84 protein-coding genes are annotated in these 105,121 nt (G+C 64.9%); 55 read left to right on the top strand and 29 right to left on the bottom strand.

What is annotated here, in order from left to right; genetic code table 11:
• Positions 1-123: transposase (locus KBA48_RS05635; protein ID WP_292904067.1), on the bottom strand; the 123-nt coding region annotated here is incomplete at its 3' end.
• A gap of 270 nt (positions 124-393) precedes the next feature.
• Positions 394-1,200 (bottom strand): SDR family oxidoreductase, encoded by an 807-nt coding sequence (locus KBA48_RS05630; protein ID WP_292904063.1) that lies wholly within the window; start codon positions 1,198-1,200, stop codon positions 394-396.
• Positions 1,201-1,311: 111 nt separating this feature from the next.
• On the opposite strand from KBA48_RS05630, the gene KBA48_RS05625 reads away from it, so the two are divergent.
• From KBA48_RS05625 to KBA48_RS05590, 8 genes are all read left to right on the top strand, one after another.
• On the top strand, positions 1,312-1,686 hold the full coding sequence (locus tag KBA48_RS05625; RefSeq protein WP_292904061.1) for a helix-turn-helix domain-containing protein: 375 nt from the start codon (positions 1,312-1,314) through the stop codon (positions 1,684-1,686).
• Positions 1,687-1,875: 189 nt separating this feature from the next.
• On the top strand, positions 1,876-3,672 hold the full coding sequence (locus KBA48_RS05620) for an acyl-CoA dehydrogenase (RefSeq protein ID WP_292904059.1): 1,797 nt from the start codon (positions 1,876-1,878) through the stop codon (positions 3,670-3,672).
• A complete protein-coding gene (locus tag KBA48_RS05615) occupies positions 3,672-4,496 on the top strand; it encodes an enoyl-CoA hydratase-related protein (protein ID WP_292904057.1) in 825 nt (274 codons plus the stop codon). Before KBA48_RS05620 ends, KBA48_RS05615 begins: the two co-directional genes overlap by 1 nt.
• A gap of 280 nt (positions 4,497-4,776) precedes the next feature.
• Complete coding sequence (locus KBA48_RS05610; protein ID WP_292904055.1) at positions 4,777-7,275, top strand: AMP-binding protein; 2,499 nt, start codon at positions 4,777-4,779, stop codon at positions 7,273-7,275.
• A gap of 145 nt (positions 7,276-7,420) precedes the next feature.
• Positions 7,421-8,470: an alpha/beta hydrolase gene (locus KBA48_RS05605; protein ID WP_292904053.1), complete on the top strand. Its 1,050-nt coding sequence runs from the start codon at positions 7,421-7,423 to the stop codon at positions 8,468-8,470.
• Between the two features lie 25 nt (positions 8,471-8,495).
• Positions 8,496-9,290, top strand: coding sequence for a class II aldolase/adducin family protein (locus KBA48_RS05600; RefSeq protein ID WP_292904051.1), 795 nt, complete (start codon positions 8,496-8,498; stop codon positions 9,288-9,290).
• Positions 9,291-9,329: 39 nt separating this feature from the next.
• The gene (locus KBA48_RS05595; RefSeq protein WP_292904049.1) at positions 9,330-9,941 is read left to right on the top strand and encodes an HD domain-containing protein; all 612 of its coding nucleotides are present in this window, start codon (positions 9,330-9,332) and stop codon (positions 9,939-9,941) included.
• Positions 9,942-9,946: 5 nt separating this feature from the next.
• Entirely contained in the window at positions 9,947-10,786 is an 840-nt protein-coding gene (locus KBA48_RS05590) for an alpha/beta fold hydrolase (RefSeq protein ID WP_292904047.1), read from the top strand.
• 81 nt (positions 10,787-10,867) lie between these two features.
• Here the strand turns inward: KBA48_RS05590 and KBA48_RS05585 are convergent, their stop codons facing one another.
• Positions 10,868-12,022, bottom strand: coding sequence for a helix-turn-helix domain-containing protein (locus KBA48_RS05585; protein WP_292904045.1), 1,155 nt, complete (start codon positions 12,020-12,022; stop codon positions 10,868-10,870).
• 122 nt (positions 12,023-12,144) lie between these two features.
• Between KBA48_RS05585 and KBA48_RS05580 the strand changes: the two genes are divergently transcribed.
• The 13 genes from KBA48_RS05580 (at position 12,145) to KBA48_RS05520 (ending at position 29,618) form a co-directional block, all read left to right on the top strand.
• A complete protein-coding gene (locus tag KBA48_RS05580; RefSeq protein ID WP_292904043.1) occupies positions 12,145-13,413 on the top strand; it encodes a TetR/AcrR family transcriptional regulator in 1,269 nt (422 codons plus the stop codon).
• Positions 13,414-13,964: 551 nt separating this feature from the next.
• Positions 13,965-16,220 carry a TonB-dependent receptor gene (locus KBA48_RS05575; RefSeq protein WP_292904041.1) on the top strand — a complete coding sequence of 752 codons (2,256 nt, stop codon included), beginning with the start codon at positions 13,965-13,967 and terminating at the stop codon, positions 16,218-16,220.
• 30 nt (positions 16,221-16,250) lie between these two features.
• Positions 16,251-17,963: a class I adenylate-forming enzyme family protein gene (locus KBA48_RS05570; protein WP_292904039.1), complete on the top strand. Its 1,713-nt coding sequence runs from the start codon at positions 16,251-16,253 to the stop codon at positions 17,961-17,963.
• Between the two features lie 38 nt (positions 17,964-18,001).
• On the top strand, positions 18,002-19,258 hold the full coding sequence (locus KBA48_RS05565) for an acyl-CoA dehydrogenase family protein (RefSeq protein WP_292904037.1): 1,257 nt from the start codon (positions 18,002-18,004) through the stop codon (positions 19,256-19,258).
• Positions 19,255-20,277 carry a phosphotransferase family protein gene (locus KBA48_RS05560; RefSeq protein ID WP_292904035.1) on the top strand — a complete coding sequence of 341 codons (1,023 nt, stop codon included), beginning with the start codon at positions 19,255-19,257 and terminating at the stop codon, positions 20,275-20,277. The genes KBA48_RS05565 and KBA48_RS05560 overlap by 4 nt, the downstream gene beginning before the upstream one ends.
• An 18-nt stretch (positions 20,278-20,295) precedes the next feature.
• Positions 20,296-21,075, top strand: a complete 780-nt coding sequence (locus KBA48_RS05555; protein ID WP_292904033.1) for an SDR family NAD(P)-dependent oxidoreductase — start codon at positions 20,296-20,298, stop codon at positions 21,073-21,075.
• The gene (locus KBA48_RS05550) at positions 21,072-23,126 is read left to right on the top strand and encodes a 3-hydroxyacyl-CoA dehydrogenase NAD-binding domain-containing protein (protein ID WP_292904031.1); all 2,055 of its coding nucleotides are present in this window, start codon (positions 21,072-21,074) and stop codon (positions 23,124-23,126) included. The genes KBA48_RS05555 and KBA48_RS05550 overlap by 4 nt, the downstream gene beginning before the upstream one ends.
• Positions 23,123-23,575 carry a MaoC family dehydratase gene (locus KBA48_RS05545; RefSeq protein WP_292904029.1) on the top strand — a complete coding sequence of 151 codons (453 nt, stop codon included), beginning with the start codon at positions 23,123-23,125 and terminating at the stop codon, positions 23,573-23,575. Before KBA48_RS05550 ends, KBA48_RS05545 begins: the two co-directional genes overlap by 4 nt.
• Positions 23,576-23,602: 27 nt before the next feature.
• Positions 23,603-24,775 carry an acetyl-CoA C-acyltransferase gene (locus tag KBA48_RS05540; RefSeq protein ID WP_292904027.1) on the top strand — a complete coding sequence of 391 codons (1,173 nt, stop codon included), beginning with the start codon at positions 23,603-23,605 and terminating at the stop codon, positions 24,773-24,775.
• Positions 24,775-25,776 (top strand): NADPH:quinone oxidoreductase family protein, encoded by a 1,002-nt coding sequence (locus tag KBA48_RS05535; protein ID WP_292904025.1) that lies wholly within the window; start codon positions 24,775-24,777, stop codon positions 25,774-25,776. The genes KBA48_RS05540 and KBA48_RS05535 overlap by 1 nt, the downstream gene beginning before the upstream one ends.
• Before the next feature lie 45 nt (positions 25,777-25,821).
• A complete protein-coding gene (locus KBA48_RS05530) occupies positions 25,822-26,829 on the top strand; it encodes an NADP-dependent oxidoreductase (RefSeq protein ID WP_292904023.1) in 1,008 nt (335 codons plus the stop codon).
• A 52-nt stretch (positions 26,830-26,881) separates the two neighbouring features.
• Positions 26,882-27,760: an SDR family NAD(P)-dependent oxidoreductase gene (locus tag KBA48_RS05525; RefSeq protein ID WP_292904021.1), complete on the top strand. Its 879-nt coding sequence runs from the start codon at positions 26,882-26,884 to the stop codon at positions 27,758-27,760.
• Between the two features lie 73 nt (positions 27,761-27,833).
• The gene (locus KBA48_RS05520) at positions 27,834-29,618 is read left to right on the top strand and encodes a CocE/NonD family hydrolase (RefSeq protein WP_292904019.1); all 1,785 of its coding nucleotides are present in this window, start codon (positions 27,834-27,836) and stop codon (positions 29,616-29,618) included.
• A gap of 112 nt (positions 29,619-29,730) precedes the next feature.
• Here the strand turns inward: KBA48_RS05520 and KBA48_RS05515 are convergent, their stop codons facing one another.
• Positions 29,731-30,051 (bottom strand): 2Fe-2S iron-sulfur cluster-binding protein, encoded by a 321-nt coding sequence (locus KBA48_RS05515; protein WP_292904017.1) that lies wholly within the window; start codon positions 30,049-30,051, stop codon positions 29,731-29,733.
• Positions 30,052-30,315: 264 nt separating this feature from the next.
• Between KBA48_RS05515 and KBA48_RS05510 the strand changes: the two genes are divergently transcribed.
• From KBA48_RS05510 to KBA48_RS05500, 3 genes are read left to right on the top strand one after another with little or no spacing between them, the layout of a single operon-like run.
• Positions 30,316-32,526, top strand: a complete 2,211-nt coding sequence (locus KBA48_RS05510) for a TonB-dependent receptor (protein ID WP_292904015.1) — start codon at positions 30,316-30,318, stop codon at positions 32,524-32,526.
• 15 nt (positions 32,527-32,541) lie between these two features.
• Positions 32,542-33,774: a cytochrome P450 gene (locus tag KBA48_RS05505; RefSeq protein WP_292904013.1), complete on the top strand. Its 1,233-nt coding sequence runs from the start codon at positions 32,542-32,544 to the stop codon at positions 33,772-33,774.
• Positions 33,775-33,794: 20 nt separating this feature from the next.
• Positions 33,795-34,691 (top strand): AraC family transcriptional regulator, encoded by an 897-nt coding sequence (locus tag KBA48_RS05500; RefSeq protein WP_292904011.1) that lies wholly within the window; start codon positions 33,795-33,797, stop codon positions 34,689-34,691.
• A 73-nt stretch (positions 34,692-34,764) separates the two neighbouring features.
• On the opposite strand, the gene KBA48_RS05495 is transcribed toward KBA48_RS05500, so the two are convergent.
• The 11 genes from KBA48_RS05495 to KBA48_RS05445 all read right to left on the bottom strand — a co-directional run bounded on the left by KBA48_RS05495 (position 34,765) and on the right by KBA48_RS05445 (position 45,415).
• On the bottom strand, positions 34,765-35,544 hold the full coding sequence (locus KBA48_RS05495; RefSeq protein ID WP_292904009.1) for an enoyl-CoA hydratase-related protein: 780 nt from the start codon (positions 35,542-35,544) through the stop codon (positions 34,765-34,767).
• Between the two features lie 11 nt (positions 35,545-35,555).
• On the bottom strand, positions 35,556-36,533 hold the full coding sequence (locus KBA48_RS05490) for a nitronate monooxygenase family protein (RefSeq protein ID WP_292904007.1): 978 nt from the start codon (positions 36,531-36,533) through the stop codon (positions 35,556-35,558).
• Positions 36,533-37,693, bottom strand: coding sequence for an acetyl-CoA C-acetyltransferase (locus KBA48_RS05485; RefSeq protein ID WP_292904005.1), 1,161 nt, complete (start codon positions 37,691-37,693; stop codon positions 36,533-36,535). Before KBA48_RS05485 ends, KBA48_RS05490 begins: the two co-directional genes overlap by 1 nt.
• A 1-nt stretch (position 37,694) precedes the next feature.
• Positions 37,695-38,483 (bottom strand): enoyl-CoA hydratase-related protein, encoded by a 789-nt coding sequence (locus tag KBA48_RS05480; protein WP_292904003.1) that lies wholly within the window; start codon positions 38,481-38,483, stop codon positions 37,695-37,697.
• Complete coding sequence (locus KBA48_RS05475; protein WP_292904001.1) at positions 38,480-39,547, bottom strand: phosphotransferase; 1,068 nt, start codon at positions 39,545-39,547, stop codon at positions 38,480-38,482. Before KBA48_RS05475 ends, KBA48_RS05480 begins: the two co-directional genes overlap by 4 nt.
• On the bottom strand, positions 39,544-40,719 hold the full coding sequence (locus KBA48_RS05470) for an acyl-CoA dehydrogenase family protein (RefSeq protein WP_292903999.1): 1,176 nt from the start codon (positions 40,717-40,719) through the stop codon (positions 39,544-39,546). Before KBA48_RS05470 ends, KBA48_RS05475 begins: the two co-directional genes overlap by 4 nt.
• Positions 40,716-41,486, bottom strand: a complete 771-nt coding sequence (locus KBA48_RS05465; RefSeq protein WP_367273811.1) for an SDR family NAD(P)-dependent oxidoreductase — start codon at positions 41,484-41,486, stop codon at positions 40,716-40,718. The genes KBA48_RS05470 and KBA48_RS05465 overlap by 4 nt, the downstream gene beginning before the upstream one ends.
• 114 nt (positions 41,487-41,600) lie before the next feature.
• Entirely contained in the window at positions 41,601-42,707 is a 1,107-nt protein-coding gene (locus KBA48_RS05460) for an NAD(P)-dependent alcohol dehydrogenase (RefSeq protein ID WP_292903995.1), read from the bottom strand.
• A 10-nt stretch (positions 42,708-42,717) separates the two neighbouring features.
• Entirely contained in the window at positions 42,718-43,518 is an 801-nt protein-coding gene (locus tag KBA48_RS05455) for an SDR family oxidoreductase (RefSeq protein WP_292903993.1), read from the bottom strand.
• Positions 43,518-43,952 carry a GFA family protein gene (locus tag KBA48_RS05450; RefSeq protein ID WP_292903991.1) on the bottom strand — a complete coding sequence of 145 codons (435 nt, stop codon included), beginning with the start codon at positions 43,950-43,952 and terminating at the stop codon, positions 43,518-43,520. The genes KBA48_RS05455 and KBA48_RS05450 overlap by 1 nt, the downstream gene beginning before the upstream one ends.
• Positions 43,949-45,415 carry an aldehyde dehydrogenase gene (locus KBA48_RS05445; RefSeq protein WP_292903989.1) on the bottom strand — a complete coding sequence of 489 codons (1,467 nt, stop codon included), beginning with the start codon at positions 45,413-45,415 and terminating at the stop codon, positions 43,949-43,951. Before KBA48_RS05445 ends, KBA48_RS05450 begins: the two co-directional genes overlap by 4 nt.
• Before the next feature lie 216 nt (positions 45,416-45,631).
• Here KBA48_RS05445 and KBA48_RS05440 point away from each other — a divergent pair, with 216 nt between their 5' ends.
• Entirely contained in the window at positions 45,632-47,197 is a 1,566-nt protein-coding gene (locus KBA48_RS05440; protein ID WP_292903988.1) for an acyl-CoA synthetase, read from the top strand.
• A gap of 85 nt (positions 47,198-47,282) precedes the next feature.
• Here the strand turns inward: KBA48_RS05440 and KBA48_RS05435 are convergent, their stop codons facing one another.
• Positions 47,283-48,239, bottom strand: a complete 957-nt coding sequence (locus tag KBA48_RS05435; protein ID WP_292903987.1) for an alpha/beta hydrolase — start codon at positions 48,237-48,239, stop codon at positions 47,283-47,285.
• Positions 48,240-48,474: 235 nt separating this feature from the next.
• On the opposite strand from KBA48_RS05435, the gene KBA48_RS05430 reads away from it, so the two are divergent.
• The 7 genes from KBA48_RS05430 to KBA48_RS05400 are packed head-to-tail and all read left to right on the top strand — an operon-like array spanning position 48,475 to position 61,370.
• Positions 48,475-51,108, top strand: coding sequence for a TonB-dependent receptor (locus KBA48_RS05430; RefSeq protein ID WP_292903986.1), 2,634 nt, complete (start codon positions 48,475-48,477; stop codon positions 51,106-51,108).
• Between the two features lie 11 nt (positions 51,109-51,119).
• Positions 51,120-54,386 carry a family 78 glycoside hydrolase catalytic domain gene (locus KBA48_RS05425; RefSeq protein ID WP_292903985.1) on the top strand — a complete coding sequence of 1,089 codons (3,267 nt, stop codon included), beginning with the start codon at positions 51,120-51,122 and terminating at the stop codon, positions 54,384-54,386.
• Positions 54,383-55,882 (top strand): carboxylesterase family protein, encoded by a 1,500-nt coding sequence (locus tag KBA48_RS05420; protein WP_292903984.1) that lies wholly within the window; start codon positions 54,383-54,385, stop codon positions 55,880-55,882. The genes KBA48_RS05425 and KBA48_RS05420 overlap by 4 nt, the downstream gene beginning before the upstream one ends.
• Positions 55,879-56,769, top strand: a complete 891-nt coding sequence (locus KBA48_RS05415) for an alpha/beta hydrolase (protein ID WP_292903983.1) — start codon at positions 55,879-55,881, stop codon at positions 56,767-56,769. Before KBA48_RS05420 ends, KBA48_RS05415 begins: the two co-directional genes overlap by 4 nt.
• 41 nt (positions 56,770-56,810) lie before the next feature.
• Positions 56,811-58,457, top strand: a complete 1,647-nt coding sequence (locus KBA48_RS05410) for a tannase/feruloyl esterase family alpha/beta hydrolase (protein WP_292903982.1) — start codon at positions 56,811-56,813, stop codon at positions 58,455-58,457.
• 49 nt (positions 58,458-58,506) lie between these two features.
• Entirely contained in the window at positions 58,507-58,818 is a 312-nt protein-coding gene (locus tag KBA48_RS05405) for a hypothetical protein (protein ID WP_292903981.1), read from the top strand.
• Complete coding sequence (locus tag KBA48_RS05400; protein ID WP_292903980.1) at positions 58,815-61,370, top strand: glycoside hydrolase family 3 protein; 2,556 nt, start codon at positions 58,815-58,817, stop codon at positions 61,368-61,370. The genes KBA48_RS05405 and KBA48_RS05400 overlap by 4 nt, the downstream gene beginning before the upstream one ends.
• Positions 61,371-61,571: 201 nt before the next feature.
• Here KBA48_RS05400 and KBA48_RS05395 read toward each other — a convergent pair whose 3' ends face one another.
• A complete protein-coding gene (locus KBA48_RS05395) occupies positions 61,572-62,177 on the bottom strand; it encodes a TetR/AcrR family transcriptional regulator (RefSeq protein ID WP_292903979.1) in 606 nt (201 codons plus the stop codon).
• 122 nt (positions 62,178-62,299) lie between these two features.
• Here KBA48_RS05395 and KBA48_RS05390 point away from each other — a divergent pair, with 122 nt between their 5' ends.
• The 3 genes from KBA48_RS05390 to KBA48_RS05380 all read left to right on the top strand — a co-directional run bounded on the left by KBA48_RS05390 (position 62,300) and on the right by KBA48_RS05380 (position 65,359).
• Positions 62,300-63,808, top strand: coding sequence for an NAD(P)/FAD-dependent oxidoreductase (locus tag KBA48_RS05390; RefSeq protein ID WP_292903978.1), 1,509 nt, complete (start codon positions 62,300-62,302; stop codon positions 63,806-63,808).
• The gene (locus KBA48_RS05385) at positions 63,805-64,617 is read left to right on the top strand and encodes an SDR family oxidoreductase (protein ID WP_292903977.1); all 813 of its coding nucleotides are present in this window, start codon (positions 63,805-63,807) and stop codon (positions 64,615-64,617) included. Before KBA48_RS05390 ends, KBA48_RS05385 begins: the two co-directional genes overlap by 4 nt.
• 202 nt (positions 64,618-64,819) lie before the next feature.
• Positions 64,820-65,359: an HAD family hydrolase gene (locus KBA48_RS05380; RefSeq protein WP_292903976.1), complete on the top strand. Its 540-nt coding sequence runs from the start codon at positions 64,820-64,822 to the stop codon at positions 65,357-65,359.
• 10 nt (positions 65,360-65,369) lie between these two features.
• Here KBA48_RS05380 and KBA48_RS05375 read toward each other — a convergent pair whose 3' ends face one another.
• From KBA48_RS05375 to KBA48_RS05360, 4 genes are read right to left on the bottom strand one after another with little or no spacing between them, the layout of a single operon-like run.
• Complete coding sequence (locus KBA48_RS05375; RefSeq protein ID WP_292903975.1) at positions 65,370-66,536, bottom strand: glycosyltransferase family 2 protein; 1,167 nt, start codon at positions 66,534-66,536, stop codon at positions 65,370-65,372.
• On the bottom strand, positions 66,533-68,758 hold the full coding sequence (locus tag KBA48_RS05370) for a glycosyltransferase (RefSeq protein WP_292903974.1): 2,226 nt from the start codon (positions 68,756-68,758) through the stop codon (positions 66,533-66,535). The genes KBA48_RS05375 and KBA48_RS05370 overlap by 4 nt, the downstream gene beginning before the upstream one ends.
• Before the next feature lie 55 nt (positions 68,759-68,813).
• Complete coding sequence (locus KBA48_RS05365) at positions 68,814-69,530, bottom strand: ABC transporter ATP-binding protein (RefSeq protein ID WP_292903973.1); 717 nt, start codon at positions 69,528-69,530, stop codon at positions 68,814-68,816.
• Between the two features lie 39 nt (positions 69,531-69,569).
• Positions 69,570-70,430, bottom strand: coding sequence for an ABC transporter permease (locus KBA48_RS05360; RefSeq protein WP_292903972.1), 861 nt, complete (start codon positions 70,428-70,430; stop codon positions 69,570-69,572).
• A gap of 209 nt (positions 70,431-70,639) precedes the next feature.
• Here KBA48_RS05360 and KBA48_RS05355 point away from each other — a divergent pair, with 209 nt between their 5' ends.
• The 3 genes from KBA48_RS05355 (at position 70,640) to KBA48_RS05345 (ending at position 75,467) form a co-directional block, all read left to right on the top strand.
• Positions 70,640-72,895 carry a peptidase domain-containing ABC transporter gene (locus tag KBA48_RS05355; RefSeq protein ID WP_292903971.1) on the top strand — a complete coding sequence of 752 codons (2,256 nt, stop codon included), beginning with the start codon at positions 70,640-70,642 and terminating at the stop codon, positions 72,893-72,895.
• Positions 72,864-74,228 (top strand): HlyD family type I secretion periplasmic adaptor subunit, encoded by a 1,365-nt coding sequence (locus tag KBA48_RS05350; protein ID WP_292903970.1) that lies wholly within the window; start codon positions 72,864-72,866, stop codon positions 74,226-74,228. Before KBA48_RS05355 ends, KBA48_RS05350 begins: the two co-directional genes overlap by 32 nt.
• A gap of 336 nt (positions 74,229-74,564) precedes the next feature.
• Complete coding sequence (locus KBA48_RS05345) at positions 74,565-75,467, top strand: rhamnan synthesis F family protein (protein WP_292903969.1); 903 nt, start codon at positions 74,565-74,567, stop codon at positions 75,465-75,467.
• Between the two features lie 46 nt (positions 75,468-75,513).
• On the opposite strand, the gene KBA48_RS05340 is transcribed toward KBA48_RS05345, so the two are convergent.
• The 4 genes from KBA48_RS05340 to KBA48_RS05325 form a co-directional block, all read right to left on the bottom strand.
• The gene (locus KBA48_RS05340) at positions 75,514-76,590 is read right to left on the bottom strand and encodes a tartrate dehydrogenase (RefSeq protein ID WP_292903968.1); all 1,077 of its coding nucleotides are present in this window, start codon (positions 76,588-76,590) and stop codon (positions 75,514-75,516) included.
• A gap of 154 nt (positions 76,591-76,744) precedes the next feature.
• Positions 76,745-77,974: a glycerate kinase gene (locus KBA48_RS05335; protein WP_292904065.1), complete on the bottom strand. Its 1,230-nt coding sequence runs from the start codon at positions 77,972-77,974 to the stop codon at positions 76,745-76,747.
• A 47-nt stretch (positions 77,975-78,021) separates the two neighbouring features.
• The gene (locus KBA48_RS05330; protein ID WP_292903967.1) at positions 78,022-79,386 is read right to left on the bottom strand and encodes an MmgE/PrpD family protein; all 1,365 of its coding nucleotides are present in this window, start codon (positions 79,384-79,386) and stop codon (positions 78,022-78,024) included.
• A gap of 68 nt (positions 79,387-79,454) precedes the next feature.
• Positions 79,455-81,605: a TonB-dependent receptor gene (locus tag KBA48_RS05325; RefSeq protein ID WP_292903966.1), complete on the bottom strand. Its 2,151-nt coding sequence runs from the start codon at positions 81,603-81,605 to the stop codon at positions 79,455-79,457.
• Positions 81,606-81,854: 249 nt separating this feature from the next.
• On the opposite strand from KBA48_RS05325, the gene KBA48_RS05320 reads away from it, so the two are divergent.
• The 7 genes from KBA48_RS05320 to KBA48_RS05290 all read left to right on the top strand — a co-directional run bounded on the left by KBA48_RS05320 (position 81,855) and on the right by KBA48_RS05290 (position 88,476).
• A complete protein-coding gene (locus tag KBA48_RS05320; protein ID WP_292903965.1) occupies positions 81,855-83,204 on the top strand; it encodes a CitMHS family transporter in 1,350 nt (449 codons plus the stop codon).
• 3 nt (positions 83,205-83,207) lie between these two features.
• Positions 83,208-84,245: an AbrB family transcriptional regulator gene (locus KBA48_RS05315; protein WP_292903964.1), complete on the top strand. Its 1,038-nt coding sequence runs from the start codon at positions 83,208-83,210 to the stop codon at positions 84,243-84,245.
• Between the two features lie 35 nt (positions 84,246-84,280).
• Entirely contained in the window at positions 84,281-85,048 is a 768-nt protein-coding gene (locus tag KBA48_RS05310) for a class II aldolase/adducin family protein (RefSeq protein ID WP_292903963.1), read from the top strand.
• Positions 85,042-85,728: a Crp/Fnr family transcriptional regulator gene (locus KBA48_RS05305; RefSeq protein ID WP_292903962.1), complete on the top strand. Its 687-nt coding sequence runs from the start codon at positions 85,042-85,044 to the stop codon at positions 85,726-85,728. Before KBA48_RS05310 ends, KBA48_RS05305 begins: the two co-directional genes overlap by 7 nt.
• A gap of 104 nt (positions 85,729-85,832) precedes the next feature.
• Positions 85,833-87,218 carry an acyclic terpene utilization AtuA family protein gene (locus tag KBA48_RS05300; protein ID WP_292903961.1) on the top strand — a complete coding sequence of 462 codons (1,386 nt, stop codon included), beginning with the start codon at positions 85,833-85,835 and terminating at the stop codon, positions 87,216-87,218.
• Entirely contained in the window at positions 87,215-87,526 is a 312-nt protein-coding gene (locus KBA48_RS05295; protein ID WP_292903960.1) for a DUF4387 domain-containing protein, read from the top strand. Before KBA48_RS05300 ends, KBA48_RS05295 begins: the two co-directional genes overlap by 4 nt.
• Positions 87,527-87,678: 152 nt before the next feature.
• Complete coding sequence (locus tag KBA48_RS05290) at positions 87,679-88,476, top strand: MipA/OmpV family protein (RefSeq protein ID WP_292903959.1); 798 nt, start codon at positions 87,679-87,681, stop codon at positions 88,474-88,476.
• A 12-nt stretch (positions 88,477-88,488) separates the two neighbouring features.
• Here the strand turns inward: KBA48_RS05290 and KBA48_RS05285 are convergent, their stop codons facing one another.
• The 4 genes from KBA48_RS05285 to KBA48_RS05270 all read right to left on the bottom strand — a co-directional run bounded on the left by KBA48_RS05285 (position 88,489) and on the right by KBA48_RS05270 (position 92,463).
• Positions 88,489-89,268: a GntR family transcriptional regulator gene (locus KBA48_RS05285; protein ID WP_292903958.1), complete on the bottom strand. Its 780-nt coding sequence runs from the start codon at positions 89,266-89,268 to the stop codon at positions 88,489-88,491.
• 110 nt (positions 89,269-89,378) lie between these two features.
• Positions 89,379-90,380, bottom strand: a complete 1,002-nt coding sequence (locus KBA48_RS05280; RefSeq protein ID WP_292903957.1) for a phosphoglycerate dehydrogenase — start codon at positions 90,378-90,380, stop codon at positions 89,379-89,381.
• Positions 90,381-90,597: 217 nt separating this feature from the next.
• On the bottom strand, positions 90,598-91,419 hold the full coding sequence (locus KBA48_RS05275; RefSeq protein WP_292903956.1) for a DUF2189 domain-containing protein: 822 nt from the start codon (positions 91,417-91,419) through the stop codon (positions 90,598-90,600).
• Positions 91,420-91,560: 141 nt separating this feature from the next.
• Complete coding sequence (locus KBA48_RS05270) at positions 91,561-92,463, bottom strand: LysR substrate-binding domain-containing protein (protein WP_292903955.1); 903 nt, start codon at positions 92,461-92,463, stop codon at positions 91,561-91,563.
• 103 nt (positions 92,464-92,566) lie between these two features.
• On the opposite strand from KBA48_RS05270, the gene KBA48_RS05265 reads away from it, so the two are divergent.
• The 10 genes from KBA48_RS05265 (at position 92,567) to KBA48_RS05220 (ending at position 104,336) form a co-directional block, all read left to right on the top strand.
• Positions 92,567-93,223, top strand: coding sequence for a type 1 glutamine amidotransferase domain-containing protein (locus KBA48_RS05265; protein WP_292903954.1), 657 nt, complete (start codon positions 92,567-92,569; stop codon positions 93,221-93,223).
• A gap of 38 nt (positions 93,224-93,261) precedes the next feature.
• Positions 93,262-94,269 carry an aldo/keto reductase gene (locus tag KBA48_RS05260; RefSeq protein ID WP_292903953.1) on the top strand — a complete coding sequence of 336 codons (1,008 nt, stop codon included), beginning with the start codon at positions 93,262-93,264 and terminating at the stop codon, positions 94,267-94,269.
• A gap of 139 nt (positions 94,270-94,408) precedes the next feature.
• Entirely contained in the window at positions 94,409-96,247 is a 1,839-nt protein-coding gene (locus KBA48_RS05255; RefSeq protein WP_292903952.1) for a DUF885 family protein, read from the top strand.
• A 281-nt stretch (positions 96,248-96,528) separates the two neighbouring features.
• Positions 96,529-96,858, top strand: coding sequence for a hypothetical protein (locus tag KBA48_RS05250; RefSeq protein ID WP_292903951.1), 330 nt, complete (start codon positions 96,529-96,531; stop codon positions 96,856-96,858).
• Positions 96,859-96,926: 68 nt separating this feature from the next.
• Positions 96,927-98,195: a TolC family protein gene (locus tag KBA48_RS05245; protein WP_292903950.1), complete on the top strand. Its 1,269-nt coding sequence runs from the start codon at positions 96,927-96,929 to the stop codon at positions 98,193-98,195.
• Positions 98,192-99,409, top strand: a complete 1,218-nt coding sequence (locus tag KBA48_RS05240) for an efflux RND transporter periplasmic adaptor subunit (RefSeq protein ID WP_292903949.1) — start codon at positions 98,192-98,194, stop codon at positions 99,407-99,409. Before KBA48_RS05245 ends, KBA48_RS05240 begins: the two co-directional genes overlap by 4 nt.
• 12 nt (positions 99,410-99,421) lie before the next feature.
• On the top strand, positions 99,422-102,631 hold the full coding sequence (locus tag KBA48_RS05235) for an efflux RND transporter permease subunit (RefSeq protein WP_367273810.1): 3,210 nt from the start codon (positions 99,422-99,424) through the stop codon (positions 102,629-102,631).
• Positions 102,628-102,834: a hypothetical protein gene (locus tag KBA48_RS05230; protein WP_292903947.1), complete on the top strand. Its 207-nt coding sequence runs from the start codon at positions 102,628-102,630 to the stop codon at positions 102,832-102,834. The genes KBA48_RS05235 and KBA48_RS05230 overlap by 4 nt, the downstream gene beginning before the upstream one ends.
• An 18-nt stretch (positions 102,835-102,852) precedes the next feature.
• Positions 102,853-103,263 carry a hypothetical protein gene (locus KBA48_RS05225; RefSeq protein WP_292903946.1) on the top strand — a complete coding sequence of 137 codons (411 nt, stop codon included), beginning with the start codon at positions 102,853-102,855 and terminating at the stop codon, positions 103,261-103,263.
• 221 nt (positions 103,264-103,484) lie between these two features.
• Entirely contained in the window at positions 103,485-104,336 is an 852-nt protein-coding gene (locus tag KBA48_RS05220; RefSeq protein WP_292903945.1) for a methyltransferase, read from the top strand.
• Positions 104,337-105,121: the final 785 nt, after the last annotated feature.

Below are 105,121 nucleotides of genomic sequence, written 5' to 3'. Positions count from 1 at the left end.
GATCATCGTCTGGTGAACACCGTGCTTCGACACAAGCTGCGCCATCGTCAACTCGCCCCGGATCGCCTCAAGTGCCACCTTCGCCTTGAAATCCGCTGAATATCGCTTCCTCTGTCCCGCCATGTCGCTCGTCCTTCAATAAGGCCGAACCAAGCTTAGCAAACTGTCCGCTCACGGGGGACCAGCTCTGTCGCCGCCGTACCACCGGCCATGAATGATGACCGGTGATAATGCCACCCTGCCACAGAAATGACTCTCAGTATGAGAGTGGGAGTTCGCGGATGGAAGCCGCCCTGATTCTCTGATGCCGCAATTTTCAGAGTTGGGGGGTGATGTCGGCGGCCGTTAAGTTTAACCGATTGATACCACTCACTTTAGCGACAGGCCTTATTCTCAGATACTATATCTGCTGGCGGCCTTCTGGTTGAACATCATTTGCAGAACGTGACTCGCCACAGATTGGTAATTCTGTAACAACGCCTCATCCTCAAGCGATGGTGCTGTGACAAGTTCGTGCTGATCCAAGCCAGCCAGAGCTGCGTCCACGCAATCTTCTGTAGACATGACGATACTCGGCGGCAACGGTTCAAGATCAGCGCCCCCCGCCACATCCCAGCCTTCCGAAACAACGGCCCCAGGCAGCACTAATTGCACACGCACGCCTGTTCCCTCTGCTTCGGATTGCAGGGCCTGCGTGAACAGATAGACATAGGCTTTTGTGGCGCCGTAAACCGGTATCCCCGGATAAGGGGAGAAGCCTGCGCCCGAGCCCACATTGACGAGCGTGCCCGAACCTTTGTTCTTGAAACGAACCAATGCCGCCTTTGACAGGGCCGTGAGGGCCGTTACGTTCACGGCGATCATGTTTTTCAAGACATCGTCCGGCGTTTCGGTAAGCGGCTTCAGCAAGGAGAAGCCTGCGTTGTTTATCAACAACGAAACTGTGGTATCGGATGTGAGGCGATCGACCACGGCGGATACGCCTTCTGGTTGAGATAAATCAGCAACAAGAACGTCGGCACGGATATGAAAGCGATTTTGCAGGTCGTTCGCGATTGTCGTCAATCGATCTGCACGTCTTGCCACCAGCACGATGTCATAGCCACGTGCTGCGAGACGATCTGCGTAGACTTTACCGATGCCGGAAGACGCGCCCGTTACGATTGCCGTGCCAAGCGTGTTCGAATCTGGTTTATTCACCACGATCTCCTTAAAACAAAAACGGTAGGGTTGTTTCCGATTTAGGTAGATATTGGATACTAAGTGTCAATTAGGCACTTACTGTAACCTAGGTTTACGCGAGGAAACTCAATGTCCTATACAGAGGAGCAGGTTCTCGAGACGCTTCCTGGCGTTCGGCCCGTACTCGAACAGATCGCCCATAAATGGTCGATCCTGGTGCTGGCGTTTCTGTGCGAGGAACCCAAGCGGTTCAACGCGCTGAAGCGTCGTATGGACGGTGTCACCCAGAAGGCGCTGACCGAAACGTTGCGGCGGTTGGAGCGAAATGGGCTGGTGGATCGGCATGTGAACACCAGCGCGCCGATTTCGGTGACATATTCGATCACCCCCTTGGGCCGCACTCTGCAACCGCCATTCGTGGCCCTGTATGATTGGGCGGTCACGCATCAGGCCGATATTGCAAAGGCCCAGGCGGATTTCGATGCCGCTGCAAACGCCGATTGAGGGCGTTTGCGACGGTCGATCTGCGAGAGAGCGTCCTAGTCTGGGCCGCCGGAATGCGCCAAATGCTATCGGGCGGTCACGTCCCTGGCGACTTCAACAAAAGACAGCGGGCAATTCGGAAGGGAGGTGACGGTCGGGCGCCAAGGCTGCGCGCGGCGGAATATGCCCAGGATTTGTGGAGGGGGGATCGTGAGCCATATCGTCGATCGTCGAAATCTCGACTTTCTGCTGTTTGACATGTTCGATGTCGAGGCCGATCGTCCTGGCCAAACCTATGCCGGATATGATCGCCAACTGATCACGCAGTTGCTCGATACGGCGCAAAAACTTGCCGAAGCGGAATATCTGCCGTCATCGGCGTCGCTGGATGCCTCTCCGCCGATATTCGCGAACGGTGAAGCCGTGATGCCGCCGTCGGTGCGTGCCGCGCTGGCTGCCTACAGGGACGCAGGTCTGCCGGCACAGAGTTTTCCCGTCGAACTCGGCGGATCGGGCCTTCCCTATCTGATCGCGATGCTGGTGAACGGCATGTTCATCGCCGCCAATATCTCCATCGCGAACTATTCGCTTCTCACCGCTGCGGCGGCGCGCCTGTTGCTGGCCTTTGGCACGGAAGAGCAGAGGACGCGTTTCGCCCTGCCGATGATCGCCGGCCAGTGGATGGGCACCATGTGCCTGTCCGAGCCCCAGGCCGGGTCGTCGCTGGCCGACATCACGACGCGGGCGGAACCGGCGGGCGAGGGTACCTTTCGCCTGCGGGGTACGAAGATCTGGATTTCCGGCGGTGGTCACGGCATGACCGAGAACATCGTCCATCTGGTTCTGGCGCGATTGCCGGGCGCGCCGGCGGGCGTAAAGGGCATCTCGCTTTTCCTTGTTCCCCAGAAGCGGCTGGATGCCGAGGGCAGGCCGGGCGAGGATAATAACGTCACGCTTATTGGCCTTGCCCACAAGATGGGGCAGCGCGGAACCACCAACTGTCAGCTCAATTTCGGTGAAGCTGGCCCTACTTTGGGCTATCTGATCGGCGAGCCCCATCAGGGTCTGCGGGCCATGTTCCACATGATGAACGAAGCGCGGATCGGCGTGGGACATGTCGCGACCATGTCGGGGTTGACGGGTTATCGCTATTCGCGGCGCTATGCGCAGGAGCGGGTTCAAGGACGCCGGATTGGTCACAAGGATCCCACGACGCCGCAAGTGCCGCTGATTGAGCATGCGGATATCCGCCGCATGCTCCTGGCGCAAAAAGCGGCGGTGGAGGGCGCGCTCGCCCTCTGCGTCTTCTGCGCGCTTCTGGTCGATGAACAGGGTGCAGCCAGCGGCGAGGAACTGAAGGAGGTGAGGCTCCTGCTGGAGGTGCTGACGCCCATCGTCAAGTCCTGGCCGTCCGAGCATTGCCTGAAAGCGAACGAACTGGCGATGCAGATCATGGGCGGGGCGGGATATACCTGCGATCATCCCGTCGAGCGCTATTATCGTGATAATCGGCTCAACCACATCTATGAGGGAACTTACGGCATCCAGGCCATCGATCTGCTGGGCCGCAAGGTACGCATGGATGATGGGCACGGGCTCGACCTTCTCCTGGCCCGGATACGGGCGACGATCGGTGATGCATCGCAAATGCCCGACCTGGCCACCCATGCGGCGGCATTGGAGGAGGCGCTGTCATGGCTTGAGGCCGCGACGGCGGCGGTGATGGGGGAGGGTGATCAGGAGCGAGGCCTCGCCAATGCCACGCTCTATCTCGACGCGATGGGTACGATCGTGATCGCGTGGCTGTGGTTGTGGCAGGCCCTGGTCGCGCGGCGTTGCCAGGCGCCAGACACGACACAACCCGATCCCTTTCTTCAGGGCAAGCGAGCGGCCTGCGATTATCATTTCCGCTATATATTGCCCCACGCCCGCATCCACCTGTCTCTGGTCGAGGGGTTGGACGATACTTGCCTGGCGGTCAGCGCCGATCAGATCGAGGCCGGGTGATGATTGCCGGCGCGGAACACCGGAACACCGGCAGCCCCGAACTGCTTTCGACCCTGGGCCGGGGCATATTGACCATCACGCTCAATCGGCCGGAATCCCGCAACGCGATGAGCGATGCCATGCTGGAGGCACTGGCGCGGGAACTCGCCTTTGCCGAAGAAAGCCCGGATGTGCGATGCGTCGTGCTTCAGGGCAGCGGGTCAGCCTTCTGCGCGGGCGGTGACGTCAAGGCGATGAACAGCGCGCCCCCGTCTCCGTCCGCCATGCCGGAGCGGGTCCGGTATCAACAGACGATCCAGCGCGCCACCTCGGGCCGTCTGGCGGCGATGGCCAAACCGACGCTGGCCAGCATCAACGGGCCGGCGGCGGGCGCCGGGCTGGGGCTGGCGCTCGCCTGCGATCTCCGGATCATGGCCCGTTCCGCAATCCTGCTCACGGCCTTCGCGCGTGTCGGTCTTTCGGGTGATTTCGGGGTTGGTTTCTTCCTGTCCCGGCTGGCCGGCGCCGGTCGGGCACGGGAATTCATGTTCCTGCCCGAAAAGCTGACGGCCGGTCGCGCCCATGAAATCGGGCTGGTGAACTGGGTCTGCGAGGATGAGGTCATTGCGGACCGGGCGGCGGATATCGCAAGCAGGCTCGCCACCTCGCCCCCCACGGCGCTGCGCTACATGAAGGAGAATTTCGCTGACGCTGAAGCGGGCGATCTCGGCGCTTATATGGATGCCGAAACCGTTCGCCATCTCCACTGCACGACCACGGCCGATCATCGAGAGGGTGTGGCGGCGTTTGCCGAGAGGCGTGCGCCGCAATTCGGGGGGAATTAGGGGGAGCCCGCTGCCGGGCCCGCCCCTGCCGGACGCGTAAGCGCGCGGGTCGTGGCGAATGCCAGCGATTTCGACATGCACATTCTTGAAGCGGGCTCAGGCCTGCCCGCCATCCTCACTTTCGCATGGATTTCCCGAACCTGCCTTTTGCTGAAGGTGCGGCCATCGGGCTCTGCGGGAACGACCAGCGGAATTCGCCCAAATCATCTTGGATGCGCTCAGGACCGCCGGGCGGACAGGCACCGTTCGCGGCATGGGCGCGGAAAACGGAGTGTTATGCATGAGCCTGCCTCCTCTCCTGCGGAATCGGCTGCGATTGCCGGTCATCGCCTCGCCAATGTTCATCCTGTCCAATCCGGCCCTTGTGATCGCGCAATGCACCGGTGGGGTCGTCGGCTCTTTTCCGTCGCTGAACGCTCGCCCCCTCTCGCAGCTCGACGAATGGCTGGCGCAGATCACCGAGGGTCTCGCGCAATGGGATCGCGATCACCCCGACACGCCGTCCGCTCCCTTCGCCGTCAATCAGATCGTCCACAAATCCAACGGCAGGCTCGACCAGGATCTGGAGCTGTGCGCCAAGTACAAGGTGCCGATCATCATCAGTTCGCTGGGCGCGCGGGTGGAGGTCAACGAAGCCGTGCATGGCTGGGGCGGCATCGCTCTGCACGATGTGATCGATGACCGCTTCGGCCGCAAGGCGATCGAGAAGGGTGCAGACGGGCTGATTGCGGTTGCGGCCGGCGCCGGGGGCCATGCCGGACGGCTTTCCCCCTTTGCCTTGGTGCAGGAATTGCGGCAATGGTTCGACGGGCCGATCGCCCTTTCGGGATCGATCGCCACAGGCGGGGCCATTCTTGCGGCCCAGGCGATGGGGGCCGACCTCGCCTATATCGGTTCGCTGTTCATCGCGTCGCAGGAAGCCAATGCGGTCGCCGCCTACAAGCAGATGGTCGTTGATGGCCGGGCGAGCGACATCGTCTATTCGAATGTGTTTACCGGCGTTCATGGCAATTATCTGAAGCCGTCCATCGCGGCGGCGGGGCTGGACCCGGACTCCCTGCCCCAAGGCGATGCCAATGCTGCGAACTATGTTTTTGGGGAAGCCAACGACATAAAGGCTTGGCGCGATATCTGGGGATGCGGCCAGGGTTTGGGCGCGATCGACATGGTGCAGCCCGCCGCCGGCCATATCGAGCGGCTGTCCCGTGAATATGCCGCTGCAAGGGCGGCGTTGAACGGCAAATTCGTCCCCCAGCAAGCACCAGACGCGCCGATGGTCTCATCAGGAACGCGGGTCCGTACGCACGCAGAAATTCGGCGGCGCGCTTCGCAGGCAGCGCAGGGGTTTCTGTTCGAGGGCATCCGGGAAGGCGATTGCGTCGCCCTGTTGCTTCGTAATGATTTCGTCTTCTTCGAAGCGATGCTGGCGACGGTGATGGCCGGTGCCTATCCGGTGCCGATCAACTGGCACGCAACCCCTGAGGAAGCCGCGCATCTGCTTGAGGATTGCGGCGCAAGAATCCTCATCGTCCACGCCGACCTTCTGCCAGGCGTTCCTGCCCATCTGGCCGACAAGCTGAAACTGCTGGTGGTTGAGACGCCGGCGGAGATCCGCAGCGCCTATGGCCTGAAGGCGGGATTGGCCGATGATCGCCCGCGGGAGAATTGGTACGGGTGGTCCAACCGCTTTGCGGCGATTGCCGACCCGGCCACCTCGGCCCGGGGCGCGGTCATCTACACTTCGGGCACCACCGGCCGGCCCAAGGGCGTTCGCCGCCGCGCCGGCGAGCCGCAGCGCGCGATGATGGCGACCGGCAGCATCGTCTACGACCTGGCCGAACCGATGTCCCGAACCGTTCTGATGAATGGGCCGATGTACCATAGCGCGCCGAACGGCTATGCCATGCTGGCGTTGGAGAGCGGCGCCGACGTCATCCTGCAGCCCCGGTTCGATCCCGAAGAACTGCTCCATCTTATCGAGCACCATGCCGTGACGCATATGCACATCGTTCCGACGATGTTCGTTCGCCTGCTGCGCCTGCCCGAAGCGGTGCGGCGGCGTTATGACCTCTCTTCCCTGCGCCGGGTGATCCATGGCGCGGCACCCTGTCCGCCCGGCGTGAAGCAGTCGATGATCGACTGGTGGGGGCCGGTCATCCACGAATATTATGGCGCGACGGAGATCGGCTTGGCGACCGCCATCTCGGCCGATGAGGCGCGCACACGTCCGGGGTCGGTGGGAAGAGCGCTGCCGGGCGTGTCCGTCAGGATATTGGACGAAGAAGGACATGTCCTGCCACCGGGCAGCATCGGGGCCGTGTTCGTGAAGACGCTGGCGGGCGAGGGCTTTGATTACATCGGCATGGTTCGTGATCGTCGTTCCGACGGCTTCGCGACCGCAGGCGACATCGGATATCTGGACGAAGACGGTTATTTGTTCCTGTGCGACAGGCGCAACAACATGATCATCTCCGGCGGGGTCAACATCTATCCCGCCGAGATCGAGGCGGCACTGCTCGCCATTGAGGGGGTCCGTGACGGGGCGGTCTTCGGCATTCCGGATGAGGAATATGGCGAGGCGGTCTGTGCCCATGTCCAGGTCGACCAGAATGGCCCCGACCCGGCGCAGATCCGCGACGCCCTGGCCGGCAAGCTCAGCCGGTTCAAGATACCCAAGGTGGTGAAGATCGTCGACGATCTGCCCCGAGAGGATTCCGGGAAGATTTTCACACGCAAGCTGCGCGCGCCCTACTGGGCGGCCACGGGACGGTCGATCTGAAACCGGTGCCGTAAAGCATGACCAACCGATTGCACCGACCGGTCATTGCGTGGTCGGACCGGCGAACCCATCCTGTGCGCCAAACCGGATCGACTGCCGGCGCGCCAAGACGGGAACCCGTCATACGCATAAGAAAAACCCCATTATGGAGAGGAAAGGCATGACGAAGCTTCTAAACGACCCAAGAATTGATCCGAGGATCAAGGCCGTGTTCGGCGATTATTATCAGCCTGCTGGTGATAACATGTCGTGCCGGGAAGATGTCCTCGCCCTTATGAACACACCGGAAGTACTGGCCGCGCTGGCCAAGGACAGCGAGTTCTGCCGTGGCACGGTGTCCGAAGAGGTGGCGCCTTACGAAGGGCTGACCGCCCGGACGCTGACCTTCATTTCCAGCCCCGACAATAATGAAATCAACATCCACTATATCCGGCCCGAGGGCGACGAGATTTTGCCCTGTGTCTATTACATGCATGGCGGCGGCATGTCGGTCCTGTCGGCCTATGACGACAATTATCAGGCCTGGGGCCGGATCATCGCATCACAGGGCGTCGCCGTCGCGATGGTCGATTTCCGCAACTGCCTCGTCCCTTCGTCAGCACCGCAGGTCGCGCCTTTCCCGGCGGGTCTGAATGATTGCGTGTCGGGTCTGCTGTGGGTCAGCGAACATGCCGCCGATCTGAAGATCGACCCCAACCGGATCATACTGGCGGGCGAGAGCGGCGGCGGCAATCTGGCGCTGGCGACCGGGCTGAAACTCAACCGCGACGGCAGGATCGGGCTCATCAGGGGCATTTATTCGCTCTGCCCCTTCATCGCCGGACAGTGGCCGCATCCCGATCATCCCTCGTCGATCGAGAATGAGGGCATATTCATCAGCATCGGCCATAATCGCATGGTCCTGGGCTATGGTATCGAGGCGCTCGACCAGAAAAACCCGCTGGCTTGGCCGATCTTTGCGTCAGAGCAGGACCTGAAAGGCCTGCCCCAGACCGTCATCAGCGTCAACGAGTGCGATCCTCTGCGCGATGAAGGCATCGCCTTCTACCGCAAGCTGCTGGCCGCCGGCGTGCCGGCGCGATGCCGCAGTCTGATCGGCACGACCCACGCCGTTGAAATTTTCCCCCGGTGCGCCCCCGACATCAGCGCCAACACTGCGAACGATATCGCCTATCTCGCACGCACCGGGCGATAGGCCCGCATGGATATTGGAGGGTCACATGGCAGACGGATCTGTGGACGTTCGCCCGCTGAAAGGCGCGGTCAGCGCCGATGAATGGAAGACGCGGGTCGATCTGGCGGCGCTTTACCGACTGGTGGCGCTGCAGGGGTGGGACGATATGGTCTACACCCACATCTCGGCCCGCATTCCGGGGCCTGAGCATCATTTCCTGATCAATCCTTATGGGATGTTTTTTGAGGAGATGACAGCCTCGTCGATGGTGAAGATCGACATGGACGGCAATGTCCTTCAGGAAACGCCCCATATCGTGAACGCGGCCGGCTTCAATATTCACTCCGCCATCCATGCCGCACGCGAGGATGTGCAGTTCGTCATGCACCTTCATACCGATCAGGGCGTGGCGGTTTCTTCGCAGCAGGAAGGGCTGTTGCCGCTCAACCAGGCCTCCTTGGCCATCCTCCCCGAGCTCAGCTATCACGACTATGAAGGCATTGCCCTCAATATCGAAGAAAAGGAACGCCTCGCGGCCGACCTTGGCGACAATTGGGTGATGATCCTGCGCAATCACGGAACGCTTGCCGTGGGGCTGAGCGCGGCGGATGTCTGGCGATCCATGTTCATCCTGGAGCGGGCCTGCAAGATACAGGTGATGGCGATGTCGGCCGGCCGCGACAAACTGCTGATCGCCCCGCAGACCGCACAGCAGGAAGTGGCCCGACAGATGAAGGATCGCGGACCGCTCCGTCTGGAAGGCGGACTGACGGTCACGGATTTGATCTGGCCGGCTTGCCTGCGCCGTCTTGATCGGGAACTGCCCGGCTACGACGCCTAGGCTTCGGTGCCGATCACCGCATATTGGAAGGGTTCACTGATGTCCGTTGAACTAGACGACGGCGAAAGCCGGGCCAACTTCACGCAAATGGCGGAATCCAGTTTCGATGACTGGGTCCTTATCGGCAAGAACTTCACGTCCTTTCAAAAGGGTCTGCCAAATCGGATCATGACGCATCTGCGTTTGCTCGATGGTGATTTCGGTGGATATCCGGTCGATCGGTTGGAGCACAGTGTTCAGACCGCGACGCGTGCCTATCGCGCAGGCATGGATGAGGAATACGTGGTCTGTGCACTGCTGCACGATATCGGCGACACGCTGGCCTCCGCCAACCATGCGGATGTCGCCGCGGCCATCCTCAAGCCCTACATCGGTGAGAAGAACCTCTGGATGATCGAACAGCATGCACTGTTCCAGGGATATTATTTCTTCCATCACATCGGTCTGGACCGGGACGCGCGGGAAAAATATCGCGGACATCCACACTTCGACTATACGGCCAAGTTCTGCCATCTATACGATCAGGCGGCGTTCGACCCGAATTACGACACCATGCCGCTCGAAGCCTTTGAACCCATGGTCAACAGGCTTTTCGCGACGGTGAAGAACTCCATTTATAAGGGCGGAAACTCCATGCCTGCGGAGTCCTGAGCGCGATGATCGAAACAAGAACGATCGCGCTGGGGACGCTTCGGTTCACCGTTGATCTTGCCGGACCCGCCGGCGGCCAGCCGGTCCTGCTGCTTCACGGCTTTCCCGAGACCCGCCATATGTGGCGTCCCCAGATGGAGGCACTGGCGGCGGCCGGTTATCGCGCGATCGCGCCTGACCAGCGCGGCTATTCCACCGGCGCGCGCCCGGCGGCGCTTGACGCCTACAGGGTCGAAAGGATCGTCGAGGATGCGGTCATGCTGATGCACGTCCTCGGCATCGCTCAATTCCATCTGGTCGGTCACGACTGGGGTGGGCAGATCGCCTGGCTGGTCACCGCGCGCCATTCTGACAAGGTGAGGTCGCTCACCGTGCTGTCGCGCCCGCATCCGGCTGCCTTTGTCCGGGCGATGGAGGAGGATCCAGATCAGTCCAGGCGGTCGCGGCATCATCGGGCCTATCGTGAAGACAGTGCCGTCATCGAGATGCGACGGGCCGAATTACGGCCCATTCGCGCGGCTTTGATCGCGCAGAATGTGCCGGCCGCCTTTGCAGACATACATGTCGCCACCTTGGCGGAGCCCGGTGGCATCGAAGGCGCGATGAACTGGTATCGCGCGACGGGTTTCGCCGCGGACGACACGCCCGTCATCACCGTCCCGACACTCTATGTGTGGGGGGACAAGGATTCGACGGTCGGACGATATGCCGCCGAATTGACGCGGGATTACGTGACCGGGGCATATCGTTTCGTCACGCTGGCAGACGCGGGTCATTTCCTGGTCGATGAGTTCCCGGACGAAGTTACCGCGCTTCTTCTTGCTCATATCGCAGCAAATTCGTGAGGCGGGGACAGGCCCCGGACGCAGGGGGAAGCTGCGCCCGGATAGATATTCGATGCTCCCCTTGAGGGGCGTTCACTGATTTCAATGCGACGGGCCGGCGACCGTCCGCCGCTGGGCGCGATATGTCGTCGGTGACATCCCGAGCCAATTGAAGCAGGCACGCCAAAGCGATCGGCGGTCGGAAAAGCCCAGATCGACGGCAATGTCGTCGAGATTTGCGTCTGTCGCCAACAGCGAGCAGAGCTTTCGCACCCGGACTTCCTTGGATAATTCGCGAAAGCTTGTGCCGGCGCGGCTCAGGCGACGCTGCAGGGTCGCCAAACTCATGTTGAGCCGTTCCGCTGCTGCGGACTGGCTGGGCACACCGTCCTGCATCAATTGCCTGACCGTGTTGATGATGAGCGTGTCGGAGGCGGAATTTTCATCCAGTAACGGCCGATCCGCCAGTTCCATGAATGTCGTGGTTTCATGGAAGGAGAAACTCTTGTAGCGCCGCACGCCGAGTTTGAAGTCGAGAATCTCCCGCGGGTAGACGATCGAGACCCCAGACCCGTGCCGCCAAATTCCTTTCGCCAGATCCGCCAGAAGCGAGCCATGATGATCCTGGAGCGCCGCCGACAAGCGAATATGCACCGGATCGATTGATCTTGCGGTCCCCCATAGCAGAACGCAGTGAAACACCAGCGCGATCAGCTCGACATAGGTCTCCCCCCGGGGCGACGCGTCCCGCATGGCATAGCTCAGATGGACCCCATCGCTGCCATGGCCGACGGTCACCGTCATGCCTGATGGGATGACCTGGATGAATTCGGAGAAACGCTTCAGCCCTTCTCCGACCGTATCCATATGATTGATCGCCGTGAAGATCATGGTGAAGCTGCCTTTCGGCAGCGGCTGGGGCGTACAGCCATGCCCCTCGTCATTATATTTGAAGATGCCGTCGACGCAGAGATTCCAGAAATCGACGCGGGATATGCTGTCCGGAAGGCCGCCATCGGGCCGGCAGAGGCCTGCATCCGACATCAGCGCCTCCATCCGCTCGACGCCGAAAAAGGTCTGCACATAGTCGATCGAGAGCCGGCCCGCACCGAAGCTCCTGGCCGATCCGAAGGGGGCTTCAAACGCGCATGCGGCTTCCTGCCGGGTAGGCCCTCGCAGGGCAGGCGGACAAGAACCGGGGACCAGACCCGTATTGCTGTCGGCAGCCTGCCCGGATTTACAATCGCTCGCGATCATAAAGCTCTCCTGCTCAGTACCATCGGATCTTGGTGATCCTGTCTTGTATAATTGGTACCATAGGATAAAAATATGGAAAGGCCTAATGCCCGTTTATCTCAACGCCTGAAGGATTAATCACGGTGCCGCCTGCCTTCCCCGCCGTGCTGCCCGGCAATAAGGTGCTTTCTTCCCAACGGCTGCCCACGCAGGCCCGATCGAGGGACACCCGAAACAGGATTGTGGAAGGGGCAGTCCGCGTGCTGGCGGAGAAAGGCATAGCGGGCCTGACCCACCGGGAGGTCGCCCGTGCCGCGCACGTGTCGCTCGCGTCGACGACCTATCATTTTTGCAGCAAGTTCGACATATTGGCCGCGGTCTCACAGTCGATGTTCGACCAGGACACGTTGCTTCTCAAAAGGCTCGAATCGACGGCGGTCCCGGTGCGGCCTGCGGGTGGCCCGCGCCGGTGGGTTCTCGACCTGCTGCGTCATTCGGCAGGCAGGTCGCGTGTTCGCGCCGCCTGCTGGGTGGAGATGGTGCTCGACGCACCCCGGCACCCCGAAGCGCTGGCCCTTGCGCGGGAATGGTTCGGGGCGGCCGCGACGGCCTGGCACGATTGGGCTTCCGGGGGCAGCAATGCAGACGCGGACCTTCTCGCGCGCTCCTGCGGGGATCTGGCGGTCGGGTTGCTGCTCATGATCCTTGTGCTGGGCCTGGATGAAAAGGCCGTGCTGGATGTGCTGGACAGAGGCCTGGAGCCGCGCGATTGCTGGCGGCGCGATATCGAGATGCCGCTTGCGGTCGATACAATCCGAAGCGGCGAGAAGGCGATACGAACGCGCGAAGCGATTTTGGCCGCCACCCTCGATGAACTTGTTTCGAAGGGGCAAAGCGCAATTGGATTGAAGACGATGGCGCGCAAGGCGGGCCTGTCGCCCTCTGCCGCCTCCTACCATTTTTCAAGCACGCCAAGCCTCCTCGCGGCAGCCCAGCGCCGGCTCTTCGAGGATGCGAAGGCGCGTTATCGGGCGGTTGTTTCACCCGAGCGCGACGTGAAAACCCTGGATCAACTGATTGATCGGACGGCCGTCATTTTCCTGCGCGAAGCGACCGAGTTTGCGCGTGAGAGTCTGGCGGTCTACACGGTCTGGCTTGAGGCGAGCCGGCAGCCGGAACTCCGCCCGATGATCTGGAAAGATATCGAGAACCAGCACCTTGCCTGGCGCCGCCTTATGGAACCCCTGGCGCCGACGCTGCGGTCTATAGACCCTCTTCTGCCGCAGGCGCTGTACACCGGCAAACTGATACGGATCGTCGCTACGGGTTCCCAGGCGCGCGACCTGGCCAATGTGCGGGCCGAATTTGCCTATGATCTGGCCAAGATCACGACCGGGAATTTCTGGCTTTAAGCCCCGCCCGGACCTGTCCCGGTCTGGCCCATGGACCTGTTGTCCGTAAGGGTGCGTAAAATTGGGATCCGCACTCTGCGGCAGGTCATTATCACGGCAATCCGGTGAAGCTGAACAATGGGATAAAATGTCAGATCCCCAGCGCAGGCTCTGGCCCAGATGCGCGCCGGATTTCCCCGTGATCACGCCAGGATCACGGCTGGAAATTTCAGACACTATGGCGTTGTCCCGGACCTTTCGAAGCCCGGCCATGATTGGGTCGCCCGGAACGGACATCATTGTGGCGACCATCAAAGCTGTACAATGAGATAAATTATTCTAGCATCAAACCTGGCCTCCCGCCGGGAGGCGCCGCGAATTTCCTATGAGTTCGGCGGGATAGCGCCCGGAATTCCTGGCTTTATGGCCCTTTATCTGGACCTGTCGCGGTCTGGCCACCAGTGGATCGGTAACGGTGTGTCAAACTGCGACCTGCACTCTGCGGCAAACCATCATTCCAGGCAATTCGGTGAAGCTGTACAAGGGGAAAAAATACCAAAGGGGAGGACAGGATGCAGCGTTCACATATTATGGCAATTTGCGGATTGGTCGTGTCGCAGGCGGCGGCAGCCCAGGCCGTAGAATCAACGCCACCGACGGCAGGCGGCAAGCCTGCGGCGGAAGCGCCGGGCGCCACGCGATCGGCCGACGATCAAATTCTGGGGGAAATTATCGTGACCGCCTCGCGGCGCAGCGACACGATCCGGAAGACGCCGACCGCAGTATCGGCCTATACCGGCCAGAAGCTTGAAGCCGCCGAGACCAAAAGCCTCGGCGATCTGGTCGGGCCCAGCCCCAATATCCAGATCGGCAATTCATACAATTCCTCGAACATCACGATCCGCGGCATCGGCAACCAGCAGATCAACGCCGGTCAGGACTCAGGTGTCGCCATTCACTCCGACGGCGTCTATATCGGTCAGCCATCCCTGACGCTGGCCACCTTTCTCGATCTTGCACGCGTGGAAATCCTGCGCGGCCCCCAAGGCACCTTGTTCGGGCGCAATGCGACCGGTGGCGTGATCAATGTGGTGCCGAACGAACCGACAACCGACACCCAGGCCGGCGTCAATATCACGGCCGGTGTCGATCCCGCGCTTTTCCAGACGTCGGGTTTTATCAATGGTGCGCTTAATGCGTCCGGCACCCTGAGCGGTCGGGTCGCCGCGCAGCAGAGCTATAATCGCGGCTACACGCGCAATCTGTTGCCCAATGGTCCCAATCGCCTGGACGATGCCGACAATCAGTCGGTGCGTGGCCAGCTCAGATGGGAACCGTCCGACACGTTCAATGCGCGTTTTCTGGCTGAGTATGCGAATGACAGCTCAAATGGGCCAGCAAGCTTTCTGGATGGGACGCCCGATCCCAGCATACCTCTTCCCTCGATCCTGGTCGGCCAGTCGCGCGGCGATGTCGATAAGAGGGAAGTATATGCGAACATCAATTCCCGCGCAGTCCACTCCTTCAACACTGATTTGACGTTGAATTGGACCCTGGGGGGAGGCGAAATGAAGGCGCTGTTGTCCTATTCGGACTCAGTGCTCAAGAACGTATCGGACGGTGACGGCACGGCGGCCCCGGATACATACTCGTCTTTCACCAACAAAGCCCATCAGACCTATGATGAACTGATCTATACCTCGGATAACTCCAGGTCCTTCACCTATCTGCTGGGGGCCAATTTCTTCCGCGAACATCTTGAGCAGGCCATTGAGGTCCCGATCCATGAAGCGCCGCTGGGCGGTGGCGTCGTTCTGAAAGACATAGCAGTGCTTGGCGGCGCTCATCCCCTGATCACAACATCCTATGCCGCTTTCGGACGCATTCAATATGCCTTTACGTCGGGAGCCAAGGTGTTCGCCGGTCTCCGGCAGACGCAGGATAAGAAGTCGATCACTCAGTATAACAACTTCATCAATGGAGGGGTCGATCAGTCGTCGAAATCAAGCTGGAATAAGCTCACCTACGAAGTTGGTGCTTCCTATCCATTCAGTCAGAACCTGGATGGCTATCTGAAGTACGCGACGGGTTTTAAAGGCGGTGGCTACTCGGCGGGCACCTTGGCGCCGTCGTTCAGGCCGGAGACGAACGGCAGCTTTGAAGCCGGCTTGAAAGGCAATTTCTTCGATCGTGCCCTGCAGGCGAACCTGGCCGCGTTCCACATGAAATATGACGATCTGCAGGTCAATCAGATTGTCGGCGTCTCTTCCTCCGTGACCAACGCTGCAAAGGCGACCGTTTATGGCGCAGAGCTGGAGACATCTCTTCGTCTGAGCGAGGCACTGCGTCTTGAATGGTCCGCCGCTTATCTCAATGCGACGTTTGATCAATTCAAGACCGCCGACTCCTCTCGGCCAACGACCTGCGATCCAGGCACCGGCATCGGCGCCGTCCCTTGTTCCCTGGACCTGTCGGGCAACACCTTGCCACAGTCGCCGCGATACACGAGCAGTGTGGGGGCCTACTACGACATTCCATTGTCATCAGGCGTAATTACGCCAAGCGTTCGCTATGACTGGAAGTCCCGTGTTTACTTCACCGAGTTCAACATTCCCATCTCGTCGCAGAAGGCGGTGGGTAAACTCAACCTGTTCTTGAACTATCAGGATGATGATGGGCGCTTCACGGCGAGCCTCTTCGCCAAGAATGTGACCAATGAACAGGTGAAGGGGAACGTTATCGTCGTGTCCTCGCTCATCGGGTCACTCGCGCTCAGCCAGTATCAGCCGGCCCGCCAGATCGGCGCATCGCTCGGCTACCGCTTCTAAGCAGACACCGTGTTTGAGGAAAGCTGCAAGATGACCAGAACCTGGCCGGCATTGTCCATCAAGGAAGCCGAGGCGGTGTTATGCCGGCCAGGCTCGCGTTTCGAAATCGAAACGGCTGTTATCAACGGGCGGGAACAGCGTGTCTGGGCGCGCCTGCCCGCGAATTTGGCCGATCTTGCCAATGAAGTTCGCGCCCGCCATGGCGGGCGCGAGTTTCTGGTCTTCGATGAAGAACGCGTCACCTATGACGGATGGTATCGCGCCGTCGCGGCGCTTGCCGACCATTTCGTGCGATCGGGCGTAGGCGCTGGCGACCGCGTGGCGATCGCGATGCGCAATCTTCCCGAATGGCCTGTGATCCTGTTTGCCGCCGCCGCCGCCGGCGCGATCGCCGTGCCGCTCAATGCCTGGTGGACGGGCGAAGAACTCGGCTACGCGCTCGATCAGTCAGGCGCCCGATTTCTCGTTTGCGACGTCGAGCGGCTGGAGCGGATATCGAACAGACGGCCGGACATTACTGACCGCCTCACAGTCATCGTCGCCCGCTCGGCATCGGATCATCCATCGCTGGAATCGATCATCGGCGTCCCGTCCGGCTATGGCGATCTGCCCAACCGGCCGCTTCCGGCCATTGCCATTGCCCCGGACGATCCTGCGACCATCTTCTATACCAGCGGCACCACCGGCCGGCCGAAAGGGGCGCTCGGCACGCATCGCAATCTGCTGGCGGGGCTGCGCGCCGCCGATTTCATCGCACAGCGCGGGGCCCTTCGCCGGGGGGAGCCCGCCGCCGAGCCCCAGCCTTCGGCCACCTTGCTCACCATTCCATTGTTCCATGTCACGGGCTGCGCCTCCCTGCTGATGTCGGCCTTCGCCTCCGGTGGGAAGGTGGTGATGATGCACAAATGGGAACCGGTGGAGGCCATGCGGTTGATCGAGCGCGAGCGCATCGCCACGACTGGCGGGGTGCCGACCATCGCCTGGCAATTACTCGATCACCCCGCCCGTGGCGACTATGACCTGACATCGCTTGAATATGTGCCTTATGGCGGGGCGCCGGCGGCACCCGATCTGCCTGTGCTGATCCAGCGCGAGCTGAAGGCGGTTCCCTATAATGGCTGGGGCATGACCGAAACGTCGGGGACGGTCACCGGCCACGCGGCCGAAGATTATCTGCGCCGGCCCGAAAGTTGCGGGCCGCCCTTGCCGGTTGCCGACCTTCGGATCACCGACGAGGCCGGGCAAGACGTTCCCGTCGGAGAGATCGGTGAATTGCGGGTGCGCGGGCCGCAGGTCGTGCAGGGCTACTGGCGTGATCCCGAGGCGACTGCCGCGACGTTTGGTGACGGCTGGCTGCGTACAGGCGATCTTGCCCGCCTGGACGAGGAGGGCTTTTGCGTCATCGTCGGCCGCAGCAAGGACGTCATCATCCGCGGCGGCGAGAATATCTATGCCGTGGAAGTGGAGAACGCGCTGTTCAGCCACCCCGCGGTCACGGATGCGGCCGTGGTCGCTCTGCCGCATGACAGGTTGGGCGAAGAACCGGGGGCCATGGTCCAGATCGTGGATGGGCATGACGTCGAGCCGCAGGAGCTGATCCTGTGGCTGCGTGAACGGCTGGCTGGCTACAAAATCCCGGTATTGCTGCGCTTTCATGACGGGCCGCTGCCGCGCAATGCGAACGGCAAAATCATGAAGAATGAAGTGCGGCGGCTGCTTCTTCAGGGCGTGGCGGTGGCCTGACACCGTTCTTGGACAGACCTCATATCAAGGATCGTTTCATGGATTTCGCCCTCACCGATCGGCAGGCCTCCTTTCGCGACCGGGTTCGCACCTTCGTCGAGGACAAGATCAAGCCGCGCCTTGCCGATTATGCGGCGGAGATCGCCGCCGAACCCCGCTGGAAGGTGATCAAGGTCATCGAAGAATTGAAGCCGCTGGCGCGTGAAGCCGGGCTTTGGAACCTGTTCATGCCGCCGCATTCGGGACATCCGCGCGTGGATGACGGCTTCGTCTTTGAAGGGACGCAGTTGACCAATCTCGAATATGCGCTCTGCGCCGAGGAGATGGGGCGCGTCTTCTGGGCTTCGGAGGTGTTCAACTGTTCCGCGCCTGATACCGGCAATATGGAAGTGCTCTATCGCTATGGTACCCGCGAACAGCAGGAACAATGGCTGCGTCCGCTGATGAACGGGCAGATCCGTTCGGCATTCCTGATGACCGAGCCCGATGTCGCCAGTTCCGATGCGACGAACATCCAGACGTCGATAACCCGCGATGGCGATCATTATGTGATCAATGGCCGCAAATGGTGGTCGACCGGTATCGGCGATCCGCGTTGCAAGTTGGCCATCCTGATGGGGAAGACCGATCCCGGCGCCGACCGCTACCGCCAGCAAAGCCAGATATTGGTGCCGGTGGACGCGCCGGGGGTCCACATCAAGCGCATGCTGAACGTCTATGGCTATGATCATGCACCGCATGGTCATGGCGAAGTCATACTCGACAATGTGCGTGTGCCGGCCACCAACATAGTGCTGGGCGAAGGGCGCGGGTTCGAGGTTGCTCAGGGGCGGCTGGGTCCGGGGCGCATCCACCATTGCATGCGGACGATCGGCGTTGCCGAGAATGCGATCGACGCGATGGCAAAGCGGCTGTTGTCGCGCCAAGCGTTCGGCAAGCCGATCGCGAACCATTCGATCTGGGAACAGCGGATCGCACGCGCGCGCATCGACATCGAGATGACCCGCCTGCTCTGCCTCAAGGCGGCCGACATGATGGACCGCGCCGGCAACAAAAGCGCGCAGGTCGAGATCGCCATGCTGAAGGTTCAGGCGCCGTCCATGGCGCTCCAGATCCTTGACGACGCCGTGCAGGCGCATGGCGGTGCGGGGGTGAGCGATGATTTCGACCTGGCGTTCGACTGGGCCAATATCCGCACCCTGCGCTTTGCCGATGGCCCCGATGAGGTCCATTCCCGCGCCATCGCGCGTGCCGAGTTCGGGCGGCACAAGCCGGCCAAAGGCGCAGTTGCATGATTGGCCCGGCCCCTGATCGGCTGGTCCGCTGGCTTGAGACCGTGGGCGGTGGCCTGCAAGGCCCCGTGACGTTCGAGAAGTTCGCCGGCGGCCAGTCCAACCCGACTTTCGCGCTTGATGTGCCGGGCGGGCGCTATGTGCTGCGTCGCAAGCCGGCCGGCGTGCTACTCGCGTCCGCGCACGCCGTCGAGCGTGAATATCGCCTGTTGAAGGCGCTTCATCCGCTGGGCTTCCCGGTGCCGCGTCCGATCGCGCTGTGCGAGGAAGAGGACGTCATCGGATCGGCCTTCTACATCATGGAACGGGTCGAGGGGCGGTCCTACTGGGACGGGTCGCTTCCCGATGAGATGCCGGCCGCGCGCGGCCTGATCTATAAAAACATGATCGAAACGCTTGCCCGGCTTCACAGGTATGATCCCGACACTGTCGGGCTGGGCGATTATGGCCGCCCAGGAAATTATTTCGGCCGTCAGGTCGCCCGCTGGACGCGGCAATATCGCGCCTCGCAGACCGAAGACGTGCCCGAGATTGAGAAGCTGATCGACTGGCTTGCCCGCACAGTCCCGGAACAGGGGGCGACGTCCATCATCCATGGCGACTATCGCATCGATAATCTGATCTTCGATCCGGCCGGCGGCCAAGTCGTGGCGGTACTCGACTGGGAACTGAGTACGACCGGCGATCCGCTGGCGGATTTCAGCTATCTCGCGCTGAACTGGATTTTACCCCGCGACGGTCTGGCCGCGATCGGTGATGTGGACCTTGAACGGGCGGGCATACCCTCCCTTGCCGAGATCACCGAGCTTTACTGCCAGCTCAGCGGGCGGCCCCGTGTGTCGAACCCGCACTGGTATTTCGCCTTCAGCCTCTTCCGGCTGGTCGGCATTGTCCAGGGCATCCGCAAGCGGATCATCGACGGCAATGCGTCGAGCCGGGAGGCCGAACGTGCCGCCCAAAAGCTGATCCCGCTGGCCCGCGCGGGCTGGGACCAGGCGCGCCGCGCCGGCGCAAGCGCATGACAAGAAAAGGAATTGAGCATGAGCAAACTTTTCGACCTCACCGGCAAGGTCGCCATCGTGACCGGATCGTCGCGCGGCATCGGCCGTGCGATTGCCGAAGCGCTGGCCGACGCCGGGGCCCGGGTGGCCGTTTCCAGCCGCACGCAAGCGGATTGCGATGAAGCCGCGGACGCCATCAATGCGCGCCATGGCGCTGGCACAGCCATTGCGATCGCGGCGAACATCTCGGAGAAGCCGAACCTTGAAAATCTGGTCGGCAGGACGCAGGAGCAGCTTGGCCCCGTCGACATCCTGGTCTGCAATGCCGCCACAAGCCCCTATTACGGGCCGACGCTGGAGATCACCGACGAACAATATCACAAGATATTGAACAATAACGTCCTTTCCAATCAGTGGCTTGTCCAGATGGTCGCGCCGGGCATGGTCGAACGCGGCGCCGGGTCGATCATCCTGGTCGCCTCGCTCGGCGCCTATATCGGATCTGACATGATCGGCACCTATCACCTGTCCAAGGCGGCGCTGGTACAGATGACCCGTAACCTTGCTGTGGAGCTGGGGCCGAAGGGGGTCCGGGTCAACGCGATCTCTCCGGGCATCACGCGCACGCATTTTGCCCGAAGGCTGTGGGACGATCCCAATGGCGAGAAGACCGTGATCGGCCGCACGCCGTTGCGCCGTATCGGTGAGCCCGGCGAGATGGCCGGTGCTGCCGTCTTCCTCGCGGCCGAGGCCAGCGCCTTCCTGACCGGCCAGTCGATCATCATCGATGGCGGCATGTCGATCGGACCGGCACGATGAACCACGAGATCATCAAGACCCGCCATCACGGCCCTGTGCTGGAAATCCTGATCGCCAATCCCCCGGTCAATGCGCTGGGGGAACAGGTGCGCCGTGGCATCCACGACGCGGTGCGCGACGCGCAGAGCGACGATCTGGTCACGGCAATCGTCATCCGTGGCGATGGACGCATGTTTTCAGCCGGCGCCGACATTACCGAATTCGGCAAGCCGCTGGCCGAGCCCGGCCTGTCCGACGTGATCGACGCAATCGAGGCGAGCAACAAGCCGGTTGTGGCTGTCATCCATGGGTCGGCGCTGGGCGGCGGGCTCGAAATTGCGCTGGGCGCGCATTATCGCCTGGCGTCGCCCGATGCAAAGCTTGGCTTGCCGGAGGTCGCGCTGGGCTTGCTGCCCGGGGCTGGTGGCACGCAGCGGCTTCCCCGCCTCGTCGGCATCTCCGCCGCGCTCGACATGATCGTATCGGGCGTCCCCATTTCGGGGCGGAAGGCCGCGGAGATCGGTTTGATCGACAAGCTGGTCGATGCAGTGACGCTGGCCGAGGAGGCGATTGCCTTTGCCGCCGGGCTCGACCGGCCGCGCCGCACGGGTGATCGCGCCGTAACGCCGGACGGCGATGAGTTCGCGCGGTTCGTGGAGCAGAATGCCCGCAAGATCAAAGGTCTGGACGCGCCGCGTGCCTGTATCGACGCAATCGAGGCGGCGACCCGCCTGCCGCTCGCCGAGGGGCAGGAAGGGGAGCGCGCGCTGTTTCACACGCTGATGAACGGGGGACAGTCCCGGGCACTGCGTCACGCCTTCTTCGCGGAGCGGGCCGCCGGCAAGATCGCCGATCTTCCGGAGGATGTCCGCCCGCGGACCATCGGTCGCATCGGCATGATCGGTGCCGGCACCATGGGTGGCGGCATCTCGATGAACTTCCTGTCCGCCGGCATCCCGGTCACCATCGTCGAGATGACGGCCGAAGCGCTCGATCGGGGCGTCGCTCTGATCCGCAAGAATTACGAGGCGAGCGCCGCACGCGGCCGGATGACGGCGGAACAGGTCGAAAAGGCGATGGCCCTGCTCAGCCCCACACTCGACTTCCAAGCACTTGGCACCTGCGATCTTGTGATAGAGGCGGTGTACGAGAATATGGACGTGAAGAAGCAGATCTTCGCCCGGCTCGACACCATCGCCAAACCCGGCGCCATCCTTGCCTCCAACACCTCCTACCTCTCGATCGACGAGATCGCCCTGGCGACCGGGCGGCCGGGAGAGGTTCTGGGGCTGCATTTCTTCTCGCCCGCCAATATCATGAGGCTGGTCGAGGTGGTGCGCGGCGCGAAGACGGCGCCCGACGTGCTGGCGACGGGCATGGCGATTGCGCGGCGGATCGGCAAGGTGCCTGTCGTTTCGGGCGTCTGCTACGGTTTCATCGGCAATCGCATGCTCACCCCCCGTCTCGACGGCGCCATCGACATGCTGGTGGAAGGGGCGACGCCGGCCCAGGTGGACCGCGTCTCGACCGATCTGGGCATGCCGATGGGGCCGCTGCAGATGATCGATCTGGCCGGCATGGATATCGGTTGGCACCGGGACGTCACCCGGATTGAATCCGTGCGCGATGCCCTGAACGCGGCTGGCCGCTGGGGACAAAAGACGGGCGCCGGCTTCTATGATTATGATGAAAAGCGCCGGGCCACACCATCCGCAGCGGCGGCTGCGATCGTCGACGATTTCCGCCGGCAGGCCGGTCTGGAAATACGCGCCATTTCCGACGAGGAAATTGCGGTGCGGACGCTCTACGTCATGGTGAATGAAGGGGCGAAGATCCTGGAGGAAGGGATCGCGCAGCGGTCTTCGGACATCGATATGGTCTGGGTTCATGGCTATGGCTGGCCGCGTCATACCGGCGGCCCCATGTTCTGGGCGGAGCAGATCGGCCTCGACAAGATCGTCGATGGCCTTCAGCGCTATTCGAGCCGGCTGGGCGCGACATTCTCCCTGTCGCCGCTGCTGGTGGACGCGGCGCGGGCGGGACGAGCGCTGGACGCGCGGGCGAACGCATGAGTGACTGGCTTGCCCGGCTGCAGATGGATGTCGGGATGACCCATCGGTCGGACTGGCTGCTGGTCGATCAGGCCATGATCGACCAGTTCGCCGCTGCGACCATGGACCGGCAGTTCATCCACACCGACCCCGAGCGCGCCGCAAAGACCCGTTTTGGCGGGACGATCGCGCACGGCTTCCTGATCCTGTCGCTGCTTCCGTTCCTTGAGGAAAAGGCGTCGGCCGCGCGGCTGCCGGATATCCAGATGGGTGTGAATTACGGGCTCGACCGCGTGCGGTTCGTATCGCCCGTCCGGGTGGGCAGCCGGATCCGCTCCGCCTCCACCGTGACCGCCATCACGGAAAAATATCCCGGCCATTTCGAGCAAGTCCAGGACATCCGGGTCGAGGTCGAAGGGCAGGAGAGACCCGCAATCATAGCGTCGTGGATTACGCACTTTCTGCTGTGAACCACCGACGTTGCCGAGGAGATGAGAATGCAGGACGCCGTCATTGTTTCCGTTGCCCGCACGCCGATCGGAAAGGCCTATCGTGGTGCTTTCAACGCCACGCCCTCCCCCACCCTGGCCGCGCATGCGATCCGCGCGGCCGTCGCGCGCGCCGGTATCGACCCGGCGGAGATTGACGACGTCCTGATGGGCGCGTCGATGCAGCAGGGCTACCAATCCACCATCGGCCGGACGGCGGCGATGCGCGCGGGCCTGCCCGTCACGGTGGCGGGCATGTCGCTCGACCGCCAATGCGCCTCCGGATTGATGACGATAGCGACGGCGGCAAAGCAGATCATGGTCGACCGGATGCAGGTCGTGGTCGCCGGCGGCGTTGAATCGATCTCGCTGGTCCAGACCCCGGACCTGCGGATCGACGAGGATCCCGAGCTGGTCGAGATGGTGCCGGCGATGTTCATGCCGATGCTGCAGACCGCCGAAACCGTTGCGCGGCGTTACGGCATCGGCCGGGAGCGGCAGGATGCCTATGCGCTGCGGTCGCAGCAGCGAACCGCCGCCGGACAGCAAAGTGCTGCGTTCGACGATGAAATCGTGCCGGTCAAGGCACGCATGCTGGTTCACGACAAGGCGACCGGCACATCATCTTCGCGCTTCGTGACGATTGACCGGGACGAGGGCGCGCGTCCGGAGACCAGCGCCGAAGGATTGGCCGCGCTCAAACCCGTGATCGAGGGCGGCACCATCACGGCCGGGAACGCCAGCCAGTTATCAGACGGCGCGGCAGCGGTCGTCCTGATGGACGCGCGCCTGGCGGCCGAGCGGGGCCTTCAGCCGCTTGGCCGATATCTGGGCATGGCCGTCGCGGGCACGGAGCCCGACGAGATGGGAATCGGTCCGGTGTTCGCCGTTCCGAAACTGCTACGGCGCTTCGGCCTCTCGGTCGCCGATATCGGGCTGTGGGAGTTGAACGAGGCCTTCGCCGTTCAGGTCCTTTATTGTCAGGATCGGCTGGATATCCCCGACGATCGCCTCAACGTCAATGGCGGCGCGATATCCGTCGGCCATCCCTATGGCATGTCGGGAACCCGCCTGGCCGCCCATGCCCTGATCGAGGGCCGCCGGCGCGGCGTTCGCTATGTCGTTGTCACCATGTGCGTGGGCGGCGGCATGGGGGCCGCAGGGCTGTTCGAGGTGCTGTGATGAAGGCGCTGCTTTCGATCGAGCCCGGCGGCCCGGAAACCCTGACGCTCCGCGAGGTTTCGATGCCGCAGCCAGGGCCGGGCGAGTTGCGCGTGCGCGTGCGGACCTGTTCGATCAACTATCCCGATGTGCTGGTCATCGAGGACAAGTATCAGTTCAAGCCCCAGCGGCCATTCGCTCCCGGGGTTGAGATTTCCGGCATCGTCGATGCGGTGGGCGAAGGCGTGACGGGCTGGACGGCGGGCATGCACCTCATCTCCACCTTGTCGAGTGGCGGCCTGGCTGATTATGCGGTGGTGAATGCCGGGGACGCGTTCCCCATCCCCGACGGGCAGGACCCGGTCGAAGGGGCAGCCCTGATCCTGACTTATGCGACCGCATTGCATGCCCTTGCCGATCGAGGTCAGCTTCGGAAGGGTGAGACGCTTCTGGTTCTGGGTGCGGCAGGCGGGGTTGGCCTGGCGGCGATCGAGATCGGCAAGGTGATGGGCGCACGCGTGATCGCCGCCGTTTCCAGTGAGGACAAGACCCGGATTGCGCGCGCAGTCGGCGCCGATGAATTGATGATCTATGGCGAGGGTCCATTCGACCGGGAACAGGCGCGTGCCCTTGCCGGTCGCTTCAAGCAAGCGGTCGGTCCGCAGGGGGCCGACGTCATTTACGACCCCGTCGGCGGTGACTATGCCGAGCCTGCGCTCCGGTCCATCGCATGGGAGGGGCGTTATCTGGTGATCGGCTTTCCCGCTGGCATCCCAAGCCTCCCCCTCAATCTGCCGCTCCTGAAATCCTGCGACATTCGCGGCATATTCTGGGGTGGCTTTGCCCAGCGCGATCCAGAGGGGAACCGGCGCAATACCCGGCAACTGATCGATTGGTGGGTCGAAGGACGCATCCGGCCCCGCATCGACAAGGTCTACCCGCTGGCGCGTGGCGGTGAAGCGATCGCACGTCTGGCGAGCCGCTCGGCCATCGGCAAGGTCGTCGTGACCATCGGGGCTTGATGACAGGCGCCGATACATTCCCTTTTTTGAACGCGGAGTTTGGCAATGGTGATGAAGACCCGGGCATGGACGCTGAGCGCACGTCCAGAGCGCCTGCCGCTGCGCGACCATTTCGCGCTGCACGAATTTGCCGATCCGCCGCTCGACGAGGGCGCGGTGCGGGTGCGCAACCTCTGGCTGACCGTTGGCCCAGCCATGCGCGTGCGGATGTCGGCGGAAACCCGGGGCTATCTTCCGCCTTACGATCTTGGAATGCCCATGGGCGGCTGGGCCATCGGCGAAGTCGTGGCTTCGAATGCGGCGACATTGTCGCAAGGGGATCTGGTCATCCATCAATATGGGTTGCGCGACTTTGGCCAGGGGCCGGCGTCGGCATTCGAGAAATTGCCCAGGCCGGGGCCGGCACCCGAACATTATCTGAATGCCCTGGGCTCGACCGGCTACACCGCCTATGTCGGTCTGGTTGAAATCGGCAAGCCGCAACCGGGCGAGACCTTGTTTGTTTCGGGTGGGGCCGGCGCGGTCGGAAGCACCGCCATCCAGATCGGGAAAGCGCTGGGCCTGCGGGTCATCGGGTCCGCGGGTGGCGCTGCCAAAGGCCGTCTGCTGCGCGAACTGGGCGCCGATGCGGCCATCGACTATAAGTCGTCGGGCTCTCTTGTCGACAAGCTGGCCGCCGCCGCACCGGAAGGCATCGACATCTATATCGACAATGTCGGTGGCGCGCATCTGGACGCCGCCCTGGCCCTGGCCAGGCCCCATGCCCGCTTCGCGCTGAGCGGCATGATCAGCAGTTACAGCCAGGAACGCGCTTCCGACACGATGCACAATCTCAACCGCATCGTGACACAGCGGATCCGGGTCCAGGGCTATCTGCCCTTTACTGATCACCTGGATGGCCTTGGGCACTTCCGCGACCAGATGTGGTCATGGATCGAAGCTGGCACCTTCACACCTCTGCAAACCGTTCGCGACGGCCTGGATTGTGTGCCGCAGGCGATCGAAGACCTCTTCGCCGGAGGCTTCACCGGCAAACCACTCATTCGTCTTTGACGACACGCTCGTCTCTCGCGGGCCCCAGTTCCGCGACAACAAGGATTGGATTATGTCAGCATCGCAAATTGCTCTTCAATCGCGGGTCGCGCTCGTCACCGGCGCCGGCCAGGGATTGGGACGTACCCATGCCCATGCGCTGGCGCGATACGGTGCAGTCGTGGCGGTGAACGACCTGTCGCGCGCCCATGCGGAGCAAGTGGCGCAGGAGATCGTGGATTCTGGCGGGCGCGCGATCGCCTGCCCGGCCGACGTGGCTGATCCGGATGCCGTGCAGGCGATGATAGCCGATGTGCAGGCGCGATTGGGCCCTGTCGACCTGCTCGTCAACAATGCGGGCATCCTGCGCGACCGGACGTTCGCAAAGGCGACGCTCCAGGATTTCCGTACCGTGCTTGACGTTAACCTGATGGGATCGGTCCATTGCACCCACGCCGTCTGGAACGGGATGCGCGAGCGTGGTTATGGCCGGATCGTCTTCACCACCTCATCCTCGGGCCTCTACGGCAATTTCGGGCAGGCGAATTACAGCGCCGCCAAAATGGGGCTGGTCGGCCTGATGCAGACGCTGGCGATCGAGGGACAGCGTCACAATATCCGGGTCAACTGCCTGGCACCCAGCGCCGCCACGGGCATGACCAGCGGCCTCTACGCAAATGACGACCTGGCGCGGCTGGACAGCGAAAGGGTGAGCCCGGCCGTGGTCGCGCTGTGCGCGGACGATGCGCCCACGCGGACGATCCTTCTGGCCGGTGCCGGCCGCTTCGCCCAGGCGCATGTCAGCATGACACGCGGCGTCTATCTTCGCGACGAAACGGACCCCGCGTCCGCCGTCCTGGCCAGCCTTGCCGAAATTGCCTGCCGCGAGGGCGAGCATGTACCCGCCTCCGGCCCGGAACAGCACCGTTTCGAGATTGCCGGACTGTCGTGAAGAAGGCGGTCGGGCGTCGCTTCGACCATGCCCGGGAGCGGGCAATGTCGGCTGAGTGTTTCAGGAGTTGACCATGAATGCGCCGTCCTCTCTTCCGGCCGCCCCGCCCTTGGAGGTGATCATTCACTATGACGTCCCCTGTCGCCTGAGCGACGGGACGATCCTCAGGGCGGATGTGGCGCGGCCGTCGGGTGAAGGGCGATGGCCGGTGATCCTGGCACGGACACCTTACGGTAAAGCCCTCGCGCCCGGCTTTACGACCGATCTGACCCATGGCGCACGCCATGGCTATGTCACGATCATCCAGGATGTGCGGGGCCGGGGCGCATCTGATGGCGGGGCGGATTTCCGTCCCTGGATCCACGAAGGCGCGGATGGCGCGGAAGCCGTGGAATGGGCGGCAAACCTTCCCTATGCCAACGGCAAGGTTTTCATGAGCGGCCCATCCTATCTGGGCTTCGTGCAATGGGCCGCTGCCGCCGAGCAGCCTCCATCCCTCCGGGCAATCAATCCGATCGTCTCCGTCGGGCCATTCCGGCGCTCGTTCCTCTATAGCGGCGGGGTTCTGGAACTTGAATTGAACGGCTATTGGTGGACGATGATGGGGGTGGAAGCCCTGATGCACCGTGAATGGGAATCTCCGGCGCTCATGCGGGAGGCTGTGGCCGAAGCGAGTGCGTCGCTTGTGGCCCTTGCCCGGGAGAATGGTTATGACAGCCTCCCGCTCAGTCGGTTCCAACCGGTGGCCGGCAGTGCGATGGGCGCACAGTTTTTCGATTTGCTGACCGAAAATGATGAAGGCCCGACTGTCGCCGCCGCCACACGGGCAAACGACTATGCAAATGTCACGGTCCCGGCCTTGATTGTGGCCGGATGGTATGACGTGTTCATCAGGGCCTCGATCGATCAATTTGTCGGTATCCGCACCCGGGGCGGCAGCAGGCCGGCAAGGGAGCAAAGCCGCTTGATCGTTGGTCCCTGGGCGCACCATCCGCAAGGCAAAATGACGGGGGAACGCATTTCGCCCGGATCGGCCGCAATCCAGGCGCTCAATCCCTTCGGTCATATGGGGCTGGCGGCCTGCTATTTCGATGCGCTGGATGCTGGCAATGAGGACATCGCCCCGGTCAAGATCTGGGTGATGGGCGCGGAAGGGTGGCGCGACGAATGGGAGTGGCCGATTGCGCGGACGGTCGTGACGCCCTGGTATCTTTCCAGCGAGGGCCGCGCCAATTCCGTGTCAGGCGATGGCGTGCTTCTTCCCGCTGCACGCCCCGGCCCTGCCGACGGCTTTCTCTACGATCCCGCCAATCCCGTTCCGACGCGGGGCGGCGCCACCTTTGGCGTCACTTGCGTACCCGGCGGAAGTGATCAACGCCTGCTGGAGGAACGGGAGGACGTCCTTGTTTATCGATCTGCGGCTTTGGAGCAGGCTGTCGAGGTCACCGGCACCGTGGTCGTGGAATTGTGGATCGTGACCGACGTCGTCGACACCGATTTCGTTGCACGTCTGGTGGACGTGCATCCCGACGGCACGGCGCGCCTGGTCACCGATGGCATTCTGCGCGCGCGCTATCGCGATGACCCGTCGGGTTTCAAGGCCTCGGCGCCGCTGGAACCCGGAAGACCTTACCTGATGCGGATCGAACTGCTTCCGACCAGCAACCTCTTTCGGGCAGGTCATCGCTTGCAGCTCGACATCACGAGCAGTTGTTTCCCGCGCTGGGCGCGGAACCTCAACATCTGGGACGAATGGAACGGTACCCTGGTGGACGCCAGGATCGCCCGTCAGCACGTGCTCCACGATCCAGACCACCCGTCACGCGTGCTCCTACCGATCATTCCGTCGCGGCAATGACCCCTCCCGCAGCCCAGGGCCCCAAAGGCGTCTTCCGGGGCGTCGGGTCGAGGTCTTCTTCACCGTGGGGAAGGCGGACTGGATCACGGTCAACGCGCTGGCGTCGGCGGTGTCAGCCTTCGTCGGCAATCCGCACCCTGATACCCTCCAGCTTCTCGGTAATCGGAACCTGACAGGACAGCCTGGAACTGGCGCTTCGGCCGGGTGATCCCGTTAGCAGGTCATCTTCGTCCGGGCCGAGCGGCGGCAACACCCCTTCGGCCGCACCTTCCACATGGACATGACATGTGGCGCAGGATAGACAGCCGCCGCACATGGCGACGAGGTCTTCAAATCCGCTATCGTCGCGGACCACCTGCATCAATGTCCTGCCGATCTCGGCCGCGACCTGCCGTTCCTCGCCGGCCCGGCTGATGACGGTGATGATGGGCATGGGCTGTTCCTCTTCGCTATCGCGTCGTTGGGATGGTGCCGCGGGCACCTTCATGATGACGTGATTGCCGGTTCGGAACGGGCAGACAAGGGGAGGGCAGGTTTTGTCTAAACCGACCGCAGAACCGTGCCAAAAACCGCGATATTGCGCATTCCAAACCAAGTGCCAGCCGATCTAGCATAAGGGCACCTGATGCGGGTGAGCCCGCCTGGCAAGAATGACAGCCGCCCCCCGATGCGACAGCGGCGGCCTTAGGGAGGATACATGCGCTTTATCAAAATGAGCGCCAGCGCCATTGCGCTGGTGATGCCGGCTGTTGCCCTGGCGCAGACCGCAGAAACCCCGATCCTGGATGAAATTATCGTCACGGCCCAGCGCCGCGAACAGGCAATCACCGACGTTCCGCTTGCCATTTCCGCCTTTACCGGCGATGCGCTGACGGAAAAGGGGGTGACCAACTCCGCCGATCTGGCCATGGCTGTGCCGAACCTGCAGGTCAACAGCCCCTATGGCAATACCCAGCCCAACTTTGCGCTGCGTGGTATCAGCGTGGCCAACGAATATAACTCGAACCAGGCATCGCCCATCGGCGTCTATATCAACGACGTCTATCTGGCCAACCGCACCAGCCATGGCATGGGCCTGTTCGACCTGGAACGGGTGGAGGTGTTGCGCGGTCCGCAGGGCACGCTATTCGGCCGCAACACCACGGGCGGTGCCATCAACTTCATCACCCGAAGCCCGCGCCTGAACGGCAATGACGGCTATGCGGAGATCGGATACGGCAATTTCAATACGCTGACGGCCCACGGCGCGGCGGAGGCAACGCTGGCAGAGGATCATGTCGGTGTGCGGGCCGCCGTGAACTACAAGAAGGGCGACGGCCAGATCAAGAATGTCTATCCCGGTGGTCGCGATCCCAACAGCACCGACACCCTGCAGGGCCGGTTCAGCCTGCGCGTCGTGCCCGGTGACGGGGATGTCGATATCAATCTCAAGGCCTATGCCGGCCGCGACCGGGGCACGCAGGCCGCCGTCCATGGCCTGTTGCCCTATCGGCAGGGGCTGGGCTTCTTCGAAGTGAATGAGGACAGTATCGGCGATAACAAGACGGATGCCTGGGGCACGTCCGCCAACATCGCCTGGAATGTCTCCGACAGCCTCAGCATCACCTCCATCACCTCCCTTGATGGCGGCAAGCAGGATTTGCAGCAGGCATCCGACGGGTCGCCGCAGGTCGTGCTGAATATCAACTGGCAGTCCGACTATAAGCAGTTCAACCAGGAACTGCGCGCCAATTATGGTGGCGACAATTACACGCTGGTGGCAGGTGGCTTCTATGGCCGCGACACGGTTGAAACCGACAACCTGTTCAATATCGCCTCCATGCTCGGACCGGGTGTCGATGGCGGCTTCTTCCAGCATTACAAGCAGGTGCGCAAGTCCAAGGCCTTGTTCAGCCAGGTGGATTACGACCTGTCCGATCCGCTGACCCTGACCGTGGGCGCCCGCTACACCTGGGACAAGTCCAGCTATGAGGATGGCGTCGCCTATCTGTTTGCGGGGAATTTCCGCGGCACACCCAGCCCCCTGGCTACAACGGTGCCATGCGCTGGGGCGGCGGGCACCTGCGCCTATAATCCCAATGCCCTTTTCAACCTGGATGGTGACGGCAGCGCGCTGACCGGCCGTGTGGCGCTCAGCTATGAATTCGACGGCGGTACGCTGCTTTATGTCAGCTATAATCGCGGCTATCGGTCCGGTGCCTTCAATGGCGGCAGCTACACCTCCTCCAAAGGCATCAATTATGTCGATCCGGAAAAGGTGAACGCCTACGAGATCGGTGCCAAGGGCCGCTATCTGGATAACCGGCTGAGCCTGTCCGGCGCCCTGTTCTATTATGATTACCGCAATCAGCAGGTTCAGGATCTGCAGCCCGGCCCCACCAACATCCTGGTCAATGCCCCCAAATCCCGGGTGCTGGGGGCGGAGGCAGAGTTCAACCTGCGGGTCAGCGGCACCTTGTCCGTCAACGGTTCCATGGGCCTGCTGGATACGCAGTACAAGGAACTGACCCTGCAAGGCGTCGATCTCAGCGGCAACGAACTGCCCTTCGCGCCGAAGGTCACGGCACAGTTGGGTTTTGACCGGCAGATTGCGGAACTGGGCGGCGGTGCGATCACGTTCAGCCCAACGGCCAGCTATTTCAGCCGGCAGTGGTTCTCGCCCTTCAACGACGTCAATCCGTTGGCCACGCAGGCGAACCAGGAATTGCAGCAGAGTGGTTACACCATGGTGAATGCCAGCCTGGCCTGGGAGCGTGACGCCCTGCGCCTGTCGGTATTCGCCAACAACCTGTTCAATACCAAAGCCTATGGCTACGGGCTGGATCTGCGGGGGGCGGGCTTCCCCTATCCCTTCCTGGTGCCCAAGTCGCCGCGCACCTACGGCGCCGCCTTGCGTTACAGCTTCTGATCCAGGAGACATACCATGGGCCATATCGGTAACGGATTTCCCGACCTGAAGGACCCCGACCTGTATGTCGAAGGCGTACCGCACACGACATTTGCCCGGTTACGCCGCGAATCCCCCGTCCATTGGAATCCGGAGGCGGATGGTGCCGGCTTCTGGGCTGTCACCCGCTACAACGATATCGTGAGCGTCCTGGGCAAGCCCGACCTGTTCTCCTCTGCGCGGGAGAATGGCGGGCACCGGATCTTCAACGAGAATGAGGTGGGCCTGACCAATTCGGGGGAGGCCGCCATCGGCACCCCCTTCATTTCCCAGGACCCGCCCGTCAGCACCCAGTACCGCCGTGCCCTGATGCCCAGCCTGACGCCGAACCGGCTGGAGGATATCGAGGCGCGGATCAACAAACGTGTGTCCGACCTGCTGGACCAGATCCCCAATGACAGTCCGGTGGATATGGTCCCCCTGCTGTCGGCGCCGCTGCCGCTGCTGACACTGGCCGAACTGCTGAACCTGCCCGGCGAGATGTGGAAGCAGCTCTATCACTGGACCAACGCCTTCGTGGGGGAGGATGACCCCGATTTCCGGCAATCGCCGGAGGCGCTGGCCGCCACGATGGGGGAGTTCCTGGCCTTTGCCCATGAGCTGTTCGTCGATCGTCGCGCCCGGCCCGGCAAAGATGTCGCCTCTCTTCTGGCCAATGCCAAGGTCGGCGATGCGCCCGTCAGCGAGGCGGATTTTGTCGGTAACCTGATCCTGGTTCTGGTGGGCGGCAACGAGACGACGCGCAACTCCCTCTCGCATACCATCGCCGCCTTCGCACAGTTTCCGGAGGAATGGCGGCGCCTGCGGGCCGACCCCGGCCTGATGAAGACGGCGGTGCGGGAGATGGTGCGCTATGCCACGCCGGTGATGCATATGCGTCGCACCGCCATGGCGGACACGGAGATCGGTGGCCAGAAGATCGCCAAGGGTGACAAGGTCGTCACCTGGTTCTCTGCCGCCAACCGTGACGAAAGCGAATTCGCCGACCCGGACCGTTTTGACATTACACGCAGCAATATCCGTCATCTGGGTTTCGGTACGGGGCAGCATTCCTGTCTGGGGTTCCGGCTGGCGGAGATGCAGTTGCGGGTTGCCTTCGAACATTTGGCCCGCCGGGTCTCGGGGTTCGAAATTGTTAGCAAACCGAAACGTTTCAGATCGAACTTTATCAATGGGCTGAAGGACCTTAACGTTATACTGCTGTCCTGATGGTGGCAGGGAGGTGCCTGATGAACCAGAATAGAAGCCAGAGCAGGGGATTGACTGCCGAAACCATCATTGCCGATCATCTGGGCAGGGGACCCGACATGGTCCTCCAGCAGCCGGGTGACGGATGGTGTCTGGCACGGTGGCGGCAGTTTGTCGGCAGCTATGACCTGCCGGCCCTGCCGACACCGCTGTTTGTTGTCCATATCGCCGGCAAGCCGCGCGTGCGGACCTGGATGCAGGGGGGGTGGAGCGAGAGCTTTTCCGCCCCCAGTCAGGCCACCATCGTACCGGGCGGCCAGCCGACGCGCTGGCTGGTTGATGGTGAACTGGATGTCGTGACCTTCAGCCCGGATATGGCGGCCATTCAGGGCACCCCCGGCCTGGACAAGGCCAAGCGCATGCGTTTTGCTTTCTCCGATCCCCTGGGCACGGCGCTGACGCAGCAATTGCTGGCCGAATGCTATGAGGAGCGGACGCCGGAGCGGGCGATCTATATCGATACGCTGCTGGCAGCGCTGAAGGCCCATGTCACCTATGGCTCGCGCCAGCGCCCGGCGGAAGCCATTCCCACGGCCGATTGCTCAGCCTATCGCGTGCATAACGTCATCAATTCCATCCAGCGCAATCCGGGTGCGGACCATTCGCTGGAGGATCTGGCGGCCCGTGCGGGGCTGACATCATCGCATTTCTGCCGCGTCTTCAAGAAGGCGACGGGGGAGAGCCCGCATCAGTTCGTCATGCGGGTGCGCCTGGAACGGGCGCAGCAATTGCTGGTGCAGACCGATCTGGGATTGGGCGAATTGTCCGATACGCTGGGTTTCGCCAGCCAGAGCCATTTCACCCGCATCTTCCGTCAGGCGACGGGCCGCACGCCCAGCGCCTATCGTCGCAACAAAGGGTCGGCGACGTTGCAATAACCGCTTGTTTCAATGGATGGAAAAGGAGCCGGCGGCAGGGCATCCCTGCCGCCGGTTTCAGTTTGGGGGGATTTTACTGCCCGATCCAGCGCGGCGGGCGCTTTTCGGCAAAGGCGGCGGGGCCTTCGATGGCATCGGCCGACGCCAGCATGGTTTTCATGGCGGGATAATCCCATTCCTCCCGCATCCCCTGTTCGGTTGAAACCGTCAGGCCGCGCAGGATGGCTTCCTTTGTCGCGCGGACGGACAGGGGGCTACAGGCCAGGATGTCGGCAGCCCAGCGCCGGGCGGCCATCAGCACGTCGCCATCCGTGACCTCGTTGACGAAGCCAAGCGTCTGGCCCTCGCCGGCGGTGACGCGGCGGCCGGTCAGCATCATGCCCATGGCGTGCTTCAGCCCGATCTGGCGCGGCAGGCGCTGCAATCCACCGGCCAGGGCCGCCAGCCCGACCCTGGGTTCCGGCAGGGCGAACACGGCCTTCGTATGGGCCACGATGATGTCGCAGGCCAGCGCCAGTTCGAAGCCACCGCCCATGGCGACGCCGTTCACCGCTGCGATCACCGGCTTGGTCAGGTCGAACCGGCCGGTCAGCCCACCGAAGCCAGTGGGCGGCGTGACCAGCCCGCCGCCGGAGGCCTGCTGTTTCAGGTCATGGCCGGCGCAAAAGGCCTTTTCGCCGGCACCGGTGATGATGGCGACCCATTGTTGCGGATCGGCGGCAAACCCGTCGAACACCGCCTGCAGCTCCTCATGCGCGGCGGCATTCAAGGCGTTGTGCGCTTCCGGGCGGTTCAGGGTGATGATGGTCAGGGCGCCGTCGCGGTCGACCTTCACATAGCGATCGTCGTTCATCACGGGCCTTTTCAATGGACCAGGGCGGCCAGCCGGCCACGGATGATGGTTTCCGCCTCGCCCACGATGCGGGTCAGCAGGTCGGCGCAGGTGGGGATGTCGTGGATCAAGCCCTGGACTTGTCCGGCCCAGATCAGGCCGGCATCCAGGTCACCCGTTTCCAGTGCCCGCCGCCCCTTGGCACCCGACACCAGATGCCGGATGTCTTCGAACATCGCGTCGGGGCGGTTGGAGATTTCCACCACCTGATCTGACACGCTGTTGCGGGCGACGCGGCCGGTATTGTGGAATTTGCGGAAAATCAGGCGGGTGGCGCGTTCGTCATTGGCCACGATGAATTGCTTCACCGCCTCATGGATGGGCGCTTCCACGGTCGCGCAGAAGCGGGTGCCCATATTGACGCCGTCGGCCCCCAGCGCCAGGGCTGCCGCCAGCCCGCGCCCGTCGCCGAAGCCGCCGCTGGCGATCATCGGCACGCGCACCTTGTCGGCGGCGGCAGGGATCAGGATCAGACCGGGGATGTCATCCTCTCCGGGATGGCCGGCACATTCGAACCCGTCGATGGAGATGGCGTCCACGCCCATGCGCTCGGCCGACAGGGCATGGCGCACGGCCGTGCATTTATGCAGGACGGTGATGCCGTGGGCCTTGAAATCCTCGACATGTTCCTGCGGCTTGTGCCCCGCCGTCTCCACGATGCGCACCCCGCTGTCGATGATGGCGCGGCGATATTCGGCATAGGGCGGCGGGTTGACGGACGGCAAGATGGTCAGGTTTACGCCGAACGGCTTGTCGGTCATCGCCCGGCAGCGGTCGATCTCCCGCCGCAGATCGTCGGGCGTGGGCTGGGTCAGGGCGGTCAGGATGCCCAGGCCGCCGGCATTGGACACGGCGGCGGCCAGCTCGGCCCGCCCCACCCACATCATGCCGCCCTGCACGATGGGATGTTCGATGCCCAGCAGTTCCGTGATGCGGGTGCGGATGGCCATCACAGCGCCTCCAGGATCGTGACATTGGCGATGCCGCCCCCCTCGCACATGGTCTGCAGCCCATAGCGCAGGCCACGCGCTCGCAGCGCATGGATCAGCGTGGCCATCAGCTTGGTGCCGCTGGCGCCCAGCGGGTGGCCCAGCGCGATGGCTCCGCCATTGACGTTGAGGCGATCCGGATCGGCGCCCAGCGCCTGCGTCCAGGCCAGCGGCACGGGTGCGAACGCCTCGTTCACCTCGTAAAGGTCGATATCGTCGATTGACAGGCCGGCACGTTGCAGGGCGCGCCTTGTTGCGGGGATTGGCTCCTCCAGCATGATCACCGGATCGCCTGCCGTCACCGTCATGTTCACGATATGGGCGATGGGGGTCAAATTATGCTGCCGCAGGGCGCGTTCGCTGACCACCAGGGCGGCCGAGGCCCCGTCGCAGACCTGGCTGGCATTGGCGGCGGAGATCACGCCGCCTTCCTGCAACAGCTTCACCGACGCGATGCCCTCCAGGCTGGCATCAAAACGGATGCCTTCATCCACCCTATGCGGCACGCCATCCACGGACAGGGGCACAATCTCCAGCTCGAAGGCGCCGGCCTTGGCGGCGGCGGCGGCGCGGCGGTGGCTTTCCAGCGCGAACCGGTCCAGGTTCTCCCGGTCGAAACCATATTTGCGGGCGATCATCTCTGCGCCCTGGAACTGGCTGAAGGCCTTTACCCCGAACCGTTCCCGGATGCGCGGGCTGACGGGACCGGTGCCGATGCCTTCCTTCTCATGCAGCGACATGTTGGTGAACATGGGCACGCGCGTCATGCTCTCCGCCCCGGCGGCGATGACGATATCCTGCGTGCCCGACATCACGGCCTGGGCCGCGAACTGCACCGCCTGCTGGGAGGAGCCGCATTGCCGGTCGATGGTTACGGCCGGCACGCTCTGCGGCAGTTTGGAGGCCAGCACGGCGTTGCGGGCGAACGCGAAAGACTGCTCACCGGCCTGGGTGACGCAGCCCAGGATCACATCCTCCACCACCGCCGGGTCCAGTCCGGACCGGTCCAGGATGGCGTTCAGCACCTCACCCGCCATATCGGCCGGATGCCAGCCGGCCAGCTTGCCATTGCGGCGGCCGCCGGCGGTGCGCACGGCTTCGACGATGTAAGCCTCTGCCATCTCAATCTCCTGTGAAATCGGGTTTGCGGCGCGCGAGATAGGCGGCGACGCCCTCGCGGCAATCATGGGTGGCGCCGGATGCAGCGATGCGGCGAGTCTCGCGGTCCAGATGGGCCTCCAGCGGCCCGTCGAAACTGTCCAGCAGCAGGTTGCGGGCGGCACCGACGGCCAGGGTGGGGGCGGCGGCCAGGGTACGGGCGGCTTCATCGCCGGCGCTGGCCAGATCGGCATCCTCCACCATGCTGGTGACCAACCCGATGGAAGCGGCTTCCTGCGCCGATATGCGCTGATTGGCGATGATCATCTGCTGCGCGCGGCGCATCCCCACCAGCCGGGGCAGCAGCCAGGACATGCCGCCATCGGGCGACAGGCCGACGCTGCCATAGGCGGCGGTGAAATGGGCGGAGCGGGCGGCGATGACGATATCGCCGATCAGCGACAGCGACAGGCCCGCGCCCGCCGCCGGCCCATTGACCAGCACCAGCAGCGGCTTTGCCATGCGCTGCAACCGGCTGATGGCCATATGCAGCGTGCCCGCCAGCTCGCTGAGGAAGGCCGGCACCTGATCCCCCGCCGCCGCAAAGGCGGACAGGTCGCCACCGGCGCAGAACAACCGCCCGGCCCCCGTCAGCACGACGCAGCGGATGCTCTCGTCCTGGTCGCAACGGATGGATGCCGTCAGCAGCGCCTGGGCCAGCGGCAGGTTGATGGCATTGCCGGCAGCGGGGCGGTTCAGGGTCAGGGTGGCGACGGCCCCGTTGATCGTGAACAGCAAGGGCATGTCGGTCATCGGCACTTCTCCAATGACTGGCGGGCCAGGGACGCCAGACGCGGAAAGCTGGTGGCGCGTTCACGGGCATGGGCCGATGATGCAGTGCCCCGCGCGACGCGGCCTTTGATGCCGTGGAAGATGGCGGCCAGTCGGAAGAAATTGAACGCCACATAGAAATCCCAGGACGGGATGTCGCTGCGGCCCGTGCGCCGGCAATAGGCCTGCACATAATCCGCCTCGACCGGAATGTTCAGCGCCGCCAGATCGGCGCCGGCCAGCCCGGCCACGATGTCGGGCGGCATCTGGTACATCATGGCGTGATAGGCGAAATCAGCCAGCGGGTGGCCCAGGGTCGACAATTCCCAGTCCAGCACGGCCACCACGCGCGGTTCGGTGGGGTGGAAGATCATGTTGTCGCAGCGGAAATCGCCATGGACGATGGCGCTTTCCTCTCCGGCCGGGATCAGCGCCGGCAACCGCTCCACCAGCATGTCCATATCGGGGTTGCGGCCGGCGTCGGTATCCTCCTGATACTGGCGCGACCAGCGGGCGATCTGGCGTTCGAAGTAGTTGCCGGCCCTGCCGTAATCGCCCAGCCCCAGCGCATCGGCATCCAGCCGGTGCAGCCGGGCCATGGTGTCGTTCATGGCATCGAAATAGGCAGGGCGTTCGGCCCGGTCCAAACCGGGGAAGGTGGCATCCCAGAAGATGCGGCCTTCCACCATCTCCATCACATAGAACCAACTGCCGATGATGGTGTCGTCGGTACACAGCCCATGCACATGGGGGACCGGGAAATCGGCGCGGCCGAGGGCGGTCAGAACGCGGGCCTCCCGCTCCACCGCGTGCGCACCTTTCAGCAGGGGGCCGGGCGGCTTGCGCCGCATGACATAGCTACGACCGGGCGTCACCAGCTTGTAGGTCGGGTTGGACTGCCCGCCCTTGAACTGTTCCACCCGCAAGGGGCCCTTGAACCCATCTACATGCGTACTCAGCCATCCGGCCAGGGCCTGCTCATCGAAGCGCAACCCCTCGCGTACCGCCGTGGTGCCGGCATTGGCATCCTGCCCCAGCGCGTTCATGATTGCCCCGCCTTCCAGTCGCGGCGGACCTTCTTGGCCAGGCTCCATTTATGCACTTCCGTCGGGCCGTCATAGATGCGGAAGGCGCGGACCTCGCGGAACACCTGTTCCACGATGCTGTCGCCAGTGAGGCCTGACCCGCCCATCACCTGCACACAGCGATCGGCCACGCGCATCAGCGCTTCCGATACGGCGACCTTGGCCATGGAGCTTTCGGCGACACCCAGGGAGCCCGTGTCCAGCACGCTGGCGCACCAGTCGATCATCAGTTCGGCCTGTTTCAGGTCGATCAGATTGTCGGCCAGTTGGAAGCCCACCCCTTCATGCTCGATCAGCAGCTTGCCAAAGGCATGGCGGCGGTTGGCATAATCGGTGGCGATTTCGTTGGCGCGGATGCAGGCACCCAGCCAGCGCATACAATGGGACAGGCGGGCGGGTGAGAGGCGGACCTGGGCCAGGGTAAAACCTTCACCGGGATTGCCCAGCATCTGGTCGGCGGGTACGCGCAGGCCTTCGATACGCACTACGGCATGGCCGCCGGGCATGGAACTGTCGATGGTGTTGGGCACACGCTCGATGCGGATCGCGGGGTCGGGCAGGTCGACCAGGAACATGCAAGCACCCTGCTCGGCCTTGGCCATGACGATGCCGATCTGCGCCCCGTGGGCCCCCGTGATGAAGGCCTTGCGCCCATCAATGACCCAATGATTGCCGTCGGGCCGGCAGGTGGTGCGCATCATCGACGGGTCGGAGCCGGCCCCGTCATCTTCTGCCGGTTCGGTCATGAAGAAGGCGGAGCGCGCCCGGCCCTGGATCAACGGTTCCAGGAACCGTTTCTTGATCTCCGGGCTGCCCACCTTGCCCAGAAGATACATGTTGCCTTCGTCCGGGGCGGCCGTGTTGCAGGCCAGCGGCCCCAGGGGCGACAGGCCTGTACGGGCCAGCACGATGGCGGTTTCCCGCTGCGACAGGTGGCTGCCGTCGGGCAGGATATGCGGGGTCAGCACACCGGCTGCCCGCGCCTTGTCCTTCAGGTCCGCCACCAGTTCCTCGGTGGGACAGTCGTGGTGATCGCGCCGCGTATCCTGTTCATAGGGGGCGACGATTTCACGCACGAAACGTTCCACCCGCGCGGCGATTTCCAGCGTTTTCTCCATGCCGACGCCGCTCATTTCGGGGCCATCCGGATGGCGCCGTCCAGGCGGATGGTCTCGCCGTTCAGCATCGGGTTGCTGACGATGCTTTCCACCAGTTGCGCATATTCGTCCGGCTGACCCAGGCGCGAGGGGAAAGGCACCTGTTTGCCCAGCGATGCCTGTGCGTCGGCCGGCAGCGTGGCCAGCAGCGGGGTCCAGAAGATGCCGGGGGCAATGGTCATCACGCGGATGCCATAGCGGGCGAATTCGCGCGCGATGGGCAGGGTCATGCCGACGATGGCGCCCTTGGATGCCGAATAGGCGGCCTGACCGATCTGGCCGTCATAGGCGGCGACCGAAGCGGTATTGATGATGACGCCGCGTTCCTCTGGCCCCACCGTGTCGGCATCATGAAGGCGGGCGGCAAATTTCGACAGCACGTTGAAACTGCCATTCAGGTTGATATTCACGATTTTCGTGAAATCGGCCAGGGGGATGGCCTTGCCGTCGCGGCCGATCACCTTGGCCGGCGGGCCGATGCCGGCGCAATTGACCAGGATGCGGGCCTTGCCGTGCAGCCCCTCTGCCTCGGCAAGTGCCGCCTCAACCGCTGCTTCGTCGGTGACATCGACCTTGATGAAATGCCCGCCAATGGCGGCGGCATGGGCAGTCCCCAACTCGGCGTTCAGGTCGAAGATGGTAACCCTGGCCCCGGCCCTGGCTAGCCGCGCGGCGGTGCCGCCGCCCAGGCCCGATGCACCGCCCGTGACGATGGCGGCCTGTCCGATGATCTGCACGTTGATGGTTCCTTGACTGGAGGGTTGCATGAGGCCGGCGACCGCCGGCCCGCGACCACATGGTCGCGTAAGCCAAGGGCGCGGATGCGCCCGCCCGGCGCCTGAGGGAACAGCGAATAGTCAGGGCAGCAGCACGGCCTTGATGCAGCCGCCGCGATGCTGCGTGGCTACCGCCTCGTTGATGTCGGAAAGCGGGAAGGTTTGGATCAGCCGGTCAAAGGGGAAGCGGCCCTGGCGATACAGGGCGATCAGTTCCGGGATGAACCGGTCGGGATCGCTGTCACCCTCGATGATGCCGATGATGCGATGGCCATAGGTGATCAGGGAGACGAGGTTGATGGAAAGGGTGCTGTCCAGCCGGGGCGGCACGCCCACCAGACCCAGCAGGCCATGGCTGGCCAGCGCCGCCAGGGCGGCGGCGACCACATCTTCCCGCCCGCTGGTCTCAAACCCGTAATCCACCCCGTCGGGCAGGATGGTGCGGATGGCGGCGGTGACATCGCCGGAGGCGGGATCGATGACATGCGTCGCCCCCAGTTCCAGCGCTATCTGCCGCCGGGCGGCCACGGGTTCCACCAGGATGATGGTGGCGCATTGCTGGATCACGGCACCCATCACGGCGGCCAGCCCCACCGGCCCGGCACCGAAAATGGCGATGCTGCTGCCCGGATGGCAGGCCAGCGAGCGCATGACCCCGCCGGCCCCCGTCTGGAAGCCACAGCCAAGGGGGCCCAGCAGTTCCAACCGCAGGCCGGTTGCATCCACCTTCACGACATTGCGTTCATGGGCCAGGGCGTGGCTGGCAAAGCTGGACTGGCCGAAGAAATGCGCGGAAAGCGGGCTGCCATCTTCCTGGCTAAGGCCGCTGCTGCCATCGGGCCTTGTACCCAGATAGTTCAGCATGGGGAAGTCGCGGCAATAGGATGGCAGATCCTGGCGACAGCGGGCGCAGCTGCCGCAACTGTGGAAGCCCAGCACGACCGTATCACCCGGCCTCACCTTGGTGACCTCTTCCCCCACCGCCTCCACCACGCCGGCCCCTTCATGGCCCAGCACGGCGGGAAGCGGGATGGGGATCAACTGGTCGCGGGCGACGAGGTCGGTATGGCAAAGGCCGACACCGGCGATGCGGACCCGCACTTCCTTGCCGCGCGGCGGTTCCATCCGCACGCGCTGCAGCCTGAAATCCGATTGCGGGGCAGGGGTGACGGCTGCTGTGATGTGCATGGGCGGATCCTCAGGCAACGGTGTAGCCACCATCGGCGACGAATTCCGCGCCGGTGATGAAGGCGGCATTGTCGCTGGCCAGGAAGGCGATCAGCGGGGCGATGTCCTGCGCCTGTCCCAGCCGGCCCATCGGGATCATCGCCGCCCAGGCCGCCAGCGCCACATCCGGCGGGATCGGGGCGCCATCCGGGCCCTTCGGCGGTTCCCAGTCGGCGCCCAGGTTGGTCTGCACCGGTCCCGGCAGGACGCAATTGACCCGGATGCCGGTCCTGGCCAGTTCAAAGGCCACGGCGCGCGACAGCGCCCGGACGGCCCCCTTGGTGGCGCTGTAGGCGGCGAACTGCGCGCCGGCGACCATGCCATAGACCGAGGCGATATTGATGATGGAAGCCCCCGCAGCCCCCGCTGCCATCGCCTGGCGCATCAGCGGCAGGGCCGTCTGCATACCGATATAGACGCTGTCGACATTGATCCGCTGCTGACGCTGCAGCAGTTCCAGGGGCGACAGTTCAAAGGGCCGGGACACCATGATGCCGGCATTATTGACCAGGATATCCAGCCGGTCGAACCGCTCACCGATGCGTGCGGCACCGTCTGTCCATTGTTCCTGGCTGGTGACGTCATGAGCCAGCATCAGATGGGGGCGGTCGCCCAGCAGCGAGGCCGTTTCCGCCAACCCCACCGGGTTGATGTCGCTGACGACCAGGGCAGCCCCCTGGTCGGCCAATGTCAGGGCGGCGGTCCGACCGATGCCCGATCCTGCCCCGGTGACCCAGGCGACCTTGCCGTCCAGTTGGAAAAGTCTGCTCATCATTCCTGTCCGATGTTGGAGCGCGGGTGCCGTTCGGCCGCTAGCACAGGCAGCCAGGGCAGGGCGGTGTTGCAATAGGCTTCGGCCATGGGCCGCCAGGGGGACGGATCGTCCAGTGTTCCCGCCTTGATGATGGTCAGGCCCGGCAGGATGCCGGCGACTGACAGGATGGGCGATCCGCAATGGGCGCAGAAATGGCGGTACACCGCCGCGCCGCTGTCGCCTTTGTCTTGAAAGACACGGGTCTCGCCCGTTTGCCGGTACTGGTCATCCGTCACCACGCAGACCAGGGAAAAGGCGGTACCGGATTGCCGCTGGCAATGCCGGCAATGGCAGGCCGCCACCATCAGCGGATCGCCGGTGAAATGATAGCGGACCCGGCCACACAGACAGCCGCCGGAACGGGTCGGATCGTCGGTTGTGTGATCGGTCATAGCGCCACCACCACCGATTTGAGTTCCAGATAGGCATCCAGCACGGCGGCGCCATTCTCCCGCCCCAGGCCGGATTTCTTCATCCCGCCGAAGGGCAGCGACGGATCGGCCAGCAGCACGCAATTGACAAACACCGTACCGGCCTGGAGCGTCGCACCCGCATGGTGGGCGGTGGCCAGATCGCGGGTGAAGATGTGCGCGGCCAGACCATATTCGCTGTCATTGGCCAGCGCGATGGCCTCGTCCAGATCGTCAAAGGCACTGGCGGCCAGCACGGGGCCGAACACCTCCTCCCGTGCCACCTCCGCATCCGGCGGCACATCGCGCAGCAGGGTGGGTGCGAAATAATGGCCCTCGTCTGGAACGGGGATCTCGGGGCCGACGGCATGGATGCCGGCGGCGCGCGCCCGTTCCACGAAGCCGGTTACCTTCTCATGCTGACGGCGGCTGATCAGGGGGCCCAATTGGCTGGACCGGTCGCCGCTGGGGCCGATCTTCTGGCTGGCGGCGACGGCGGCGATGCCGTCCAGCACCCGTTCATAGACGGAGCGGTGGACGTACAGCCGCGTACCGGCATAACAGACCTGACCGGAATTGAAGAAACAGCCCATCGCCGCCTGCGGGATGGCGCGGTCCAGGTCGGCATCGGCGGTAATGATGGTGGGAGACTTGCCGCCCAGTTCCAGGGTCACCCGCTTGATATCGGGGACAGAGGCCGCCAGGATCGCCTGACCGGTCCGGGTGGAGCCGGTGAAGGCGACCTTGGCGATGCCGGGATGGGTGGCCAGCGCCGCACCGGTGGCCCCATCGCCCGTGACGACGGAGAACACGCCCGGCGGCAGGCCCGCCTCCCGCGCGATTTCCGCCAGGCGCAGGGCGGAAAGAGCCGTTTCCGCCGCCGGCTTCAGCACGATGGTGCAGCCGGCCGCCAGGGCCGGGGCGATCTTCCACATCGACAGCACGATGGGGAAGTTCCAGGGGGTGATGGCGGCGACCACACCCACCGGCTCCCGCCGCGTATAGGCATGGAACCGGCCCGGCGTGGCGGAAAGCGAGGCGGCATGGCCGGCGATCTTCGTCGGCCAGCCGGCATAGGTGCGCAACCAGCCGATGGCGGCGGGAATATCGACAGCCTCGGCCAGGGTGACGGGCTTGCCGGTGTCCAGCGCTTCCAGTGCCGCCAGGGTGACCAAGTCGGCCTCGATGGCGTCGGCGAAACGGTGCAGCAGCCGTTCACGCGCCAGCGGCGTCAGGTCGCGCCATGCCGGGTCATGCAGCGCCCGGGTGGCCGCCTGCACGAAGGCATCAACGTCGGACGCGTCCGCCACGGGAATCGCGGTGAAGCTGCGGCCCGTGCAAGGATCCTCGTCATCCAGCCAGTTCCGGGCGGGCAGCAGGTCGGACCCCGCCATCAGCACACGTTCGGGCAGCCGGAGGCCGGTAAAGCCAGCCTGCATCGTCATCGGTTTCCTCCCTGACCTCATGCCGGGCCTTATGGCGGCCTCTGGTCACCGGACGGTTGTAACGCGACCGTTCCGGAAAGGCTTTACACAGGCCTGCCGCGCTTTTTGCCAATTCCTGCGCTTGCCTTGCCTTGCCCCATCCCTTCCGGTCAGGTGGCCCCCAGAACCGGGTTGCAATTGCCCGGCACCAGGGAATATCCGGGAGGCCCATCGACCATGCATCCGCGTCATCACGCCCTGGCCACGCCGGCCAAACCCGCCTGCATCATGGCCGATAGCGGAGAGGTCCTGCGCTATGACGAGTTGGACCGGCGGGCCAATCAGGCTGCCCACCGGCTGCGGGCGCTGGGCCTGCGCCGGGGCGACGTGCTGGCCGTGATGATCGACAATGAGGCGGCTTTGTTCCCGCTGGCCTGGGCGGCGCAGCGTACGGGACTGTATTTGACCAGCATCTCCACCAAATCCAGCGTCGCGGACCTCGCCTATATCTTGGGCGATTGCGGCGCCAAGGTTCTGGGCGTGTCTGACAGGCTGGCCCCGGTCGCGGCGGCGGCAGTCGAGGACGTGCCGCAGGTGCAGGCCTTTGCGCTTACCGGTACGGCCGACCTGCCATCCTGGGGGGAGGCCTGCGCTGCCCTGCCCGTGACCCCCGTCAAGGATGAAAGTCCGGGCACGGAAATGCTCTATTCATCGGGCACAACCGGGCGGCCCAAGGGGGTGAAGCCGACGCTGCCCGCCGGTGCCATCGACCAACCTACGCCGCTGGTCGGCATGGGGGCCACCCTTTATGGCATGGGCGCGGACATGGTGTATCTCTCCACCTCGCCGCTCTACCACGCCGCCCCGTTGCGGTGGGCGATGAGTGTACACCGGTTCGGCGGCACCGTTGTCATCATGGAGAGGTTCGATGCAGAGGAAGCGCTTGCCCTTATCGAGCGATACCGCATCACCCATTCCACCTGGGTGCCGACGCATTTCGTGCGGTTGCTGCGCCTGCCGGAGGAGGTGCGGGCGCGGTATGACCACAGGTCGATGCGTGCCGTGATCCATGCGGCGGCCCCTTGTCCGGTGCCGGTCAAGCAGGCGATGATCGATTGGTGGGGGCCTGTCATCTACGAATATTATTCAGGGACCGAGACATGCGGCATCACTGCCCTGTCGGCCGATGAATGGCTGGCAAAGCCCGGCTCCGTCGGCAAGGCGATCCTGGGGACGGTGAAGATCGTCGATGATGACGGCAATGAACGACCCGTCGGGCAGGTTGGTAACGTCTATTTCGCGGACGGACCCCGGTTCGAATATCACAATGATCCGGTTAAGACCGCCGCCGCCTATGACCATCGCGGCTGGGCGACGCTGGGCGATATCGGGCGGCTGGACGAGGATGGCTATCTCTACCTGACCGACCGCAAGAATTTCATGATCATTTCCGGCGGGGTGAATATCTATCCTCAGGAGATCGAAAACTGCCTGATCGAACATCCATCCGTCGCCGACTGCGCCGTGTTCGGCCTGCCCGACATGGAAATGGGGCAGGTGGTGGTCGCCGTGGTGCAGCCATCAGAAGCGGCCGCCGATGAAAATACGTTGGCCGCATCGCTGACGGCTTTCCTGCGTGAACGGCTGGGCGGGGTCAAGGTGCCCCGCATCTTTCATTTCCGCCCGATCCTTCCGCGTGAACCGACGGGTAAATTACTGAAGCACAAGCTTGTCCGCGAATATCTGGATATGGCCGAAAAGGCGGGGGCATCCGGTCTGGGCGACGAACGACGCTGTCCTTGACCTGATTGGCTTTGCTGTCGGCTCCACCGGTTCAGGCGGGCCATGGGCGATCCCGTGGCCCCGCCCGCGCGCCGACGTTGCCGTTTCAACCGGAATCCGGCCCGGTGCGCCCGTATTCTTGCTCCAGCCAGGCGGCGGTTTCGGCGGGTGCCGTCATTGGCAGCATGTGGCCGCCATCGACAAGGGTGAGCCGGGTTCCCGGCAACAGGGACTGCATCGCTTCGCCATGGTGGCGCCAGTCCAGCACCCGGTCACCGCGCCCGAACAGGATGGAGACGGGCAGCCGCAGGTCGCCATAGCGTGCCTCCAGCGCTGCCATGCCGGCCTTTGCCGCCATCAGGTCGGCGGACGCCGCGCGGAAGGCGGCAGGGCGCAAGCCCAGAAGGCCGCCGCCCGCCTTGCCGAAATCGGCCGGCACCGGATCGGGGCCGAAGACGATATCCAGGACGCGGTCCCGGTAAAGCACGGCCATGGGTGTGGCCAGCGTCCAGGACAGCAGCCAGCGCATGAAGGGCGAAGTGACGGTCAGTCCCTTGAAACAGGCGGGCACGCGGTTCTGCGCACGGGTCAGCGGGGCGATGAGAGCGAGGCCGCCGGCACAGTCCGGATGGTCCAGCGCGATGGCCAGCGCCACCGCCCCGCCCAGTGAATGCCCCACCAGTAACGGCTTCTGAAGACCCAGCGTCCGGATCAGCCCGGCGATGGCGGCCGCCTGGGCGCGCGGCCCGGCATCGGCCCCGGCGGGGCGCGTGGAATGGCCGGAACCCGGCCGATCGACCAGGATGAGGCGGAAACGGTCGGTCAGAAGCGGCAGCAATCCATGGCTGAAATGGCGCATCTGGCCGCTCAGCCCGTGGATCATGACCAGGGCGGGGCCGCTGCCGGCATCCAGATAATGCAGCCGCTCCCCGTCCTGGTCCAGGAAGCTTCCCTGTGCCGGCAGCGCCCGTTCCACACGCCGCGCGATCAGACCGGTGAACAGGGCCAGACCGCCCGTCCAGGCGCCCGCCAGCGCCATTGCCGCCGCAACTGTCCCCATCATCGCCGGTCTCCCTGCCGCCCGTTTCGTCGTCCGGTGCCGGCCTGACTATCATCGCCCGACAATATTGACAATGATGTAAATTATTCATTGACCCAATCCACCAACATACATAATGATCAGTGGCGAAGGACGATGGTGTCTCGAAACACCGGTCCTGACGGGGGCAGGCCCCCCGCCCAAATCAAGAAAGATCCGGCTGCGGCCACCGGCTGGCGCGGCCCCGGGGAGGATATCGATGAGCGGTTTTGATCCGATCTGGCGTCGGACGTGCGCCCGCACGGCCCTGCTGACCCTGACTGTTTCCTGTTTGGCGCTGGGCGTCGCCACCTCCCATGCTCAGGCGGCATCGGAGGAGGTGCTGCTGGAGGAGATCATCGTCACCGGCACGATGATCCGCAATGTCGGCCCCATCGGTACCAATGCCATCGCGGTACAGCGCGCGGATGTGGTGGCCACCGGTGCCGCGTCCAGCAACGATCTGCTGGCCCAGATCCCCCAGGTCGGCAATTTCGGCACCGTCCCCCGCGCCGAAGGCAGCTATGGGCTGCCCATCGTGCGGCCCAATATCCGCAATCTGGCAGCCTCGGGCGGGGCCAGCACGCTGGTGCTGCTGAACGGCAACCGGCTGGTCGGGGCCGGCATCCTGCAGACCAGTGTCGATCCCTCCATCATCCCGCCCGACGCGATCGAGCGGGTGGAGGTGATCCCCGATGGTGGTTCGTCGATCTATGGGTCCGATGCCATTGGCGGCGTGATCAATTTCATCACCAGGCCCCGGTTCGACGGTGTGGCCGCCAATGCGCGCTATGGCCGTGCCGCCGATTACCAGAGTGCGGAGGCCAGCCTGATCGGCGGCCATGACTGGGGTTCTGGGTCGGCCTGGGTGTCCTATTCCTATGCCTGGCATGGCAATGTTCTGGGCGTCGACCGCGACTTCGTGACCGCCGACCTGACGGCGAAGGGGGGCAGCGATTTCCGGGGTACGGCCTGCACGCCGGGCAATATCCTGCTGGGCGGCGTGCCGTTCGCCTTGCCGAACCGCACGCCCGGTGGGGTCAACCGCTGCGACCAGACCGACTATGCCGACCTCTATCCACGGGAGGAACGGCACAGCTTCTTCGGCGGGCTGGTGCAGGAGATCGCGGACGGCGTGGATTTCTCCGCCACGGGTTACTGGTCGTCGCGTGACACCATCACCCGCACCTCGCAATCGACGTTGAGCGGCACCGTTTCCCTTTTGAACCCGTATTTCCGGCCCATCGGCACTGAAACCTCCCACGACGTGGCCGTCAATTTCGACAGCGTCTTCGGGCCCAGCAATGTCGCCAACGGGTTCTTCGAATCCTATGGGGTCACGCCGGAACTGGATATCGCGCTGGGCAGCGATTGGCAGTTGCGGCTGGTCGGCAATCTGGGCCGGTCAAAGAACCGGACCAATGAGGGGCTGATCGACAGCACCCTGGCCACCCAGGCGCTGAACGGCACCAGCGCGGCCACGGCGCTGAATCCCTATAACCTTGCCGCCAGCAATCCGACCTTGCTGGCCGCCATCGACAATTACGAGAATCTGGGCCGGGCGACGCAGCAACTGGCGGAAGTGCGCGCCGTTCTGGACGGGCCGCTGTTCAGCATCCCCGGTGGCGAGGTGCGGGCGGCGGCGGTGGCCGAATACCATTACGACGATATCGACAGCATGATCGGCAGCGGCCCGGCTGGGGCGCCCACCAGCACCTCACGCGGGAAGGCCGACCGCAATGTGAAGTCGGTGTTCGGAGAACTGCATGTGCCGCTGGTCGGCGCGCCCAACCGTGTGGATGGCATCCATGGGCTGGAACTGTCCGGTTCCGTCCGTCATGATGATTACAATGATGTCGGTGGCACCACCAATTCCAAGATCGCCATGAATTACCGGCCCGTGAAGGACCTGACATTCAGGGCCAATTACGGCACCTCCTTCCACGCGCCCAGTCTGGCCGACCTGGGCAATTCCGTCGACAGCCGGGTGCAGGTGGTGCTGTTCGCGCCCAACCGCAAGCCCGGCAGCCCCTTCACCGACCTGCTGCGCCCCACCATCGTGCTGGCCGGCGGCAATCAGAACCTGAAGCCGGAAACGGCGGATACATGGTCGCTGGGTGCGGATTTCCAGCCTGATGCGCTGAAGGGCCTGCGGGTCAGCGCCACCTATTTTAATGTGAAGTTCAAGGATGCCATCGGGCTGGCGCCCGTGCTGACGCCGCAGATCTATTCCGATCCCAATTTCGCCAGCTATTACATCCTGAACCCGACTTTGCAGCAGGCATTGGCGGCGGCCGGCGGCCTGCGTATCGACGGGGTGCCCAGCCTGCCGGCGCTCTATGCCTTCTCGTCGCCCTATGTGCTGTTCGATGCGCGGCGCAACAATCTGGGCGCCATCCATACGGACGGCATCGATTTCGAGGTCGAATACCAGCACCGCGCGGATTTCGGCATGCTCAGCGCAAAAGTGTCGGGCACCTACACGCTGAACCGCAAGACGCAGGCCGTTCAGGGCGGGGCCTTCAGCAACGATCTGAAGAACGGCACCGGCCGCCTGGCGCTGGTGGCCAGCCTGGGCGCGGCTGTGGGTGAGGTGACGGGGCGGGTATCCTGGAACCACCGCGACAGCTACCCCATCCTGGGCGTGCCCAGCCAGGACAGCATCGGCGCCTTCAACACCATCGACCTGTTCGCCGCCTATGACCTGTCCGCCCTGGCCGAGGGGGTTTCCGTGACCTTGAATGTCGAAAACCTGTTCGACAAGGACCCGCCCTATTTCAACGCCGTCCCCGGCTACACCAATGGCAGCACCCTGGGACGGATGGTTTCCGTCGGCCTGCGCACCAGCTTCTGAGGAGGGGGACGATGCGGGAATGGCTGTACCGGACCGGTTGCGTGATGGCCCTGGCGCTGGCCGCCGGCTGTGCGGGCCCTGGCGTGCCGGAGGGGATGCGAGTGGAATATGCCACCCGTCCGCTGGGCCTGGATGAACAGGCGCCGCGTCTGGCCTGGCTGTCGCGCGTGGACCGCCAGTCCGCCTATCGCATCCGTGTGGCAGAGAGCGAGGCGGCGCTGACGGCTGGGCCCCTGGTCTGGGACAGCGGCAAGGTGGCGGGCGACGGCAATGTCCAGATCGCCTATGGGGGACCGCAACTGGCCGCCGGCAAACGCTATTGGTGGCAGGTCATGGTCTGGGACGCGGCGGGCCAGCAAGGCGGCTGGAGCCGGCCCGACTGGTGGGAAATGGGGCTGCTGTCGCCCGACCAGTGGCAGGCATCCTGGATTTCCGGCCCACAGCACACGGTGCATGACTGGGGCGACCTGGAACTGGAGGTCGACCTGACCCTGAAAGGCCCCGCGCTGGACATCCTGTTCCGGGCACAGGGGACGGGCAAGAAATACGGCGATGCCTATGTCTGGACCCTGTCGGATGCCAAGGACGGCCCCGTCCTGATCCAGTCCGTCCGCCGCTATACCGATGGAAAGAGCGGCGGCATAAAAACCAGCGAACTGGCCCGTGTCCCCCTGGCTGGCGGGCCGCTGAAGGACAAGCGCCACCGCCTGACCATCCGGGCGCAGGGTGCGCGCATCGCCACGTCGCTGGATGGGATGGAGGTGGCGTCCATCACCGACGCGGCCCATGCGCATGGCACCGTGGGGTTCACTGCCCGGCAGGCCGAGGCCGCCATCATCCACCGGGTCAATGTGACGGGCAGCGGATCGCCACCTGTGGAGACCGGGTTCACGGCCAATGACAATCCCTTCACCGGGGGGACAGTAAGGGCGGATGGGCTGGCGGACGGGTTGCGGGTCGCGGCCGGCGTGCCGTCCATCGATATCGTGCTGCCCATGGAGGCGCCGGCGCCGCTGCTGCGCCGGGAATTCACCCTGCCGGTAAAACAGATCACCCGTGCCCGGCTCTATTGGGCCGGGGCCGGCATGCCGCTTCTGTCGCTGAACGGGGCGGCGGTGGGTGGCACGGCGCTGGGTGTGGGCTTCACCGCCTATGACAAGCGGGTGCTGGCCCAGGTGGCCGACATCACCGACCGGCTGAAACCCGGTGCCAATGTCATCGGGGCGGAACTGGGGCGCGGCTGGTATGGCGTCACCGATCCCAATGAATGGTATTTCCACCGCGCCCCCTGGCATGCCGATCCCGCCCTGAAGGCCAGGGTGGAGGTGGAGTTCAGCGATGGCAGCCGCCAGACCGTCACCAGCGACGGCGAATGGCGGACCCGATCCGGCCCCACCCTGTCCGACAGCATCTATCGCGGCGAACGCCATGACGCGCGGCTGCGGCCCGATGGCTGGGACCGCGCGGGGTTTGCGGCGGGGGATTGGGGGCCGGCGCGGGTCGTCACGGGGCCGGCGGGCCGGATCGATTTCGCCAATGCCGAACCCATCGCGCCCGTGTCCAGCCTGAAGCCCGTGTCGGTGACAGAGGTGCGGCCGGGTGTCCATGTCTATGATTTCGGGCGCATCATCGCTGGACTGCCGGTGTTGTCCGCATCCGGCCCGGGCGGGACCACCATATCCCTGGTGGCGGCTGAGAAGCTGGACAAGAACGGGGAGGTGGCGCCTGCCTCCGGCCTGATCAATGCCCAGCTTCAGACCTATCGCTATACGCTGGCGGGGACGGGTAGGGAGCACTGGACGCCCCGCTTCTCCTATGCCGGGTTCCGTTATGTGCAGGTGGAGGGGCTGACGGGCAAACCGGGCGCCGATACGCTGACAGCGGAGATCGTGCATTCGGCCGTGGCCGATACCGGAAGCTTCGCCAGCGCCAATCCGCTGCTGGGCAAGATCGACGCGGCGGCGCGTGCCACCATCCTGAACAATCTGCACGGCTTTTTGACCGATACGCCGACCTTCGAAAAGAATGGCTGGACGGGCGATGCCCAGGCATCGGCCGGCATGGCGGTGCGCAGCCTGGATGTGGCGCGGGTCTTCACCAAATGGCTGGCCGATTTCCGCGATGCCCAGGCCGAGAGCGGCGAAGTGCCGGAGGTGGTGCCAACCACCCCCTTCTATGGCTATCAGGACACGCCCGGCTGGAACCTGATCTGGGGACCGACCCCGCCCTGGGACGTGGCCGCCCTGATCCTGCCCTGGGAGATGTACGAGGCCTATGGCGACATCCGCATCCTGGAAGAAAACCACGCGATGCAGAAGCGGCTGGTGGATTACACGGCCACCATCTTCAAGGGCCCGGATTATCGCGGGCGCATGGGCCTGTCGGAATGGAGCCCGCCCGGCCCGCTGGACATTCTGAACGCAAGGGGCGGCGGCATCGACGCCGTCACCGCCGCCTATTTCTTCCTGGAGGCCGACCTGCTGTCGCGCAGTTCCGCCGTCATCGGCAAGGGGGATGATGCGCAACGCTACCGGGCGTTGGCCCAGGCCATCCGGGAGGCCTATAACAGGCGCTATTGGGACCCAGCCAATGGCTGGTACCGCACGGTCGATGCCAAGGGCGTGGCGGCCGGCCCAACCCAGATCCAGAATGTGCTGCCGCTGGCCTTCGGCATGGTGCCGGACGGGCGGGCGGCGGATGTGGCGGCTGCCATCGCGCACGATGCCGAAAAGAACGGGCTGCGCACCGGCGTGTTCGCCACGCGCTATCTGCTGCCGGTGCTGAGCGACCATGGCTATGCCGATCTGGCCTATCGTCTGGCCACGCGCACGGAGGAGCCCGGCTGGGGCTGGTGGATCGAAAATGGCCACCAGACCCTGTTCGAGAGCTGGAGCCTGGAGAGCCGGTCGCGCGACCATCATTATTTCTCGTCCATCGGCGACTGGATGCGCACGCGGCTGGCCGGTCTGCGGCCCGGTGGCCCAGGATATAAACGCGTGCTGGTCCGGCCGGAGATCCCCGACGGGCTGGAATGGGCCGAGGCCTCCATGCGCACGGTTCATGGCCTGGCATCCAGTTCCTGGCGCGTGACCAGGGGTGCGCTGTCGCTGACGGTGGAGATACCGCCCAACACCATGGGTGAGGTCTGGCTGCCCCGCCGCTTCGGCCCCCTGCGCGCGGTGCCCAACGGCGCCGAACGGGTGCGGGAGGAGGCACGGTTCACGCTCTACAGCGTGGGGCCGGGCACGCATCATTTCACCACGGGAGGGGACAAATGAGGCTTCGTATCGCCACCATACTCGCCGCTTTGCTGCTGGCCACGGCATCGGCCGGGGCCGCCCCGGAGGTCATGGTGGAGGGCGGTCCGCTTCAGGGCGTGGCGGCCCATGATGTGACGGCATTCAAGGGCATCCCCTATGCCGCCCCGCCGGTGGGGGACCTGCGCTGGCGCCCGCCGGCTCCGCCCGCCGGTTGGGACGGGGTGCGCAAGGCCGAAAGTTTCGGTCCCGATTGCATGCAGAACCCGCTGCCGGGGTCGAAATCACCCGTCACGCCCAGCGAGGATTGCCTCTATCTGAATGTCTGGACGCCGGAGACGGCGGGGGCGCCCAAACCGGTGCTGGTCTGGATACCGGGCGGCGGCTTCGTCACCGACAGTGCCGCCAACCCCGTCATGGATGGGGCGGGGCTGGCGCGGCGCGGCGTCGTGGTCGTCACCTTCAATTACCGGCTGGGCCGCTTCGGCTTCTTCGCCCATCCCGACCTGACGCGCGAAAGCGGGGAGGGGCCGACGGGCAATTGGGGCTTCATGGACCAGATCGCCGCCCTGCACTGGGTCCGGCGCAATATCGCCGCGTTCGGTGGCGACCCGGCCAATGTCACCCTGATCGGGGAATCTGCCGGGGGTGAATCCGTCTCCCGCCTGATGACGGCACCACCGGCGCGCGGGCTGTTCCACAAGGCGGCGGTCATTTCCGGTGGCGGGCGCGACCGCTGGCCCACGCTGGCCGAGGCGGAGGCCAAGGGTTTGGCCTTTGCCCGGGATGCCGGCGTCAAGGGCGGGCTGGCCGACCTGCGTGCCCTGCCGGCGGACAGGGTCCGCGGCGGCATCACCCTGCTGGACAAGGAAGAGAAGACATGGTCCGGGCCCATCACCGATGGGCGCATCCTGCAGGGCGACCTTGTTCCCCGCTTCGCGGCAGGCGCTCAGGCCCCGGTTCCGCTGATCATCGGGGCGAATGATGACGAGTTCAGCTTCGTGCCCTCGATCTTCCGCATGTTCCTGAACGGCCCGCATGAAAAGGCGGTGGAGCCGAACAAGGCGGCGGTGCGCGCCGCCTATGGCTCCGACAGCGCCATGCGCCGCGCCATCGCCAGCGATGTGGTCTTTGTGGAACCATCCGTGGCCCTGGCCAGACGCCATGCCGCAACGGGGGCGCCCACCTGGCTCTACCGCTTCGGCTATGTCGCCGAGGCCAAGCGGGAGGAGGGCAGCGGGGCCGGCCATGCCACCGACATGCAATTCCATTTCGGGACCCTGGACCAGGCCGATTTCAAGCCGACAGCGGCCGATCAGGCGATGGCCAGCCTGATGGGCGATCTCTGGACCCGCTTTGCCCGGACGGGCGATCCCAATGGCGGTGGCCTGCCATCCTGGCCGCGCTATGACGCGGCATCGCCGCGCATGCTGTCCATCGGGACCGAGACCAGGAGTGTTTCCGCCGCCGAACCGGTGATCGACGCCATCGCCGCCGCACGGGATGCCACACCATGAGCAACTTTTCCCGCCGCCTTCTGCTGATCGGCAGCATGGGCTTGCTGCTGGCCGGCTGTGCCAGGACCGTCACCCTGTCGGAAGGGGCCTCCGTTCCGCTCTGGCCCGAGGGGCCGCCCGGTGCCATCGCCAACATGCCGCCGGAGGTGACGGAGGACCGGATACCGTTCGGCACCATCACCCGCAATGTCTCCACCCCGTCGCTGCTGGTGTTTCAGCCGGCCAGGCCCAATGGCACCGCCGTGATCGTGGCACCGGGCGGCGGCTTTCACCTGCTGTCCATCGAGAATGAAGGGATCGCGGTCGCCAAATGGCTGAACAGCCTGGGCGTCACGGCCTTTGTGCTGCGCTACCGCCTGATCCCGACCGGGGAGGATGTGGCCATCAAGCTGTTCCAGCGCATCGCCAAGCGCGCGGAGATGGACGCGGCCCTCGCCCCCCTGCGCCCGCTGGTCATCGCCGACGGACAGCAGGCGGTGCGCCATGTCCGGGCAAAGGCATCGGCCTATGGCGTGAAGCCGGACCGGATCGGTCTGATGGGCTTTTCCGCCGGTGGGGCGCTGGCCGTCTGGTCCATCCTGGCGCAGGACAAGCCCAGCCGGCCGGATTTTGCCATGGCGATCTATCCGGGCCTGCTGCCCGATCCGTTGCAGGCACCGGCGGGCGCCCCGTCGCTGTTCGCCCTGGCGGCGGCCGATGACAACATCGCCGCCCAGGACACCAACCGGCTGGCCCAGGCCTGGCGCACGGCCGGGCTGGAGGTGGATCATGTCACCTATCCGGCCGGCGGCCATGGTTTCGGCATGAAACAACAGGGCAAGCCAACCGACGCCTGGACGGCGCGGTTGCAGCAATGGCTCGACGCCAAGGGATTGTTGTCGAAATGAAAAACAGGACATCTGATATCGTTGGCCTGGAAGGCCGACCGATGGCCGGTCTTCCAGGCCCCTCAGGCGCCGGCGCCCACATCCGTGGGTATAAGGCCACGCTGCTGGGTCTGGGAGCACTGACCGCGCTGTTGGCGGGCTGTGCCCAACAGAAAGCCGAACCGGCCCCACCGCCGCCGCGCATTGCGCAATGCGAGGGGCTGACCGGCCTGGCGCTGGCCGATGGCAAGGTGGAGGCGGCGACATCCGTCGCGGCCGGCAAGATCGTGACCCCGGACGAGGGCAAGATCGGCCTGCCCGCACCCGCCGCCTTCTGCCGCGTGCAGGCCCGCCTGACGCCCACCCCATCCTCTTCCATCCGGGTGGAGGTCTGGCTGCCCGAGGCCGGGGCCTGGAACGGCAAGCTGCTGGGCGCCGGCAATGGCGGTTTCGGCAGCAATATGCAGGTGCCGTCGCTGGTCATGCGTGGCGGCGTGGCCAAGGGCTATGCCGCCGTCGGCAGCGACATGGGACATGTCGGCAAGTCCGACGTGGATGCAAGCTGGGCGCCGGGCCAGCCGGAAAAGGTCCGCGATTATGGCTGGCGGGCCAACCATCTGGCCGCTGCCACCGCCAAGCGTGTCATCGCCGCCTATTACCCGGCCCCGCTGGATGCCAGCTATTTCCACGGCTGCTCCGATGGCGGGCGCGAGGCGTTGATGGAGGCGCAGCGTTTCCCGGATGATTACGACGCCATCCTGGCCGGTGCCCCGGCCATTCCCTGGGCGCGGCTGGCCACGGCCATGGCCATGAACGACAGGGCCGTCTTCGGCAATCCTGACAGCGCCCTGCCCAACGCCAAGCTGCCGCTTTTACAAAAGGCGGCCCTGGCCCGCTGCGATGCGCGGGACGGGGTGACGGACGGGGTGATCGATGATCCGCGAAGCTGTGATTTCGATCCGGGCGTGCTGACCTGCAAGGCGGGTGACCAGCCGGACTGCCTGACGCCGGCTCAGGTGGCGGCGGTGCGCGCCCTGTACCGGGGGCCGGTCGATGGCAGGGGCAAGTCCTTCTATCCCGGATATCTGCCGGGGATGGAGGCCACGCAAGGCGCCTGGGACCTGTGGCTGACGGGGCCGGGTGCCCAGCACGGCAAATTCTCCACCGAATTCTTCCGCCATTTCGTGCATGGCGATCCCAACTGGACAACGAAGGATTTCCGGCTGGACAGCGATTTTGCCAAGGCCCAGGCCATGCAGGGCGAGATCAATGCCGATGATCCGAACCTGAAGCCCTTCTTCGCCAAGGGCGGCAAGCTGATCCTCTATCACGGCTATGGCGATGCCGCGATCCCGCCGCAGAACACCATCGATTATTATCAGCGGGTGCTGAAGACCAGCGGCACCAGGGCGGCCGGATCCGTGCGCCTGTTCATGATGCCGGGCGTGTCGCATTGCCTGGCGGGGCCGGGGCCGAACGTGTTTGACGGGGTCGGCGCGCTGGATGAATGGCACCGGGGCGGGCCGGCGCCGGACCGCCTCACGGCCACCAAGTTCGACAATGATTATCTGGGCTTCCTGGGCCTGCCGGCCAAGACGGTCCGCACCCGCCCGCTCTGCGCCTATCCCCAGGTGGCGCGCTGGACCGGCGGCGGGTCCACCGACGATGCCGCCAATTTCACCTGTACCGACCCTTCCACCCAACCCTGAAAAAGCGGCCGGCGCAACGGCCCTTCCCATCCCCAACAGGAGACGACCCATGAAGACCCTTCTTCCCCTGTTCGCCGCCATGGCGTTGCTGCTTTCCCTTCCCGTGCATGCCCAGGCGACCCAGAGCCCGCCGGCCCCCACCGCCGCGACCCCCTTCTCCCTCGACACACCGATCGAGGAACTGGCGGCGCATGAGGGAGCCAAGGCGGCCCTGACCAGCACCCTGCCGGGCCTGCTGGAGATCCCGCAATATGAGATGATCAAGGGCCTCAGCCTGCGCCAGCTTCAGCCCTATTCCGGCGGCAAGCTGACGGATGAATTGCTGGCCCGGACCGAGATGGCGCTGGCAGGCGTCAAATGAGACGGCGCATGGTTGGCCGGCTGGCGGTGGCCGGCGTGGCACTGGCCCTGGCCGGCGTACCGCTGGCTCAGGCGCAGGACGCCCGCCCGCCCGTATCCGCCGCCCCCGAACCGGCGGCACCGGTGCAGGACCTGCTGGCCCGGATGACCCTGGACGAGAAGATCAGCCTTCTGGCCGGTGCCGGCATCATGGAACTGAACGGCGTGCCAAGGCTGGGCGTGCCGGGCATCAAGGTGACCGACGGCCCCACCGGCGTGCGCTCGCACGAAGACAAGCCGGCCACCGTGTTTCCCGTGGGCGTGGCCATGGCCGCCACCTGGAATACCGAACTGGCGGGCAAGGTGGGGGCCGCCATCGCGGACGAGGCGCGGGCGCATGGCGCGTCGGTGCTGCTGGCGCCCACGGTCAACATTGTCCGCACCCCGCTCTGGGGTCGCAATTTCGAGACCTATTCGGAGGACCCGCATCTGGCGGCCCGCATGGGCCTTGGCTATGTGCAGGGCGTGCAGGGGCAGGGGATCGGCGTCTCTTTGAAACATTTCGCCGCCAACAACCAGGAAACCAACCGTTTCTTCGTGGACAGCAAGGTGCCGGCCCGACCCTTGCGGGAGATTTATCTGCCGGCGTTCGAGACGGTGGTGAAACAGGCCGATCCCTGGTCGGTCATGGCGTCGTACAACAAGGTCAACGGCACCTATGCCACGCAGAACCGCTGGCTGCTGACCGACCTGCTGAAGAAGGAATGGGGCTATGCGGGCATGGTCGTTTCCGATTGGGGGGCGACCCATGCCACGGCGGCGGCGGCCAATGCCGGCATGGACCTGGAAATGCCGGGGCCGCCGGCCAATTTCGGGACCAAGCTGCGTCAGGCCGTGGACAAGGGCGAGGTCACCCAGGCCCAGATCGACGAGAATGCCGGGCGTGTGCTGCGCCTGATCCTGCGGTCCACGGTCAAGGGTGGGGACGGCACCATCCCGGCCGACATGAGGCAGGCCCATGCCGATCTGGCCCGCGCGGCGGCGCGGGAAGCCATCATCCTGTTGCAGAACAAGCAGGATGTGCTGCCGCTGCTGCCGTCCATCCGTACCCTGGCGGTGATCGGCCCCAATGCCGATGTCATCCGGGTGCAGGGTGGCGGGTCGTCGGCCGTGGTGCCGTTTGACAGTATCCCCACGCCGCTGGCGGCCTTGGCGGAAGCGCTGCCCGGTGTCCGCATCCTGCATGCCCAGGGCGTGGATAATGAGGAAACGCCGCCATCGGCCGATCCTGCCCTGTTGAGCCCTGATGAGAAGCGGGGCGGCAAGGGGCTGCGGGCCGACTATTTCACCACGCCCGACCTGTCCGGCACGCCCAGCCGCAGCGAAGACGTGGCCAATTTCAGCAAGCGCATCGCCGGCAATCAGGCCAAGGCCGATGCGGTGGGCTATGCGGCACTGCGCTGGTCAGGCTGGTTCTGGCCGGAACGCAGTGGCCGGCATGAATTCAGCGTGCGCGGCACGGGCAAGGCCACCCTGTCGCTGGATGGCAAAATCATCCTGGACCGGGCGGTCAAGGGCGTGCCCGACCCGCGCGATGTGATCGGCTTCCCCGTGCTGCGCCGGACGGTCAGCCTGGATCTGGAAGCCGGGCGTGGCTACCGCATCCAACTGGATTACATCACGGGCCAGACACCCTATGAGGCGCTGGTCTTCGGCCTGCGTCAGCCCGCCCCCGATTTCGCGGCGGCGGTTGCGGCGGCAAAGGAGGCCGACGCGGCCATTGTTCTGGTCGGCTCCTCCTCCATGACCGAAGGCGAAGGCTATGACCGCACCACCCTGGCCCTGCCGGGCGAGCAGGACCGGCTGGTCAGCGCTGTGGCTGCCGCCAACAAGCGCACGATCGTCGTGGTGAATAGCGGGGCGGCCGTCACCATGCCCTGGAAAGAACAGGCCGGCGCCATCCTGCAGCTCTGGCTGCCGGGACAGGAGGGGTCGCGGGCGCTGGCCGATCTGCTGCTGGGCAAGGCCAACCCGTCCGGCCGTCTGCCCGTCAGCTTTCCGGCCAGGGATGGCGATATCGCCGTCGATCTGGCGGCGCTGGAAAGCCATTATGCAGAGGGGTTGCTGGTCGGTTATCGCGGGCTGGAGGCCAAGGGGCAGGCGCCCTTGTTCGCCTTCGGGCACGGGCTGTCCTATTCGACCTTCACGTATGGCAAGCCCAAGGCGCCAGCCCGCATCAGGGGTGGCGAGGCGGTGAGCGTGTCGCTGGACCTGCGCAACAGCGCCGGCCCGGCGGGCCACGAGGTGGCGCAGCTTTATGTCGCCCCGGCCCGGCGCGACGCCGACGAACCGCCCAAGCAGTTGCGCGCCTTCACCAAGGTCACCCTGGCCGCGGGGGAGAAACGCCGGATAACCCTGACCCTGGACCCGCGCGCCTTTGCCGCCTGGGACGAGGCGACGGGCCAATGGCGGGTGCGGCCGGGTGATTACGACCTGTTGATCGGCCCCTCCTCGGCCGATATCCGCCAGCGGGTGAAGGTCAAGGTCGCGGGCGGGGCGGAGGTGGTGCCTTGAGGGGTGGGCACCCTCATCGCCACCAACTCTACCGTCATCCCGGCGAAAGCCGGGACCCAGCGCAGAGCGGCGTCTGCCACGATATTTGCCATATCGGCGCTAATCGCGCCTTAAGCTGGGCCCCGGCTTTCGCCGGGGTGACGGTGGAAGGGAGAGGAATCCCTACAGCCCAAACGTTGAGGGAGCAACAAAGGAGCCGCCCTAATAAAAAGACGGCAGCAGCCGGGCGACCATCTTGCGGGTGGCGTCCGGTTCCCGGTCCAGGGCGTCGCGCATGAAGCCGCCGATAAGAGCGTCGGCGAAGGCGTTATGGGCGATGAACAGGATGCTGGATTTCAGCCGCCCGATGGACAGTTCGCTGTTGGGGGGCAGCCGCTTCTCAATCTCCCGGACCAGCGCCTGGATGGACAGGCGGATCGGTTCGAACCGATCCGTATCGCCACTGATCGCGATCCAGGCCGCCAGCTTGGCGGCACCCCCCTGGCTGTAGGCGTCGAAGACGATATCGATCATCTCCCGCTGCGCCAGCGGGTCATCCGACAGGATGCGGGTGATGGCCTCGCCCAGCGCCGCGTTCAGGTCGCACAGGATCATCGCCATCAGGGCCGTCTGCAACCCGGCGGCCGAACCGAAATGATGGATCAGGTTCACATGGGTCATGCCGATGCGGCGCCCCACCTCCTGCAGGGTGACGGCGCCGGGTCCGGCTTCCACAAGGCAGGCGCGCGCCGCCTCCAGGGCCAGACGGCGGACTTCGTCCGGGTTGCGGCGGGGACGGCGGGCGGGCTTGGCGGGTTCTGTTGACATGCTTGTCAATATAGTGCGCCACCCCGCGCCGGTCGAGGAAATCCCTCTCGGGACGCGAGAAAGCCGCTTGTCTCTGACGCGTAGAGTTGTTAATTACATTAATGTAAATAAAGGAGGCCGCGTTGCCCCCCGCATCCAACGATCCGCGTGATCGTGACGACCCATCCGTTGAAATCCTTGATGTGCTGATTGTCGGGGCCGGCCTGTCCGGCATCGACGCCGCCTGCCGGCTGACCCTGCATTGCCCCGGCAAGCGCTGGGCCGTGGTGGAGGCGCGGGACCGGATCGGCGGTACCTGGGACCTGTTCCGGTATCCCGGCATCCGGTCGGACAGCGACATGCACACGCTGGGTTTCCCCTTCCGCCCCTGGAAGGAGACGGCGATCATCGCCGACGGCCCCGCCATCCGCGACTATATCGAGGATACGGCCCGCGAATACGGGGTGCTGCCGCATATCCGCTTCGGCTGGCGCGTGACCGGTGCCGACTGGTCCAGCAGGGACCAGGCCTGGACGGTCACGCTGGAAACGCCGGATGGGCCAAGGCGGCTGCGCTGCGGCTTCCTTTACATGTGCAGCGGCTATTACCGCTATGATCACGGCCATATGCCGGACTTTGCGGGGATCGGCAATTTTCGGGGCCGCATCATCCATCCCCAGCATTGGCCCGACGATGTGAACGTCACCGGCCGCAAGGTGGTGGTGGTCGGCAGCGGTGCCACGGCCGTGACCCTGGTCCCGGCGCTGGCCCGGCTGGGCGCGCTTGTGACGATGCTGCAGCGCTCCCCCACCTATATCGTTTCCCGCCCGCGCCGCGACGGGCTGGCGGAACGGCTTTACCGGCTGCTGCCCGAACGTCTCGCGGCACTGCTGGTGCGCTGGAAATATATCGGGTGGAGCCTGCTGACCTATCGCCTGTCGCGCCGCCGGCCCGCCCTGGTCCGCCGCCGCATCATCGAGGCGGTGCGCCATGCCGTGGGGCCGGGCGTGGATGTGGACCGCCATTTCACGCCCACCTATGCGCCCTGGGACCAGCGTGTCTGTCTGGTGCCCGATGGCGATCTGTTCACTGTGCTGAAATCGGGGGCAGCCGGGATTGTCACCGGCCGCATCGCGGGTTTCACCCCGACCGGCCTGCGTCTGGAGGATGGGCGGGAGATCGCGGCCGACATCATCGTCACCGCCACCGGCCTGGAGATGCAATTGCTGGGCGGCGCCACGCTGAGCCTGGACGGGCAGCCGGTGGATATCGCCGACCGGCTGGTCTATCGCGGCATGATGCTGTCCGATGTGCCCAACCATGCCCTGGCCATCGGCTATGTTAACGCCTCCTGGACGCTGAAATGCGACCTGACGGCCCGGCAGGTCTGCCGCCTGCTGAACCATATGGACCAGCAGGGATATGGGGTCTGTGTGCCGCGTCCGGCGGATGCCGGCGCCGCGCGCCTGCCGCTGCTGGGCCTGACCGCCGGCTATGTGCGGCGTGGACGCGCGCATATGCCGTCACAGGGGGAAAGACCGCCCTGGCGCGTGCGTCAGAACTATCTGGCCGATCTGGCCGCCTTCCTGTTTTCCAAGCCGGCGGACGGCACCCTGGAATTCCGGCCGCGGCCGGACGGAGACAAGACATGACCAAACCCATGCAGTTGCGGGGCCGCACGGCCGTGATTACCGGGGCCGGCGGCGGCATCGGCCGGGCCATTGCCCTGTCGCTGGCCCGGCGGGGCTGCCGCCTGATGCTGACCGATATCGATCTGCCGGCGGCACAGGCCACGGCCCTGGCGGCCAGGGCCGATCATGGGGTGGAGGCGCTGGCCGCACCGCTGGATGTGGCCGACCGTGCGGCGGTGGCCGCCTTGCCGGCGCAGGTGCAGGCTTCGTTCGGCGGGGCCGACCTGCTGGTCAACAATGCCGGGGTGGCGCTGGGCGGCAGCTTCACCCAGGTGTCGGAGGCGGATTTTGACTGGCTGATGGGTATCAATTTCCAGGGCGTGGTCACTATGACGCGTGCCTTCATCCCGCTTCTCTCAGCCAGCGACGATGCGCGGCTGGTCAACCTTTCCTCCATCTTCGGCATCGTCGCCCCGCCGGGTCAGGCCGCCTATGCCGCCGCCAAGTTCGCCGTGCGCGGGTTCAGCGAGGCACTGCGCCATGAACTGGCGGGCAGTGCCATCGGCGTCACCATCGTGCATCCCGGCGGGGTCGCCACATCCATCGCCAGCAATGCCCGTCCGCCCCGGGGCGTGAGTGCCGAACGGCTGGCCGAACAGAAGGCGCGGGCCCAGCGCCTGCTGACCATGCCGCCGGCCGAGGCGGGGGAGATCATCGTGCGCGGGGTCGAACAGCGCCGCTCCCGCCTGCTGGTGGGCCGCGATGCGCGGCTGGCCGACCTGATCCAGCGGCTGTTTCCCGAACGCTACTGGTCGGTGATCGGGCGCTGAGCCTGTCCGGCCGGGGCAAGACGGGCGGTTGCCGGTCTTCGGGACTTTGCTGGATGCCATGATGGTGCCCGCATCTGTCGGGCCGGCCTGATCATCGAACATCCCCCTTGTCCAATCCCTGCCGGCCACCCATGCTGGCAAGGCACCCTACCGGCCGGGCCGCCGTCCGGCAGGCGACGGGGAGATTGCCAGGTATGCTGGGATGACGATGAATGACCAGAAGGGGCCGGCATCCCGGCCTGCGGCCTTTCTGGACCGCGATGGTGTCCTGAACCTGGATACGGGCTATCCCCACCAACCCCGGCAGATCGTCTGGCTGGCGGATGTGCCGGCGGCGATCCGGCACCTGAACGAAGCCGGCTATTTCGTGTTTGTGGTGACCAATCAGTCCGGCGTGGCCCGTGGACTCTATGATGAAGGGGCCGTCCGCGACCTTCATGCCTGGATGGATGAATGGTTGCGCGGTCGGGGCGCGCGGGTGGATGACTGGTGCTATTGCCCCCATCACCCGGACGCCGTGATCAATGCGTATCGCGCCGCCTGCCTGTGCCGCAAGCCGGCACCGGGCATGATCCTGGATCTGGCCCGGCGCTGGCCGGTGGACATGTCACGCAGCTTCCTGATCGGCGACCGTGCGTCAGACCTGGCGGCGGCGGCAGCGGCAGGCCTGCCCGGCTTCCTGGTTGAAGAAGGGGGGCTGCTGGGTCAGGTGCAACGGCTCGCCCCTCGCGGTCCGGGGTGACGGGTGGTGCTCACGCCAGCAGCGAGGCCAGCCGCTCCATCTCCGCCCGCACCCGGTCCGCCCTGATGGCAAGGCCCGCATCCTCGATATCGTTGATGTCATGGGACAGGAAATGCTCGTCCGGACGCAGGCGGGCCGTGCTGTGGGCGGGTTCCGTCGCGCGGCCACGCGACCGTTTGCGGACCCATTCCTCCTGTGATTTCGTGAAATAATGATTGATGACCAGGGCCTTTGCATCGGGCACGGCATGATGGGACGGGTGGCCCTGGCTGCCGGCCACACGCCCATGCTCATCGATCAGCGTGCCATCGGTGATGGTGGGTACATGGATGTCCGGGCGGGCGACCAGACGCGCCTGCACGATGGTCTTCACCGAACGGTTCAGGGGGTGGTCCGCCGCCGCCCGCCGTGTGAAGCGGCTGATGACAAGGTCGTCCTCATGCTGCTGCCTGCCGTTCGATCCGAACAATCGCCAGGGCACCACCAGCCCGGCCGCCCCGTCATGATCGGCCAGAACCGATGGCACGTCGCGGCCGTCTATCGGGTTCAGGAATTCATCGGCATCGATGAAGGCGACCCAGCGGCAGCGGTTGGACAGCCGCGCCAGACCCGCGATATAGGCGGGGATCTGGGGTGCCACGTGCGGAATGTCGGGCCAGGGGACATGGTCCACGATACCGGCCCTGGCCAGCCCGGACAGCAGCGCCGTCGTCTGGTCCGTGCTGCCATTGTCGAACAGCACAAAATGCTGGACACCGACCAGCCGGTGATGGGCGATCCATTCCAGCAGGTAGGGGCGTTCATCCTTGACGATGGCGCAGACGGCCAGCGTCAGGGGCGGCGCCACCGGGGGCGGCGGCACGGGGCGGAAACGATTGTTGGGCAGGCGGATGCTGGCAGGGCTGCCGGTCAGGTTGTGCCCATTGCCGGCGGTGACGGTCAGGATGCCTGTCCGCCCGTCAATCAGGTCTTCCGGCAAGGCGATGTAGAACGCATGGATACCCTGGCCGATCCCCGCCGCCTGCAGGTCCGGCCGGTGGTGGTTGGCCAGTCCCTGAGCCACAACGACATTATCGAACAGGACCGTGACCGGGACGGGTTCATGTGGCTGTTCGGAATCCCAGGCCCATCCGCAAACATCCCGGCCGGCGATGCAGTCGAAATTGCCGCGTATCACCGTCCGATCCTCCAGAGGTGGCGGGGGGGAAGCGCCAGGCCGGTGAACGGCATGCCATCCAGGTTCAGGTTCGGATTGTAGTGAGGGTCGGCCATCGACAGATCCTTCCAGCGACGCCGCATATAGTTTTCCTCCTTCATGGCGCGCACCAGCCTTTCCGGCGTGCTGTCGCGGCCGCGGCTCAGGCTTTCATGATGGTAGAGATCGATCTCCGGTGTCCAGACGATCAAGGCGCCCGTTTCCCGCAGGCGCAGGCAAAAATCCACATCGTTGAAGGCGATGGGCAGGTTCTCCGCATCGAACCCGCCCAGACGCAGGAAGTCCGCGCGGCGGCAGAACAGGCAGGCCGCCGTCACGGCGCTATAATTGCCGGCCACCCGGGTCCGGTGGAAATATCCACGGTCGTCGACATGAACGGTCTGGAATGCGTTTTCCGCCAGACCGCCGGTGCCGACAATTACGCCGCCATGCTGGATCATGCCGTTAGAGAAGCGCAACCGGGCGCCGACGGCCCCCACCTCAGGCCGTGCCAGCAGGCCGGCGGCAACCCGCAGCCAGCCGCTCCCGATCAGTTCGACGTCATTGTTGATAAAGCCGATGATGCTGCCCCGCGCCTGTTCCACGGCACGGTTGTTCATATCGGCGAAGTTGAAGGGCGCGTCGTAGGAGATGACGCGGAACCTGCCCTGCTCCCGCCCCTGCGCCAGCCAGGCAATGGTCTCCGGCTCGCAGCTCTGGTTGTCGATGATGATGATCTCGTAATCCGCGCCGGCCGTGCGGCTTTCGATGCTTTCCACCGCGGCGCGGACAAGATGCAGCCGGTCCCGGGTGGGGATGATCAGGCTGAACAGGGGCGGGGGGGCGGGTACCGGCCATTCCACCCGCCGCAGCCCTTCGTCCGTGTCGATGGTGACGATGCGCGCTGCGGTAACCCCACGGGCCGCCAGATGGTCGCCCACCGCCTGCGCCGCCTGGGCGGCCAGTTCGGGGCCGGGTGCGCGGGTCAGATGGCACAGCACCTCTGGCAGGTGATGGATACGGGGTTCCGTCCCGCCACCCAGCAGGGCCCGCATCCGCAGTGCCGTTGCCGAAGGGCAGGGGCCGACACGCCGCAGCACCTCGGCACGGAACAAGGTCAGTCCGCGCGTATAATCCTGCGATAGGCAAAGATCATAGTTCCAGTCCGGGCGGAACCAGGGCAGGGTGCCACCATCGACGGGCATGTCGGCGTCGCCATAAAGGATGTCGTCACCGCTGGCTTCCAGGGCAAGGGCCGCGCGTGTCAAGGCGCCCGGATAGAGGATGGCCCCTTCATCCAGGACGGCCATCATTTCCGCCCCCCCCTGCGTGCGCAGGGACAGGACCGACGCGGCCAGCCCCGCCCGTGTTCCGGCAAAGGCCGGCGGGATGTCGTCCGCCGGCGAACCGGTCAGGGCATCACGCCAGTCGGCATAATAGCCGAAACCGATGCTGCCCGGCAGATAGTGCTGCATCTGGTTCAGATAGCAGCGCAGCAGGGCCGCCGCCGTATCAGCCTCGGGGTTGTGTGCAGCGCCCGACACCGCCATCACCTGTTCCAGCAGCGATATCGGCCCCCCGCCCAGGCACATGAAGGGCACAGGCGTCTCATGCAGCGGGCCATGCCCTTGCGCATGCACCATGACATGGCGTTCCCTGCCATCCAGGCACCAGAACGGCATGCGCAGTTCGAAGGCGTGGTCTCCCTTGCCGATGCAGGCATTGACCAGATCGCCCCGCAGCCTGTCCGCGATGGCGGTGGTCACCACTTTGCCGTCGATGACGGCCTCGACCACGACATGCCGGTCCGGCCGGCCCGGCTGCCAGCACCAGCCACGGATGGTGGCGCCCAGGACATTGTCCACATTGCCCTGCACGATGTCGGACCGGGCCGGCGCGTCCTCGGTATCAGGAAGGGGGGCCGGGCCGGTGACATCGGTGAAGGCGACCGTGCCGGTGGACATTTCCCGGACCGTGAGTGCCGAACCGGGCGGCAGATGCACGCGGATGCGGAAACCGCACAGCCCGTCGCCATGGCCAGCCGCCGCCACATCCCGCCGGTCCAGATTGGCCAGCCCGGCGGCCACGGGCTGACCACCATATTCAACCAGCAGGACAAGGCGCTGGTCGGGATGGTCGGGCGACCAGGCCCAGCCGATCAGGGTACCGTCCGTGTAGCTCTCGATATGACCGACGATCCGCATGCCCCATCCCGATCAACCATGCCGGCCCGGCGGCCCGCCCCGTCACGCCGCCCCCTCACGCCGCCAGGGCGCGGTCCAGCAGGGCGGGCGACAGCGGCCCGAAATCGACGACGCGGCCATGTTCCAGAACGGCCACCTTGTTGCAAAGCCTTTCAATCAGCGGACGGCTGTGGCTGGCGATCACCAGCATACGGGCCCGGTCGATCAGGCCGTTCACCCGCTGTTCAGCCCGCTCCATGAAGGCGGCGTCCCCGGCCGTGATCCATTCATCCAGCAGCAGGATCTCCGGTGAGATGGCGGTGGCCACGGCGAACATCAGCCGCAGCAGCATCCCGGACGAATAGACCTTCACGGGAAGGTCGAGATACCCGCCCAGCCCCGAAAAATCCCCGATCTCATCCGCATAGGTATTGATGTCGGCCGGGCTCATGCCCAGCAGCAGGCCCCGCAGGCGCACATTCTCGCGGCCGGTGGCGTCCGGATCGATGCCCAGCATCAGATCGAACATCGGCGCCACCCGTCCCTGCACGCTGACCCGGCCGGCCGTCGGTTCGTAGATGCCGGCCATGGTGCGCAAAAGCGTGCTCTTGCCGGCGCCGTTATGTCCGATCAGGCCGATCCGGTCGCCTTCATGCAGGTCCAGATTGATGTCGGTCAGGGCATCGATATGCACATGCGATCCCTGATCCGCCCCGATACGCCCGCCGGTCGACAGGTTCAGGGCCGTCTTTTTCAGCGACCGGCCATGAAGCCCGAAGATCTGAAACCGCACGCAAACATCTTGAAGACTGATATGGACGGACATCGGCGATCAAATCCAGTAAGTGATCCGGGGCCGCGCGATGCGGAACGTCAGCAGGCCGACAACCAATCCCAGAAGCGCAATCCCGATCGCGACCATCCAGTGCTTCGGATCGGAATGACCCGTTGTCAGCGGTTGGCGCATGATCTCCACCAGATAATGGAACGGGTTGAACACCAGGACGGGGTGATCCTCCGCCAGGAAGCTGCCCTTCCACAGCACCGGTGTCACGAAAAATGCACCCGTGATGATCGTGGCCACGATCTGGGCGACGTCGCGGAACCGAAGGCAGATGCAGGCCAGGGCCAGGCCCCAGCCATAGCCGGTGACCAGCAGCAGCAGCGCCGCCAATACGGACAGGATCACGCCAACCGGCGAAACGGCGATGCCGAACCACAGCAGGACCCCGACAATGATCAGCACATGGTGGACCAGGATCAGGGCGTTGCGGGCGATGATCCTGTACACAAAGACCGTCTGCGGCAGGCGCATCTGGCGCAGATAGCCCTCCGCCCCGATCAGCGCGTGGCAACTGTCGGTGACAAGACCGGTGATCAGGGTCCATGTCACCATCCCGACGGCGACATGTGGCAGATAGGCATGAACGTCGATCTTGAACAGATTAGCATAGACGATGCCAATCCCGATGGTGAAGGCAGCCATGCTGATGGTGACCCACAGGGGCCCCAGGATCGATCCGCGATATTTTTGCCTTATGTCCCCGGCGGCCAGGGAAAACCAGATCCGCCAGGAGGCCATGCCCAGAATCATGTCGGCCAGGGCTGCGGATATCTTGGGCTGCCCGTCGGCGACGAACGCCCCGTACCAGCCTCGCCGGCCCGAAACGGGGTCGGGTCGGTATTGCGACATGGTGAAACGCTCCCCTCTTCCGGTCGCAGGACATATATAGCATCGGCATGCCCGAGCAACATTTTATGCCATGTGCGGGGAACAGCCGACAAATCCTCCAATGTCGCGACAGGGTATCGGCCGGCGAAAACCGCCCGCGCTTGACACCGGGCCGTGGAAACGTCCACCTTCCCCCCGCGGGCACCCTGCTGTGGCCGGGAAGGAAGGAAATGGTGCAAGCGGAGTTCGAAGCGGAAACGACCGAGGCGCAGGAAGCCGTGTCGACGGTTGGCCCCCACAGCATGCTGGAGGGGTTGCGCTTCATCGCACGCCATCATGGTCTGCATTTGTCACGAGAGCAGTTGATCCGTCAGCATGCCAGGGACGATGCCGAAGTCACTCCTTCGGTGGTGGTGGACGCTGCCGAGCGGGCTGGCATGACGGCCAAGGTCTCCCGCATGCGGTTTGAACACCTGCTCCGCCTGGGGCGGGCGATTCCAGCGCTGTTGCGGCTGCGTGACGGCACCGCCCGCCTGCTGATCACGGTCCATGCCGGCGGCGCGCCGCCGGTGGTGGTGCTGCGCCACCCGATGGATGGGGCACAGCCGCGCCCATACGACATGGTTGGTCTGGCGGAGATCTGGGACGGCGAAGTCATCCTGTTCAAGCGCCAGCAGGCCGCGGCGGAGGCCAGCGGCGATTTCAGCTTCGACTGGCTGCTCCGGCAACTGGCCAAGGACAAGCGCATCTTTCGCGATGTCGGCCTGTCCGCGTTGGTTCTGTCCGTCTTCGCCCTGGTGCCGCCCTTCCTCTATTTCGTGGTGGTCAACCGCGTTCTGGTACACCAGCGCATGTCCACCTTGTTCGTCCTGATCATCGGCATCTTCTTCGTTGTTGTGTTCGATACGGTCTTCGGCTATCTGCGCCGCCGGTTGATGGCGGAGGGCACGGCCAGGATCGATGCCCGCATCAGTGGCTATATCTTTGACCGCCTGCTTGGGCTGCCGCTGGACGTCTTCGAGCGACAAAGCACCGGCACGATCAGCTATAAGATCAGCGAAGCCGGCCGAATCCGTGCCTTTCTGACCGGACAGGCATTCACGACGCTGCTGGACAGTACCGTGCTGCTCGTGCTGCTTCCCGTCATGTTCTACATGCACGCGACGTTGACATTTTTTGTCCTGGCGGTTGCCATTGTCATGTTCGCCGTCATCCTGATGTTCATGCCGGCCATTTCACGGTCATACAGCCGTGTGGTCAGGGCTGAACAGCGGAAGGGGTCGCTGTTGATCGAAACGATCCATGGCATGCGCACCATCAAGACGCTGGCCCTGGAAGGCCGCCGCCGGCACCAGTGGGATGATGTCGCTGCCGAGGCCGTGACGGCCCATCGCGACATGGGGCTGTTGACCAACGTGCCGCAGACGATTCTGCAGCCGCTGGAGAAACTGATCTATTCGGGATCGTTGCTGCTGGGCTGTTATCTGGCTTTGACGGCCCGGGACGGGGCGGTTGCAGTCGGTGCCTTGTTGGCCTTTACCATGCTGGCCGGCCGCGTCACCCAGCCCTTCGTGCAGATTGCCGGACTGTTGCAGACCATGCAGGAGGTGCGCGGCGCCTTGGGTCAGGTGGCGTCTCTGGTCAACATTCCGGCGGAAGATACGCGGGCAACGCATGGTTTGCGCCCGCGATTTGTCGGTAATATCCAGTTCGAGGACGTCAGGTTCCGCTATTCCGGGGCGCAATCCTATGCGCTGGATCAGGTCAGCTTCCACCTGCCGCCCGGCAGCGTCACGGGTATCATGGGTCGAAGCGGCTCGGGCAAGACCACAGTGACGCGCATGTTGCAGGGTTTGCATCAGGAATATGACGGTCTGATCAAGATCGACGGGACGGACCTGCGCCAGCTCGACCTGCTGCATTTGCGCAGCAACCTGGGCGTTGTTTTACAGGAGAACTTCCTGTTTAGCGGTACGATCCGGGAAAATATCGGCATCGTGCGGCCCGATGCCACATTCGAAGAGATCATCGACGCCGCCCGTCTGGCCGGGGCCGAGGAATTCATTGAACGCCTGCCTTCCGGGTATGATACGCAATTGACCGAGGGGGGCAGCAACCTGTCCGGTGGCCAGCGGCAACGGCTGGCCATCGCCCGCGCTTTGTTGGTCGATCCGCCGATCCTGATCCTGGACGAGGCCACCAGCGCGCTGGATCCCGACAGCGAGGCGATCGTCAACAACAACCTGCGCCATATCGCCGAAGGGCGCACAATGATCGTGATCTCGCACCGGCTTGCGTCGCTGGTCGATTGTGACCAGATCATCGTGATGGAGCGTGGCAAGGTCTTCGATATCGGCACCCACGAAGAACTTTTGGACCGCTGCGCCATCTACCGCCACTTCTGGTATCAGCAGAACCGTCACCAATCCCCGCCCCCGTCCTCCGGAGCAAGCCATGAACGCTCGATCACTGGTCCTGCGCCCTGATCGCCGGAACGCGGCGGCCGACCAGGCCATCAACGATTTCCAGTCGCATCTGGCCGAAATCATGGGCGCGCCTTACAATCCGCGCTTGCGGCTGACCGTTCACGCTTTTGTGCTGATGGTGGTGATCGCCATCGCGTTGATTGCCATTGTACAGTTGGATCGCGTCGTGTCTGCTCAGGGCCGGCTGGTTTCCAGAACGCCGACCCTGCTGGTCCAGCCACTGGAAGCGTCCGTTCTGCGCGAGGTGCTGGTGCGGCCAGGCGATCAGGTGACGAAAGGCGATGTCCTGGCCACGCTGGACCCCACAATTTCCACGGCCGACGTCTCCACCCTGCTGGCAAACCGCGCAGCCCTACGGGCGCAGTTGGCCCGGTTGGAAGCCGAACAGACGGATACGCCGCTGGCGGTGCCCGGCCCTGCCGAAACGGTGGCCCAGACGGAATATTCCATCTGGAAGGCGCGTCAGGCGGAGCGTCAGGCAAGGCTGGCGGTCTTTGAGCAGAAAATCCTGGCGACCAATGGTCAGATCACCAGTGGCCTGCGCGATGCGGAACATTACCGGTCCCGGCTGAAGGTCAGCGAAGAGATCGAAGGTATGCGATCGGAGCTGGCGCGCAAGGAGGTAGGCAGCCGGCTGAACGTGCTGATTGCCCAGGACAGCAAGGCGGAGATCGCACGCAATCTGTCCAATAGCGAACAGCAGGTCCGGACTTCCCGCTATTCGCTGGAAAGCCTGCAGGCCGAACGTGAGGCCTATTTGCAGGAGTGGCGGTCGCAACTGACGACGCTGCTGGCGACCAAACGCACGGAACTGGCGCAGGTCGACGAGGCCTTGTCGAAGGCCGAATATCGCCGCGATCTGGTTGAGTTGCGGGCGGCGGCTGATGCCACGGTCGTCAGCGTGGCCGATGTCGGCGCGGGTTCCGTCGTGCCGTCGGGACAGGTGCTGGTATCCTTGATGCCCGTGAACGCGGCGCTGGAGATTGAGGCTGACGTTGCCGGCATGGATCAGGGGTTCGTGAAAGTGGGCGACGAGGTGCAGGTGAAACTGAGCGCCTACGATTTCACCCGCTATGGCACGGTCCGCGCCACGGTGCGGTCGATCAGTGAAAACAGCTTTTCCCAGCGAGACGATGGTACCATCGCGCCGGAGCGCTATTACAAGGTGCGAGCCGAAATCCAGGCGATCGAGCTTCGCAACGTACCCGGCGAGGTCCGGCTTGTGCCCGGTATGCCGCTGCAGGCGGATATCGTCGTCGGCAGCCGGCCGATTCTTTCCTCCTTGCTGTCCCGCGTCATCATCAATACGCAGGAAGGCATGCGTGAACCCTGATGCACTGTTCCTGCCGGTATCTAGCCGGCAGGAAACGTATCCGTGGCGGGTATGCTCGTGGTTTTGACTTTGGCTGCACAGCCGGAGCCGAGTATAATCGGTCGTGACCGGTTCAGCACCTCGTCTTGGTTTCTCCAGGATGGGTCGTGCGTATTTTAACAATACTGTGCGGCGGGGCAAAAATCCGTCGCACAAAAATTGAAGACAGAAATAATCATGGCGCTTAAGCATAAATTAAATCGACTTCGCAATGAAGCATTGGATTATTTAGATTTTGCGCGCGCTTATTCCTTTGCGCCGCTGCGTCCAAATTATATTCGAAAAAAATGGGATGGTGTGGACGATCTTGGCTCGGCCAAGCGCGTTGTCGTGTTCAACCATTTCGATAATAAAGGGGTGATTCATGACTATGTGATCTATTACTTGCAGGAACTGAAGCGGGCCGGCTTCACCGTTGTGTTCACAAGCAATTCACCCCGCTTTCCCAAGGCCAGCGTCGAAACCCTGAAGCCGCTGGTCGCACGCATCCTGTGGCGGTCGAATGTCGGTTACGATTTCGGTGCCTTCAAGGATGGCATCGCCCAGGTGCCGGATCTCAGCGCGCTGGATATGTTGCTGGTCACCAATGACAGCATCTATGGGCCGCTGCAGGATCTGGTGGAGATCATCGACAGGGCGGACCCGGCCAAGGCCGATATCTGGGGCATCACGGACTGCTGGTCGCACTATTTCCACCTGCAAAGCTATTTTGTGCTGTTCCATCCAAAGGTCTTGAAGGATCGCACGTTCCGGCATTTCTGGGGCCGTCTGCCCTATTTCCGGAACAAGCATTGGGTGGTCAAGTATGGAGAGATCGGCCTGACGCAGTTCTTCCTGCGCCACGGTCTGCGTTGTCAGGCGCTGTTCCCCTACCGGGCGCTGGTAGCCAGCGTATCACCGCGGATCGAGGCCTACCTGCTTGAAACCAAGCCGGAAAAGGATCCTGTCCGCTATCGGTATCTGGAGATGATGGGCCGTTTCCTGCGGGAAGGCGTGGCTCTGAACCAGACCCATTTCTTCTGGGACGAACTTCTGGTGTCGGCGCGCTGCCCCTTCATCAAACGGGACTTGCTGCAGCGTAACCCCGTGGGCATCCCCTTCCTGCAGCATTGGGAGACGTTGATGCAGGACGTTTCCAGCTATGACAGCAAGCTGATCGTCAAGCATCTCGAACATTCGATGCGCAACCGCGTCTATTGACCGGTTGATCGTCCGCCCCGCCTGCTGCCACGCGGGGCGGAAGTGTTTACGCCAGCGCGTCGGCGATGGCCTTGCCGCAGGTGATGGTGTCGGCCGTGCCGCCCAGGTCGCGGGTGCGCAGGTGTGGCTGGGCCAGCACGGTTTCGATGGCCCTTACGATGGCGGCCCCCGCCGCATATTCCCCCAGATGGTCCAACATCAGGGCGGCGGACCAGATCTGTCCCACCGGGTTGGCGATCCCTTGGCCCGCAATGTCGGGGGCGGAGCCGTGGACCGGTTCGAACAGCGATGGGAACCGGCCGTCGGGATTGATGTTGCCGGCGGGGGCGATGCCGATGGTGCCGGTACAGGCCGGGCCAAGGTCGGACAGGATATCGCCGAACAGGTTGGAGGCCACGACCACATCGAACCAGTCGGGATGCTGCACGAAATGGGCGGCCAGGATGTCGATATGGTACTTGTCCCAGCGCACATCGGGATAATGGGTCGCCATCGCTTCCACCCGTTCGTCCCAATAGGGCATGGTGATGGCGATGCCGTTGGACTTGGTGGCGGACGTCAGGTGCTTCTTTTCCCGCCGCTGGGCCAGGTCGAAAGCGTATTTCAGGATACGGTCGGTGCCGATGCGGGTCATCACCGTTTCCTGCATCACCACTTCGCGGTCGGTGCCGGGGAAGATGCGGCCGCCGATGGAGGAATATTCCCCCTCCGTATTCTCCCGCACCACGTAGAAGTCGATATCCCCCGGCTTGCGGTTGGCCAGCGGGCTTTCAACGCCCGGCATCAGACGGACGGGGCGCAGGTTCACATACTGGTCGAATTCGCGGCGGAACTGGATCAGCGATCCCCAGAGGGAGACATGGTCCGGCACGGTCGCGGGCCAGCCCACGGCTCCGAAAAAGATCGCGTCATGCCCGCCGATCAGCGCCTTCCAATTGTCGGGCATCATCTTGCCGTGCTGAAGATAATAATCACAGGAGGCAAAATCGAAATGGTCGAACTGGAAACGGATGTCGAACCGTTCGCAGACGGCGTCCAGCACGCGCAAACCTTCGGGCACCACTTCCTTGCCAATGCCGTCACCGGGGATCACGGCGATGCGGTAGGGGCTTTGCTTGCTCATTCCATCAATCCTTATTCCAACCTTCCTTGATCGTGACCGATCCAGGGAGATTTCGTGTTCGCTCAGACGCCGGGCGCCGCTATCCGGCGGCTTGGCTTGCGCCGCCAGTCGGCGGCGTCCAGCCTGCCAAAGTCAAACCTTCGGCAGATTGGTGTTATTCGATCAGGATAGCCCTGAAATCATTCACATTTGTCCGTGTCGGCCCCGTGAACAGCAGAGTGCCCAGCGCCTGGAAGAAACCGTAGCCGTCATTGTCGTCCAGCCGGTCCGTGGCCGAGAGGCCCGCCGTCGCGGCACGGGTCAGGATGTCGGGGCCGATCCAGGCGCCGGCATTGTCCTCCGACCCGTCGATACCGTCCGTATCGGCGGCCAGGGCGTGGACGCCCTGCTGTCCGTTCAGGGCCACGGCCAGCGCCAGAAGATATTCGGCATTGCGCCCGCCCCGGCCCTTGCCGCGCACCGTCACGCTGGTTTCCCCGCCCGACAGCAGGACGCAGGGGCGCGGGGCGGGATGGGTGCCATCCAATACGGCCCGCACAAAATCGGCCTGCCGGGCCGCGACGTCGCGTGCCTCCCCCTCGATGGCACTGCCCAGGAACACAGGCGCGATCCCCATCTGCCGGGCCAGCGCCGCCGCTGCCGCGATGGCATCGGCCGGTGTCGCCACCAGGACGGCATCGCCCGGCGGCAGATTGGCCAGGGATTTCGGCGTCTCGCTGGCGGGGTCCGACAGCCATCGTGTGACAGCGGCCGGTGCATCGATCCGGTATCGGGCCAGGATGGCCAGCGCTTCCGCCCGCGTGGTGGGATCGGCCAGGGTGGGACCGGAGGCGATGGTGGCCGGATCGTCGCCCGGCACGTCGGAGATCATCAGCGCGTGAATCCGGGCCGGGGCCGCCAGACGGGCCAGCCGCCCACCCTTCACCGCCGACAGGTGCTTGCGCACACAATTCATCTCCGCGATGGTGGCCCCGCTTTTCAGCAAGGCGCGGGCCACCATCTGTTTGTCGGACAGTGTCAGGCCCGGCGCGGGCGCGGCCAGCAGGGCCGACCCGCCCCCCGATATCAGACACAGGACAAGGTCATCCGCCGTCAGCCCGCGCAGCATGTCCAGCATGCGGGCCGTGGCCCGGATGCCGGCATCGTCGGTCACGGGATGGGCGGCCTCCACCACCTCCACCTTCCGGCAGGGCACGCCATGGCCGTAGCGGGTGATGACCAGTCCCGAGAGCGGCCCCTGCCAGTGCCGTTCGACGGCGGCGGCCATGGCGGCCGCCGCCTTGCCGGCACCCACCACCAGGGTCCGTCCCCTGGGCGGGGGTGGCAGGTGCGGCGGCAGGCACAGGTCGGGAGAGGCGGCGTCGATTGCTGCCTGGAACAGCATGCGCAGCGCCGCTTCGGGGGCTGGTTTCGGCACGGGTTCCGTCACGGTTACGCGCTGCACATGGCGTCGAAAAGGCCGGCATAGCTGTCCCGGCGGTCCAGGGTCATCACGAAGTCCAGTGCCGCATCCTGCTGCCGCGTGTCGATTTTCCCTTCGGCCATGCGCCGGAACTTGGCGTCGAAATCGGCATCATTCATCGGGTTTTCCACCGATCCGGGGCCGGAAATCACTTCGCGGCGGAGAATTTGGCCCGAGCGCATGGTCACTGTGACACGGTTGGGCAGATGCGCGGGGAACAGGGCCGTCAGGGCCGGATCCTCTGCCACCGTCGTCCGGTCCATCAGGGCGGCGGCGCGCGGGTCGGCGATCATGGCGGGGTCATAGGAGGCGAGGGTGATATCCCCGTCCAGCAACGCACGCGCCACGGTATAGGGCAGGCTGTGATCGGCGGTTTCCCGCGTGGCCGGCCGCCATTTCTGCGGATCGCTGGCCAGGATGCGATAGCCGATATCGGTGGTATCGATATGGATCGCCTCCACCTCGTCAATATTGCCCAGCAGGGGGCGCAGGTCGATGGCCGCAAAGACCGCCGTGTGCAGTTCGCCATTGGTGGGGAAGCTCTTGGTCAGGGATTTCAGGATGCGGAAATCCCCGTTTTCCGCCGTGCCGAAGCGGGAAATATCAAAATCCATCTCGCCGCAGATCTGGCGGATGAAGCCCATCTTGCCTTCGAAGATCGGCGACGGGCCGTCCATGCCATGGCGGGCCAGCGCCGCGCAGAAGATGGCGTTGCGGGCGGCATTGGCGGCAGAGCAGCCTTTCCAGGCTGACAGTTCGCCCGACCGGACCTGACGTAGGGCGATATGGCCGTTCAGGGCCATGTTGATGGCCTGCACGGTCTGCTGCCGGTCCAGCTTCATCAGGCGGGATGCGGCGGCGGCCATCGACACCAGGATATAGTTCACATGGTCCCAGCCGCGCCGGTTCAGCCCGGCTGCGTCCTGCAGGCGCATCTGCACCTCATAAGCCAGGACGATGGCGGTAATCAGTTCAGGACCCGGCGCCCCCTCCGCCTCTGCCACGGCAAGGCAGGCGGGGATATTGTCGCTGGGATGGCCGGGGTCCCGGCTCATATACCCGTCATTATAGTCCAGGTAACGGACCAGCGTGCCGTTGGCGAAGGCGGCAAGGTCGGGCGTGGTGCGCAGCCTTGTGCCCAGCACGCTGGCAGCCGGCACCGGCACCATGGCGGCCATGGCCGTTGCCGCCCGCGCCGGGATGGACCCATAGGCGCCCAGCGCGCAGGCCAGGCTGTCGACCATGCGCTGCTTTGCACGATGGACGACCAGCGGCGGTAACCGCCGGCCATCCAGGCCGTGTGCATAATCCGCGATTTGCTCGGCGATGTTCATTTCCAGTCTTTCCTTGCCCGGGCGTAACGGGGTCCGGCACCGGCATACCGGCGCCGGACCCCCGCGCCTCACATCCGCCAGGTGACCGTCGCCCCCACGGTGCGGGGCGGGTTGTAGGCGCCGAAATTCGCCCCCAGGAACACGGCCTGGAAGGTCCGTGTCACTTCATTGGTCAGGTTCTTGCCCCAGAGCGAGACCGACCATTTCCCGGATGCGTCAGTGAACACGATACGTCCATCGACAAAATGCGTGGCCGGGCGCCGTTCCGGCCCGTCATTGGCATTGTCGTCGAAGATCATGCTTTCATAGCGGTAATCGGCGGCGAACAGCAGGCTGCCGCCATTGCCAAGCCCGGCCTCGTAAGACGGTGTCAGGGTGAATTTATGCTTGGGCGTGCGCGACAGGCGGTTGCCGGCATAATCCTCGCCCGGTTCCGGTTCGAAGACATCGAAGGTGGCGTCGGTATAGCCATAGCTGGCCGTCAGCCGTGCGCCCGCGAAAACCCGCCAGCTCAGCAGCGTCTCATAGCCCTTGATGGTCGCCTCGCCGGCATTCTCCGTCACGATGGACAGGTTGGGCAGGGTGCGGCGCGTCTGCAGGTCGGTATATTTCATCAGATAGAGGGTGTTGTTCCAGATCAGCCGCCCGTCCAGGAAACTGCTTTTCTGGCCCAGTTCGTACTGGGTGGCGAATTCCGGTTCGAACCCGTCGCGCGCTTCCGCCGCCGAACCCGGCGTATCCTGGAAGCCGCCGCTTTTGAAGCCGCGCGACACCATGGCGTAAAGCTGATGATCGCGGTCCAGCTTGTACTGTCCGCCGGCCCGCCAGGTCCAGGCGTCATAGCTGTCGGAAACGCTGACATCGAACCGTTCGGACCCGCGCAGAACGGCGGTGCCGGCGGTGTTGCTGACGCGGTAATCCTTCTCGTCCTTGGAATAGCGCAGGCCCGCGATCAGCGAGAAGCGGTCATCCAGCGGCACCGTGGCATCGCCAAAGACCGCATAGGATTTCAGTGTGGCGGCCTGGGTATAGATTTCCGTGGCCGGGCGGCCCTGGTCGATGACCAGCGTATCCAGGCGGTCGGTGTCATTGTTGAAATTGTAAAGGCCCGCCACCCACTGGATCGTGCTGTCGGGCAGGGAGTTCAGCCGCAATTCGTGGCTGGAGAAGTCGCTCTTCTCGTCATTGCCGCCACCAATATTGATGCGGTTGCCGGGAGCGTGTCCGCCGTCGAAATCATAGGCGACATGGTAATCCAGGTCACGGTAGGCGCCCAGATAGGTGACGGTCGCAAATGGCAGGTCCCAGTCCACCTGGCCGCGCACACCCCAGGTGTCGCGGTCCTGAAAACCTTCGTCCGACCCGGCCGTGTGCTTGCGGTTGCGGTCCACCGTCCACAAGGCACGGCGAGGATCGGTCGGGTCCAGGTCCAGCACATGCTGCGCCGGCCCGTCGGCGCGGTCGCGCGTGCCGTCGATGGTCAGCAGGACACGCACGGTATCCACCGGTTCGCCATAGACATGCAGGCGACCACTGCGCGTGTCCTGATCTTCCACCCGGCCGCCGGTGAAGCTGTTCTTCACATAGCCGTCATGGGTGCGCCAGGCGCCGCTGGCGCGAGCGGCCCACTTGCCCTCGGCCAGGGGGATGTTGACGAAGGCCGCCCCCTCCAGACGCTCGTAATTGCCGATCGTCCCTTCCAGACCCGCATCGGTGCGGTCCAGTTCGGGGCGGTTGCTGACGACATTGACGGCGCCGCCCACGACATTGCGGCCATAGAGCGTGCCCTGCGGGCCCTTCAGCACCTCGATCCGCGACACGTCGAACGCGTCGAAGGCCACGGCCGCGGGACGGCCCAGATAGACCTCGTCCAGGAAGACGGCGGAACTGGGGTCACCGGCGGCGCCACGGTCGCTGGAACCGATGCCACGGATGGTGATGCGCGGCTGCGACGCCGGGAAGGCGTCGAAATTCAGGCCGGGCGTGCGGCTGGCAATGTCGTCGATCTGATACAGGCGGGCCTGTTCGATCTCTTCCGCGCTGAAGGCGGTCACGGTTACGGGAACGTCCTGCAAGCGTTCGCTGCGGCGCTGGGCCGTCACGATGATTTCTTCCAGCGCATCCGTCGGGACGGCGTTCTGCGCCATGGCGGCGCTGGCCGACAGCAGCATCACGGCTGATGCGCCGTGGCGGAGCGCGCGGCGGCTGAACCCTCTCATTCGATCCTCCCTCAAGGTTCTTTTACCCGGTCCTGGCCGGTTGCAGAAGAAGTTCTGGCAGAATGGATGCGCTGGGTCAACATATTGGATGCAAAATTTATCACGTATGGATGTTGTTCTTGACGAAATGGCGCCATCTGCCCAGGATGATGTGACCGGTGGCGACACCCCTTCAATCCATGCAACGCGCTGTGGCGCCCCCTGTCCCGTCCCTGCCGGATACCGGCCGCCGGGATGACGGTTGCGGCCATGGCTGCGGGAGACGGTGCCTTGTTCGAACAATTGCTTTCGCCGGCCCTGCTGGGGACGGCGATGGTCACCACCTTCATGGTGCTGATCATGACCAAGCGGATGTCGGCCGTGGCCGCGCTGCTGATCATTCCGATCCTGTTCGGCCTTGTGGCCGGGGCTGGCGCCGATCTGGGCCGCATGATCATCGACGGTGTGCTGCAGGTGGCGCCCACGGCGCTGATGCTGACCTTCGCCGTCCTGTACTTCGCCATCATGATGGATGCGGGCCTGTTCGATCCGCTGGTGCGCCGGGTGCTGGCCATGGTGGGCGACGATCCGGTGCGCATCGCCCTGGGCACGGCGGGGCTGGCCACGCTGGTGTCGCTGGACGGGGATGGCACGACGACGGCCCTGATCATCATCACGGCCTTCCTGCCCGTCTATCGCCGGGTGGGGATGAACCCGCTGATCCTGGCGACCTTGCTGGGCCTGTGCAATTCCTTGATGAATTATGTGCCCTGGGGTGGGCCATCGGCGCGGGCGGCGGCGGCCGTTGGTGCCGATCTGGGTCAGGTCTTCGCGCCGCTGATCCCCGCCATGCTGGTGGGTTTCATGGCCATCTTCACGCTGGCCTGGCTGTTCGGCCGGTCGGAACGGCGACGTCTGGCCGGCACTGCCCCGCTGTCCGGCGGCGATACCGGCAAGCCGCTGGCGGCCCGGCTGGAGATCGATCTGGAGGCCCGCCGCCCACGCCTGTTCTGGTTCAATCTGGCGCTGACGCTGGGGTTGGTGCTGGGCATGATCCTGGGGCTGGCGCCCTTGCCGGTGATGATGATGGGGGCGTTCGCCATCGCGGTCACCGTCAATTACCCGAGGATGCGCGACCAGAAGGCGCGGATCAGCGCCCATGCCGATAATGTCGTGAATATCGTGGTGTTGCTGTTCGCGGCCGGTGCCTTCACGGGCATCCTGAACGGCACCGGCATGGCCGACGCCATGGCCCGGGCGGCGCTGGATGTGGTGCCCGATGCCATCGGTCCCTACATGGCGCCGATCACGGCGCTGGCCAGCATGCCGCTGACCTTCGTGATGTCGAACGACGCCTATTATTTTGGGGTGGTGCCCATCATTGCCAATGCCGCCGCCAGTTACGGCATCGGTGCCGACGTGATTGCGCGCGCCTCCCTGATCGGACAGCCGGTGCATACGCTGAGCCCGCTGCTGGCCCCCATCTATCTGGCCTGTGGCCTGCTGGGCGTGGATGTGGCCGACGCGCAGCGCTTCGCCCTGAAATGGGCGGTGCTGGTGTCGCTGGTGGTGCTGGTCGCGGCCATTGCCACGGGCGCCATCCCGCTGCGCGCGGGGTAAGCCATGCTTGGCAAGACGGCGCTCTGGCTGTTGCTGGCCGCCATCACCGCCGCCCTGGTGGCTGGGCTGAAGCAGGGGGAGGTGCCGGCGGCGCTGCTGCTGGGGCCTCTGCTGGCCGGCATCGGCTTTGCCCTGTCCGGTGCCGCGATACGGCCGCCCAAGCCGGCCTTGCTGGTTGCCTATACCATTGTCGGCTGTCTGGTGGCGGTGGCGATGGGGCGGACCATGGGGCCGGCGCTGCTGGGTCGGCTGCCCTTGCTGGTGTGCATGGCGGGGGCGACCCTGCTGGCCAGCGCCGGCCTGGGCTGGCTGCTGGCGCGGGGCGGCTGGTTCGGCGGCTCTACCGCTGTCTGGGGTCTGGCCCCGGGCGGGGCGGCCGGCATGGTGGCCCTGGCCCAGGAACATGGCGGCGACGCGCGCATGGTGGCCGTGATGCAGTATCTGCGCATCCTGGCGGTGACGGGGTCGGCCATCGCCCTGGCCCATCTGCTGGCCGGCGATACGCTGCCCCTGCATGGCGCCGGCTGGTTCCCGCCGCTGAACCCGGCGGGGCTGGCCTGGACTTTGGCGCTGGCCCTGGCCGGGGCGATCGTGGCGCGCCTGCTGCGCTTTCCGTCGGGTGCCTTCCTGGTGCCTGGGCTGGCCGGGGCGGCCCTGATGGCGGCGGGGCTTGCCAATCCGACGGTGCCGCCGTTGCTGGCGGCGGCCGCCTATGCGGTCATCGGCTGGAATATCGGCCTGTCCTTCACAAAGGAAACGCTGGCCGGCTGTGCCCGCGCGCTGCCGCGCATCGTGGCCGCCACGGCGGTGCTGATCGGCCTGTGTGCCCTGCTGGGCCTGGGCGTGTCGCTGACCTGCGGGGTGGACTGGCTGACCGGCTATCTGGCGACAACGCCCGGTGGCATCGACGCCATCCTGATCATCGGGGCCACGGTGCCCGTTGATCTGCCTTTCATCCTGTCGGCGCAGGTGGTGCGCGTGCTGCTGGTCCTGCTGCTGGGTCCGGCGCTGGCGACCTTCGTGGCCCGCCGCCTGTCCTGACCCTGTCCCCTGGTTTCACGAACGGGAGATTTCCAATGTCCATCGAACAGACTGTCCGCGACCGGGTGTCGCCGGAGGAATGGAAACTGCGCACCGATCTGGCGGCCTGCTTCCGGCTGGCCGCCCATTATGGCTGGGACGACCTGATCTTCACCCATATGTCGGTGCGCATTCCGGGGCCGGAGCATCATTTCCTGATCAACCCCTACAATCTGATGTTCGAGGAGATCACGGCATCGTCCCTGGTGAAGATCGATGTGGAGGGGCTGGCGGTGGAACCCACGCCGCACATGGTGAACCCGGCCGGTTTCACCATCCATTCGGCCCTGCACATGGCGCGGGAGGATGCGCAGGCCGTCATCCATCTGCACACGCCGCACGGCCAGGCGGTATCGGCCATGCGCGACGGGCTGCTGCCCCTGACCCAGACGGCGATGATCGTGCATCACGACATCGCCTTCCATGACTATGAAGGCATCGCCACCGATCTGGAGGAACGCGACAGGCTGGTGGCCGACATGGGGGCCAAGAATATCCTGATGTTGCGCAATCACGGCACGCTGGCCGTCGGTTCCTCCATCGCCGTCGCCTTCCTGCGCATCTATTTCCTGGAACGGGCGTGCGAGGCCCAGGTGCATATGCTGACGGCGGGGCGTGACCGGCTGCATGAACCGCCGGCTGCCGCCATCGACAAGGTGCGCCAGCAATCCACCGGCCCGATGGCCGACATGGCGGCGGAACGCCTGGCCTGGCCGGCGCTTCTGCGCAAGCTGGACCGTCTGGATTCCGGTTTCCGGTGCTGATCCCGGCCACCCGCCCGCCGGCACTGCTGTCCGGCACCGTCCCGCTGCTGGAAACCGATCCATGGTTTGCGGGCTTGCCGCCGGCCTGCCGGGGCTGGCTGGCGGCGGCGGCGGCGCGGCGGACGCTGGCCGAGGGGGAGCGTGCCTATCGTGTCGGCGGGCCGCCCGACGGGCTGTATCGTGTGCTGTCCGGCGGGGTGCGGCTGATCTCCTACCCGCAGCCGGGGCGTTCGCTGGTCAACCTGACGGTGCCGGCCGGCCGCTGGTTCGGCGCCCTGTCCACGCTGGACGGCCAGGCACAGGCGCATGACGCCGTGGCCATGGGGCGGACGGCGCTGCTGCATCTGCCCATGGCGGATATCGCCGCCCTGGCGGCCGTGACCCCCGACCTGCACCGCCATATCACCCTGCTGGCCTGCCAACAGCAGCGCGCGGCGATCGAGCATGTGGGGCTGCTGCTGTTGCGCAGCCCGCCGGCCCGTCTGGCCCGGCTGCTGTTGGACATGGCCGATGGCGGGCGGCTGCGCATCAACCGCGAGGATCTGGCCGGGCGTATCGGCCTGTCGCGCCAGGGCCTGCATCAGTTGCTGACGGAAACGGAGCAGGCGGGCCTGATCCGCAGCCAGTATGGGCGCATCGATATCCTTGATCCGGAAGGGCTTTCCGCCCTGGCCCGTTAAGTCCAAAATTTTGCATCCAAAAACTTGACATAGTGGATGCAATAAATCAGTGTTGTTCCACGAACCTGGATGCAGGTCCCCGAAATCTTCTGGATTGAGCAATCATGTTGGACGGTCCGATCAAAATCCTGGTCCCCACCGGGTCGCTGGGTGCCGGCGCTTCGGAGGCGGAGGTACGCTACGGCATCGCCCAGGGCGCCCATGCCATCGCCACCGATGCCGGCTCCACCGACAGCGGGGCGGCCTATCTGGCGCTGGGTATTTCCAAGAACAACCGTGGTTCGGTGAAGCGGGATCTGACCATCCTGATGCAGGCGGCGCGCGCGGCCGGCATCCCGTTGATCATCGGGTCCAGCGGCCAGGCCGGCGGCGACCGCAATCTGGACTGGACGCGCGACATCGTGCTGGAGGTCGCGGGCGAACAGGGCTGGGCGCCAAAGATCGCCCTGCTCTATTGCGAACAGGAAAAGTCGGTGCTGAAGCGTTACAACGCGGATGGCAAGGTGCGGCCCCTGCCGCCGCTGGGCCCGCTGGATGACGCCACCATCGATGCCTGCGATCATATCGTCGCCGTCATGGGGGCCGAACCCTATATCGCGGCGCTTGAAGCCGGGGCCGACATCATTCTGGGCGGCCGTACCACCGATACGGCGGTCCTGGCCAGCTATGCCCTGTGGAAGGGCGTGGCGGCCGGTCCCGCCTGGCACGCGGCCAAGATCGCGGAATGCGGTGGTCAATGCGCCGTCAACCGGCTGGAAGGGGCCGGCGTCCTGATCAGCATCGGCCAGGACGGGTTCGAGGTGGAGCCCCTGGCCCTGTCCAACCGCTGCGATCCGCACAGCGTCTCGGCCCACATGCTGTATGAGAACAGCAACCCGTTCCTGCTGACCGAGCCGGGCGGCATCCTGGACGTGACCGAAGCTCTCTACCGGCAGGTCAGTGACCGCAGCGTGAAGGTCACCGGCTCCGTCTGGCAGCCGCAGCCCTATACGGTGAAGCTGGAAGGTGCCGGCAGCCGCAAGTTCCAGACCGTCATGCTGATCGGCATCCAGGATCCGCAGGTCCTGAGCCAGGTGGACCTGTTCCACGACCGGATGCTGGCCGCCCTGTATGATCGGGTACACAAGACGATCGGTGCGGCGGCGGGGGATTTCCACATCTCGCTGCGCATGTATGGCTGGAACGCCGTGTCCGGCGACCGGCCGCCCCCCGGCACGCCGGCCCCGCGCGAGATCGGGGTGCTGTTCGTGGCCACCGCCGACAGCCAGGAAATGGCATCGCAGATCGCCAAGGCCTGCAATCCCTATTTCTTCCATTTCCCCATCGTCCTGGACGGGGAGTTGCCCAGCTATGGCTTCGCCTTCACCCCGGCCGACATCGACCGCGGCCCCGTCTATGAATTTCTGCTGAACCATGTCGTTGAACTGGACGATCCGATGGAACTTGTCCGCACCGTGTGGATCGATATGAGCGAAGGGGAGAAGGCATGATGCCCACCGTGAAGGATGTCTGCCGTCATGTGCGGTCGAAGAATGCCGGGCCCTTCTGGGTCACCTTCGACCTGTTCTTCGACGGGCCGGAGAATTTCCAGGCCTATCACAACCATCCCGCCCTGGGTCCGGACCTGTTCCACCGCCTGTTCGGGGCCGACCCCGCGCTGGTGCGGTATTATCCGGTGCCCGGCCTGAACATGCTCAAGATCTCGCACGCCCGCACCAGCCCCCAGGGCGGCGTGGTGGAGCGCGACATGCATTGCGGACAGCAATATGTGCGGCTGATGGATGTGGAACTGGAATAGGGAGGTCGGGGAACCGGCCGCGTGCGGTTATCCGCCAAGCCGCGGGTCCTCAGCATGATCAGTGAAAAGAAGGGTGCGGAAAGGCGACAGGCAGATCGCCGCCGCGCCCCGTCCGGGAGGAGGGCGCCCGTCATCAGACGTGGAGATCAAAGATGCGAGGCTTCCGCCTCCAGCTTGTGCTGGCCGCCATATGTGCCGCCGCCCCGATATGTTCCGTAAAGGCACAGGACAGCCAATGGTCCGGCAGCATTGCCGCCGGCATCGGTGTCCGCCCCGACTATGTCGGTTCCAAGGACCTGGAGCCGACGCCTTACATCGCCGGAGAACTGGCCTATGGCCGTTATTTCATGGAAGTCCAGGGCAAAGAGGTGGCGCTGGGCGTCGAACTGACGCCGTCCCTGTCGTTCGGTCCCCTGTTCGATATCGAGAATGGTCGTGACGATGGCGTCAAAAGCGACCGGGTAGGCCGGCTGCCCGAGATCGACGATGCCATCCAGGTGGGCGGTTTTGTCCGGCATGCCTGGCGCGGGCTGTTCGACGGGCGGGACCAACTGACGCTGGAGGCGACCTATCTGCGGGACGTTTCCGACACCTATGACGGCGGCATCGGGTCGTTGGGGCTGTTCTATGGCCGCAAGCTGGGTGACCGCTGGTCGGTGGGCGGTGGTGTGAGGCTGACCCATGTCGATGGCAATTATGCCGGCACCTATTTCGGTGTCCTGCCAGCCGCCGCAGCCGCCAGCGGCCTGTCGGCCTATGATCCGGGTGCGGGGCTGCGTGATGTCGGTGTCAGCGCCAAGCTGGCCTATGCCCTGGATGAGAACTGGAACATCCAGCTTCTGGGCAATTACAAGCAGCTTCTGGGGGATTTCAAGGACAGCCCGGTGGTGAAGCAGGAGGGACGCGCCGGGCAGTTCTCCGGTGCGGTTGCCGTCGGCTACCGCTTCTGACGGGGCGCTGCATCAGCGGGGCATGACGATGGCGTGCAGCCGGTGGCGGGTGGCCAGGACGTGCCTGGCCATCACCCGCTGTGCGGCGTCGGCATCCTCGCGCCGGAAGGCGGCCAGCAGTTCCTCGTGCTCGGCCTGGGATTCCAGGACATGGACAGGGGGGGCTGCCGGCACCTGACGGTGGCGGGGGGCCACGCAGGCGGCGATGGCCGGACACAGCCGGGCGGCGTCGCCCAGAACGGGATAGATCAGCGTCATCCGCGTGGCGTTGCGCAGCACCTCGTTCCGGCAGGCCCGCATGATGGCCCGGTGGAACTGCCAGTTCAGTTGATACCAGTCATGTTCGATCTGTTCCGACCATTCGCCCCGGTCCAGGATGGCGCGGCCCTGCCGGACCAGACCCGACAGCCAGTCCAGCGCCTCGGGCTCCCACCCCCGGTCCACCGTGGTGCGGGCGGCGATGCCCTCCAGCGAGGCGCGCACCTCGATACTGTCGAACACGTCGCGCACGGTGACGGCGCGCACCATGTAGCCACGGTTGACGCTGTAATTCACCACGCCCTCGGCCGACAGGACGGCCAGCGCGCTGCGGATGGGGGTCCGGGAGACGTTCAGCAGGCTGGCCAGCGCCTCGGCCCGCAGCTTCGTATCCGGCGCGATCTTGCCGGTCAGGATCATCTCGCGCAGTTGCATCAGCACGGAATGGGTGGCGGGCTCGGTCTGCTGCGGCTCGGTCAAGATGCCGTCGACCTCCGTCTCCTCCATACCCGTCGCGTCCGTTGCCTGTTCCATGACCCTTCCCCTTGCGTACGCCGATACCGCACGCCTTGCCCTCAATCTCTTACACTGATCCCGGGGCGGCCGCGCAACTCCTGAAAGGGCGGCGGCCACCATATCGTGCATCAACGGCCGTCGGCCACCACGGTACCGGGGGGCGGCGTCTCCCCGTTCAACACGGCCACGACCGATCGCGCCGCCACCAGATTGGTCCGCGCCAACCCCTCATGGGACGACGCGCCGGCATGCGGGGTGGCCACGACATTGGGCAGGGCCAGCAGCGCCTCGGACACGGGGGCATAGGCGGGGTCCCCCTCGCTGACAAACACGTCCAGCCCCGCCCCACCCAGATGGCCCGATGTCAGCGCCGCTAGCAGGGCCGCGTCATCGACCAGACCGCCCCGCGCCGTATTGATCAGGAAGCCCCCCTTCTTCATGGTTGCCAGGGCCGGTGCGTCGACCAGGAAACGCGTGGCGGGCGTCAGGGGCGCGTGCAGGCTGACAAAGTCGCTGCGGCGCAGCAGTTCCGGCAGATCGACATAGTGGATGCCAGTCCGGGCGGCATAGTCGGCATCGGGGCTGCGCGTATGGACCAGCACCTTGGCATCAAAGCCCGACAGGCGGCGCACCACGCTTTTGCCGATGCGGCCCAGCCCGACCAGCCCCACGGTCCGCTCGCACAGGTCATGGCCGTTCAGGATCGACCAGTCGCCGGCCTGCATGGCAAGCTGGCTTTCGCGGAACCGCCGCGCCACGGCGATCATCAGGCCGATCGTGTGGTCGGCCACGGCATCGTCATTGCCGCCCGCCGCGATGGTGACGACACGGCCCAGGTCGCGGGCCGCCGTCACGTCGACACGGTCGTAACCGACACCGCGCCGGGCGATGACCCGCAAGCCGGGCAGCGCTTCCAGCAGGGGGCGGGTCACCCGCGCATGACCGACGATCCATCCCGCCGCCCCATTCAGCAGGCGGCACAGCGTCTCCATGTCCAGGTCGCCATCGCCCTTGCCGGGCGGCGGCGGGGCCAGATCCACGGTGCAGCCATGGGCTCGCAGATAGGCCAGCGACCTGTCATCGAAGAAACGCTGGGTGACGACGATCTTTCGGGAAGCGGCAATGGACATGGGACAAGGCTCTTCATGACGGGAAAGCCGTATCGTATCCATGATTGAAAAATTTGCATCCAAAAAATGGAATTATGGATTTCTCAATTTGACCTGATGTCGCCGCACCTTGTCGGCGCCGTACCAGCAGTCATGAATCATGACCGCTGGTACGACAACAAAAACCCCCGGAAGGCTGGCCTTCCGGGGGTTCGGTTCTGATCACGCCGGTCTGTGTTTACGCGGCGCGGTCACCATCCTGCACGATGGCGCGGCGGTACAGATGCCAGGTGGCATGGCCCAGCCAGGGCAGGGTGACGATCAGGGCCAGCAGGCCACCGACGATGCTGACGCCGATCACCACCGACACCATGGCGCCCCAGGCCAGCATCAGATGCGGGTTGGCACGCACGGCACGCTGGCTGGCGATCATGGCCGTTACCACATCGATATCGCGGTCCAGCAACATGGGGGCGGCAAAGACCGACAGGGCGAAGATGGTGGTGGCGATGACGCCGCCGGCCAGGATGCCGATGGCCGCGAACTGCATGCCCTGCACGCTGCCCGTGACGGCCGACCAGAGCTGGCTCAACTCCATCGGGGCCGGGCCGAAGAACAGGGCATAGATCAGGGTGGCGATCTTCATCCAGGCGATGGTGGAGAAGACCAGGAACAGGCCCAGCAGGCCGATCTGGCTGCCGCCATGCCGGCGGAAGGCGAAGAAGACCCGCGCGCCGTCCAGGGGCAGGTCCAGCGAACGCCGCCGGCTGATATCGTAAAGGCCCAGCGCCGCAAACGGGCCGAACAGCAGGAAACCCGTGACCGCCGGGAACAGCAGATGTGTCCAGCCCAGAAGGGTCACGGCCGCCAGCCCGCCCAGCCCCAGCAGGGCATAGATGCCGCCGAAGACCAGGCCATAGGCCGGCTCCGCCCGGAAATCGTCCCAGCCATCGGCAAGGGCCGCCTGCAAATCCTGATTGGTCAGGGTCCGGGCCACCGGCACCGGTACATAATCGGCGGGCAGCGGCAATATGTGCCCGCCCTCGTTCAACGCCACCATCGCTTCCTCCGGCCTGTATGCAACAGGATGCGCCGTACCTCTTCCGGGCCGGTCGCTACCCCTGATCGTGGCGCATTTCGTCGCACCTGCCCAGCCCCTTTCTAGGGGGAAATGCCGGCGCGGAAGGTCAGGGTCAGGCCGTTAGTGTGACACGTCCCGCGCCACATCCGCGATCAGGCTGCGCAGCCAGCGATGGGCGGGGTCATGGCGATAGCGCACATGCCAGGCCATCTCCACCGGGAAGGTGCCCAGGTCGACCGGGGACGGCACCACCTTCAGGCGCGGGTCGCGGGCCAGATGGCGGCAGATCAGGCGCGGCAGGGTGGAACAATAATCCGTCACGGCGACCAGTTCCGGTACGGCCAGGAAATGCGTCACCGACACGGCCACATCCCGCTTCAGCGCCTGTTTCTGCAAGGCCTGGAACAGGCCGACGCGCAGCCGTCCCGGCGGCAGCATGTTGACATGCTTCATCCGCTCATACTGTTCGCGGGTCATGCTGTCGCCGATATCGGGATGGTCGGCCCGCACGATACAGGCCAGACCGTCATCCATGATGTGCTGGACCACCAGATTGTCGGGCGGGTCGGTGATGCGGCCCATCACCAGCGCTGTGCCGCCGGAAATCACCCCGGTTTCCGCCAGATCGGTGCCGAACGGGGTCAGGCGCAGCTTGATGCCGGGCGCCGCCTGCCGCAGCCGCGCCACCACCACCGGCATCAGCACATATTCCACAAAACTGTTGGGCGCGATGGTGAACAGCCGGTCGGCCTGGGCGGGATCGAATTCCTGCTGGCCCAGGATGACATCGTCCAGCGTGGCCAGGGCCGCCGCGATCACGGGGGCCAGTTCCTGCGCCTTCTCCGTGGGTTGCATGCCGTACCGTTCACGGATGAACAACGGGTCGCGCAGCATGTGGCGCAACCGGGTCAGCGTGTTGGACAGGGCCGGCTGTGTCATGCCCAGCCGTTCGGCGGCCCGGGTGACGTTACGTTCCTCCATCAGCGCGATGAAGGCCGGCAGCAGGTTCAGGTCGTAGCGCATTAGTTATGATGTCATCTGAATATCTGAAATTGGAAGGATAAATTTCCGGAATGTTTTGGATAGGGACATGATCCGGGCATGCAAACGCCAAGGAGTTGCCCCGATGTCCAAGATCCTCTTTATCCTGACCAGCCATGACCGTATGCTGAATGGCGAGCCGACGGGCATCTGGCTGGAGGAACATGCCGTTCCCTACCTGGCCTTCATCCGTGCGGGCCATCAGGTCACCGTCTCCTCCATGGCCGGCGGCCGCGTGCCCGTCGATCCGAAAAGCACCCCCACCGCCGAACAGCACGCCGCCTGGGCCGAGGCCATCGCCCCCCTGGCCGACACGCCCGCCTTCGACACGCTGGATGCCGACACGTTCGACGCCGTCTATATGCCGGGCGGCCACGGCACGGTCTTCGACATGCCGTACAACAGGAAGCTGCACGATCTGCTGTTCCGCTTCGATGCGACGGGCCGGGTGATCGCTGCCCTGTGTCACGCCCCCGCCGTCTTTGCCGGCATGCGGCGTCCCGATGGCACGCCCTTCATCGCCGGTCGCACCGTCGCCGCCTTCACCGATGCCGAGGAGCGGGCCGTGGATGGGGTGGAAAAGGTGCCGTTCCTGTTGGAAACCCGCCTGAAGGAACTGGGTGCCCTCCATCACGCGGCCGCCGACTGGTCATCCAACGTTATCCTGGATGGCAATCTGGTCACCGGCCAGAACCCGCAATCCTCTGCCGCGGCCGCGACGCTGCTGCTGGGCCTGCTCTGATATTTCCCGCCGCTTTCTCGGACCGTGAGGACAAGACCATGACCATCAAGACTATCCTGCCCAGCCGCCTGGGCTTTGGTGCCGCCCCGCTTGGCAACATGTTCCGCGCCATTCCGGAGGACGAGGCGCTGGCCACCGTGGAGGCGGCCTGGAATGACGGCATCCGTTTCTTCGACAATGCCCCCTTCTATGGCGCCGGTCTGGCGGAAATCCGCATGGGCCAGGCGCTGGCCGGCAAGCCGCGTGACGACTATGTCATCGCCACCAAGGTCGGCCGCCTGATCCTTGACGAGGTGGAGGATGTCTCCGCCCGCGATCTGGGCGAAAAGGGCGATGTCTTCAAGCACGGCCTGCCCAACCGTGTGGTCAATGATTACTCCGCCGACGCCACCCTGCGTTCCATCGAAGACAGCCTGAATCGGCTGCAGACGGACCGGATCGACATTGTCTGGGTGCATGACGTGGCCCAGGATTTCTATGGCGATGAATGGCTGGGTGTCTTCGAAAGCGCCCGCAAGGGGGCGTTCAGGGCGCTGGACCGGCTGCGGGACGAGGGCGTGATCAAGGGCTGGGGCCTGGGCGTCAACCGGGTGGAGCCGATCGAGCTGCTGCTGGGTCTGGAGGGGCACCGTCCCGACGGTTTCCTGCTGGCCGGGCGCTACACGCTGCTGGACCATGACAAGGCGTTGCAGCGGGTGATGCCGATGGTGGCCGAACGCGGCCTGGGCATCGTTGTGGGCGGCCCCTACAGTTCCGGCGCGCTGGTCGGCGGTCCGAATTTCGAATATGCCCCGGCCACCCCCGCCATCCTGGACAAGGTGGCGCGCATCAAGGCCCTGGCCGACCGCCATGGCATCAGCATGAAGGCCGCCGGCCTGCAATTCGCGCTGGCCAATCCCGCCGTCGCTGCCGTCATTCCCGGTGCCAGCCGCCCCGACCGTATCGCCGAGGACAGCGCCGCCCTGGCGGAGATCATTCCCGCCGATTTCTGGCGTGAGCTGCGCGCCGCCGGCCTGGTCAACCCGGCCGCCCCGCTGCCTGTGTGAACCGCTGGTTCCCTGAGGATCGTGCGAAGCGGACCCATGGCGCCCTGCTATGGTGTCCGCTTCCTGCTGGACGCCGGGGGTGGAAAGCGTCGCATAATGCCGGCCCTTCCATTCGGACCCTGGTGAAGGCAATAAACGCATGACCCTGAATGCCGCTTCCCCCACCCGCCGCCAGCTTCTGGCCGGTACTGCGTCACTGGCGATGATGGGGCTGGCCCCCAGCGCGCTGGCCGCGACTGGCGGCGACGCCACCGCCAGGGCCCAGGCCTTCCTGGACCAGTTGACCGACAGGATCCTGGCCTGGTACCCGGAAAACGCCACGCAACTGGGCATCGACAAGGACCGGCATGCGGGCCTGCGGGCCCGGCTGGGTGACCGCTCGCTGGCCGGGATCGAGGCGCAGCGCGGGGTGGTGAAGGAACAGTTGACCGCCGTGAAGGCGCTGGACCGTAACGGCCTGTCGGCCGAGATGCAGGCCAATCTGGAGGTGGCGCAGGCCACGCTGGAACTGTCCGACAAGGGATATGGGTTCCGGTTCGGCGATATGGCCCTGTTGAACCAGAGCTATTCCTACCGCAACAGCCCCTATGCCGTGGCCCAGAATCTCGGCGCCTTTGTTGAGGTGCCAGACTTCCTGACCAGTCAGCACAAGATCGAAACGAAGGAAGATGCCGACAGCTATCTGTCGCGCCTGACCCAATATGCCACGGCGCTGGATGCGGAAACCGAACGGCTGCGGGTCGATGGGGGCCAGGGCTATATTTTGCCGGACTTCCTGCTGGACAAGGCCATCGGACAGTTCGCGGGCGTGGCCACCGCGCCCGTGGCCGATTGGGAACTGGTGAAGCATTTTGAGGCCGGGGCCAAACAGGTGGGCCACGCCAAGCCGGGTGAGGCGGCCGCCATCGCCACCGACAAGATTCTGCCCGCCCTGAAGCGGCAGCAGGCGGTGATGGAACAGCAGCGCCAGGGCGCGCGCAGCGATGCCGGCGTCTGGGCCCTGCCGCGGGGCGCGGATTATTATGCCTGGGCGTTGAGTGCCGCGACCACCACCAGCCTGTCCCCGGATGAGGTGCATGCGATGGGGCTGGAGCAGCTCAAGCTGCTGCAATCGCGCATGGAACCGCTGCTGCGCGCCCAGGGTCTGACCCAGGGAACCGTGGGCGACCGCATGGCGGCACTGGGCAAGGACCCGAAATATCTCTGGCCCAATGATGACAAGGGCCGGGCCGATCTGCTGGCCTATATCAATGAACGGGTGGACGATATCCGCACCCGCATGCCGCAGGCCTTCACGGTGCTGGTGCCCGGCAAGCTGGTGGTCAAGCGGGTGCCCGTGGCGATCGAGGCCGGGGCCCCCGGCGGCTATGCCAGTGCCGGGTCGATGGATGGCAGCCAGCCCGGCAGCTACTACATCAACCTGCGCGACACCAGCATCTGGCCGCGCCATGCCCTGCCGACGCTCTCTTATCATGAGGGTATCCCCGGCCATATCTGGCAGGGGGAATATAGCTACAAGCTGCCCTTGATCCGGACCCTGCTGGCCTACAGCGCCTATACCGAGGGCTGGGCGCTTTATGCCGAGCAGTTGGCCGATGAGTTGGGCGTCTATAAGGAAGACCCCATCGGGCAGTTGGGCTACCTGCAATCCATGGCCTTCCGCGCCTGCCGTCTGGTCGTGGATACGGGCATCCATGCCAAGCGCTGGACAAGGCAGCAGGCCATCGACTGGTTCGTCACCAACAATGGCTCAACCGCCGCGCAGGTCTCGCGGGAGGTGGATCGGTACTGCTCCTGGCCGGGCCAGGCCTGCGCCTACAAGATCGGGCATACGGCCATCAACCGCGTGCGCGATGATCTGAAGGCCCGGCTGGGGGGCACGTATGATTTCCGCCGCTTCAACGATGCCCTGGTGATGACGGGTAATGTGCCGCTGTCACGGCTGGGGGCGTTGGTGGAGGGAAGGTTGAGGGCGTAAAGGCGGGTGATTGCTGGATAGGGGGCTCCCTCACCCTCCCACCGCTACGCGGCGGGCCCCTCCCTCTCCCGCAAGCGGGCGAGGGGCGTAAACTGACGGTCGGCGCAAAATCCGCCCCTCGCCCACGAAGGTGGGAGAGGGAGGGTGAGGGTACCCACGCCGATCGCACCCCGCGCCACCGGCATCACCACCCGCCTGCGACCATAAGGACGGGACATTGTTCCATCAAAGCCGGGCATGGCACCTTGCGCCGGCCCCGCGATGCCCCTACCTTTGCACGCATGCGCTTTCTTGCGACCCTTCTGCTGCTGGCGGCATTCCTGATGAATGTCCCTGGGCTTCACGCCCGGGACCTGTCGCACAGCCATGGGCAGACGGGGCATGACCAGACGGGCCAGACGCAGATGCTGGCCGGTGCGGAGCATGCGCCCATGGGCAAGCTTTCCATGGATTGCCACCATGAATGCAGCCACATCCATGTGGCCGACCGGGCCCGCGGGACCCGTGTGGTGGAACCCGTGGTCTGGGGCGTGACCGCCTATCCGGCAGAGAGCCTCCTGCTGCCCGAAAGTGCCGAGCCGGCGCTTCCCGACGAACCCCCGCGCGCCTGACGAACCGATCCCTGTCGCCGCCGCCCTGACCGGGCGGCCCGGTATCTGTTCGTCATCGCGGAGTATCCATGCGGCTGCATCACGCGGTCGCCCTGGCGATTTCTATCGCCGGGGCCCCGGCGGCATGGGCGCAAACCACGCCCGCCGCCGCCCCCCCCCTTTCCCAAACCCCAACTGTTCTGACCCCTGATACCGCCATCGCGCTGGCTTTGGAGCATGCGCCGCGCGGTCTGGCGGCGCGTGCCCGGCTGGATGCCGCCGGCGGGGCCGTCGATCAGGCCGATACCAGCCCCAATCCGGAGATCGGGTTCGAGCTGGAGAATTTCTCCGGCTCCGGCCCCTATCGTGATTTCCGGTCGTCGGAGCGCACCTACAGCCTGTCGCAGACCATCGAGCTCGGCGGCAAGCGTGGCCGGCGCACCGATGCCGCCCGTGCCGCCCGCGACGGAGCGGCGGCCGATCTGGCGCTGGCCCGGCTGGACCTGGCGCGCGACGTGCGCCTGGCATTCAGCGAGGCGGTGGCGGCATCGCGGCAGGTGGCCCTGACCCAGGACGGGTTGCGGCTGGCCGTGGCCGTGCTTGACGGGATCAAGGCGCGGGTGGAGGCGGGACGAGAGGCCCCCATCCAGGCATCGCGCGCCGACATCACGCGTCGTCAGGCGCAACTGGCCCTGGATCAGGCCAACCGCCGCCTGACCGTCGCGCGGCAGACGCTGGCCGGCCTGACCGGCCTGTCCCCCGCCTCCCTGACCCTGTCGGAAGACTGGTTCACGCGCATCGATGCCCATGATCCGGCCACCACAGGTGAAGCCGCCGACCTGCGCCGCCGGCAGGCGGATGTGGCGCGGGGCCGGGCGGAACTGTCGGTGGAACGGGCCAAATCCATCCCCGATGTCACCCTTTCCGCCGGCTTCCGGCAGTTCCGGGAGGATGGGGAGAATGCCTTTCTGATGGGCGTATCCGTGCCCATCCCGATCTTCGACAGCAACCGGGGGGCCATCGCCAAGGCACGGGCCGATCTGGTTGCGGCGGAGGCGGACCTTGCCGCCGAACGTATCGACCTGGACCGCCGTGTCCATGCGGCCCGTGCCAATCTGGTTGCCGCCCGCGAGACCGCCCGCACGCTTCAGGACAGCATCATCCCCACCGCCGAACAGGCCTTCACGCTCGCCAATGAAGGCTATGCCCAGGGCAAGTTCGCCTATCTGGAAGTGCTGGAGGCACAGCGGACTCTGGTGGATGCGCGCACCGACCTGATCAACGCCCTGCAGGGCTTCCACGACGCACGGGCGGAGCTGGACCGGCTGACCGCCCCGGACATTGAGGTGTCCCCATGAACATCACGAAAAAACATGTCCTGATCGGCGTCTCCGCCATCGCCCTGCTGCTGGCCGGCGGCTTTGCCCTCACCAGCTTCACCGGCACCCCCAAGCCCGTCGCGGCCAAGGCCGGCGACGGCCACGATCATGGCGAGGGGGAGGAGCATGAGGAGGAGGGCGGCGCCATCCATATGGACGCCGCCACCATCACCCGGTCCAAGATCACCCTGGTCGAGGCCGGCCCCGCGCCCGTGTCCCGCGATATCCGCGTCATGGGAACGGTGGTGGCCGATGCCGACCGGATGGTGCATGTCACCCTGCGCGTGTCCGGCATCGTGACGGAGGTGCATAAGCGCCTGGGCGAGCCGGTACAGCCGGGCGACGTGCTGCTGGTGCTGGACAGTCGCGATCTGGCGGAGGCCAAGGCAGAGTATCTGTCGGCCCTGCGCCAGGAAAGCCTGGCCGCCACCACCCTGTCGCGGGAGGAGGGGCTGTGGCGCAAGCAGGTGTCGGCGGAACAGGATTACCTGACCGCCCGCGCGGCGGCCGAAACCGCCGCCATCACGCTGGCCGCTACACGCCAACGCCTGACGGCGCTGGGCCTGTCCCCGGCGGAGATCAAGGGGCTGGACAAGCAGCCCTTCAGCCTGGGCCGGCTGGAGGTGCGGTCCCCCGTCGCCGGCCGCGTCATCGGCCGGGAAGCGGTGCGGGGCGAGTTGCTGGCCGCTGAAAAGGAGGTCTTCTCCGTCGCCGACCTGTCCAGCGTCTGGGTCGAACTGCCCGTCTATGCCGCCGACCTGCCCGCCGTGAAGGAGGGCCAGCCCGTCAGCCTGACCGGTCAGGGCGGGCGGATCGTGGAGGGCAAGGTGATCGCCGCCGGCGCCACCCTGGACCCGCAGACCGGGGCCGCCCGCGTCGTGGCCGCACTGGATAACAAGGATGGCATATGGCGGCCCGGCGATTTCGGGTCCGGCACCATCCAGGCCGGTGGCGAGGCGGCGGATATCGCCGTGCCGTCCAGCGCTCTCCAGGTGCTGAACGGTGACACGGTCGTCTTCGTGCGCAACGCCGAAGGGTTTGAGCCGCGCGTGGTGGAGGTTGGGCGGCGCAACAGCCGATTTGCCGAAATCACCTTCGGCCTGTTCCCCGGCGAACAGGTGGCGACGGGCAATACCTTCCTGCTGAAGGCCGAAGCCTCGCGTGGGGAAGCCTCCCACAGCCATGCGCATTGACGGGAGGGGATGATGATCGAACCCATCCTGTCCTTCGCCATCCGCCGGCGCGTGCTGGTGGTCCTGCTGGTGGCGGTATTGGCGGCGTTTGGGGCGCGTTCATTGTTGAACCTGCCCATCGATGCCGTTCCCGACATCACCAACAACCAGATCCAGATCACGACGCTGGCCCCCGCCCTGTCGCCGTTTGAGATTGAACAACAGGTCACCTATCCGGTCGAAACCGCCCTGGCCGGGATTGCCGGGCTGGAGGATACGCGCTCCATCTCTGTCAACGGCCTCTCGCAGGTCACGGCCATCTTTGAAGAGAAGGTGGACATCTATTTCGCCCGGCAGCAGGTGGCCGAGCGGCTGGGTGAGGCGCGCGACCGCCTGCCCCCCGGCCTGACGCCCACCATGGGGCCGATCTCCACCGGCCTGGGCGAGGTCTATATGTGGACCGTGGAATACGGTCCCTTCGATGCCGCCAAGGCCAGGGCGGGGTCGCCCGGCTGGCAGCCCGACGGGTCCTACCTGACGCCCGAGGGTGAACGGCTGATCACGGAGGTGGAGCGGGCAACCTATCTGCGCACCGTCCAGGACTGGATCGTGGCGCCGCAGATGAAGGGCGTGCGCGGCGTGGCCGGGATCGACACGATCGGCGGCCATGTCCGGCAATATCATGTCCTGCCCGATCCGGCCCGGCTGGTCAGTTTCGGCCTGACCTTCGCCGATCTGGGCACGGCCCTGGAACGCGCCAACCAGAGCTTAGGCGCGGGCCAGATGGAGCGGAACGGGGAACTGTTCATCGTCCGCTCCGACGGTCGTATCGCCACGGCCGAGCAGATTGCCGGCACCGTCATTGCCACGCGCGGCGGCGTGCCGGTCCGCCTGTCGGATGTGGCCACGGTGCAGACGGGCCAGGAATTGCGGACGGGCAGCGCCAGTGAGAACGGGCGGGAAGTGGTGGTCGGCACGGCCCTGATGCTGATCGGGCAGAACAGCCGCACCGTCGCCGATGCCGTGGATACCAAGCTTCAGGATATCCGCCGTTCGCTGCCCGCCGACATCCTGGCCAAGACGGTGCTGGACCGCACCGATCTGGTGAATGCCACCATCAAGACGGTGGCCAGGAACCTGACCGAGGGGGCGTTGCTGGTCATCGCGGTTTTGTTCCTGCTGCTGGGCAATATCCGCGCGGCCCTGATCACGGCCCTGGTCATTCCCGTCACCATGCTGTTCACCGCGACGGGCATGCTGGAGGCCGGCGTCAGCGCCAATCTGATGAGCTTAGGCGCGCTTGATTTCGGCCTGATCGTCGACGGGGCCGTGATCATTGCGGAAAACTGCCTGCGCCGGCTGGGGGAGAGGCAACATCATCTGGGCCGCGTCCTGACATGCAAGGAACGGCTGGCGGAGGTGATGGAAGCATCGAAGGAGATGATCCAGCCCTCGGTCTATGGTCAGGCCATCATCATCACTGTCTATCTGCCCCTGCTGACCTTCACGGGGGTCGAGGGCAAGATGTTCGAACCGATGGCGCTGACCGTGATCATAGCCCTGGTTGCAGCCTTCATCCTGTCCCTGACCCTGGTCCCCGCCCTGATCGCCATTTTTGTGTCGGGCAAGGTGGAGGAGAAGGAGAATGTGATCATCCGCCGGGCCGGCGACTGGTACCGCCCCTGGCTGGACCGGGCCCTGGCCGCACCGGTGAAGGCAGCGGGCTTTGCTGCGGCCCTGTTTGCCTTCTCTCTGCTGCTGTTCACGCAGTTGGGCCAGGAATTCATCCCGCAACTGGATGAAGGTGACGTGGCGCTGAACGCGTTCCGCATCCCCAGCACCAGCCTGCCCCAGGCCACCGAACAGCAGTTGGAGATCGAAAAAACCATCGCCGCCTTCCCGGAAGTGGCCTTCGCCTTTTCCAAGACGGGCACGGCGGAGATCGGGACGGACGTGATGCCGCCCGGCATCTCCCACATGTTCGTGATGCTGAAGCCGCGCGACGAATGGCCCGATCCCGGCCTGTCCAAGGCCGCACTGGTCCAGCGGCTGGAAAAGGCCGTGGGCAGCCTGCCGGGCCAAGTCTATGAGGTCAGCCAGCCCATTCAACTCCGTTTCAACGAATTGCTGGCCGGGGTGCGCGGCGACGTCGCCATCAAGGTGTTCGGCGATGATTTCGATACCTTGCTGACCACCGCCAACCAGATCGCCGCCATCATCCAGACGGTGCCAGGGGCGGCGGATGTGCGGGCCGAGCAGGTATCGGGGGCGTCCTTCCTGAATGTGGAGGTCGACCGCGACCGTGCGGCCCGTTACGGCCTGTCGGTGGCCGATGTGCAGGAGGTTCTGGCCATCGCCGTTGGCGGGCGGGAGGCGGGGCTGGTCTATCAGGGCGACCGCCGCTTCGATATCCTGGTCCGCCTGCCCGATATGTTGCGCAACGATCCCGACGCGCTGGCGACCCTGCCGATACCCCTGACAGAGGGGCGGACGGTGCCGCTGGGCGAGGTGGCGACGATCCGCTTTGCCGAAGGCCCCAACCAGATCAGCCGGGAAAATGGCAAGCGCCGCATCGTGGTGCAGGCCAATGTCCGAGGCCGCGATATCGGGTCCTTCGTGGCCGAGGCGCAGGAGAAGCTGGCGGCCCAGGTCTCGGTGCCCGCCGGTTACTGGGTCACCTGGGGCGGGCAGTTTGAAAACCTGATCGCGGCGCGTGACCGGCTGATGATCGTGGTGCCGGCGTGTTTTGCCCTGATCTTCCTGCTGCTCTACAGCGCCCTGGGATCGGCCCGCGATGCGGTGCTGGTGTTCAGCGGCGTGCCGCTGGCCCTGACGGGTGGCATCCTGGCGCTGTATCTGCGGGGCATGCCGTTCTCCATATCCGCCGCCGTCGGCATGATCGCGCTGTCGGGGATCGCCGTGCTGAACGGTCTGGTCATGCTGTCCTTCATCCGGCAATTGCGGCTGAAGGGCATGGCGCTGGAACAAGCCGTGCGGGAAGGGGCCATGACGCGCCTGCGGCCTGTGCTGATGACGGCGTTGGTGGCCAGCCTGGGTTTCGTGCCCATGGCGCTGTCCACCGGCGTGGGGGCGGAGGTGCAGCGGCCCATCGCCACCGTTGTCATCGGTGGTCTGATCACCGCCACCTTGCTGACCCTGATCGTGCTGCCGGCACTCTACCGCCGCTTCGCTGGCCCGATCATCCCCCATGAAGACGATCTTGCCCAAGGGAGGGTGCCATGACGCGCCTGTTGCCTGTCCTGTTCCTGGCCATGGCCCTGACGGCCTGTGCCCAGGGTCCACGTGACCTGCCGCGTATCGCCGATGCGGCCTGCCCCAGCGGGGAACGGTTCGTCCGTCCCCATACCGTCCTGCATGGCAATGACGGCGTGCGCGCCCATGCCGACGGTCATGACTGCGCCCCGCCGCGCGATCCATCCAAGTGAAAGCAGAGGAGAAGCATCATGTTGAAGCCGTTCCTGACCGCCGCCCTGATCACGCTGCTGCCCCTGTCCGGGGCGGTAGCCGCTGAGAAGGGCCATGACCATAGCCATGGCGCCGCCGAAAAGGGTAAGCATGGTGGTATCGTACAGGATGTCGCGGGGGTGGAGGCCGAACTGGTCGTGACCGCCGGCACCATCGCCGTCTATCTCTCCAACCATGGCGCGGCGCCGGTATCGCCCGAGGGCGCTATGGCCAGTGTGCTGCTGACGCAGGGCACAAACCGCGTGGGCACCATCGCTTTGACGCCGGCGGGCGACCGTCTGGAAGGCAAGGGCGAGGTGCCGGCGGGCGCCGATATCGTGTTGAGCCTGCGGACTAAGGACGGCAAGACCGGCCAGGCCAAATATGAACTGGGGGGCCATTCGCACTGAGGTCTGGGCGCTGCCGGGGGATTCCCGTCCAGGCAGCGCCCTGATGCCCCTGCCCGCAGGGGCCCGCCCGGGCAATATCCCGGCAACCAAGGGTCCCTGCGGGCGATCTATCGATACTTATATAGGCCGAACGGCGTCTTGGCCTTTCCTGCCATCCTGGATAGCTTACCGCCAACCGGATGCCCGATCGGCATTCATGACCAGTTACGGAAGGAACGCCCATGAGCTCTTTGAAGATGATGTCGCTGCTGCTGGCCGCGGCGATCTCCTTGCCCTTGTCGACGGTCCAGGCCGTCGAGGCGCCCGCAGATCAGGTGGCGAATGTCCCCCTGCCGGACCTGCTGGCGCCGATCCTGGCGGGTGAGCAGCGGTCCGATGCCAACAAGGCCCGCGATGCCTGGCGCCATCCGGTGGAAACGCTCGACTTCTTCGGTGTCGAACCCGGCATGACCGTGGTGGAGATCTGGCCCGGTGGCGGCTGGTATACTGAGGTGCTGGGCCCCTTGCTGAATGCCAATGGCCGCTATATCGCTGCGGGTGCTGACCCCAATGGCGCGTCGGCGGGCACCTTGGCCGGCATCCAGCGTTTCAAGGACAAGCTGGCAGCCGACCCCTCCCGCTACAGCAATACCCAGGTGGTGGCTTTCGGTCCCAAGGCGCTGGACTTTGTGCCCGCCGGATCGGTCGATCGGGTCCTGACCTTCCGAAATGTCCATAACTGGATGGGCGCCGGCTGGTCCGAGGATGCTTTCAAGGCCATGTTCAAGGCGCTGAAGCCGGGTGGTGTGCTGGGCGTCGTGGAACACCGGGCCAATAAGGACCAGCCGCAGGACCCCAAGGCCGCTTCGGGTTATGTGCGCGAGGATCATGTGATCAAGCTGGCCACCGATGCCGGCTTCAAGCTGGTGGCGATGTCGGAGATCAACTCCAACCCGCGCGATACGAAGGATCACCCCAAGGGTGTCTGGACCCTGCCGCCGACCCTGAGCCTGAAGGACCAGGATCGTGACAAATACCTGGCCATCGGCGAAAGCGACCGCATGACCCTGCGCTTCGTGAAGCCGGCCACCTGAGGCACTTCTATATAGGGAAGGGGAGTCGCTGCTGTGGCGACTTTCCGGGCGCCTGAACCCCGGCCCTGCAAGGGCCGGGGTTTTTTATTGGGTTTCCGGGGGTGGTTAGACCCCAGATGTTGTTTGTGACGCTTCTATGGGTGGTAGTTTTCAAAAAAGTGACGATTGTCTGCAGAAAGGTGTTGCGTTGTTGTGAGGGGGTGTCCTATACCCCGGCTCCCGCAGCGAGGCGGCCCTGGTGGTTGTGGCGCGGCGGACGGATCTTGGTGGTGTAAGCCACTGACATTGTTGGACTAAGACATCATCGTGAGCGGATTTCGGTCCGCTTCTGTTGGTCGGTTTTGCTTCTGTCTTTTGGGTTTTCCGGTTTTCCGGTGGCTCTGGAAAAAAAGACGAGGCGGTGAAAAAAACCGGTTGACAGGGTTTGGTGGAGCGACTAGAAAGCGCCCCACCGACGCGCCGGACACGCTCTGGCGGCGATGGTGAAACGATCCCTGAAATGGCTGGCGCTGCTGCGCTGGTTGTTGAGGACCCGGGGTTAGAGCCGGGTGACAGTGTATCGTTGGGTTCTTTGACAAGTGAATCTGTTGAGAAGGGATGCGCAGGCGGCGGATCTTGATGAGCTGGCAGGTCTGGTTCGTTTGGATACGTTAGCGCTTGAGCATCCTGGTACATGTTGCTCTTAACGCCATCCGCTATCTTTGGATGGTGGATGGGTTGGGTGACAGATGATTGGGTAAGTTTGGCGTTTTTTCGTATCCGTCAATGAGGAATGGTCAGAGATG

The sequence above is a fragment of the Niveispirillum sp. genome, from assembly GCF_017996735.1.
In the GTDB taxonomy this organism is placed as follows: domain Bacteria; phylum Pseudomonadota; class Alphaproteobacteria; order Azospirillales; family Azospirillaceae; genus Niveispirillum.
The sequence above is the reverse complement of the archived record's forward strand: the minus strand, read 5'-3'. Positions and strand labels throughout refer to the sequence as shown.

Coding starts and splice junctions, on each gene's coding strand:
- KBA48_RS05515 (WP_292904017.1), bottom strand. CDS start 30,051: ATGCCCATCATCACCGTCATCAGCCGGGCCGGCGAGGAACGGCAGGTC.
- KBA48_RS05225 (WP_292903946.1), top strand. CDS start 102,853: ATGTTGAAGCCGTTCCTGACCGCCGCCCTGATCACGCTGCTGCCCCTG.
- KBA48_RS05545 (WP_292904029.1), top strand. CDS start 23,123: ATGAGTGACTGGCTTGCCCGGCTGCAGATGGATGTCGGGATGACCCAT.
- KBA48_RS05510 (WP_292904015.1), top strand. CDS start 30,316: ATGCGCTTTATCAAAATGAGCGCCAGCGCCATTGCGCTGGTGATGCCG.
- KBA48_RS05525 (WP_292904021.1), top strand. CDS start 26,882: ATGTCAGCATCGCAAATTGCTCTTCAATCGCGGGTCGCGCTCGTCACC.
- KBA48_RS05350 (WP_292903970.1), top strand. CDS start 72,864: ATGAACGCTCGATCACTGGTCCTGCGCCCTGATCGCCGGAACGCGGCG.
- KBA48_RS05615 (WP_292904057.1), top strand. CDS start 3,672: ATGATTGCCGGCGCGGAACACCGGAACACCGGCAGCCCCGAACTGCTT.
- KBA48_RS05380 (WP_292903976.1), top strand. CDS start 64,820: ATGACGATGAATGACCAGAAGGGGCCGGCATCCCGGCCTGCGGCCTTT.
- KBA48_RS05255 (WP_292903952.1), top strand. CDS start 94,409: ATGACCCTGAATGCCGCTTCCCCCACCCGCCGCCAGCTTCTGGCCGGT.
- KBA48_RS05495 (WP_292904009.1), bottom strand. CDS start 35,544: ATGAACGACGATCGCTATGTGAAGGTCGACCGCGACGGCGCCCTGACC.
- KBA48_RS05425 (WP_292903985.1), top strand. CDS start 51,120: ATGCGGGAATGGCTGTACCGGACCGGTTGCGTGATGGCCCTGGCGCTG.
- KBA48_RS05430 (WP_292903986.1), top strand. CDS start 48,475: ATGAGCGGTTTTGATCCGATCTGGCGTCGGACGTGCGCCCGCACGGCC.
- KBA48_RS05270 (WP_292903955.1), bottom strand. CDS start 92,463: ATGCGCTACGACCTGAACCTGCTGCCGGCCTTCATCGCGCTGATGGAG.
- KBA48_RS05260 (WP_292903953.1), top strand. CDS start 93,262: ATGACCATCAAGACTATCCTGCCCAGCCGCCTGGGCTTTGGTGCCGCC.
- KBA48_RS05275 (WP_292903956.1), bottom strand. CDS start 91,419: ATGGTGGCGTTGAACGAGGGCGGGCACATATTGCCGCTGCCCGCCGAT.
- KBA48_RS05555 (WP_292904033.1), top strand. CDS start 20,296: ATGAGCAAACTTTTCGACCTCACCGGCAAGGTCGCCATCGTGACCGGA.
- KBA48_RS05475 (WP_292904001.1), bottom strand. CDS start 39,547: ATGAACGCGCTGGGGCAGGATGCCAATGCCGGCACCACGGCGGTACGC.
- KBA48_RS05480 (WP_292904003.1), bottom strand. CDS start 38,483: ATGACCGACATGCCCTTGCTGTTCACGATCAACGGGGCCGTCGCCACC.
- KBA48_RS05405 (WP_292903981.1), top strand. CDS start 58,507: ATGAAGACCCTTCTTCCCCTGTTCGCCGCCATGGCGTTGCTGCTTTCC.
- KBA48_RS05540 (WP_292904027.1), top strand. CDS start 23,603: ATGCAGGACGCCGTCATTGTTTCCGTTGCCCGCACGCCGATCGGAAAG.
- KBA48_RS05290 (WP_292903959.1), top strand. CDS start 87,679: ATGCGAGGCTTCCGCCTCCAGCTTGTGCTGGCCGCCATATGTGCCGCC.
- KBA48_RS05295 (WP_292903960.1), top strand. CDS start 87,215: ATGATGCCCACCGTGAAGGATGTCTGCCGTCATGTGCGGTCGAAGAAT.
- KBA48_RS05355 (WP_292903971.1), top strand. CDS start 70,640: ATGGTGCAAGCGGAGTTCGAAGCGGAAACGACCGAGGCGCAGGAAGCC.
- KBA48_RS05250 (WP_292903951.1), top strand. CDS start 96,529: ATGCGCTTTCTTGCGACCCTTCTGCTGCTGGCGGCATTCCTGATGAAT.
- KBA48_RS05280 (WP_292903957.1), bottom strand. CDS start 90,380: ATGTCCATTGCCGCTTCCCGAAAGATCGTCGTCACCCAGCGTTTCTTC.
- KBA48_RS05605 (WP_292904053.1), top strand. CDS start 7,421: ATGGAGAGGAAAGGCATGACGAAGCTTCTAAACGACCCAAGAATTGAT.
- KBA48_RS05315 (WP_292903964.1), top strand. CDS start 83,208: ATGCTTGGCAAGACGGCGCTCTGGCTGTTGCTGGCCGCCATCACCGCC.
- KBA48_RS05470 (WP_292903999.1), bottom strand. CDS start 40,719: ATGAGCGGCGTCGGCATGGAGAAAACGCTGGAAATCGCCGCGCGGGTG.
- KBA48_RS05575 (WP_292904041.1), top strand. CDS start 13,965: ATGCAGCGTTCACATATTATGGCAATTTGCGGATTGGTCGTGTCGCAG.
- KBA48_RS05500 (WP_292904011.1), top strand. CDS start 33,795: ATGAACCAGAATAGAAGCCAGAGCAGGGGATTGACTGCCGAAACCATC.
- KBA48_RS05310 (WP_292903963.1), top strand. CDS start 84,281: ATGTCCATCGAACAGACTGTCCGCGACCGGGTGTCGCCGGAGGAATGG.
- KBA48_RS05485 (WP_292904005.1), bottom strand. CDS start 37,693: ATGGCAGAGGCTTACATCGTCGAAGCCGTGCGCACCGCCGGCGGCCGC.
- KBA48_RS05460 (WP_292903995.1), bottom strand. CDS start 42,707: ATGCACATCACAGCAGCCGTCACCCCTGCCCCGCAATCGGATTTCAGG.
- KBA48_RS05300 (WP_292903961.1), top strand. CDS start 85,833: ATGTTGGACGGTCCGATCAAAATCCTGGTCCCCACCGGGTCGCTGGGT.
- KBA48_RS05325 (WP_292903966.1), bottom strand. CDS start 81,605: ATGAGAGGGTTCAGCCGCCGCGCGCTCCGCCACGGCGCATCAGCCGTG.
- KBA48_RS05320 (WP_292903965.1), top strand. CDS start 81,855: ATGGCTGCGGGAGACGGTGCCTTGTTCGAACAATTGCTTTCGCCGGCC.
- KBA48_RS05415 (WP_292903983.1), top strand. CDS start 55,879: ATGAGCAACTTTTCCCGCCGCCTTCTGCTGATCGGCAGCATGGGCTTG.
- KBA48_RS05530 (WP_292904023.1), top strand. CDS start 25,822: ATGGTGATGAAGACCCGGGCATGGACGCTGAGCGCACGTCCAGAGCGC.
- KBA48_RS05360 (WP_292903972.1), bottom strand. CDS start 70,430: ATGTCGCAATACCGACCCGACCCCGTTTCGGGCCGGCGAGGCTGGTAC.
- KBA48_RS05505 (WP_292904013.1), top strand. CDS start 32,542: ATGGGCCATATCGGTAACGGATTTCCCGACCTGAAGGACCCCGACCTG.
- KBA48_RS05265 (WP_292903954.1), top strand. CDS start 92,567: ATGTCCAAGATCCTCTTTATCCTGACCAGCCATGACCGTATGCTGAAT.
- KBA48_RS05420 (WP_292903984.1), top strand. CDS start 54,383: ATGAGGCTTCGTATCGCCACCATACTCGCCGCTTTGCTGCTGGCCACG.
- KBA48_RS05285 (WP_292903958.1), bottom strand. CDS start 89,268: ATGGAACAGGCAACGGACGCGACGGGTATGGAGGAGACGGAGGTCGAC.
- KBA48_RS05550 (WP_292904031.1), top strand. CDS start 21,072: ATGAACCACGAGATCATCAAGACCCGCCATCACGGCCCTGTGCTGGAA.
- KBA48_RS05600 (WP_292904051.1), top strand. CDS start 8,496: ATGGCAGACGGATCTGTGGACGTTCGCCCGCTGAAAGGCGCGGTCAGC.
- KBA48_RS05445 (WP_292903989.1), bottom strand. CDS start 45,415: ATGACGATGCAGGCTGGCTTTACCGGCCTCCGGCTGCCCGAACGTGTG.
- KBA48_RS05335 (WP_292904065.1), bottom strand. CDS start 77,974: ATGCTGTTCCAGGCAGCAATCGACGCCGCCTCTCCCGACCTGTGCCTG.
- KBA48_RS05455 (WP_292903993.1), bottom strand. CDS start 43,518: ATGAGCAGACTTTTCCAACTGGACGGCAAGGTCGCCTGGGTCACCGGG.
- KBA48_RS05235 (WP_367273810.1), top strand. CDS start 99,422: ATGATCGAACCCATCCTGTCCTTCGCCATCCGCCGGCGCGTGCTGGTG.
- KBA48_RS05535 (WP_292904025.1), top strand. CDS start 24,775: ATGAAGGCGCTGCTTTCGATCGAGCCCGGCGGCCCGGAAACCCTGACG.
- KBA48_RS05395 (WP_292903979.1), bottom strand. CDS start 62,177: ATGTCAACAGAACCCGCCAAGCCCGCCCGCCGTCCCCGCCGCAACCCG.
- KBA48_RS05435 (WP_292903987.1), bottom strand. CDS start 48,239: ATGATGGGGACAGTTGCGGCGGCAATGGCGCTGGCGGGCGCCTGGACG.
- KBA48_RS05565 (WP_292904037.1), top strand. CDS start 18,002: ATGGATTTCGCCCTCACCGATCGGCAGGCCTCCTTTCGCGACCGGGTT.
- KBA48_RS05590 (WP_292904047.1), top strand. CDS start 9,947: ATGATCGAAACAAGAACGATCGCGCTGGGGACGCTTCGGTTCACCGTT.
- KBA48_RS05440 (WP_292903988.1), top strand. CDS start 45,632: ATGCATCCGCGTCATCACGCCCTGGCCACGCCGGCCAAACCCGCCTGC.
- KBA48_RS05245 (WP_292903950.1), top strand. CDS start 96,927: ATGCGGCTGCATCACGCGGTCGCCCTGGCGATTTCTATCGCCGGGGCC.
- KBA48_RS05560 (WP_292904035.1), top strand. CDS start 19,255: ATGATTGGCCCGGCCCCTGATCGGCTGGTCCGCTGGCTTGAGACCGTG.
- KBA48_RS05370 (WP_292903974.1), bottom strand. CDS start 68,758: ATGCGGATCGTCGGTCATATCGAGAGCTACACGGACGGTACCCTGATC.
- KBA48_RS05595 (WP_292904049.1), top strand. CDS start 9,330: ATGTCCGTTGAACTAGACGACGGCGAAAGCCGGGCCAACTTCACGCAA.
- KBA48_RS05585 (WP_292904045.1), bottom strand. CDS start 12,022: ATGATCGCGAGCGATTGTAAATCCGGGCAGGCTGCCGACAGCAATACG.
- KBA48_RS05230 (WP_292903947.1), top strand. CDS start 102,628: ATGACGCGCCTGTTGCCTGTCCTGTTCCTGGCCATGGCCCTGACGGCC.
- KBA48_RS05330 (WP_292903967.1), bottom strand. CDS start 79,386: ATGAACATCGCCGAGCAAATCGCGGATTATGCACACGGCCTGGATGGC.
- KBA48_RS05520 (WP_292904019.1), top strand. CDS start 27,834: ATGAATGCGCCGTCCTCTCTTCCGGCCGCCCCGCCCTTGGAGGTGATC.
- KBA48_RS05570 (WP_292904039.1), top strand. CDS start 16,251: ATGACCAGAACCTGGCCGGCATTGTCCATCAAGGAAGCCGAGGCGGTG.
- KBA48_RS05240 (WP_292903949.1), top strand. CDS start 98,192: ATGAACATCACGAAAAAACATGTCCTGATCGGCGTCTCCGCCATCGCC.
- KBA48_RS05490 (WP_292904007.1), bottom strand. CDS start 36,533: ATGGCCATCCGCACCCGCATCACGGAACTGCTGGGCATCGAACATCCC.
- KBA48_RS05385 (WP_292903977.1), top strand. CDS start 63,805: ATGACCAAACCCATGCAGTTGCGGGGCCGCACGGCCGTGATTACCGGG.
- KBA48_RS05410 (WP_292903982.1), top strand. CDS start 56,811: ATGGCCGGTCTTCCAGGCCCCTCAGGCGCCGGCGCCCACATCCGTGGG.
- KBA48_RS05610 (WP_292904055.1), top strand. CDS start 4,777: ATGAGCCTGCCTCCTCTCCTGCGGAATCGGCTGCGATTGCCGGTCATC.
- KBA48_RS05450 (WP_292903991.1), bottom strand. CDS start 43,952: ATGACCGATCACACAACCGACGATCCGACCCGTTCCGGCGGCTGTCTG.
- KBA48_RS05340 (WP_292903968.1), bottom strand. CDS start 76,590: ATGAGCAAGCAAAGCCCCTACCGCATCGCCGTGATCCCCGGTGACGGC.
- KBA48_RS05220 (WP_292903945.1), top strand. CDS start 103,485: ATGAGCTCTTTGAAGATGATGTCGCTGCTGCTGGCCGCGGCGATCTCC.
- KBA48_RS05625 (WP_292904061.1), top strand. CDS start 1,312: ATGTCCTATACAGAGGAGCAGGTTCTCGAGACGCTTCCTGGCGTTCGG.
- KBA48_RS05400 (WP_292903980.1), top strand. CDS start 58,815: ATGAGACGGCGCATGGTTGGCCGGCTGGCGGTGGCCGGCGTGGCACTG.